This is a genomic window from Bacillus sp. LBA3-1-1.1 (assembly GCF_040676495.1).
Lineage (GTDB): Bacteria > Bacillota > Bacilli > Bacillales > Bacillaceae_G > Bacillus_A > Bacillus_A nitratireducens.
Window position 1 is genome coordinate 115,343 of the sequence record NZ_JBEGIB010000022.1, and the last position, 114,117, is coordinate 229,459.

Annotated in this window: 126 protein-coding genes, 6 pseudogenes and 1 riboswitch (2 of these 133 only partly in view); of the genes and pseudogenes, 45 read left to right on the top strand and 87 right to left on the bottom strand. The window is 35.2% G+C overall.

The window, feature by feature from the left end; genetic code table 11:
• The 4 genes from hemY to MRBLBA3_RS17690 all read right to left on the bottom strand — a co-directional run.
• Positions 1-1,180, bottom strand: partial view of a protoporphyrinogen oxidase gene (hemY, locus tag MRBLBA3_RS17675; protein WP_001228093.1) — the 5' portion only. 242 nt of this gene lie to the left of the window's left edge; 1,180 of the gene's 1,422 nt are visible here — the first part of the coding sequence; the start codon lies at positions 1,178-1,180; its stop codon lies beyond the left edge, outside the window.
• A gap of 19 nt (positions 1,181-1,199) precedes the next feature.
• Positions 1,200-2,135, bottom strand: coding sequence for a ferrochelatase (gene hemH / locus MRBLBA3_RS17680; protein WP_000726807.1), 936 nt, complete (start codon positions 2,133-2,135; stop codon positions 1,200-1,202).
• A gap of 14 nt (positions 2,136-2,149) precedes the next feature.
• The gene (gene hemE, locus MRBLBA3_RS17685; protein WP_000252619.1) at positions 2,150-3,196 is read right to left on the bottom strand and encodes a uroporphyrinogen decarboxylase; all 1,047 of its coding nucleotides are present in this window, start codon (positions 3,194-3,196) and stop codon (positions 2,150-2,152) included.
• A gap of 189 nt (positions 3,197-3,385) precedes the next feature.
• Positions 3,386-5,503 (bottom strand): transglycosylase domain-containing protein, encoded by a 2,118-nt coding sequence (locus MRBLBA3_RS17690; protein WP_098322983.1) that lies wholly within the window; start codon positions 5,501-5,503, stop codon positions 3,386-3,388.
• Between the two features lie 127 nt (positions 5,504-5,630).
• Here MRBLBA3_RS17690 and hmoB point away from each other — a divergent pair, with 127 nt between their 5' ends.
• Positions 5,631-6,134 carry a heme-degrading monooxygenase HmoB gene (gene hmoB, locus MRBLBA3_RS17695; RefSeq protein WP_002011151.1) on the top strand — a complete coding sequence of 168 codons (504 nt, stop codon included), beginning with the start codon at positions 5,631-5,633 and terminating at the stop codon, positions 6,132-6,134.
• 89 nt (positions 6,135-6,223) lie between these two features.
• Here the strand turns inward: hmoB and MRBLBA3_RS17700 are convergent, their stop codons facing one another.
• From MRBLBA3_RS17700 to MRBLBA3_RS17710, 3 genes are all read right to left on the bottom strand, one after another.
• Positions 6,224-7,636, bottom strand: coding sequence for a PH domain-containing protein (locus MRBLBA3_RS17700; RefSeq protein WP_363382630.1), 1,413 nt, complete (start codon positions 7,634-7,636; stop codon positions 6,224-6,226).
• A complete protein-coding gene (locus tag MRBLBA3_RS17705; protein WP_363382633.1) occupies positions 7,629-8,105 on the bottom strand; it encodes a PH domain-containing protein in 477 nt (158 codons plus the stop codon). The genes MRBLBA3_RS17700 and MRBLBA3_RS17705 overlap by 8 nt, the downstream gene beginning before the upstream one ends.
• An 84-nt stretch (positions 8,106-8,189) precedes the next feature.
• Entirely contained in the window at positions 8,190-8,486 is a 297-nt protein-coding gene (locus MRBLBA3_RS17710) for a hypothetical protein (RefSeq protein ID WP_000606827.1), read from the bottom strand.
• 241 nt (positions 8,487-8,727) lie between these two features.
• Here MRBLBA3_RS17710 and MRBLBA3_RS17715 point away from each other — a divergent pair, with 241 nt between their 5' ends.
• Positions 8,728-9,111, top strand: a complete 384-nt coding sequence (locus MRBLBA3_RS17715) for a hypothetical protein (RefSeq protein WP_000713483.1) — start codon at positions 8,728-8,730, stop codon at positions 9,109-9,111.
• A 73-nt stretch (positions 9,112-9,184) separates the two neighbouring features.
• Here the strand turns inward: MRBLBA3_RS17715 and MRBLBA3_RS17720 are convergent, their stop codons facing one another.
• From MRBLBA3_RS17720 to MRBLBA3_RS17750, 7 genes are all read right to left on the bottom strand, one after another.
• Positions 9,185-9,430, bottom strand: a complete 246-nt coding sequence (locus tag MRBLBA3_RS17720; RefSeq protein ID WP_098883483.1) for a CPCC family cysteine-rich protein — start codon at positions 9,428-9,430, stop codon at positions 9,185-9,187.
• 169 nt (positions 9,431-9,599) lie between these two features.
• Complete coding sequence (locus tag MRBLBA3_RS17725; protein WP_363382638.1) at positions 9,600-10,043, bottom strand: hypothetical protein; 444 nt, start codon at positions 10,041-10,043, stop codon at positions 9,600-9,602.
• Positions 10,044-10,234: 191 nt separating this feature from the next.
• Positions 10,235-10,888 (bottom strand): DUF975 family protein, encoded by a 654-nt coding sequence (locus MRBLBA3_RS17730; protein WP_000625394.1) that lies wholly within the window; start codon positions 10,886-10,888, stop codon positions 10,235-10,237.
• Positions 10,889-11,089: 201 nt separating this feature from the next.
• Complete coding sequence (locus tag MRBLBA3_RS17735) at positions 11,090-12,532, bottom strand: PH domain-containing protein (RefSeq protein ID WP_363382641.1); 1,443 nt, start codon at positions 12,530-12,532, stop codon at positions 11,090-11,092.
• A complete protein-coding gene (locus MRBLBA3_RS17740) occupies positions 12,525-13,001 on the bottom strand; it encodes a PH domain-containing protein (RefSeq protein ID WP_098322978.1) in 477 nt (158 codons plus the stop codon). The genes MRBLBA3_RS17735 and MRBLBA3_RS17740 overlap by 8 nt, the downstream gene beginning before the upstream one ends.
• Positions 13,002-13,084: 83 nt before the next feature.
• The gene (locus tag MRBLBA3_RS17745; RefSeq protein ID WP_000783820.1) at positions 13,085-13,255 is read right to left on the bottom strand and encodes a hypothetical protein; all 171 of its coding nucleotides are present in this window, start codon (positions 13,253-13,255) and stop codon (positions 13,085-13,087) included.
• Positions 13,256-13,257: 2 nt separating this feature from the next.
• Positions 13,258-13,842, bottom strand: a complete 585-nt coding sequence (locus tag MRBLBA3_RS17750) for a TetR/AcrR family transcriptional regulator (protein WP_000164823.1) — start codon at positions 13,840-13,842, stop codon at positions 13,258-13,260.
• A gap of 156 nt (positions 13,843-13,998) precedes the next feature.
• Between MRBLBA3_RS17750 and MRBLBA3_RS17755 the strand changes: the two genes are divergently transcribed.
• Positions 13,999-14,151, top strand: coding sequence for a YjcZ family sporulation protein (locus MRBLBA3_RS17755; RefSeq protein WP_098322977.1), 153 nt, complete (start codon positions 13,999-14,001; stop codon positions 14,149-14,151).
• Positions 14,152-14,247: 96 nt separating this feature from the next.
• Here MRBLBA3_RS17755 and MRBLBA3_RS17760 read toward each other — a convergent pair whose 3' ends face one another.
• The 6 genes from MRBLBA3_RS17760 to ecsA form a co-directional block, all read right to left on the bottom strand.
• Positions 14,248-14,949, bottom strand: coding sequence for a LutC/YkgG family protein (locus MRBLBA3_RS17760; protein ID WP_098322976.1), 702 nt, complete (start codon positions 14,947-14,949; stop codon positions 14,248-14,250).
• Positions 14,930-16,360 (bottom strand): LutB/LldF family L-lactate oxidation iron-sulfur protein, encoded by a 1,431-nt coding sequence (locus MRBLBA3_RS17765; protein WP_363382647.1) that lies wholly within the window; start codon positions 16,358-16,360, stop codon positions 14,930-14,932. Before MRBLBA3_RS17765 ends, MRBLBA3_RS17760 begins: the two co-directional genes overlap by 20 nt.
• 15 nt (positions 16,361-16,375) lie before the next feature.
• Positions 16,376-17,101, bottom strand: a complete 726-nt coding sequence (locus tag MRBLBA3_RS17770; protein ID WP_098322975.1) for a (Fe-S)-binding protein — start codon at positions 17,099-17,101, stop codon at positions 16,376-16,378.
• A 136-nt stretch (positions 17,102-17,237) separates the two neighbouring features.
• Positions 17,238-17,945, bottom strand: a complete 708-nt coding sequence (gene ecsC / locus MRBLBA3_RS17775) for an ecs operon protein EcsC (protein WP_002011122.1) — start codon at positions 17,943-17,945, stop codon at positions 17,238-17,240.
• A gap of 13 nt (positions 17,946-17,958) precedes the next feature.
• Complete coding sequence (gene ecsB, locus MRBLBA3_RS17780; protein WP_098318788.1) at positions 17,959-19,170, bottom strand: ABC transporter permease EcsB; 1,212 nt, start codon at positions 19,168-19,170, stop codon at positions 17,959-17,961.
• Positions 19,163-19,906 carry an ABC transporter ATP-binding protein EcsA gene (ecsA, locus tag MRBLBA3_RS17785; RefSeq protein ID WP_001292616.1) on the bottom strand — a complete coding sequence of 248 codons (744 nt, stop codon included), beginning with the start codon at positions 19,904-19,906 and terminating at the stop codon, positions 19,163-19,165. Before ecsA ends, ecsB begins: the two co-directional genes overlap by 8 nt.
• 581 nt (positions 19,907-20,487) lie before the next feature.
• Between ecsA and MRBLBA3_RS17790 the strand changes: the two genes are divergently transcribed.
• The 3 genes from MRBLBA3_RS17790 to MRBLBA3_RS17800 all read left to right on the top strand — a co-directional run bounded on the left by MRBLBA3_RS17790 (position 20,488) and on the right by MRBLBA3_RS17800 (position 22,351).
• Complete coding sequence (locus MRBLBA3_RS17790) at positions 20,488-20,922, top strand: HIT family protein (protein ID WP_001016832.1); 435 nt, start codon at positions 20,488-20,490, stop codon at positions 20,920-20,922.
• A 210-nt stretch (positions 20,923-21,132) separates the two neighbouring features.
• Positions 21,133-21,495, top strand: a complete 363-nt coding sequence (locus tag MRBLBA3_RS17795; protein WP_000030296.1) for a YtxH domain-containing protein — start codon at positions 21,133-21,135, stop codon at positions 21,493-21,495.
• Positions 21,496-21,793: 298 nt separating this feature from the next.
• Complete coding sequence (locus MRBLBA3_RS17800; RefSeq protein ID WP_000834921.1) at positions 21,794-22,351, top strand: HTH-type transcriptional regulator Hpr; 558 nt, start codon at positions 21,794-21,796, stop codon at positions 22,349-22,351.
• A gap of 5 nt (positions 22,352-22,356) precedes the next feature.
• Here MRBLBA3_RS17800 and MRBLBA3_RS17805 read toward each other — a convergent pair whose 3' ends face one another.
• Positions 22,357-22,692, bottom strand: coding sequence for a YhaI family protein (locus MRBLBA3_RS17805; protein ID WP_000383654.1), 336 nt, complete (start codon positions 22,690-22,692; stop codon positions 22,357-22,359).
• A 118-nt stretch (positions 22,693-22,810) separates the two neighbouring features.
• Here MRBLBA3_RS17805 and MRBLBA3_RS17810 point away from each other — a divergent pair, with 118 nt between their 5' ends.
• The 4 genes from MRBLBA3_RS17810 to MRBLBA3_RS17825 all read left to right on the top strand — a co-directional run bounded on the left by MRBLBA3_RS17810 (position 22,811) and on the right by MRBLBA3_RS17825 (position 27,624).
• Positions 22,811-23,005 (top strand): hypothetical protein, encoded by a 195-nt coding sequence (locus MRBLBA3_RS17810; protein ID WP_000172693.1) that lies wholly within the window; start codon positions 22,811-22,813, stop codon positions 23,003-23,005.
• A 425-nt stretch (positions 23,006-23,430) separates the two neighbouring features.
• Positions 23,431-24,303 carry a peptidylprolyl isomerase PrsA gene (gene prsA, locus MRBLBA3_RS17815; RefSeq protein ID WP_363382654.1) on the top strand — a complete coding sequence of 291 codons (873 nt, stop codon included), beginning with the start codon at positions 23,431-23,433 and terminating at the stop codon, positions 24,301-24,303.
• A 340-nt stretch (positions 24,304-24,643) separates the two neighbouring features.
• The gene (gene helD / locus MRBLBA3_RS17820) at positions 24,644-26,974 is read left to right on the top strand and encodes an RNA polymerase recycling motor HelD (protein ID WP_363382657.1); all 2,331 of its coding nucleotides are present in this window, start codon (positions 24,644-24,646) and stop codon (positions 26,972-26,974) included.
• 86 nt (positions 26,975-27,060) lie between these two features.
• Complete coding sequence (locus tag MRBLBA3_RS17825; protein ID WP_098500845.1) at positions 27,061-27,624, top strand: hypothetical protein; 564 nt, start codon at positions 27,061-27,063, stop codon at positions 27,622-27,624.
• A gap of 84 nt (positions 27,625-27,708) precedes the next feature.
• Here the strand turns inward: MRBLBA3_RS17825 and MRBLBA3_RS17830 are convergent, their stop codons facing one another.
• From MRBLBA3_RS17830 to MRBLBA3_RS17840, 3 genes are read right to left on the bottom strand one after another with little or no spacing between them, the layout of a single operon-like run.
• On the bottom strand, positions 27,709-28,965 hold the full coding sequence (locus tag MRBLBA3_RS17830) for an FtsW/RodA/SpoVE family cell cycle protein (protein WP_363382660.1): 1,257 nt from the start codon (positions 28,963-28,965) through the stop codon (positions 27,709-27,711).
• Between the two features lie 7 nt (positions 28,966-28,972).
• Positions 28,973-29,380, bottom strand: a complete 408-nt coding sequence (locus MRBLBA3_RS17835; protein ID WP_097811545.1) for a PadR family transcriptional regulator — start codon at positions 29,378-29,380, stop codon at positions 28,973-28,975.
• Between the two features lie 4 nt (positions 29,381-29,384).
• Positions 29,385-29,918, bottom strand: a complete 534-nt coding sequence (locus tag MRBLBA3_RS17840; RefSeq protein ID WP_097811546.1) for a sigma-70 family RNA polymerase sigma factor — start codon at positions 29,916-29,918, stop codon at positions 29,385-29,387.
• 240 nt (positions 29,919-30,158) lie between these two features.
• Between MRBLBA3_RS17840 and MRBLBA3_RS17845 the strand changes: the two genes are divergently transcribed.
• Positions 30,159-30,323, top strand: a complete 165-nt coding sequence (locus MRBLBA3_RS17845; RefSeq protein WP_000561154.1) for a hypothetical protein — start codon at positions 30,159-30,161, stop codon at positions 30,321-30,323.
• Between the two features lie 199 nt (positions 30,324-30,522).
• Here MRBLBA3_RS17845 and glpD read toward each other — a convergent pair whose 3' ends face one another.
• The 11 genes from glpD to MRBLBA3_RS17900 form a co-directional block, all read right to left on the bottom strand.
• Entirely contained in the window at positions 30,523-32,205 is a 1,683-nt protein-coding gene (glpD, locus tag MRBLBA3_RS17850) for an aerobic glycerol-3-phosphate dehydrogenase (protein WP_000672817.1), read from the bottom strand.
• Between the two features lie 133 nt (positions 32,206-32,338).
• Positions 32,339-33,829 (bottom strand): glycerol kinase GlpK, encoded by a 1,491-nt coding sequence (gene glpK / locus MRBLBA3_RS17855; protein ID WP_363382666.1) that lies wholly within the window; start codon positions 33,827-33,829, stop codon positions 32,339-32,341.
• Between the two features lie 12 nt (positions 33,830-33,841).
• Positions 33,842-34,663: a glycerol uptake facilitator protein GlpF gene (gene glpF / locus MRBLBA3_RS17860; protein ID WP_001272194.1), complete on the bottom strand. Its 822-nt coding sequence runs from the start codon at positions 34,661-34,663 to the stop codon at positions 33,842-33,844.
• Between the two features lie 224 nt (positions 34,664-34,887).
• Positions 34,888-35,448: a glycerol uptake operon antiterminator GlpP gene (gene glpP / locus MRBLBA3_RS17865; RefSeq protein ID WP_000394293.1), complete on the bottom strand. Its 561-nt coding sequence runs from the start codon at positions 35,446-35,448 to the stop codon at positions 34,888-34,890.
• Between the two features lie 97 nt (positions 35,449-35,545).
• Positions 35,546-35,995: a helix-turn-helix domain-containing protein gene (locus MRBLBA3_RS17870; RefSeq protein ID WP_000577643.1), complete on the bottom strand. Its 450-nt coding sequence runs from the start codon at positions 35,993-35,995 to the stop codon at positions 35,546-35,548.
• A 341-nt stretch (positions 35,996-36,336) separates the two neighbouring features.
• A complete protein-coding gene (locus MRBLBA3_RS17875; protein ID WP_000554485.1) occupies positions 36,337-37,188 on the bottom strand; it encodes a DUF2935 domain-containing protein in 852 nt (283 codons plus the stop codon).
• 214 nt (positions 37,189-37,402) lie between these two features.
• Positions 37,403-37,603: a sporulation YhaL family protein gene (locus tag MRBLBA3_RS17880; protein WP_000449229.1), complete on the bottom strand. Its 201-nt coding sequence runs from the start codon at positions 37,601-37,603 to the stop codon at positions 37,403-37,405.
• Between the two features lie 76 nt (positions 37,604-37,679).
• On the bottom strand, positions 37,680-38,552 hold the full coding sequence (locus MRBLBA3_RS17885; protein ID WP_000819492.1) for an alpha/beta fold hydrolase: 873 nt from the start codon (positions 38,550-38,552) through the stop codon (positions 37,680-37,682).
• 214 nt (positions 38,553-38,766) lie between these two features.
• Positions 38,767-39,294, bottom strand: coding sequence for a DUF2199 domain-containing protein (locus MRBLBA3_RS17890; protein WP_000161562.1), 528 nt, complete (start codon positions 39,292-39,294; stop codon positions 38,767-38,769).
• Positions 39,295-39,409: 115 nt separating this feature from the next.
• Positions 39,410-40,387, bottom strand: coding sequence for a ring-cleaving dioxygenase (locus tag MRBLBA3_RS17895; RefSeq protein WP_001072566.1), 978 nt, complete (start codon positions 40,385-40,387; stop codon positions 39,410-39,412).
• A 44-nt stretch (positions 40,388-40,431) separates the two neighbouring features.
• On the bottom strand, positions 40,432-41,376 hold the full coding sequence (locus MRBLBA3_RS17900; RefSeq protein ID WP_044741072.1) for a ring-cleaving dioxygenase: 945 nt from the start codon (positions 41,374-41,376) through the stop codon (positions 40,432-40,434).
• Between the two features lie 418 nt (positions 41,377-41,794).
• Between MRBLBA3_RS17900 and MRBLBA3_RS20115 the strand changes: the two genes are divergently transcribed.
• The gene (locus tag MRBLBA3_RS20115) at positions 41,795-41,842 is read left to right on the top strand and encodes a hypothetical protein (protein ID WP_242400465.1); all 48 of its coding nucleotides are present in this window, start codon (positions 41,795-41,797) and stop codon (positions 41,840-41,842) included.
• A gap of 9 nt (positions 41,843-41,851) precedes the next feature.
• Here the strand turns inward: MRBLBA3_RS20115 and MRBLBA3_RS17910 are convergent, their stop codons facing one another.
• The 7 genes from MRBLBA3_RS17910 to MRBLBA3_RS17940 form a co-directional block, all read right to left on the bottom strand.
• Positions 41,852-42,184 carry a hypothetical protein gene (locus MRBLBA3_RS17910; RefSeq protein ID WP_306467520.1) on the bottom strand — a complete coding sequence of 111 codons (333 nt, stop codon included), beginning with the start codon at positions 42,182-42,184 and terminating at the stop codon, positions 41,852-41,854.
• Between the two features lie 580 nt (positions 42,185-42,764).
• On the bottom strand, positions 42,765-43,226 hold the full coding sequence (locus MRBLBA3_RS17915; protein ID WP_000351979.1) for an Imm30 family immunity protein: 462 nt from the start codon (positions 43,224-43,226) through the stop codon (positions 42,765-42,767).
• 22 nt (positions 43,227-43,248) lie between these two features.
• On the bottom strand, positions 43,249-44,241 hold the full coding sequence (locus MRBLBA3_RS17920) for a WXG100 family type VII secretion target (protein ID WP_000249944.1): 993 nt from the start codon (positions 44,239-44,241) through the stop codon (positions 43,249-43,251).
• Between the two features lie 411 nt (positions 44,242-44,652).
• Complete coding sequence (locus MRBLBA3_RS17925) at positions 44,653-44,985, bottom strand: DUF2185 domain-containing protein (protein WP_044741070.1); 333 nt, start codon at positions 44,983-44,985, stop codon at positions 44,653-44,655.
• A gap of 164 nt (positions 44,986-45,149) precedes the next feature.
• On the bottom strand, positions 45,150-46,094 hold the full coding sequence (gene yhaM, locus MRBLBA3_RS17930; protein ID WP_000726647.1) for a 3'-5' exoribonuclease YhaM: 945 nt from the start codon (positions 46,092-46,094) through the stop codon (positions 45,150-45,152).
• A gap of 41 nt (positions 46,095-46,135) precedes the next feature.
• On the bottom strand, positions 46,136-49,060 hold the full coding sequence (locus MRBLBA3_RS17935; RefSeq protein ID WP_363382677.1) for an ATP-binding protein: 2,925 nt from the start codon (positions 49,058-49,060) through the stop codon (positions 46,136-46,138).
• Positions 49,057-50,298: a metallophosphoesterase family protein gene (locus MRBLBA3_RS17940; RefSeq protein WP_353764225.1), complete on the bottom strand. Its 1,242-nt coding sequence runs from the start codon at positions 50,296-50,298 to the stop codon at positions 49,057-49,059. The genes MRBLBA3_RS17935 and MRBLBA3_RS17940 overlap by 4 nt, the downstream gene beginning before the upstream one ends.
• A 353-nt stretch (positions 50,299-50,651) precedes the next feature.
• Here MRBLBA3_RS17940 and MRBLBA3_RS17945 point away from each other — a divergent pair, with 353 nt between their 5' ends.
• A complete protein-coding gene (locus MRBLBA3_RS17945) occupies positions 50,652-50,837 on the top strand; it encodes a YhzD family protein (protein WP_000539551.1) in 186 nt (61 codons plus the stop codon).
• Between the two features lie 26 nt (positions 50,838-50,863).
• Here the strand turns inward: MRBLBA3_RS17945 and MRBLBA3_RS17950 are convergent, their stop codons facing one another.
• Positions 50,864-51,226, bottom strand: coding sequence for a hypothetical protein (locus MRBLBA3_RS17950; RefSeq protein ID WP_000582798.1), 363 nt, complete (start codon positions 51,224-51,226; stop codon positions 50,864-50,866).
• Positions 51,227-51,380: 154 nt separating this feature from the next.
• On the opposite strand from MRBLBA3_RS17950, the gene MRBLBA3_RS17955 reads away from it, so the two are divergent.
• Positions 51,381-51,521: a YflJ family protein gene (locus tag MRBLBA3_RS17955; RefSeq protein WP_000273535.1), complete on the top strand. Its 141-nt coding sequence runs from the start codon at positions 51,381-51,383 to the stop codon at positions 51,519-51,521.
• A 73-nt stretch (positions 51,522-51,594) separates the two neighbouring features.
• Here the strand turns inward: MRBLBA3_RS17955 and MRBLBA3_RS17960 are convergent, their stop codons facing one another.
• From MRBLBA3_RS17960 to MRBLBA3_RS17975, 4 genes are all read right to left on the bottom strand, one after another.
• Positions 51,595-51,993, bottom strand: a complete 399-nt coding sequence (locus MRBLBA3_RS17960; RefSeq protein WP_000479669.1) for an Ig-like domain-containing protein — start codon at positions 51,991-51,993, stop codon at positions 51,595-51,597.
• A 111-nt stretch (positions 51,994-52,104) separates the two neighbouring features.
• Positions 52,105-52,539, bottom strand: coding sequence for a hypothetical protein (locus tag MRBLBA3_RS17965; protein ID WP_000449138.1), 435 nt, complete (start codon positions 52,537-52,539; stop codon positions 52,105-52,107).
• A 163-nt stretch (positions 52,540-52,702) separates the two neighbouring features.
• Positions 52,703-53,347, bottom strand: a complete 645-nt coding sequence (locus MRBLBA3_RS17970) for a response regulator (RefSeq protein WP_000682258.1) — start codon at positions 53,345-53,347, stop codon at positions 52,703-52,705.
• Positions 53,337-54,554 carry a sensor histidine kinase gene (locus tag MRBLBA3_RS17975; protein WP_097811553.1) on the bottom strand — a complete coding sequence of 406 codons (1,218 nt, stop codon included), beginning with the start codon at positions 54,552-54,554 and terminating at the stop codon, positions 53,337-53,339. Before MRBLBA3_RS17975 ends, MRBLBA3_RS17970 begins: the two co-directional genes overlap by 11 nt.
• A gap of 94 nt (positions 54,555-54,648) precedes the next feature.
• Here MRBLBA3_RS17975 and MRBLBA3_RS17980 point away from each other — a divergent pair, with 94 nt between their 5' ends.
• From MRBLBA3_RS17980 to MRBLBA3_RS18000, 5 genes and pseudogenes are all read left to right on the top strand, one after another.
• On the top strand, positions 54,649-54,834 hold the full coding sequence (locus tag MRBLBA3_RS17980; RefSeq protein ID WP_033658174.1) for a hypothetical protein: 186 nt from the start codon (positions 54,649-54,651) through the stop codon (positions 54,832-54,834).
• A 396-nt stretch (positions 54,835-55,230) separates the two neighbouring features.
• Positions 55,231-56,223, top strand: a complete 993-nt coding sequence (locus MRBLBA3_RS17985; protein WP_363382684.1) for a zinc-dependent alcohol dehydrogenase family protein — start codon at positions 55,231-55,233, stop codon at positions 56,221-56,223.
• Positions 56,224-56,340: 117 nt separating this feature from the next.
• Complete coding sequence (locus tag MRBLBA3_RS17990; protein ID WP_363382687.1) at positions 56,341-56,637, top strand: hypothetical protein; 297 nt, start codon at positions 56,341-56,343, stop codon at positions 56,635-56,637.
• Positions 56,638-56,816: 179 nt separating this feature from the next.
• On the top strand, positions 56,817-57,497 hold the full coding sequence (locus MRBLBA3_RS17995; protein ID WP_363382690.1) for a FadR/GntR family transcriptional regulator: 681 nt from the start codon (positions 56,817-56,819) through the stop codon (positions 57,495-57,497).
• Between the two features lie 70 nt (positions 57,498-57,567).
• A pseudogene (locus tag MRBLBA3_RS18000) lies at positions 57,568-58,755 on the top strand (CynX/NimT family MFS transporter).
• 119 nt (positions 58,756-58,874) lie between these two features.
• Here MRBLBA3_RS18000 and MRBLBA3_RS18005 read toward each other — a convergent pair.
• The gene (locus MRBLBA3_RS18005; RefSeq protein ID WP_000637510.1) at positions 58,875-59,186 is read right to left on the bottom strand and encodes a YbjQ family protein; all 312 of its coding nucleotides are present in this window, start codon (positions 59,184-59,186) and stop codon (positions 58,875-58,877) included.
• A 202-nt stretch (positions 59,187-59,388) separates the two neighbouring features.
• Between MRBLBA3_RS18005 and MRBLBA3_RS18010 the strand changes: the two genes are divergently transcribed.
• Together MRBLBA3_RS18010 and MRBLBA3_RS18015 are read left to right on the top strand one after the other, a co-directional pair.
• Complete coding sequence (locus tag MRBLBA3_RS18010; protein WP_363382694.1) at positions 59,389-59,859, top strand: hypothetical protein; 471 nt, start codon at positions 59,389-59,391, stop codon at positions 59,857-59,859.
• 269 nt (positions 59,860-60,128) lie between these two features.
• Entirely contained in the window at positions 60,129-60,236 is a 108-nt protein-coding gene (locus MRBLBA3_RS18015; protein WP_000505670.1) for a YjcZ family sporulation protein, read from the top strand.
• A 140-nt stretch (positions 60,237-60,376) separates the two neighbouring features.
• Here the strand turns inward: MRBLBA3_RS18015 and MRBLBA3_RS18020 are convergent, their stop codons facing one another.
• The 8 genes from MRBLBA3_RS18020 to MRBLBA3_RS18055 all read right to left on the bottom strand — a co-directional run bounded on the left by MRBLBA3_RS18020 (position 60,377) and on the right by MRBLBA3_RS18055 (position 65,629).
• Entirely contained in the window at positions 60,377-60,835 is a 459-nt protein-coding gene (locus MRBLBA3_RS18020; protein ID WP_363382699.1) for a hypothetical protein, read from the bottom strand.
• 202 nt (positions 60,836-61,037) lie between these two features.
• Entirely contained in the window at positions 61,038-61,220 is a 183-nt protein-coding gene (locus tag MRBLBA3_RS18025) for a hypothetical protein (protein ID WP_044741059.1), read from the bottom strand.
• 288 nt (positions 61,221-61,508) lie between these two features.
• Positions 61,509-62,051, bottom strand: coding sequence for an NADPH-dependent FMN reductase (locus tag MRBLBA3_RS18030; RefSeq protein WP_044741058.1), 543 nt, complete (start codon positions 62,049-62,051; stop codon positions 61,509-61,511).
• 467 nt (positions 62,052-62,518) lie between these two features.
• On the bottom strand, positions 62,519-62,956 hold the full coding sequence (locus MRBLBA3_RS18035; protein ID WP_044741057.1) for an NUDIX hydrolase: 438 nt from the start codon (positions 62,954-62,956) through the stop codon (positions 62,519-62,521).
• A gap of 75 nt (positions 62,957-63,031) precedes the next feature.
• Positions 63,032-63,688: a uridine kinase family protein gene (locus MRBLBA3_RS18040; protein WP_044741056.1), complete on the bottom strand. Its 657-nt coding sequence runs from the start codon at positions 63,686-63,688 to the stop codon at positions 63,032-63,034.
• Between the two features lie 813 nt (positions 63,689-64,501).
• Positions 64,502-64,594, bottom strand: a complete 93-nt coding sequence (locus MRBLBA3_RS18045) for a YjcZ family sporulation protein (RefSeq protein WP_080018058.1) — start codon at positions 64,592-64,594, stop codon at positions 64,502-64,504.
• Positions 64,595-64,958: 364 nt separating this feature from the next.
• The gene (locus MRBLBA3_RS18050; RefSeq protein ID WP_002188570.1) at positions 64,959-65,369 is read right to left on the bottom strand and encodes a hypothetical protein; all 411 of its coding nucleotides are present in this window, start codon (positions 65,367-65,369) and stop codon (positions 64,959-64,961) included.
• A gap of 2 nt (positions 65,370-65,371) precedes the next feature.
• Positions 65,372-65,629 (bottom strand): helix-turn-helix transcriptional regulator, encoded by a 258-nt coding sequence (locus MRBLBA3_RS18055; protein ID WP_363382705.1) that lies wholly within the window; start codon positions 65,627-65,629, stop codon positions 65,372-65,374.
• Between the two features lie 486 nt (positions 65,630-66,115).
• Here MRBLBA3_RS18055 and MRBLBA3_RS18060 point away from each other — a divergent pair, with 486 nt between their 5' ends.
• On the top strand, positions 66,116-66,742 hold the full coding sequence (locus tag MRBLBA3_RS18060) for an SMI1/KNR4 family protein (protein ID WP_363382708.1): 627 nt from the start codon (positions 66,116-66,118) through the stop codon (positions 66,740-66,742).
• A 221-nt stretch (positions 66,743-66,963) separates the two neighbouring features.
• On the opposite strand, the gene MRBLBA3_RS18065 is transcribed toward MRBLBA3_RS18060, so the two are convergent.
• A complete protein-coding gene (locus MRBLBA3_RS18065; RefSeq protein WP_363382711.1) occupies positions 66,964-68,190 on the bottom strand; it encodes a phospholipase D-like domain-containing protein in 1,227 nt (408 codons plus the stop codon).
• A 210-nt stretch (positions 68,191-68,400) separates the two neighbouring features.
• Between MRBLBA3_RS18065 and MRBLBA3_RS18070 the strand changes: the two genes are divergently transcribed.
• The 4 genes and pseudogenes from MRBLBA3_RS18070 (at position 68,401) to MRBLBA3_RS18085 (ending at position 69,895) form a co-directional block, all read left to right on the top strand.
• A complete protein-coding gene (locus MRBLBA3_RS18070; protein WP_363382714.1) occupies positions 68,401-68,601 on the top strand; it encodes a DUF1657 domain-containing protein in 201 nt (66 codons plus the stop codon).
• Positions 68,602-68,715: 114 nt separating this feature from the next.
• Positions 68,716-68,928 (top strand): annotated as a pseudogene (locus MRBLBA3_RS18075) (DDE-type integrase/transposase/recombinase); the annotation flags it as partial.
• A gap of 113 nt (positions 68,929-69,041) precedes the next feature.
• Positions 69,042-69,251 (top strand): glycine zipper domain-containing protein, encoded by a 210-nt coding sequence (locus MRBLBA3_RS18080; protein ID WP_328025195.1) that lies wholly within the window; start codon positions 69,042-69,044, stop codon positions 69,249-69,251.
• A gap of 419 nt (positions 69,252-69,670) precedes the next feature.
• The gene (locus MRBLBA3_RS18085) at positions 69,671-69,895 is read left to right on the top strand and encodes a hypothetical protein (protein ID WP_002035172.1); all 225 of its coding nucleotides are present in this window, start codon (positions 69,671-69,673) and stop codon (positions 69,893-69,895) included.
• A gap of 207 nt (positions 69,896-70,102) precedes the next feature.
• On the opposite strand, the gene MRBLBA3_RS18090 is transcribed toward MRBLBA3_RS18085, so the two are convergent.
• From MRBLBA3_RS18090 to MRBLBA3_RS18120, 7 genes are all read right to left on the bottom strand, one after another.
• Positions 70,103-71,011, bottom strand: coding sequence for an alpha/beta fold hydrolase (locus MRBLBA3_RS18090; RefSeq protein WP_044741172.1), 909 nt, complete (start codon positions 71,009-71,011; stop codon positions 70,103-70,105).
• Positions 71,012-71,265: 254 nt separating this feature from the next.
• Complete coding sequence (locus MRBLBA3_RS18095) at positions 71,266-71,925, bottom strand: hypothetical protein (RefSeq protein ID WP_363382719.1); 660 nt, start codon at positions 71,923-71,925, stop codon at positions 71,266-71,268.
• 54 nt (positions 71,926-71,979) lie between these two features.
• Positions 71,980-72,651 carry a ribonuclease gene (locus tag MRBLBA3_RS18100; protein ID WP_193663877.1) on the bottom strand — a complete coding sequence of 224 codons (672 nt, stop codon included), beginning with the start codon at positions 72,649-72,651 and terminating at the stop codon, positions 71,980-71,982.
• 231 nt (positions 72,652-72,882) lie between these two features.
• Complete coding sequence (locus MRBLBA3_RS18105; protein ID WP_363382722.1) at positions 72,883-73,368, bottom strand: hypothetical protein; 486 nt, start codon at positions 73,366-73,368, stop codon at positions 72,883-72,885.
• A 144-nt stretch (positions 73,369-73,512) separates the two neighbouring features.
• Positions 73,513-74,031, bottom strand: a complete 519-nt coding sequence (locus MRBLBA3_RS18110) for a hypothetical protein (RefSeq protein ID WP_363382724.1) — start codon at positions 74,029-74,031, stop codon at positions 73,513-73,515.
• A gap of 353 nt (positions 74,032-74,384) precedes the next feature.
• The gene (locus MRBLBA3_RS18115; protein WP_363382727.1) at positions 74,385-75,026 is read right to left on the bottom strand and encodes a hypothetical protein; all 642 of its coding nucleotides are present in this window, start codon (positions 75,024-75,026) and stop codon (positions 74,385-74,387) included.
• Positions 75,027-75,147: 121 nt separating this feature from the next.
• Positions 75,148-76,800 carry an S-layer homology domain-containing protein gene (locus tag MRBLBA3_RS18120; protein ID WP_363382730.1) on the bottom strand — a complete coding sequence of 551 codons (1,653 nt, stop codon included), beginning with the start codon at positions 76,798-76,800 and terminating at the stop codon, positions 75,148-75,150.
• Between the two features lie 824 nt (positions 76,801-77,624).
• On the opposite strand from MRBLBA3_RS18120, the gene MRBLBA3_RS18125 reads away from it, so the two are divergent.
• The gene (locus MRBLBA3_RS18125; protein WP_044741177.1) at positions 77,625-78,455 is read left to right on the top strand and encodes a VanW family protein; all 831 of its coding nucleotides are present in this window, start codon (positions 77,625-77,627) and stop codon (positions 78,453-78,455) included.
• Between the two features lie 678 nt (positions 78,456-79,133).
• Here MRBLBA3_RS18125 and MRBLBA3_RS18130 read toward each other — a convergent pair.
• The 4 genes from MRBLBA3_RS18130 to MRBLBA3_RS18145 form a co-directional block, all read right to left on the bottom strand.
• Positions 79,134-81,521, bottom strand: a complete 2,388-nt coding sequence (locus tag MRBLBA3_RS18130; RefSeq protein ID WP_363382733.1) for an immune inhibitor A domain-containing protein — start codon at positions 81,519-81,521, stop codon at positions 79,134-79,136.
• A gap of 261 nt (positions 81,522-81,782) precedes the next feature.
• Positions 81,783-82,781, bottom strand: a complete 999-nt coding sequence (locus MRBLBA3_RS18135; RefSeq protein WP_363382736.1) for a YdcF family protein — start codon at positions 82,779-82,781, stop codon at positions 81,783-81,785.
• Positions 82,782-83,109: 328 nt separating this feature from the next.
• Complete coding sequence (locus tag MRBLBA3_RS18140; RefSeq protein WP_363382739.1) at positions 83,110-84,066, bottom strand: ATP-grasp domain-containing protein; 957 nt, start codon at positions 84,064-84,066, stop codon at positions 83,110-83,112.
• Positions 84,059-85,117 (bottom strand): LLM class flavin-dependent oxidoreductase, encoded by a 1,059-nt coding sequence (locus tag MRBLBA3_RS18145; protein ID WP_044741180.1) that lies wholly within the window; start codon positions 85,115-85,117, stop codon positions 84,059-84,061. The genes MRBLBA3_RS18140 and MRBLBA3_RS18145 overlap by 8 nt, the downstream gene beginning before the upstream one ends.
• 82 nt (positions 85,118-85,199) lie before the next feature.
• Positions 85,200-85,305, bottom strand: a riboswitch (SAM riboswitch).
• Positions 85,306-85,540: 235 nt separating this feature from the next.
• On the opposite strand from MRBLBA3_RS18145, the gene MRBLBA3_RS18150 reads away from it, so the two are divergent.
• Positions 85,541-85,747, top strand: a complete 207-nt coding sequence (locus MRBLBA3_RS18150) for a hypothetical protein (RefSeq protein ID WP_000792082.1) — start codon at positions 85,541-85,543, stop codon at positions 85,745-85,747.
• A 242-nt stretch (positions 85,748-85,989) separates the two neighbouring features.
• On the top strand, positions 85,990-86,541 hold the full coding sequence (locus MRBLBA3_RS18155) for a DUF4352 domain-containing protein (protein ID WP_363382743.1): 552 nt from the start codon (positions 85,990-85,992) through the stop codon (positions 86,539-86,541).
• Between the two features lie 126 nt (positions 86,542-86,667).
• On the opposite strand, the gene dhaK is transcribed toward MRBLBA3_RS18155, so the two are convergent.
• Positions 86,668-88,419, bottom strand: coding sequence for a dihydroxyacetone kinase subunit DhaK (gene dhaK, locus MRBLBA3_RS18160; protein WP_044741184.1), 1,752 nt, complete (start codon positions 88,417-88,419; stop codon positions 86,668-86,670).
• 810 nt (positions 88,420-89,229) lie between these two features.
• Here dhaK and MRBLBA3_RS18165 point away from each other — a divergent pair.
• From MRBLBA3_RS18165 to dhaQ, 3 genes are all read left to right on the top strand, one after another.
• Positions 89,230-90,360: an RNA-guided endonuclease InsQ/TnpB family protein gene (locus tag MRBLBA3_RS18165; RefSeq protein WP_363382746.1), complete on the top strand. Its 1,131-nt coding sequence runs from the start codon at positions 89,230-89,232 to the stop codon at positions 90,358-90,360.
• 152 nt (positions 90,361-90,512) lie between these two features.
• Positions 90,513-91,079 (top strand): dihydroxyacetone kinase transcriptional activator DhaS, encoded by a 567-nt coding sequence (gene dhaS / locus MRBLBA3_RS18170; RefSeq protein ID WP_044741186.1) that lies wholly within the window; start codon positions 90,513-90,515, stop codon positions 91,077-91,079.
• Between the two features lie 19 nt (positions 91,080-91,098).
• Positions 91,099-92,097, top strand: coding sequence for a DhaKLM operon coactivator DhaQ (gene dhaQ, locus MRBLBA3_RS18175; protein ID WP_363382750.1), 999 nt, complete (start codon positions 91,099-91,101; stop codon positions 92,095-92,097).
• A gap of 114 nt (positions 92,098-92,211) precedes the next feature.
• Here dhaQ and MRBLBA3_RS18180 read toward each other — a convergent pair whose 3' ends face one another.
• Positions 92,212-92,865, bottom strand: coding sequence for a DUF2306 domain-containing protein (locus MRBLBA3_RS18180; protein WP_363382753.1), 654 nt, complete (start codon positions 92,863-92,865; stop codon positions 92,212-92,214).
• A gap of 216 nt (positions 92,866-93,081) precedes the next feature.
• Positions 93,082-93,282, bottom strand: a pseudogene (locus MRBLBA3_RS18185) (ATP synthase subunit I); the annotation flags it as partial.
• A 163-nt stretch (positions 93,283-93,445) separates the two neighbouring features.
• On the opposite strand from MRBLBA3_RS18185, the gene MRBLBA3_RS18190 reads away from it, so the two are divergent.
• Positions 93,446-93,886, top strand: coding sequence for a hypothetical protein (locus MRBLBA3_RS18190; protein WP_363382756.1), 441 nt, complete (start codon positions 93,446-93,448; stop codon positions 93,884-93,886).
• Positions 93,887-94,044: 158 nt separating this feature from the next.
• On the opposite strand, the pseudogene MRBLBA3_RS18195 reads toward MRBLBA3_RS18190, so the two are convergent.
• A pseudogene (locus MRBLBA3_RS18195) lies at positions 94,045-94,681 on the bottom strand (hypothetical protein).
• 141 nt (positions 94,682-94,822) lie between these two features.
• Positions 94,823-95,440 carry a VanZ family protein gene (locus MRBLBA3_RS18200; protein ID WP_363382759.1) on the bottom strand — a complete coding sequence of 206 codons (618 nt, stop codon included), beginning with the start codon at positions 95,438-95,440 and terminating at the stop codon, positions 94,823-94,825.
• 244 nt (positions 95,441-95,684) lie between these two features.
• Between MRBLBA3_RS18200 and MRBLBA3_RS18205 the strand changes: the two are divergent.
• From MRBLBA3_RS18205 to MRBLBA3_RS18215, 3 genes and pseudogenes are all read left to right on the top strand, one after another.
• Positions 95,685-95,786, top strand: a pseudogene (locus MRBLBA3_RS18205) (TetR family transcriptional regulator); the annotation flags it as partial.
• A 193-nt stretch (positions 95,787-95,979) separates the two neighbouring features.
• The gene (locus tag MRBLBA3_RS18210) at positions 95,980-96,291 is read left to right on the top strand and encodes an ArsR/SmtB family transcription factor (RefSeq protein ID WP_000433538.1); all 312 of its coding nucleotides are present in this window, start codon (positions 95,980-95,982) and stop codon (positions 96,289-96,291) included.
• Positions 96,292-96,545: 254 nt separating this feature from the next.
• Positions 96,546-97,721: an MFS transporter gene (locus MRBLBA3_RS18215; RefSeq protein WP_044741193.1), complete on the top strand. Its 1,176-nt coding sequence runs from the start codon at positions 96,546-96,548 to the stop codon at positions 97,719-97,721.
• Positions 97,722-98,357: 636 nt separating this feature from the next.
• Here the strand turns inward: MRBLBA3_RS18215 and MRBLBA3_RS18220 are convergent.
• Both MRBLBA3_RS18220 and MRBLBA3_RS18225 read right to left on the bottom strand, forming a co-directional pair.
• Positions 98,358-98,621: a DUF3937 family protein gene (locus tag MRBLBA3_RS18220; protein ID WP_044740969.1), complete on the bottom strand. Its 264-nt coding sequence runs from the start codon at positions 98,619-98,621 to the stop codon at positions 98,358-98,360.
• A gap of 102 nt (positions 98,622-98,723) precedes the next feature.
• Positions 98,724-99,029, bottom strand: coding sequence for a barstar family protein (locus MRBLBA3_RS18225; RefSeq protein WP_363382764.1), 306 nt, complete (start codon positions 99,027-99,029; stop codon positions 98,724-98,726).
• A gap of 153 nt (positions 99,030-99,182) precedes the next feature.
• Here MRBLBA3_RS18225 and MRBLBA3_RS18230 point away from each other — a divergent pair, with 153 nt between their 5' ends.
• Entirely contained in the window at positions 99,183-99,524 is a 342-nt protein-coding gene (locus MRBLBA3_RS18230; protein ID WP_088007449.1) for a YolD-like family protein, read from the top strand.
• Between the two features lie 610 nt (positions 99,525-100,134).
• Here the strand turns inward: MRBLBA3_RS18230 and MRBLBA3_RS18235 are convergent.
• Entirely contained in the window at positions 100,135-100,533 is a 399-nt protein-coding gene (locus MRBLBA3_RS18235; RefSeq protein ID WP_000464547.1) for a CHRD domain-containing protein, read from the bottom strand.
• 84 nt (positions 100,534-100,617) lie between these two features.
• Positions 100,618-100,788, bottom strand: coding sequence for a hypothetical protein (locus tag MRBLBA3_RS18240; protein WP_363382768.1), 171 nt, complete (start codon positions 100,786-100,788; stop codon positions 100,618-100,620).
• A 1,148-nt stretch (positions 100,789-101,936) separates the two neighbouring features.
• Here MRBLBA3_RS18240 and MRBLBA3_RS18245 point away from each other — a divergent pair.
• Positions 101,937-102,254 carry a hypothetical protein gene (locus tag MRBLBA3_RS18245; RefSeq protein ID WP_044740965.1) on the top strand — a complete coding sequence of 106 codons (318 nt, stop codon included), beginning with the start codon at positions 101,937-101,939 and terminating at the stop codon, positions 102,252-102,254.
• Positions 102,255-102,598: 344 nt separating this feature from the next.
• On the opposite strand, the gene MRBLBA3_RS18250 is transcribed toward MRBLBA3_RS18245, so the two are convergent.
• A complete protein-coding gene (locus MRBLBA3_RS18250) occupies positions 102,599-103,633 on the bottom strand; it encodes an AI-2E family transporter (protein WP_363382771.1) in 1,035 nt (344 codons plus the stop codon).
• A 486-nt stretch (positions 103,634-104,119) separates the two neighbouring features.
• Complete coding sequence (locus MRBLBA3_RS18255; RefSeq protein ID WP_363382774.1) at positions 104,120-105,658, bottom strand: thiol-activated cytolysin family protein; 1,539 nt, start codon at positions 105,656-105,658, stop codon at positions 104,120-104,122.
• Between the two features lie 599 nt (positions 105,659-106,257).
• Here MRBLBA3_RS18255 and MRBLBA3_RS18260 point away from each other — a divergent pair.
• The gene (locus MRBLBA3_RS18260; protein WP_000505673.1) at positions 106,258-106,365 is read left to right on the top strand and encodes a YjcZ family sporulation protein; all 108 of its coding nucleotides are present in this window, start codon (positions 106,258-106,260) and stop codon (positions 106,363-106,365) included.
• A gap of 130 nt (positions 106,366-106,495) precedes the next feature.
• Here the strand turns inward: MRBLBA3_RS18260 and MRBLBA3_RS18265 are convergent.
• Positions 106,496-106,726 (bottom strand): annotated as a pseudogene (locus tag MRBLBA3_RS18265) (hypothetical protein); the annotation flags it as partial.
• A 331-nt stretch (positions 106,727-107,057) separates the two neighbouring features.
• Complete coding sequence (locus MRBLBA3_RS18270) at positions 107,058-107,579, bottom strand: DoxX family membrane protein (protein WP_044738323.1); 522 nt, start codon at positions 107,577-107,579, stop codon at positions 107,058-107,060.
• Positions 107,580-108,061: 482 nt separating this feature from the next.
• Between MRBLBA3_RS18270 and MRBLBA3_RS18275 the strand changes: the two genes are divergently transcribed.
• The gene (locus MRBLBA3_RS18275) at positions 108,062-108,163 is read left to right on the top strand and encodes a YjcZ family sporulation protein (RefSeq protein ID WP_000505688.1); all 102 of its coding nucleotides are present in this window, start codon (positions 108,062-108,064) and stop codon (positions 108,161-108,163) included.
• A 123-nt stretch (positions 108,164-108,286) separates the two neighbouring features.
• On the opposite strand, the gene MRBLBA3_RS18280 is transcribed toward MRBLBA3_RS18275, so the two are convergent.
• From MRBLBA3_RS18280 to MRBLBA3_RS18295, 4 genes are all read right to left on the bottom strand, one after another.
• A complete protein-coding gene (locus MRBLBA3_RS18280) occupies positions 108,287-108,658 on the bottom strand; it encodes an ATP synthase subunit I (RefSeq protein ID WP_097808490.1) in 372 nt (123 codons plus the stop codon).
• Between the two features lie 206 nt (positions 108,659-108,864).
• Complete coding sequence (locus MRBLBA3_RS18285) at positions 108,865-109,353, bottom strand: DedA family protein (protein WP_000424600.1); 489 nt, start codon at positions 109,351-109,353, stop codon at positions 108,865-108,867.
• Positions 109,344-109,877, bottom strand: a complete 534-nt coding sequence (gene pssA / locus MRBLBA3_RS18290) for a CDP-diacylglycerol--serine O-phosphatidyltransferase (protein WP_363382779.1) — start codon at positions 109,875-109,877, stop codon at positions 109,344-109,346. The genes MRBLBA3_RS18285 and pssA overlap by 10 nt, the downstream gene beginning before the upstream one ends.
• A gap of 45 nt (positions 109,878-109,922) precedes the next feature.
• Positions 109,923-110,381: a MarR family winged helix-turn-helix transcriptional regulator gene (locus tag MRBLBA3_RS18295; RefSeq protein ID WP_000198620.1), complete on the bottom strand. Its 459-nt coding sequence runs from the start codon at positions 110,379-110,381 to the stop codon at positions 109,923-109,925.
• Positions 110,382-110,904: 523 nt separating this feature from the next.
• Between MRBLBA3_RS18295 and MRBLBA3_RS18300 the strand changes: the two genes are divergently transcribed.
• Positions 110,905-111,453 carry a DUF4352 domain-containing protein gene (locus MRBLBA3_RS18300; protein ID WP_363382783.1) on the top strand — a complete coding sequence of 183 codons (549 nt, stop codon included), beginning with the start codon at positions 110,905-110,907 and terminating at the stop codon, positions 111,451-111,453.
• Between the two features lie 124 nt (positions 111,454-111,577).
• Here MRBLBA3_RS18300 and MRBLBA3_RS18305 read toward each other — a convergent pair whose 3' ends face one another.
• On the bottom strand, positions 111,578-111,814 hold the full coding sequence (locus MRBLBA3_RS18305) for a hypothetical protein (protein WP_000013685.1): 237 nt from the start codon (positions 111,812-111,814) through the stop codon (positions 111,578-111,580).
• Positions 111,815-112,013: 199 nt separating this feature from the next.
• Here MRBLBA3_RS18305 and MRBLBA3_RS18310 point away from each other — a divergent pair, with 199 nt between their 5' ends.
• The 4 genes from MRBLBA3_RS18310 (at position 112,014) to MRBLBA3_RS18325 (ending at position 113,778) form a co-directional block, all read left to right on the top strand.
• Positions 112,014-112,139: a YjcZ family sporulation protein gene (locus MRBLBA3_RS18310; RefSeq protein WP_016128830.1), complete on the top strand. Its 126-nt coding sequence runs from the start codon at positions 112,014-112,016 to the stop codon at positions 112,137-112,139.
• Positions 112,140-112,437: 298 nt separating this feature from the next.
• Entirely contained in the window at positions 112,438-112,779 is a 342-nt protein-coding gene (locus MRBLBA3_RS18315) for a PadR family transcriptional regulator (RefSeq protein ID WP_044738296.1), read from the top strand.
• Positions 112,772-113,254 (top strand): hypothetical protein, encoded by a 483-nt coding sequence (locus tag MRBLBA3_RS18320; protein ID WP_256491781.1) that lies wholly within the window; start codon positions 112,772-112,774, stop codon positions 113,252-113,254. Before MRBLBA3_RS18315 ends, MRBLBA3_RS18320 begins: the two co-directional genes overlap by 8 nt.
• On the top strand, positions 113,251-113,778 hold the full coding sequence (locus MRBLBA3_RS18325) for a permease (protein ID WP_363382788.1): 528 nt from the start codon (positions 113,251-113,253) through the stop codon (positions 113,776-113,778). Before MRBLBA3_RS18320 ends, MRBLBA3_RS18325 begins: the two co-directional genes overlap by 4 nt.
• Positions 113,779-113,820: 42 nt before the next feature.
• Here MRBLBA3_RS18325 and MRBLBA3_RS18330 read toward each other — a convergent pair whose 3' ends face one another.
• Positions 113,821-114,117 carry the 3' end of an MDR family MFS transporter gene (locus MRBLBA3_RS18330; RefSeq protein ID WP_363382791.1) on the bottom strand. Its footprint extends 1,179 nt past the window's final position, so only the last 297 of its 1,476 coding nucleotides appear in the window; its start codon lies off the right edge, out of view; it ends in the stop codon at positions 113,821-113,823.

Consider the following 114,117-nt stretch of genomic DNA (forward strand, 5'->3'; position numbering starts at 1 on the left):
CCTCTGTAATATCCATTGTCTTTTGTAAGTCCTCTAATACAAGCTGCACAATTTCTTCGTCCGTTTGTTCAACAATCGCTTCATCACCTGGGCGTCCGACGTAACAACGAAGAAGCGTTTTTCCTTCTGGCGTTGTATGTGGCCATTTTTTATGTGTCCACGTACACGCCGTAATCGTGTAATCACTATTTCTTGATACGACAAATCCGGTACCATCAATATCGCGCTGAATGGCAGACTTCGAGAAAGCAAGTGCCACGTTTGCAACGGATGTAGATGGAATGTTACGGAAGAAACGAAACTGCTTATACTGTGCAAACATAGATGGCAATACTTTATGTGGTGCTGCAACTACAATCGCGTCTGCTTCCATTTCTTTTCCGTTACTAAGAGTAATCGTATAGCCATCACCAAGTTTCGCAACTTTCTCAATACGCGTTCCTTTTATTACCATATCATTAGGAATCTTCACTTCAAGAGATTCTACTATAGATTCTAAACCGGTTCTCACAGTTTTAAAGATTCCTTTTTTCACTTCAGCCTTCTCTTGCTTCGGAGCGAGCGTACGCATACCGAGTGAAATACTACGGTGCTCCTGTTCGATTTGATAAATTTGAGGGAATGTTGACATTAAACTCATTTCATCAATATCCCCTGCATATATACCAGATAATAATGGCTCAATTAAATTTTCAACGACTTCATTTCCGAGGCGATGTCTGAAAAACTGCCCGAGTGATTGATCAGAAACTGGTTTTGACCTTGGCATTAATAAGTCAAAACCAGCTCTTAATTTACCAATTGGGGAGAACAATCCGGAAAATAGAAACGGCGTAATTTGCGTTGGAATTCCCATCATTGATCCGCTCGGCATTTTATGTAACCGATTATTTACAAGGATAAATGATTGACCGGCCTTATTATTTACAAGTTCATCGCCCAGTCCTAATTCTTTCACTAATTTAGCTGCACTCTCTTTTCTTGCTAAGAAAGAATCAGGGCCACGTTCAATTGTAAATCCATCTTTTTGAACGGTTTGAATTTTCCCGCCAAGTTTACCAGACGCTTCTATAAGCAATGTATCTATCGGCAAGTTTTTTTCGCGAATTTCTTTTTGTAAGTAATACGCTGTCGATAAGCCTGTAATACCACCGCCGACGATCACAACTTTTTTCCTCAAGTAAGCTCCCCCTTTCTTCCTACAATGCAGATTCTTTTTTCTTTAATACAACATCTGCTAAACAGTCAATAAATGCATCCGATGCGTTTGGCATTTCTGGACGATAATATTTTGCGCCAATTTCATCCGTTACAACTTTACACTCAAAGTCATTGTCATATAAAACTTCTAAATGTTCCGCAACAAATCCAACTGGTGCATATACGAATGAACTGTAGCCGTACTTTTCATTTAATTCTCTCGTTAAATCTTGTACATCTGGACCAATCCAAGGATCTGGTGTATTTCCGGCACTTTGCCAGCCAACTGCATAATTTGCTACTTCAGCACCTCTTGCAATATAGTCAGCTGTTTCATTTAATTGATCTGGATATGGATCGCCCAGTGCGATAATTTTTTCTGGTAAGCTATGTGCAGATACGATTAACACAGCTTTTTCACGTTCTGCTTCTGACATACCGTTATATATACCTTTCACTGCATCGACCCAATACTGAATAAATTTCGGTTCTTTATACCAGCTATCGATGCCGTGAATTGTTAAGTTTCCAAGTTTTTCTGCTTCTTCTTGCGCTCGTCCTACATACGACTTCACGCTAAAAGTAGAATAATGAGGGGCAAGAACGAGTGCAATTGCATCTTCTATTCCATCTTTATGCATAGCTTGTACTGCATCTTCAATGAACGGTTCGATATGCTTTAAGCCAAGATACATGTGGTACTCTACTTCATCTTGCACTTCATTTAAACGCGTCTCTAACTTTTTAGCTTGCTCTAATGTAATAGTAGCTAAAGGAGAAATACCACCAATTGCACGGTAACGCTCTGTTAAATCTTCTAGCATTTCAGGACTTGGCTTTCTTCCTCTGCGAATATGTGTATAGTAACGTTCAATATCTTCTTCTTTATACGGCGTTCCGTATGCCATTACAAGCAAACCAATTTTCTTTTTCATACAGCCAATCTCCTTTACTTCGCTAACTGTTCTTTAGAGTATTCATGAATAAATGTAGTTAAGCGTTTTAATGTATCTGGATTTACTTCTGGGAATACACCGTGACCTAAGTTAAAGATATAACCTGGCTCTTTCATCCCTTGATCTAAAATACCTTTTACATGTTCTTCAATAACAGACCATGGTGCTAGTAAGAACGAAGGGTCCATATTTCCTTGTACCGCCTTGTGAACGCCACGTGCGCGTGCTTCTTCAATCGGTAAGCGCCAATCTAAACCTACTACATCAAGAGGTAAGTCGTGCCATTCATTCACTAAATGTGCAGCACCTACGCCGTGCATAATCATTGGAACACCCATCGGGCGAACTTCTGCAAAAATACGCTCCATCGCTGGTTTAATAAATATACGGTAATCCGCTACATTTACTGTTCCAACCCAAGAATCGAAAATTTGAACCGCTTTTGCTCCTGCGTTAATTTGCGCTTTTAAATATGTAATAACCATATCTGCAAGTTTATCCATTAATGCGAACCAAGCTTTCGGCTCTGCATACATGAACGCTTTCGTATTATGGTAGTTACGAGAAGGACCGCCTTCAATCATATAGCTCGCTAACGTAAATGGAGCTCCTGAAAAACCGATTAACGGTACATCTAACATTTCTGTCGTTAATAAACGAATTGTATCTAGTATGTAAGGTACGTCATCTTCTGGATTGATTTCCCCTAATTTTTCTACATCTTGTAAAGAACGGATTGGATTATCGATTACTGGACCAATGCCAGATTTAATTTCCACATCAACACCAATTGCAGGTAGTGGTGACATAATATCTTTATAAAGAATTGCTGCGTCTACGTTATATTGATCAACTGGCAACTTTGTAACATAAGCGCATAATTCTGGATTATGTGTAATTTCAAATAAAGAATGTTTCTCTTTTATCTTTCTATATTCCGGCTGTGAACGACCTGCTTGACGCATGTACCATGCTGGTACATACTCTGTACGTTCCCCCCTACATGCTTTTAAAAATGTCTCATTTATAGTTCTTACCAAGACCCTAGCTCCCTTCCTTACCAACACTTTTTCTTTAAATACGCTCTATTCCGATATTTATCTTTTTTTACTATACAGCTTGTAAAAACAAAATGCATAGCATTATGTACGTTGTTCATGAAATTGACACAAATGTTCGTAAAACCGCTTACTATTTTCACAACATTCTTATTATAGCACAGAGAAAAACTACGGTTTAGCTACTTTTGACTTTTCTCCTTCACGGTTCGTTTGTGTGTTAAATGGCACAACGTAAAAACTTGGTTTTGAGAATATGTTAATAAACTTTTCCTCATATTTCCCAGCTCCTTTTACCGTCCCAACATGAGTATGAATTCCTTTTTCAACTTTATAAATCCGGTACATAATTCGCTCATCAGGAAGCGGCGTCCAACTTAATTTCATTGCAAATAAACCGAAAGGACTAAATGCTAGTTTTGCTTCCACGTTTTTAATCTTATCTAAACGAATTGGCAGTCCAATTGTTTCAACACCTTTTGGCCTATGAAAACTCGCTTTATCTTGTATGTTTGCTTTCATTAAAATCTTTTTAAATAACATCGTTGCAGATGCATTTCCATCTTGTAATTGATGCTCTTTATCGGTGCGGTCATAGCCAATCCAAACTGCCCCTACTAAATTCGGTGTATATCCTACAAACCACATATCGCGCGCCCCGCGATCATCATTCGGCAATGAAGTTGTGCCTGTCTTTCCAGCTAAAGCTCCATTATATACACCAGCTTTCGCCGTACCTTCTTTCACAACTCCTTCCAGCATCTTTGTCATGTACCATGCCGTTTGCTTTGAAAAGACCTTCGTTTCAGCTTTTGATGATTCTCCAATAACTGCACCGTGTCTATTTAACACTTTATCAATAACGTGCGGTTCAATAATATTCCCGTTCGCTAAAAAAGAGCGGTACATTTTAACAAGATCAAATGGAGAAACACCATTTTTAAGCCCGCCAAGTGCCGTGCTTAAACCTGAGTCCGCAATATGAACATTTCCTTTCTCTAAATATTGCTTTCCCTCATCTACCCCTAATTCATTTAATAAAGAGACCGCTGGCACGTTTGCTGATTCTAATACCGCATCGTACATCGTCATCTCTTTCGTATACTCATGATTATAATTTCGAGGTTCATAGCCTTCAAACGAACTTTTTTCATTCGTTAATAAAGAATATGGATTATATTTTTTCGTCTCAAGTGCTGGTCCATATACGATAAGCGGCTTTAAAACAGAACCAGGCTGCCTTTTTGCAAAAACACGATTAAGCCCTCTCGGAACATACTCTCTTCCGCCAATTGCTGCTTTAATTCCGCCAGTTTGATTATCCATTAATAAAAATGCACCTTGCGCCCCGTTTTCTTTACCAGGGAAATTTCTCGCATCTTGAAACTGGTTATATGCTACCTTTTGAATTTTTTCATCCATCGGTACGACAAACGTATACCCTCCGCGAAGCACTTCTTGATGAGACAAACCGTATAAACGTGCTGCTTCATCTATAACCATATCGATATACGGCATATATGCAAGTTCACGTTCATCTGAATTTTTATAAAGAGCGATTGTTTTCCCTTGGTAACGAACACTATCTTCCGCTGTTAAATAGCCTTGTTTATGCATAAGTGACAAAACAAGATCACGGCGTTCCTTACTCTTCTCTGGGGATAAGTATGGTGAATAGCCATTTGGCGCTTTCGGAAGCCCTGCAAGCATAGCCCCCTCTTCTACTGTTAAATCTTCTACATTTTTATTAAAATACAACTTTGCTGCTGCTTGAATTCCATATGCCCCATGACCAAAATAAATATGGTTCATATACATTTCAAGAATTTGCTGCTTCGTATATTTTTGCTCTAATTGAAGAGAAATTGCGACCTCTTTCAATTTACGTGTAAATGTTTTTTCGCGAGTTAAAAAGACATTTTTAGCTAATTGCTGTGTAATCGTACTACCGCCTTCTACCTTCTCTCCAGCTAACGCGTCTTTATAAAGCGCCCGAAATATAGAAGGATAATCAATTCCTTGATGCTCATAAAAACGAGAATCTTCCACAGCAATAAATGCTTGCTGCACGTACTTTGGAATTTCTTCAATCGGCACGAGCTCTCTATTTTCTACATATAACTTCGTAATTTCTTTTCCTTTCTGGTCAACGATACGTGATGAAGAGTGGAAAACAAGCTGCTTTTCATCCATCATATAGCCACCAGTTAACACAATAAGTTTATAGATTACAATCGCTACTACGAACGTTGCTACCCCGCCTAATAAAGTCCACTTTGCTTTCTTCATACATCGGCCTTCTTTCCAAATGATGGTACATTTATTATTTGAAAAAGAAGTATCTTTATGTATATAATCTTCGAAGTTTTTTAAGAGAATTGATATAATAGAGACAAACCATAAAGGGGGCATTAAAATGAAGGCTATTATTTCATACGAAACACCTCTAGAACAAGCACATTTCACTGCAAAAAATAACGAAAAAGATATGTTTTATAAAGAAAATACTGAAGAATCTGTAGAATCGACACTTCAGTATGACGTATTAGACGCTGTTGGAGAATTTAAAGGACAATCTGGCTACATCGTTTGTAACAACATTTCTGTAACAGACGAAGGTCGCCCTGTATTTGAAAACCGTTTTAAAAACCGTGCTGGTCTAATCGAAAATGAGCCTGGCTTCCAAGCAATCCGTGTTCTTCGCCCATTAAGTAATGATACATATGTCATCTTAACGATGTGGGAAACTGAGCAAAACTTTAAAGACTGGACAGAATCACGTTCATTCGAAAACGCTCATAAAAAACGCCCTGCACAAGCAGAAGGACAAGCTCAGGCTCAGGCGCATCCACATGCAGAACAGCAAAAGAGCATTTTCTCTCGTCCTTCTTTCGTGACTACTTTTGATGTTTTAGTTTAATTAAAAAGTAGTACAACACCGGCAATACGTGAAATTATATTAACGATTCAACTAAAGATATCGATTTAACGACAAAAAAGGAAACACCATTACACACCGGTGTTTCCTTTTTCTTTATACCAATTATATATACGAAGCGCGTCTTCTTTTCTCATATGCTTCACTTCATAACCATGTCCCGCCACCGCTACAGCAGCTGTACATAACTCGTCTTTCTTTTGAAAATAAGATTGATTGTATCCGACTACTTGAATATGCCTTCTTCGCATGATCCCTGTGTATTTCGCGAGACCTCGGTGCACCATTACTAACTGATTGTCTCGTATCATATATCCACCACTTTTATATCTAGCGTATGCAAGTAACGTAAATACGATAAATAATGGTATCAGGGTGAATAACGCAATATTTTGTTTATAATATATACTCGCACCGGCGATCGGCACTGTGAGTACGGCACTTGTAATCCAGCCCATAATAATATAACGGCGCAATGCAGCCTTCGGTAAAGGAACGATTTCTTCTTCTATTTCATATGGCAACTGTAAATAGGCAAGTAACTGCTGTACATCTTTCTTTTTCATGAAAGGATGTAGCATCACTTCATTCCCTGCCGCTTCTATACTTTGAATGACTTCGACAGAGCAATAACCGAAAGGCTGGCGGAGAATTCCTTCTTTTACAGTAATCGCTTGAATGCGGTGTAATTTTAATACAAACTCTTTCTTATCAAATAACCCTTGAACGATGCGAATCTCATTTCCGTTTCTCTCTATTTTAAAGTTCGCGTATTTTAATGCATAGCCGGCCGTAGAAATGACCCACGAAATTGCCATTAAAATCGCGGCCATAACGATTAATTCATATACACCGTTATCCATCACATACGCTTCCACTTTATTTATGAGCCATTTTGGAAGAAATTGATTAAACTCTGTGTAAATAAGAAGTAATCCAGAAAACACTAATCCGAATCTACCAGACGTAATGGAAGCTACTAAAATCTCTTTCATCGTTAACTGATAAATCGTCTTACTTTCTTCTGCCATGGGCACTTCTTCACTCGCTGCGCTTCTTTTTTTATTTAATAAGGCAATCAGTTCCTTCGCTTCATCTTCTTTAATACCAGCTAACATCACTTCTGGCTCACTACCGCCGCCCGCTACTTCTATATTTAACTTCGTCAGTCCAAGCACTTGATAAATGATATTAGAAGATGTACTAATGTTTTGCACACGATCTTTATTTAAATAACTTTCCTTCTTCACAAAAACACCGTGTTTAATATGTAAAATATTATTTTCAACCCAGTATACTTTGAAATACCATTTTACAGCTGAAAAAATAGCCATAATTAATAATACAAACAAAAGAACAAGATGTAAGAAATACCAAGGTTCTACTTCACCATCTGAACGAAATAAAACAAGAAAAATAAAAGGCAACAAAGTCGCAATTCGAATACCTAACAATATCGTGATCGGATGTTGCCTCTTATACATCCTCATCACTCACTTTCGCAAGTTCTTCAATTTGTCTTTTCAGCTGCTCTGCTTCTTCTTTCGTTAATCCTGGAATACTATGAGAAGTTGCCGCTGTTGAAATATGTAATTCTGCTAAATTATACTTTCTCATAATTGGGCCCTGTTCAATCGTTACGTGCTGCACACGAATCATCGGAATGAGTACGCGTTTTACAACGAACATTCCCTTTTGAATCTCAATCTCTTCTTCATTTAATCTGTAACTATAATAACGTTGACGTAAATTTGGAAATACAAAATAATCAAGTGGGATAAATGTAATAGCGCCTGTTACTAATAATCCAAACAACCAGCCCCACCAGTTAAAATTGATCATAAAAAAGAAATACGCAATTACGACTGCTAGTATAACTGCCGCACCAATTAAAGCGTGAATTCTCCACACTTTCAGCATATTAGAATGAATCTCCTTTTCTAACGGCTGCATCTCATCACTCCAATTATATGAATTTATTAATTATATATTAGCAGAAAATAAGGCTTTATATACAGTTTTGTAAAATTATAGTTATCACATCGTATCGAGCATTTCTTTAAAATTCCCTTCATTAATTGAATACACTTGGAACTGAATGTAATCTATTTCATTCGTATTAGGACGGGCATATGGCAAAATGTTAAATTTAGAAGCTGATCTTCCTAACATATCTACAATCATTAGAGAAACGTCAATATATTCGAAGTCTACACGGAATGCTACTGCTTCTCCCGTAAATTCATAATCTTTAATCGCGTCATAAGATTTATTCGCACTTATAAGCGTCACTTTTAGTAGTTGGTTTAAATTTTCCGGTTTAAAATTAATCATATACGCATCTCCTTTTTTCAATAAAACACTATGAAAACAGTGTAATCTTATAATTTCATAGTTTTACACATCAATTATATAAAAAATAAAGCTAGTTTTTTATAAATTTTTTGATATAATTACTTACGGGAAACGGGAAGAATTTTGTCTTCCCGTGTGTTTTTATTTGCATCTAGTACTTTTGCTAGATGCTTTTTTTTATATCATTTTACATAACTTCTATAGTAAGAGGATGATTCTATTGAAAAAATTCATAATTAGTTATTTAACATGCTTACTAGTTTCCTCTGTCATTGTAAATGTTTTACAGTATACACAAGTTCCCAATTTTGCAGATTCATGGGGACCAATTTGGGTATCAATCATTATGTATATTATTCTTGGCAGTATCCCCATTCTTATCGGTTGTTTATTAGGTGAATTTTGTTATAAAAAAATAAAAAGAAGTCATGAATTAAAAATCGGCATTCCTTTATTTATACTGCTAGGTATTTCCTACAATCATTTATTCTTTACGTGGTTTAACGACAGAGATTTTCTATCCTTTAATTTAAATGCCTTTTTGGATACTGGCCTTCCTATTACTGTATCATCTTTATTGTTTTATCTTATAAGACGTCGTTAATTCTTTCATCATTGCATAAAAAAATGTTATTACTCTTGTTACATTGAGTAATAACATTTTTATTTAAAGCTATTTAACAAATTTGCTTCCAACTAGCGTCCTTCACATCTTCACTAGTCGGCTTTCTAACTGATTCCACAAAACATTCATCGCAAGCACCAAATGCAATGAAATTTTTCTGTGCTTGCCTTAACGAAACTTCATTTGCTCCACCTTCAAAGTCATGATCGTTAAACTGAACAGGATCATCTTCCCAGTAACATATGTTACAAATTTCATATGTACCTGGTGGTTCTTCTTCTAACGTTCTACCCCGCATTAACGGGCAGTAAAACTCCCACCTCAAAATTCAGCTAGTGCAAAGGAGTTAGGTGGGAGATCAACTGCCCATAAAAGCCCGATTGGTTCAACTAATAATCAGTGGGGAATGAACAAAATCCCCACTGATTAAAGTTTCACTTTATATCCGTAACATGGACAAGTGTATTTCATTTTGTCACTCCATTATTAACTGATTTTTTCTCCCATATATTCCGACTCACAAAGAATGTAACAGCGCAAATCATAGTTATTCCCATGAAAAAGGTATTAGAATCTTCGTATGTAGTTGGAATTCCTACCGTTACGAAAACAATACTAAAAGCTAAAAGTAGATATAATAGCAAAGATATAATATAGCTCAATTTAAATCGTAAAATGATACCTCTAAACAATAGCTCACCAAGAAGACATCCGCCTAAAATAATAGGTACTCCGAAATACAATGTAAGGACTCCCATTTGCGAAGTAGCTTGAATTACCTTTCCAAGTATGGTCGGCGAAATCATCTCATCATTTTTTCCCATCCTATCATATAAATCAAGTGCCGTTGCTGAAATAAAGAAACTTAATATAGAAAATGAATACGGCATTAAAAATTTACTCAATCTCATTCACCTCACTTTTTCCTTTACATATATTATTCATTATTTTCTATCATTTTTACATAAAAAAATAACCCTCTATGATAAAACATAGAGGGAAGAATTTCTATATAAAAACCTATACCTTACCCTGAAGTGAGCCCCGTAAACAGAACACCTAAACTATCTGTGCCCTATATTCTTTAGAGGATAGATGGTTATTAGAAAGTAGTACCTTCTTTTTTATAATATTCTTTTGAAATCTCTTCATAAAATGCAGCTGATGTCGTGTAGAAATAAGGTGCTAACCATAAGAAACCGATTCCTAAAGTAAGAATACTTAAAATGAACCAACCTAAGAAACTTAAGCATAGTAAAAAGTAATCCATTTTATGTCCATTCATCATACGACGACTTTCAGTAATCGCTTGATTCGCTGTATATTCTGGATGATCATTCAAAATAAAATATGTCATAGAATAAGAAAATGATTTAATAATACCTGGAATAATAAGAAGTAATGTCCATAGAATCAAGTATACATACATTAATAAGTATGTTAAAAACGATTTCATAAGCTTACTTCCATCACTAAACCATCTAAATATATGACCAATGCGAACACTAGTCCCACGAATTGCATTTAAAACAAGATAATAGGCGCCCATTGTTAACGGACCGATAACAAGCATTGCAATAATACTTACTGTAAGCGAATCACTTGCTTCTTCCCAACCCCAAAACATCGAGAAAACACCCGTGATTAGAAGTTCCACAGCTCCAATAAGGATTCCAAGTAATAGTGTTGCACCTACCGCTAATCCCCATTTTCCTTTTAATGCATCAAGTGCTTCTCTTTTTAACTGACTTATCATATATAGCCTCCTAATACTTTTTCTATATTAGTATACCATTTATATCAAAAATTCCACAGATTTTCCTGAAATAGAAGTATACTACTTTTTTTGATATGTATTGATATATGTGCGCTGTAGCTGTACTAATATATGGATTAAGTCACTCATTTTCTTATAACAAAAAAAGCCTGCCTTTCATAATGGGCAAGCTTTTTCAAGTTAATTCTCACTTATTCTCTTCTTATACCAATCCTGCATTCTCTCCGCATCTTCTACTCTCGTATGCTCTAATTTATAATTCGATGATGCACTAGAAAACGTATACGTACATAAATCCGCTCGGCGCTGGAAATATGATTGTGTTTTTTCAATTGATTGGACGTGTCTTCTTCTTACAAGCCCTGTATGTTTCCCAATACTACGATGTATAATCGTAATTTGTTCTCCGTTTACACCGTAACCATTTGTTTTAAATGTTGCGTATCCAAGTGTAAAGATGAGGATAGCGAGTGGTAGTAAAGCCCACATGATGAAATACTTTTCAAAGTATATGCTTACCCCAGTAAGCGGGACTGCTAGCATTGCGAAGAAAATGAAACTATCAATTAAATAACGGCGCAAGGCTGCTTTTGGTAATGCAGTAATATTTGTATTCAGTTCATATGGCAATTGTAAATGAGCGAGTAACTCTTGCACACGATCTTTTCGAATAATCGGATGCAATGTAACTTTGTCTTTCTCTTCTCCCAAGCCCTTACTTTGAATGACTTCTACTTGCACAGCACAATAACCGAATGGTTGACGTAAAATACTTTCTTTTATCGTAATCCCTTGAATACGATGTAACTTTAGGACGAGTTCTTTTTTCTCAAGTAATCCTTGCGAAATGCGGACTTCGTCATTTCTTCGATTCACTGTGAAATCTCCATGTTTTAACGCATAACCAATTGTCGATATCATCCACGAAAGGACGATCAAAATGGCTACCATGAAAATCCAGCCATATATATCATGCTCCATTACATACGACTCTACGCTATTTTTTATCCATTTCGGAATGTACTCATCCACTTGGTTATAAACGACAAATATTAAAGAGAATAATAATCCAAATTGACCAGAAGTAACAGATGCTAATAAAATTTCTTTCCAAGTTAATTTGTACTCTGTCGCTTGTTTTTCCTCTGTGACGATTTCTTTTTCTACTACTACTTCTTCTGATGCTTCTTCTGCTTTCACTTCTGGCGTTGGCTCATTTAGTAAGGAAATAAGCTCCTTCGCCTCATCTTCTGTAATACCAGCTAGGCTTACTTCTGCATCATCGCCCCCGCCAGCTGTTTCAATCTGAATTTTCTTTAAACCGAGCATTTGATATAGCACGTTAGAACTTGTATTAATCGTTTGAACACGTTCTTTATTTAAGTAGCTCTCCTTCTTCACAAAGAGCCCTTGTTTCACATGTAATACGTTATTTTCAACCCAGTATGTTGTGTAATACCATTTTTCAAACGCTGAAAAGACGGTGAGTAAACCGAATCCAGCGGGAATTAAATACCAAAACGGGAACTTTCCGTTTAAACTAAACATGAAAATAATGAGTGGTATAAAATCTGTTAATTTTAATTCTAATAACATCGTGATTGGATGCTGCCTCTTATACATCCTCATCACTCACTTTCGCTAATTCTGCAATTCTCGTTTTTAACATTTCCGCTTCATACATCGTTAAGCCTGGAATGCTGTGAGAAGTTGCCGCTGTTGAAATATGTAATTCTGCTAATCCATATTTTCTCATAATTGGTCCTTGTTCAATTGTAACGTGCTGTACACGAATCATCGGTACTAATACGCGCTTTACAACGAAAAGACCGTGCTGAATTTCAAGCTCTTCTTCATTTAATTGATAGCTATAATAACGCTGACGTAGTTTCGGGAATAAAAAGTACGAAAATGGTGCTAGCGCAACTGTTAACCCAACCATCACATACAAAATCCACGCCCACCAATCAAACTTTATCATGAGGAAAAGGTATACTAAGATGACGAGAATACCTATCCCTTCTTCAATTACAGCACGAACTTTCCACACCTTGACCATGTCAGGATGAATTTCATTTTTCAATGGATCCATGTAACCACTCCAAATCTATTAATCTAATATATGAATTGTCTCAATCTATATTTTACATAACTTTACATAAAATTGAAAATTTATTATTTATCCACTTTTTTCTCAGGAATAAAATACCCGAACCAAAGCAGCCAAACTAAACTAATTAACGCGAACCAACCTTTATCCGCTTGAAAAGCTTCAATCATACCTGGGATTTTATAAATTCCAATTAACCCCAGAAAACCGAGCCACCAGTTTTTCTGCATTTTCATTTTTATTCCCCCTCCTTCATTACGTTTTTCACATTTCGAATCCAAATTTCTTTATACTTTAAATCGAATCCTATTAATATGTAATTACTCATATTATCAATAACGAGCGCTAACGTATGCGCGTTTTCTTCAGTTGCATGTTGTGACACAACACCAAGTTCCACACCTTTCTTTAATAAATCGTGGAATCCATTTAGAAACTCTTCTTGTATTTCAAATAAGCGTTTCTGATACTTTTCATTTCGCGTCGCAGTTACGATGAATTCATTTATAATGCGTAATATACCTTCTTGACCTCTATACTCCGACAACATATGTAAACCATCTGCAATTAATTTTTCTTCAAAATTTTCTTTCGTATATTGTTCTTTAACGAAGTAACCCTCGAATTGATATTCAGAAAAAATCTCTTCAAATAAAAAATCAACTAGCGCTTCTTTAGACGGAAAATGATAATAAATAGCTGGCTTTGATATGCCAACTTCTTTTGCAATCATTGAAAGACTCATCTTCTCAATACCGTGCTCTGCCATTAGTTTAAATGATGCCTCTACAATGTTCTTCGATGTTTGTAAATTCTTTGTCATACTGTACCTCACTTATTTTTACTTACCGGTCGGTAAATAAATTATAAAATGAAACGAAATGATTTGCAAGTTAGTCAGCGCTTTGGAAGGGATTTATTGGTAAATACAGAAAAATATAAAGTAAAAGCAATATATAACACTAAGGAGGATATTCATATGGGACTTGGCGGTAAAGGTGGTAGTGGTGGCACTGGCGGCGGTGAAGCTGGACAAGATGGTAAGGGCGTTAGTAGTGGGTATATATTACTCATTGTGCTCTTTATCATATTAATCGTTGTTGGAGTCAGCTATAGTGGACTTGGTCTTTAACTTTCACCAGTAAAGGTTCGCAAAATAGAAAGCACTGGCTATATTAACGGCCAGTGCTTTCTATTTTCAGCATTCTTATACATCATGTGTGTTTCATTATTGATCATCCACAATAATATACGCTGTTCGGATTGGCCCATGCACACCTACGACAAGGTTCATTTCAATATCTGCGCTATTTGATGGACCAGAAACGAAGTTCACACAAGCCGGCAAGTTTTCTCCCGCTTTACATTGATCATGAATCAGTTTTGTAGCTTGGGTTAATCTTGGTACGATCGTACTTTTAGGAACGATTGCAATATATGACTCTGGAAGCAAACTAACATGCCTTCCTTTTAACCCATCATTAAAAAGCACAACGGTTCCTGATTCCGCTAGAGTCATATCACTGAACGTAATGCCAAGGTCAGCAGCTTTCGCAAATTTTATGTCCTCTTCTTTATTATCTAATCCCCATGCACGAAAATGTGTTGTGCCTTCATTGTTGAAGCATGAAGTAAGACCGTACTCATTAAAGCGCTCATCGTTCGAATACATAGCAGATTTGATATTCCATTCTTTTATAAAAGATTGAAATGTTTCAACAAGATTTTCCTTTGTTGTTCGCTTTACTTCTGTATGAATCACTTCGCAGTGCTCCATTAACTGTAATACAAGTTCGTCTTGCGCGAGTCCATCAAAAACATTCCACTGCGGGGAAAAAGGCCATTTCGGTTTTTCCACTGCTTCTGGACGTTTCCTACCAAGCTTTTCTGATAATTGGAGTAAAAATTCCTCACGATTTTGGATGGCCATCATCGTTCTCCTTTACGTGTTTTTCAAACCACTCTCGAAACGGTTGTTTTTTCGGAACTGGAAAATCTCTCGCATCCGTCCAAGCTTTTAACGTCCCAATTCCACGCTCGATCTTATCCCCTTTTGCAAGAGGTTTTAATGCATACGGAGCGCTCTTCGCTGCAAAAGAAAATAGTCTAGGACTCTTCACCGCTTTTTCAAAACCTTTCATAGCCACGTTCCAAGCTACAGGTGATCGTTTTTCTTCTACGATGCGGCTGCGATGTTTAATTAATAAGTCGTGTAACGGGATTTTCACTGGACACGCTTCTGTACAAGCACCACAAAGGCTAGATGCATAAGGTAAATCCTTATATTCATCATATCCCCCTAAAAGCGGTGTCAACACAGCTCCAATTGGCCCTGGATAAATAGAGCCATATGCATGCCCACCAATATGCCTGTATACAGGACACACATTAATACATGCCGCGCAACGAATACACTGAAGAACACTTTGGAATTCTGTTCCTACAATATCGGAACGACCATTATCAACAATGACTAAATGAAATTCCTCAGGTCCATCTGTCCCACCAGGCTCAGTTAACCCTGTAATATAACTTGTTAACTTTTGTCCTACAGAACTTCGGCATAGAAGTGTTACTAAAACATCAAGCTCTTCCCATGTCGGAACAATACGTTCCATCCCCATAACTGTAATTAGCGTTTTCGGAAGTGTCGTAGTAAGTCTTGCATTTCCTTCGTTTGCTACGATAGAAATTGATCCAGACTCTGCAACAGCAAAGTTACATCCAGTCACTCCTATATCCGCTGCAAAAAAATCATCCCGTAAATATGATCTTACAAACCTCGCCATTTCCGTAGGATCAGATGTTCCAGTGTAATTTAACTTTGTTTTAAATATTTCACAAATGTGTTCTTTATCTTTGTGAAGGCACGGAACAACAATATGTGAGGGAGGATCGTGGTCGTTCACTTGTAGAATAAATTCAGCAAGATCTGTTTCTAACACTTCCGCTCCAGCTTCTTCAATCGCTTCATTTAAACTAATCTCTTCTGTTACCATCGATTTTGATTTCACAATTTTTTTCGCATTTTTCTTTTTTACAATCTCTTTTACATATTCCCTTGCGTCTTCTGCAGTCTTTGCAAAATAAACGAAACCACCGTTTTTCTCAATATTTTCACTTAGCTGATGTAAATAATAATCAAGGTTTTCTAATGTATGCTTTCGAATTTCTTCTCCTAAAGCTCGCCATTCCTCCCAATTCCCAAGACTCTCAGTAGCTTTTAATTTCTTGATTCTAAGACCATCTTGCGCTTTCCTGACAGCCTGTCGCATAAATTGATCCCCAATGCCTGTTTCAGTACGCTTATGAAAGGGATCGTTCCCGATTCTCATTCCCATCTTTATATCCCCCTCTTATTTTCGATCTTCATTTAATACTTGAGCGATATGTTTTACATCAATTGGATAACCATTACGTGTTAAACGTCCTTTTATATTCATTAAGCAGCTACAATCCATCCCAATTAACAATTCCGCACCGGTTTCCATAATATGCTTTACTTTTTCCTCAACCATTTGCTCAGAAATTTCTGGCATTTTCACCGAGAATGTCCCTCCAAATCCGCAGCAATCATAATTATGTGGCAATGAAACAACTTCCAGTCCCTTTACACATTTCAATAATTTTTGCGGTGGTTCCTTAATCCCCATTAACCGGCTCATATGACAAGATGTATGAACAGTTGCTTTTTTATGAAGCTCCGCACCTAAGTCTTCTTTCCCTAATACTTCAACTAGAAATTGTGTGAATTCATACGTTTTATTTCCAAGTTCCGTAGCTTTTTTCTTCCACTCCGCTTCACTTTCAGAAAACAAGCTAGAAAACTCGTGAACCATCATAGCGCAAGACCCCGATGGTGCCACAACATATTCTGAACTGGCAAAGGCTTCAATCATATGTTTTGCAGCTGTTTTTGTTTCTTTCACATACCCGCTATTATAAGCAGGTTGTCCGCAGCAAGTTTGAGTTTTTGGAAAATCAACTTCACACCCTAAATCTTCAAGAATTTCCACAACATCTTTTCCTACTTCTGGATAAAAAACATCTGCAACACAAGTAATAAATATTGATACTTTCATATTTTGCACCCCTAAATACAGTAAAGTAAGCTCAAGTAACTTTATTTGTATATTATTGGTAAAAAAATAAAAAATATGAATAAAAATAAAAAAAGCATCCTAAATGTGTAATTTAGGATGCTTTTTTTAACGCAAATCAATTTCTATTAAGCAATCGCATACGATAACAATTCATCGTCACTTCCCCAAGCCTTTGCAACAATTGATAATTCGCATATGCGCCAACCGGGGCACCTATGATTGGAACGAGTTGAAGCATTTTTGCTAAATCGATATAGTCTCGGTATTCTGTTTGGAACTTTTCCCAGTCCATATGATTCTCTTCTTCTGTATCCCACGTTTCAATCGCTTTCCATACTTCTTTTCGGTAATCGTCACTTGAAAAAGCAAGCTGGAAAACGTGAAGAATAAAAAGACGTTCTTCTTTTTTACTCGTATCAAATCCGTACAATGTTGCTGCATCAAATAAAAATTTTATTTTAATGGTCAGTAATAACGGGAAATCGGCAAGGCCAAGGAGAATACCACCTGCTCCTGTTCCTGCCCCTTCTGCCGCTGCGACTTTTTTATATTCGTCCATCTTTTTACGTACTTCATCGTCTCGTCTTTGCAGTGACCAGTTCGTTTCTTTTAGCTTCGGTTTTATGAAGTTTGATCCAGCGCTAATTGTTTGCACCATCATCCGAATCGTTTCTGTTAGTACCTTTTGCACTTTCGCGGGCACTAGTTGTTGTACTTTCACCTGCACTTTTTTAGAGAACCGTGTCATCATAGAAGAATCCTTCATGAATGTAGCTTTCCACTGCTCCAATTCTTTTATAACCTTCTCTTCATATGTAATCATAGGTTCATTCCCTTCAATTTAAACGCTCAATACGTTTCGCCCCGTATTGATAAACGAAACCGATACTAAATACTATGCTTACGACTAGTAAAATTCCCGTCATCATGAAATCTTTCGTCGCAAGGGCGAATATAACCGTAAATACAACACTGCCGATAATAAGAATCGCATTTAATAAAGTAAGAAAATCGTTCTTCTTCTCGTCTCCCCCTACCGGATATAAATCAAGCCAAACTTTCATACGGTGATGTTTCCAAAGGGTTAAGAGCTGGTAGCCGATTAAGTATAAGAAAACAAGGCTTACGATAAAACGTCCATATAAAAATGGAATAAAGTAAAGAATAACTCCTCCAAGAGCGAGTAAACGCACATATAAGCCGAAATAGTTACCCGATCTTAAAAATGTTCTCGTATATAAGTATAAATATGTACGTTTCTCACCGATCATCGAAAGGATGAAATCAAGCCATTTCCTACGTGATACTCTCTCTTTTAATGCTGGTACATCAACGAACATGTTCGCGATGCGGTACAGCAGCATCATTTTTTTACCTTCTTCAGAAATTAAATACTCCCAGTTCAGCGGCTTTCCCTTCACCTTTTGATGCATAACAGCAAGGTATAGCACCATTAAAAAGACAATTACACCGGTAAAAATGACTGAAGTACGTTCTACAAGGAAGTACACAAATAAGCCGTTTAAAATAAAACGAATGAACCAATCAGCTCTTTGTATATTTTGGTCTGTTAAAAATGATTTTTCCCATGCAACGAATAAGTTCCACGCTTTTACAATGACAAACGCGAGTACAATCCATATGTAAGCCGCTCCTGTTTGTTTCATTTGCTGGAAATATAACGGGGCAAGCGCAGCCGCTACCATTGCGATTATGTATAACTGAATCATAAACGTAAAGAGAAATGCCTTTGTAAAATAAGGCTTTAACTTTTCTTCAACTGGCAGCAAATAAACGAGATCCGCTTCTTTTAATAACGTTTGGATGGATCCAGCTGTTAATACGAGGCCAAGTAAGACTGCCATAACGAGCGCTGTCGGAAACGAAGGTGTTAACGTTTGTAACCATTGCTGGTAATAATACGCTCCTGCGCCGATGATAAATACGAAAATAAATTTCAAATGATCATTAAATACGTATTTACTATATGTACGAACTTCTTTTAGAAAGTGCCGAAATCGTTCTTTCCATAACTCTGTGCTATTCATAATCTTCTTCCTTTGTTAATGCAATATAAATATCATCTAACGTTGCACCAGGCATGTTAAACCCAGATTGAAGTTCTGATAATGTTCCCATCGCTCTCACTTCACCTTGATGCAAAATAATAAATGAATCACAATAGCGCTCTGCTGTCGCTAAAATATGTGTACTCATTAAAATACCTGCACCACTCTTTTTCATTTGATCCATCATTTGAAGAAGCGATTGAATCGCTAACGGATCAAGACCAACGAAAGGTTCGTCCACAATGTAAAGAGATGGTTCAACTAAAAATGCACTCATAATCATTACTTTTTGTTTCATCCCTTTTGAGAAATGAGACGGAAACCATTTCAAACGATTTTTCATGCGAAACTCTTGTAATAGTTGTCCTACGCGTTCTTCATATTGTTTTTCATCTACACCGTACGCCATCGCTGTTAATTTCAAATGCTCTTCTAACGTTAACTCATCATATAATACTGGCGTTTCTGGAATGAAGGAGAAACTAGAACGGTACGCTGTCATATCATCACGAATTGTTTTCCCGTTAATTGTGACAGTTCCTTTTTTCGGCTCCATTAAACCGATAATATGTTTAATTGTCGTACTCTTCCCGGCTCCATTTAAACCGATTAAGCCGACAAGCTCGCCTTTATTCACAGAGAACGAAACATTTTGCAGTACAGGTCGTTTCGTATATCCTCCTGTAACATTTTCTACACGCAATAACTCGCTCATACGACACCACTTTCTTCATTGATATTCATTCACTTTTGTAAGAAATGTATATATTCATCTTACCAAAAATCATGGTGCACTACATAGTATCGATGCCTTCAAAAAAAAATTTAAATTTCTTGGCATATATTTTTACGAAAGCGGACATCATAATTAGTGAGGAAGGAACACATTGAAAAAGCAACCACCAATTGATGAGTATAACAACACAGTGAAGTCATCATGAAATGGGGTGTCCAAATTGGACAATGAAATTTACACATAACCAGATAATTTGTTTCATTTTCGAAACGGGGTGTCTCCGAAAGAGCATATACTGTTTTAAAAAATAAACAATTTCATTTTAAAAAAAGATTGCAATTCATTTCACTTGAAAATGGGGTGTCTACGGCAGAAACTTTAGCCGATTTACCGTGCATTTCTTAAATAAATGAGGTGTCTGCGAACCGTAAATTATAAAAAATGCTTTTTCAATCCCTCTTCAGAAAACAGGAAGCTGAGTCAGCTTTCTGTTTTTCGTGTTTGTTCTCCTATGTAATTATGGTAAAATACGGCTAAGGATATTTGAAAGGATGAGATCGATGAATCATACAGCGGACAATTGTATTTTTTGTAAAATTATTGACGGGCAAATCCCTTGTTCAAAAGTATACGAAGATGAACATGTGCTTGCATTTTTAGATATTAGTCAAGTAACAAAAGGACATACTCTTGTTATTCCAAAAGTTCACAAACAAGACATTTTTGCGTTAACGCCAGAAATCGCATCACACATTTTTGCTGTCGTTCCAAAAATCGCAAATGCAATGAAAGCAGAATTTAATCCAGTTGGCTTCAACTTACTTAACAATAACGGCGAGAAAGCTGGACAAACTGTATTCCACTTCCACCTTCATTTAATTCCACGCTACGGTGAAAACGATGGTTTCGGTGCTGTTTGGAAATCACACCAAAATGAATACACTATGGAAAATTTACAAAACATCGCAAGTACAATTGCAAATAGTGTGAAATAGTGCCACTATAATAAGAAGTAATACATAACAAGCCTATCCCTTTGGCATATATACCCTATGGCTTGTTTCTTCACAAAAAATGCCAAGGATATGATTTTTTGTGCATAGCACGTACAAGAGAGAAAAATTCACTTTTCTTCCCCTTGTCTTAAAGATATGCACAGTTTTATACATCATGAATACGAACGAAAAATAAGGAGGTTTCCTTTTATGTCAAAAGCTAAATCCTTTATTACAGGTGTAATTTGCGGCGGAGCAGTTGCTGGACTAGCCGTTCTTTTCTCAACTCCTTCTTCTGGTAAAGCTATGCGCGGTAAGCTGAAAGAAAAAGGAACTGATATTAAAAAGACATTAGCTGATATTACAGCTGATACGAAGTTGTTAAAGCGCCAAATCGTCGAAACTGCTTCAGAAGGTAAAGAAGTATTTCAAGAACTAAAAGACGATATGCAAGACACGCTTTCTAACTGGAAACAAGATATTTCTCAAAACAAACGACATATTGAAAAAGAAATTTTAGACATTCAAAAGTCAATTGAGAAACTACAAGAAGCGGTTCCAGAAAAAGCGTAAACATATTCCTGCTTAGTTTTTTGCATATAACAAATATTTTTTATACAAATTGACCTTGACACGGCATATCACATAGATATGCCGTGTTTTTATGCATTTACAATATCTGTTATCCCTTAACATGTACAGACAACACATGTATTCTTGACTCATAAAACGCTTCCATAGTTATGCATGATTTGTATAGAATGTCATTTTTCCAAAAAATTTTCACAATTCTCACAAAAAGACTTTATTAATTTTTATTTTACTGGCATAATAGATAGTAATGAAAAAGAATGTTAAAGTGGGTGAGTAAATGAAAAGTGGAGAAAAAGATTACTCGGTAAAAGAAGCGATGATTTTCAGCCAACGCATTGCTCAATTATCGAAAGCATTATGGAAATGCGTAGAGAAAGATTGGCAACAGTGGATTAAACCTTACGATTTAAACATTAACGAGCACCATATTTTATCAATCGCTTATCATTTAAAAGGGGCTTCTATTTCTGAGATTGCTAAGTTTGGAGTTATGCACGTATCAACGGCGTTTAACTTCTCTAAAAAGCTAGAAGAACGCGGCTATCTTGTATTCTCGAAAAAAGAAGATGATAAACGAAATACGTACATTGAAATTACAGACAAAGGGGAAGAATTACTACTTCGCTTAATGGAGGAGTATGATCCTGAAAATAATTCTGTGTTTAATGGGGCACTTGCACTTCGTAATTTTTATGGTAAGTTCCCAGAAAATATCGAACTTATCGCGATCCTTCGCAATATTTACGGACAAGACTTCATCGATATTTTTGAGAAATCATTAGAAAATATTGAGGAGAACTTTACGGAGACCGATCAAAAATTAGTTAAGAAATAATCTATTTATCCTTTCGCAATCATGCGTAAGAATTCATTCATAAGTGGTACAAATAAACCTTGTTTTACTAGCGCTTCCGCAGTTTCGTTTACTTCGAGCTGATGTGGAAGCGCTTTTTCAAATTGATCTAATAGCGCGTCGAACAATAGAAAGCCTTCTGCTTTCTCCTTTACGTATTGTTCGTTCAGCTTTTCACAAAGATTTAGTATACGTTCAATATCTTTTTTACGAGCTTTTTTCTTTATGATTAAAGAATAAAATGGACACTTTTCTTCATCAATCATTTTAAATAGTAGGTCTACGTAATATTCAGCTTGTTCTAGTCTTCTTACAACGTCCATTTTCTCCCTCGCTTCCTAACACAAAGTCTTCTATTTCTGAATTTTGTAACACGAACAAAATATCGTATGATACAATATATAAAGTATATGTATTTTAGCCAAAAGGAGGTCTCGCCTCATGACTCTTATAACCGTTGTTTTTGTCGCATTTGCACTTCTTGTTATATTTTACACGAATTTCATGACACATACACTGTGTGAGCGAAAACAAATATCTGCGAGCCGCCAGCCAGGTGTCTTTCGAGTTATTAATGTATGTATTACCATTCTATTAATTTCTAGTTATGTAGAAATTATATTTCATGGAAAGTGAGGAAGGAAAGCCCCTTCCTCATTTTTTTCCTCTATAAGCAAATTATACCTACTATAACTAATAAAATAAACAGTACAAGTAATAAAATAAGTTTTGAATTCATCCCCCATCCCCTCCTCTTTTCTATATATGCGACATGTGCCCAATATGGCACCCCTTCAAAATCTGACACAAACTGGTTAAAATTTCTTTATCAATAGGAAAACAGGTCGAAATATGATATATTAAATTTTGTACATATTGCTTATACTATGAAATAAACGACACGCATCTAAACTTTATCCTCAGCCTCGGTAAGCCCTGTTAAGCGCGCTTTACCAAGATAAAAAGCAAAAGTATCAGTGAGACTTAATCGGGCTCTTATGAACCAAAATTCATCGGTGTAGGATAAATTAAAAATACATAATAGTAGGAGTGTTTATCGAATGAAGAAAGCTATGCTTGCCTTAGCCGCAACAAGTGTAATCGCATTATCAGCATGTGGAACATCATCATCATCAGACAAAATTGTTACATCTAAAGCTGGTGACATTACAAAAGAAGAGTTCTACAATCAAATGAAGACACAAGCTGGTAAACAAGTACTAAATAACATGGTTATGGAAAAAGTACTTATCAAAAACTACAAAGTCGATGACAAAGAAGTAGACAAAAAGTACGATGAAATGAAAAAGCAAGTCGGTGATCAATTCGATACACTATTGAAACAACAAGGCCTTAAAGAAGAAACAGTTAAAAACGGTGTTCGCGCTTCATTAGCTCAAGAACAAGCAATTGAAAAATCAATCACTGATAAAGACTTAAAAGCAAAATATGAAGACTATAAGCAAGAAATTAAAGCAAGCCATATTCTTGTAAAAGATGAAGAGACTGCTAAAAAAGTGAAAGAAGAACTTGCACAAGGTAAATCTTTCGAAGAGTTAGCGAAAAAGTACTCTGAAGATCCAGGTTCAAAAGAAAAAGGTGGCGACTTAGGATTCTTCGGACCAGATAAAATGGTTAAAGAATTCGATGAAGCTGCTCGTAAGCTGAAAAAAGACGAAGTAAGTGAACCAGTAAAAACACAGCATGGTTACCATATCATTAAAGTAACTGATACTCATGCTGACAAAACTTTCGATCAAGCAAAAGCTGACATCAAAAAAGAAGTAGTTCAAGAAAAAACACAAGACGCTCAATTTATGAACAATCTTATGATGAAAGAAATCAAAAAAGCTGACGTAAAAGTTGACGATAAAGATTTGAAAGATCTTTTCGAAGAACCAAAAGCTGACGCTAAAAAAGACGAAAAGAAATAATGAAAAGCTCGGGCTTAGCCCGAGCTTTTTTGTTTGTCCAAATACTTTTTATATAAGAAGTAGACCTATTTTACGTTAAATGAAATTATATCGACTTACCGACAAAATCAGATAGGAGTCCCCTCTCCCCTTGTAAAAAGGAAAACAAAAAACCTCAGTTCCACCGCATACGGAACCAAGGTTTATCTTATTATCATTGATTAAATTAAAAAACTATGGTAAATTAGTACAGAAACACGTTTCTAAAAATACAAAGAACGTATTTATCCGTATCTTAATTTTACACCAAAACACATCTTCAGTCAACCTCTATTTTTCACTTTTAAAGGAGTGCTTACGTATGAACAAAAAACTTGATTTAGAGCAAAAACGATTGGATACCGTAATAGAAACGATTACGGAGCAAATTGATAAGCTGGAAAACGAAACTGGCAGACGCCGGGCAGAAGTAATCAATATTCGTAAACACTTCTGGGATGACGTTAAAGTGAATACTGATACTTTTGATGATTATCTTGAAACAGTTATCAACTTAAGACAACAAGCTCAGTCACTAGCTGTCACACAAATCACCCATAAGCATACCTTTAATCGACTTGCCGCACTAAGACGAATGCATAAAGCACCTTACTTCGGACGAATCGACTTCAAAGAAGAAGGAGAATCTGCTGCAGAGCAAATTTATATCGGCGTAGCTACCCTTACTGATGCAAGCGGAGAAAACTTTCTTATATATGACTGGCGCGCACCCATTTCGAGTGTCTACTACGATTATCCACCAGGACCAGCTGAGTACAGTACACCAGGAGGCGTAATCTACGGTAATGTGGAAAAGAAATTGCAATACATTATTCAAAATGGCGAGATTGATTCTATGTTCGATACGAGCCTTACAATTGGCGATGAAATCCTGCAACAAGCGCTCGGAAAAGGTACAAACAAACATATGCAAAGTATCGTTGCTACGATTCAGCGCGAGCAAAATGAAATTATTCGTCACGATGAAGGGCGATTACTTATCGTCCAAGGAGCTGCTGGTAGCGGTAAAACGTCGGCTGCCCTGCAACGAATCGCCTACTTACTATATAAATATCGCGAATGGTTAAAAGCAGATCAAATTATTCTCTTCTCCCCTAACTCTATGTTCAACAGTTACGTTTCTAACGTATTGCCAGAACTAGGTGAAGAGAATATGCAGCAAGTTACATTCCAGGAATATTTAAACCATAGACTAAGCAAATCATTTGACGTTGAAGACCCTTATGAGCAATTGGAATATATGTTAACTGAAACGAATAGCCCTGCCTATAAAACGAGAAATGCTAGTATTCGATTTAAAGCATCTACTCAATTTTTCGAGATGATTAGAACGTACAGACAATCTCTCGAATCTTCAGGCATGTTATTTAGAGGAATGAAATTTAGAGGAAAATTGATTGCCTCTGCTAAAGAAATTACAGAGCAATTTTATAATACTGATTCCTCCCTCCGCTTCCATAATAGAATTGAAAAGTTATCGGAGTGGCTAAATAAACAAATAGATGCAATCGAAAAAACAGAACTGAAAAAACCTTGGGTAGAAGAAGAAATTGAACTACTTAGTAAAGATGAATACCAAAAGGCTTATAAATATTTACAGAAAAAAGGCGAGTTTGACGACAACTCCTTTAATGATTATGAGAAAGAAACGAAAGTACTTGGACGTATGATTGTCCGTAAAAAATTGAAGCCACTTCGTAAAGGCGTTCAAACATTGCGTTTCATCAATTTCACAGGCATATATAAACAACTCTTCACAGATGCATCATGGGTTACTGGAGAAAAGCCGAAAGAATGGGATGACATTTGCTCATTAACAGTAAACATGCTCGATGAAGGAAAGCTATATTACGAGGATGCGACTCCATTTTTACTTTTAAAAGAGTTAATTGAAGGCTTCCAAACGAACAGATCGATTAAACACATACTCGTAGACGAAGCGCAAGATTATTCGCCGTTTCAGTTCGAGTTTTTAAAACGTCTCTTCCCTGCTGCAAGAATGACTGTACTCGGAGACTTTAACCAAGCGATATTTGCCCATGCGAGTGAAGCAGTGAATTTCAATACACTTACTAGCTTATACGGACCAGATGAAACGAACGGCATCAACTTAACTCGTAGCTACCGTTCAACAAAACCGATTATTGAATTTACACGGGACCTCGTACCTGAAGGAAAGAACATTAATGCATTTGAACGTGACGGTGAAAAGCCTACAGTAACTAAAGTATCGAATAACAGCGAACTGCACGAGCATATTACTGCCAAGGTTGCTGAACTACAAAAACAACAGCACAATACGATCGCAATTATATGTAAATCCGCAGCCGAAAGCGCCGCTGCATACGAAGCACTCTGTCATATCGAGAATATTAAACTTGTCAAAAGTAACTCAGCCGAGTACGAGCAAGGCATCGTCGTGATCCCTGCTTATTTAGCGAAGGGTATCGAATTTGATGCTGTTATTATTTATGATGCTTCTAAAGATGTGTACAGCGATGAGAGCCTACGTAGATTGTTCTACACTGCTTGTACGCGCGCGATGCATGAGTTGCAACTTTATAGTGTTGGTGAGGTTAGTCCTTTTGTACTTGGGGCTGATACGGAGAGTTTTGAAGTTATTACACCTTGATGTGAATCAAGGTGTTTCTTTTTTATGCAGGATTTACACCTTTAAAATAGAATATATCATTTTAGAAAAAAGTAAGGAGTGAAAAAATGAATCATTATTTTATCGCTATTTGTGACGGTGAGTTTCCTGCCGAAAAATTACATACCATTTTAAAGTCTAATTCTACTTTTACCGACCTAAACGTCCGCACCATTTCAATCTCATCACCAAGACCTTTCACATTATTAGTTGACGAAGAACATGATGCACTCACAACTGGACTTACAGACAAATACCACTTATTAACCAAAGAGTTGCAAGCACTTGAGCAGCACGAGAAATACTATTACGTATACGATTATAAAATTAGAAAAACCATCGAGAATCCCACCCAAAAATGCTTTCCATTAGCAAAAATCAATATAAATGTTACGAAATTTCATCAGATGATTCAAAAAGTAAAGGACTTAAAACGACCTGTATTTGCAGGTTATAACATCATTTCTCATGATGCAGACATACTTACGATTGATGTACTTCTTTCTTCGCCTTTATTGGATCCTAACACTTCCGAAAAAAATACAGAAGAATACGCCTATTTACAGCAACTAGCTGAATCAATTTCTCGTTCTGAATTATGTACTTCTATTAAAGCGAGTTCACTTATTTAAATAGTAAAAGAGGGTTATTTATCATAACCCTCTTCTGCTATCTATTTACGTTTGTACTTGATCATATACAACTTATAATAAGTATCAAGGTGTTTTTCTCATTCTAAACGACATATCTTTACGCCGATATACACTTAGCACGATTCCCATTATAAATGCGTGAAACAGAGTTGGTACTAATCCATAACTAATAAAAGGTAATGATATAGAAGTACGCGGTAATAATCCTAAAATCATGCCAACGTTACAAATAAAATGGATTACAAAAAGAGTCACTCCGCCAACGAGAAGTAATTTACCATAACCATCATTTATTATATAAGCTATGTTCATTATTCTTACTGCAAAAAGAGAAAGAATAATGACAAGAACTAGCGCAAGCACATATCCATAATAGTAAGTCAAACTCGCGAATACAAAATCAGTATGAGCAGCAGGGATAGACTTTATATTTCCATATGTACCAAACCAACCTGCCGACGACATTGCCTCTTTTAAACGTAAATCCCATTGATCATGCGCTGGGTTTATAAATCCTAAAATTCTAGCTATCCGGTATTCTTTTACAGCCGACCAAGAAAATAGATCCCTAATAATAAAGAGAAAAATGGGTAACATCGTAATGAGCCATGCCGTTTTCTTTCCTAGCTTACTCCACCAAAGCATAACGAATACCATCGTAATATAAATAAAAATTGGTACCAGAACTGATGTAATTAAAAATAAATATAAAGAAAATACGTACAGCATGAAAAGATGCACAAATTTTAACCTACTGTTATTGAAAAAAGAAGCCCAAGCTAAAAAGAAGAATGGTATCGTCATTAAACAGTCAATTTTGATGGGGCCAATTTTTATTAGCGCTTCCCCATTCACGTAACCAGTCGGAAAACATTTTATCATTAACAAGATAAGTACACCGATTGTATAAAACAGCCACCCGAGCCTCTCTAACTTCCGATAATCAAGTAGCATGATCCCAACAGCTGTTGCAATGCCGAGAATCACAAAAATTACTTTGTTCATTAATAAATCATTCGTATGCCCAAGAGCGATTATTGGCAAAAACCCTAACCCCATAGCAGCCACTAATAAAATAAGTAAGAACCAATCCACCTTTGGCTTATGAAGTTTATTAAGTTCTTGCCCTAGTTTAATTGGACTTCCCATTTGTTCCACCGCTTTATTTTCAGCAACTTCCTCACTCAAACCTTTTTCTATCCATGTATTCTTCGCCTGTTTTAAGTGAAACTCTAGTTCAGTTGCTACAAAGCTCTTTGCTTCTTTTGATTTAATATGATTCGTAACTTCGCTTACAAAACGCTCCCCTTTTTTATTCAATTTCGCCTCACTCCTGTACTAAGCCTTTTAATATAAATTGTACCTTCGTAGTATTTTTTTCTGCCTTTCGCAGCATCTTTCTTCCTTTATCATTTAGTTGATAATATTTCGCTCCTGCATGATCCCAACTCGATTGGATAAAACGGTTCTGTTCTAGACGATGTAATACGGTATATAAAAACCCTTCATTTCCTTCGAATTTCCGAATCCCTCTCCCTCGTAGTAACTGTGACAATTCGTATCCTGTTTTTTCATTACTGAGGAGTTGTAAAATGGCTAAAGAGATGTCCTCTTCCTTTTCGTTTGAAGCATTGATTTTTTCGCGCACCTGCTTTCGATGTTGATCAGAAAAACTCAAATGTTTAAACATTGTATTCTCCATTGATTTTCGCAGGCCTTTTAATCGATCTTCCATTTGATTATTCCTCCAATCCTTTCTTCAAAAGCTCCTTCGCTTTTTTCAGTCTCGTTTTTATCGTGTTTTCTTTCACGTCTATTACAATAGCAATCTCTTTAATTGATAATTCCTCATAATAAAATAGATAAATGACTTCTCGGTATTTTATCGGTAAATTCATTACCGCAGAAGCGAGCTCACGGTCCTCAGCATTTTGAATAACAGTTTGTTCGACACTATCATTTTGAACCCCCATATAAGCAGAGTCATCCTCTGTCACGATAACCTTTTTGTTATACCAACTTTTTATATAGTCCTTACATTGATTAATCGCAATTCTCCATAACCACGTTTTCACATTCGACTTCCCTTTGTATGTATGAAGAGATTTATAACACTTCACAAATATATCTTGCGTTACATCCTCAGCGACCTCTTTATTATTCACATATGAATACACAAGTTGTAAGACTTCTTGTCCATATTTGTTCATGATTTCATCGATAAGGAGTTCCTTATCTTCTATTTCAAACGCTTCTACCGTTAATTCATCCACATCATTTCCTCCTTCCCATATATTAGACGACGCAGCCTATGGAAAAGTTTTTTAAATCTTAATATTTTCTTTGCTCATTGTCCCCTCGCACTAATGCTCTGCTTAAAGACAGGAATTTTCATCCATATGTCTTGTTCCCCATTCTGAAAAATAATACAATTAATACGTAACTTAATAAGCTATAACTAGTAGGTGTGGTAATCATCTCTTCCATTTTGAAAAAAGGGGGGAGGTGATAAAATGATCGCGATGTTTGTAATTAAATTAGTGTATGGTATCCTAACTGGAGCTGGCGTTGTCATCGGTAGAAGATACGTCGGTCCGTGGCTAATTTCTGTATACAAAAAAGCGAGAACCACCCTGCTTCGTGGAAAAGGTAAGGGCGGTTCTCGGCTAAAACGTTAATGTAATTGTCTTATAACCGCACCTACTACCACCACAATAGCAAGTTAGGTTACACAAGGCAGAAGTTTCTCAGGCTTCTGTCTTCTTTATTTTATGCAAAATTCATACTATATACTCTATCATCATTGTAACACATTCTATTTATTTTTAGTCAAGATAAAAAACACCTGAAGGGTTCTCCTTCAGGTGTTTCTCTATTTTACGCTAACGCAGCTGCTTGCTCTTGTTGATCTACAGGAATTACAGCATCTCTTAACGCTTTTTCTAGTTCAGCTGTGTATTTCATTTGCTCTTCTTTGCTCCAGCCAAGTTTCGCAGCCATGTAGTTGATTACTGCTTCTTTCCACTCGTATACCCAGTGGATGTTGAAGAATACAGCACCTCTGCGGCGTACGAAGAAGTCAACTGGTTTCGCTGTCATTTCGTAATCCATTGCGTATACAAGCGGGATTAGAACGTCTAGCGGCATGTTGTATTCTTTCGCTTCTTCTTTATGTTTTTTCGCTAAATCGAACAGTACGTCAACGTTAGAGCCGTAGAACTTCGCGAATTCTTCCGCTTGCGCTGTCGTTAAACCGTATTTCGTACCTTCGCCTGCTTTTTTCGCAACAAATGCTGGGAATCCGTGTGAACCACTTACATGTCCACCAGAGATTGGCATATGTTTCGTGTCACTCTTCTTATATGCACCATGACCTTCTTTTTGTAATAGATTCGTTACGTAGTCTACTACCATTTCAGCCATTTTGCGATATCCTGTTAATTTACCACCTGCGATTGTAATTAAACCAGATTCAGAAGTCCAAATTTCATCTTTACGAGAAATTTCAGATGCATTCTTACCTTCTTCATAAATTAACGGACGTACACCAGCCCAGCTTGACTCCACATCTTTTTCTGTAATTTTCACGCTTGGGAACATGTAGTTAATCGCATTAATGATATATGTGCGATCTTCTGTTGTCATGTGCGGTACAGCTGCGTCTTTATCATAGAACGTATCTGTTGTACCTACGTACGTTTTTCCTCCGCGCGGAATCGCGAACACCATACGTTTATCTGGTGTATCGAAGTAAATCGCTTGACCTAATGGGAAACGTTTTTGATCAATTACTAAGTGAACACCTTTTGATAACTGCAGTACTTTCCCTTTTTTCGAGTTATCTTTTTCACGAAGTGTATCTACCCAAGGACCAGCTGCGTTTACAATTTTCTTACCGTAAACTTCGTATACTTCTCCGTCTAGTAAATCGATTACACGTACACCGCATACTTTTCCATCTTTATATAAGAAACCGTCTACTTTTGCGTAGTTAACAGCTTTCGCACCGTGTTCAATTGCTTCTTTCATTACTTCAATTGTAAGACGCGCATCGTCTGTACGATATTCTACGTAGTAACCGCCGCCTTTTAATCCTTCTTTTTTTACAAGAGGCTCTTTGTTTAATGTTTCTTCACGGTTAAACATCTTTCTGCGCTCGCTTCGTTTTACACCTGCTAAGAAGTCGTATACACGAAGACCAATTGATGTACTGAATGACCCGAACGTGCCGCCTGTATGGAACGGAAGTAACATCCACTCCGGTGTTGTTACATGGGGACCGTTCTCATATACGATCGCACGCTCTTTCCCCACCTCTGCTACCATTTTCACTTCAAGTTGTTTTAAATAACGTAAACCGCCGTGTACAAGTTTCGTTGAACGACTTGATGTACCTGCTGCAAAGTCCTGCATTTCAAACACAATTGTTGATAAACCGCGTGTTGCCCCATCTAATGCAATACCAGAACCAGTAATACCTCCACCAATTACGATCACATCTAACTCTTGTTTATTTACTCCATTTAATACGTCTTTACGTTGTTTACTTGAAAATTTCATGGTAATTCCTCCCTTTGATAACGAAAAAAGAGACCACAAGCTCCGCTATAGATTTCGCCTCTATAGCGTGTTGTGGTCTCTCCAAATCTCCTACCGAATTATTAACTTGTCATCATTATAACACTGTTTATGATTATTTGAAAGCTTTAGTTGCTTCAATTGCTTTTTTCCATCCAGCATATAGCTCTTCGCTTGTTTCCGCTTCCATCGTTGGTTCAAAGCGTTTGTCCATATGCCACTGTGCTTTAATTTCATCTTGGTTTTTCCAGTATCCAACCGCAAGACCAGCTAAGTATGCTGCACCTAAAGCTGTCGTTTCATTGATCACTGGACGCTCTACAGGAACATCTAAAATATCACTTTGGAACTTCATTAAGAAGTTATTCTTAACTGCCCCACCATCAACGCGTAATGTATTCAGTTCAATACCTGAATCTGCTTCCATTGCGCATAGTACATCTTTCGTTTGGTATGCTAAAGATTCTAGCGTTGCACGAATGAAATGCTCTTTCGTCGTACCGCGCGTTACACCAAACATAGCGCCGCGTACTTCACTATCCCAGTAAGGTGTTCCGAGTCCTACGAATGCTGGTACAACGTATACGCCGTCAGTTGATTCAACGCGAGAAGCGTACACTTCACTCTCACTCGCATCTTTAAACATGCGCATTCCGTCACGTAACCACTGAATTGCAGAACCTGCTACGAAAATACTTCCTTCTAATGCGTAATTTACTTTACCATCTAACCCCCATGCAATTGTTGTTAATAGTCCATGCTCAGAAGCTACTGCTTTTTCACCTGTGTTCATTAACATGAAGCAACCAGTTCCGTAAGTATTTTTCGCCATACCTTCACCGAAACAAGCTTGTCCAAATAATGCTGCTTGCTGGTCACCAGCTACACCTGCGATCGGTACATTTTGACCGAAGAAGTGATAATCAATTGTTTCTCCATATATTTCAGATGATGGGCGTACTTCTGGAAGCATGCTCTTTGGTACTGTTAACATGTCTAGAAGCTCATCATCCCACTGTAAGTCGTGAATGTTAAACATTAATGTACGTGATGCATTTGAGTAATCTGTTACGTGCGCTTTACCGCCAGACAATTTCCATACAAGCCATGTATCAATTGTTCCGAATAATAACTCGCCGTTTTCCGCTTTTTCTCTTGCACCTTCAACGTTATCTAGAATCCATTTTACTTTCGTACCAGAGAAGTATGCATCAATTAAAAGACCTGTTTTTTCGCGAACCATCTCGCTATAACCTTTTTCTTTTAACTCATCACAAATTTCAACTGTTTGACGAGACTGCCATACGATTGCGTTATAAATTGGTTTTCCAGTCGTTTTATCCCATACAACTGCTGTTTCACGTTGGTTCGTAATACCGATACCAGCGATTTGTTCTGGCTTCACATCTGCTTCACTTAAGCAAGTTGCGATAACTGCTAAAATAGATCCCCAAATTTCTTGTGCATTATGCTCAACCCAGCCTGGCTTTGGAAAATGTTGCGTAAACTCTTTTTGAGCTGAATGAACGATTTTTCCTTCTTTATTGAAAAGAATTGCGCGTGAGCTTGTTGTTCCTTGGTCTAATGAAAGAATATATTTTTTCATATCAGTTTCCCCCTATGCTACTTTTCTACTATTTGTAGTAGCTCCACTTTTTTTACTTGTCATATAAGAGATTGCTAATACAATCACAGTTGCAATAATCACATAAATAAGTGCTGAATTTTGTTTTCCTTCAAATACAACTTGATGGAATAATCCTGCAAGTGATCCACCTAGAATTGGACCAACTACTGGGATCCATGCATACTTCCAATTTGAACCGCCTTTTCCTGCAATCGGAAGGAAGAAGTGTGCAATACGCGGACCTAAATCACGAGCCGGGTTGATCGCGTATCCTGTTGTTCCACCTAATGATAAACCAATACTTACAATTAAGAAACCTACGATAAATGGATTTAAACCATCTGCAAACTTATTTGCTCCAATTGCTAATATACCAAATACTAAAACGAATGTTCCAATCATTTCACTTAAAAGGTTTGCAAATGTGTTCGGAATTGCTGGACCTGTTGCAAATACACCTAACTTCGTTCCTGGATCTTCTGTTTCTTTCCAATGTGGTAAGTAGTGTAAATATACGATAACTGCCCCGATAATTGCCCCAATCATTTGTGCTGCGATATAGCCTGGTACGTCACTCCATGGGAACGCTCCCTTAAAAGCAAGTCCTATTGTTAAAGCCGGATTCAAATGTGCCCCACTAATTGATCCAACTGCATATGCTGCAACCGCTACCGCTAAGCCCCAGCCCATTGTAATTACAATCCAACCCGAATCTTTCGCAAACGATTTCTTTAAACTTACACCAGCACAAACGCCGCCACCAAGTACGATTAACAACGCTGTCCCTATTAATTCCCCTAAAAATGCTGACATAAAATCCCTCCACAATCAATTTAAATGCGTTCAAATGTGATAGAGGTAAAATGAATGGCCATTCGTTTTTTTCAAAAGAAAAAGATCCACAGCTTACATGCTTCTATATAATATATAGAAACAATAAAATGTGGATCTCTTCTTTTCTCCGTCACGTTTATTAACTTGTCTATAATGTTAACCTCTAATGAAAGCGGTGTCAACAGAATTTTTTCACATTTTCGTCACTTTTTTTGGTAATGTTTCCATAGTTCTTTTTTCGATGTCGTAATTGCTGTCGCACCAGCATTTAACGCTCTTTCAACGTCCTCGACAGTTCGAATGAAACCACCCGCTAAAATCGGTACACCTGTACGCTCTTTCACTTCAGCGATCACACCCGTTAGCGCACCAGGAAGCACCTCTATATAATCCGGCTTCGTCTTTTCTAGCAAATTACAGCTCTTTTCCATCGCACTAGAATCAATTAAAAAGATGCGTTGGATTGAGACGACACCTTTTTGCTTCGCCTTCATAATTACGCTCGCCTTTGTCGATAATAACCCGTACGGTTTATATTCTTGGCATAAAAATTCCGTCGCATGCCCATCACTTTGTAATCCATGGATCAAATCAACATGTAAAAATACTTTTTTATTATGCTGCTTCGCAAGTGACACAACACTCTTCAATTGACCGACATGAATATCTAAAATAACGATATACTCATACGAACTATGTAATAGCTTTTCTAAATCTTTAATTTGTCTCACTGCCGGCAAAATCTTTTGCTCATGAAATTCCATTCTAAATGTCCCCTTCTTTATATCATCCTATCCTTTATAGTACACAATTTGAGTGGAAAGAACAGCTAGTGTCGGGAATTTCTTTCAAATCTTTCTTTTACCTATATATCTTCTTCAATTTATCAGAAACCGTACCACCTATAACCATTAATAGGAGCGGTAAAAAATTCATTACATATGGTGCATCTGCTACAATTGTAATGCTTGCTCCTGCAAACTTATTTAACGCCCATACAGCGATTTTTGTAATAAACAAAAATACCCCCAGCATGAATAGACCATCAAAGAACACCTTCCATTTTGGATACGCTAATTGTTTACTATCTGCAATTACTTTCTGCGTCAACTCTTCATCACTCCTCAATAACTCATCAATTGTAATACCGAACAGATCGCTTAAATGAATAATAATTTCAATGCTCGGATAGTTCTTTCCCGTCTCCCATTTCGAAACAGATTGCCTACTTACATGAATTTTTTCAGCCAAATCATTTTGCGACCAATTTCTTTTTTCCCTTTCTTCTTTTAAACGCTCACTAAAAATCATACTGTGTTTATCACCTCTCTATGTCTAGTATGGTCAAATAAATGATGAAGAGTAAAGCTAGTTATCGTTGCATAGCCTGTGCAACTTGTGCGTTACAGGTTGTAATGGCGCTATGTAGTATGTCGATTTCATATGCTTTTCTTCTATAATAATTTCCCGAACAATAATACAATGAACGGATGACTAGATTAAGCATAAAAAAATACGCCATCCCTTCTTATCATTCTCCAGAAAGAATAACGTAAAGTTTCATTTTTAAACATTTTCATCAAAAAGAAAAGAAGCTAACAATAAATTGTTAACTTCTCAGCTGAAAGTAAAATATTATCTTTCCTTATCTTCTAATATCTAGGTTGTGATTGAATATTTGTAAGATGAACATCAAACATATCAATGATTTCAAGAAATCTATCAGCTTCACGGAAAACATGGTCTGCTAATAACGGATGAATGATACTCTTTATTTTACATTGCTCAATTAAATCACGTGCTGTTTTCTTAAAATCCCGAAGAGATGTAACGGACACACGATTTTGATCTAAAAATTGATCTAAAAGAGGGACTGTTTGGGATTGTGGTTTCATAGATTCTAAGTCAATTGCTTGATACATCAATTCATCAAAATCATTGCTAAAATTCCGTGCTGTGTCTACAAGCTTTCTTTCCGATGGATCAAGAAGATGACCAATAAATTTAGCATGGTCTGCCATAATCCTTAAAAAGAAAACATTTTCTTTAATAATAGCATCAGGAAGAGCATCTAATTTACCTTCATTTAATTGTATTAAACGTTTTCTAAAATAATCAGCTTCCCTACTTGTATGGTCAACTAACAGTGGAAAGTTATTTTGTCCTGGCAATTTACATGTGAGAATTAATCCTAAAATTTTTCGTTTAAATCCCCAAATATTAGTTGCGGCTTGTTGTACTTCTGAATTAAATCTTTTTATTTGCTCAGGATCTGTTTCATTTGTATAGGAATGCGCTATTTGTTCGATATGTTCAAACAATCGATAAAATTGATTAGCCTCTTCGATTAGTTGAGTATCCTCACATCTAAACCCTAAGCGAAGAAAAAAAGAATGCTCCTTCATGATTCTAGACCAAAAACGAATTTCATTTAATGAACGCTCAACAAACATTACAGATGTAACACCTGTATCAGGATGTAATGATGTTTCATCCCTATGCATTGTTAATCCCCCCCAGTAAATACTGCGCTAGTTCCATTCTTATGAGTAAAAAAATATATAAATACCATCAATAAAAGTTCATGATGAATATTGTATACATGTAAAATTCAACTTGTATAAGCTTAGCTTGATGAACATATACTGCTCCTCCAGCAAAAAAAGGCTACCAGCTAGATGTAAAGTTCTACTAGTTGGTAGCCTGTCAAAATTTCTATTAAAGCAAAACCGAATCTTTATCACTATCCTGATTCCGTTTCTCACGTTCTTCTTCTAAACGCTTCATATAAACTTCGCCTTCTTTTTCGATAAACTCATTATCCATCTCTTGCTCTTTTTTTGAAGTATATAAAACCATGTAGCCACTTAATACGATCCCGACGATTACAAGATACACCCACCATGGTAAAGTTTCCACTGTACTTCATTCCTTTCCTTAGACAAGCCTTATTAGTTTCACTGTATGAGGAAAGAAGTGGATTTATGCTTAAAATTTATTGTGGATTCTCCGCGAAGAATGCTTGTACATATTCCATAAACTCGATTGGTTCCTGACGAAACGGTGCGTGGTATCCTTTTTCAATGATATGGAACGTACTATTTGCAAACAGCTCATGATACAGTTCACCATTTTCCCAAGAAACGCTCTTATCGTGCCTACCCCAAATAATTAAAGTCGGCACTTTAATTTTATCCGCTTCCATCGCAATGCGGCGCTCTCTCATTTTCGTAAGCTGATCATAATGCTCTTTATCGTCGCGGCTATTTTTCACTTCATTTTTATTATAATCTGTAATCGCAGTCACAGTTTGTGGGTCCATTGATAACTGTGGTAGTTCATATTTTTCCTTTTTCTGGAAAGATTCAATCCCTGTAGAATCCGCTAAAATGAGATGGGTAACCGCGTCTGGATATAGATACGCTAAATTAAGGGACATCTCTCCCCCCATCGAATGACCGAGTACCGCAAACTGATCATATCCAAGTTTCTTCATTAACTTATAATATAAATTCACTTGCGCAGGAAACGAATACTGAAAATCAATCGGCTTAGAAGAACGTCCAAATCCTAAAATATCAACAGCGATAATCGTATGATCCTTTACAAGTTCCGGATAAATATCACTAAACCCATCTGAAGAACCGCCAAATCCGTGAAGCATAAGTAAGGGCGGTTTCCCCTCACCAAGTTGCTTAAAATAAATCGTCTGCCCATCAATTTGCGCCATCTTCTCTTTCGTATTGAACTTCATCATAACAGTATCTTTCACTTCTTCAACCTTCGCAATCGGCTTATCAACGAAGTTACATACTACTAATACAACAAGAACAATACCGCTAATCATATAAAACTTAAACCGTTTCAAAATCCCCGTCTCCTTTCTCAAGTTGCTATTTAAAGGTTTTACATTTTTTGGTTGTTTTATGATTAATTTTAATTGTAACCAATACAGTTACAATTATGTTAAAAAAATATTACTCACTGTCATTATTAACGGTTACTTTGTAACTATTATAGTTACATATAAAAAGTAAGTCAATTATTTTATTCTATATAATAAAAAGAGCGCTGAACAAACATCAGCACTCTTTTTCATCATCCTCGTTATTTACACAAAGTTGTTCCGCTATTTCTTGTACCCTTTCCATCGTTATTCCTTCTCTAAACTCCACTGCTAGAGGATGGTCTGTCGGCTCCAGTTCAATATAGGGACGAATACCATCCGCTCTCGGATGAACCATTGTTTTTAAACTTACTGTTTCCAGCTCATATGGTAAATCAGTCGAAAGCCACCCAAACATCGGCTCTAATAATTGTTGCTTATCCCAAAATTCATTCACCTTATCAAAATTCGCTTCACTTAATGAAACCCATACACCCCATATGAAATGTTCATCTGTACCAACGATAGGAATTTCAATACTCCCTCGCATAAAGAAGTGTTCTCCATCCATCACGCATAAATCATCGTTCATTTCAAATCTATCTTCTCGCTCTTCAGGTTCAGCGTCATAATAATAAACAGGAGCCGATGATCCATAGCTCGTTGGAATTTCTTCATGATATGTACCGCAGCATCTACAAGAATACCCATTAATTTTCGTCATTCTATTCCTCCATCAGTTTTACATACATTTTAGCAAAATACTTATAAAGCGAAAACAAAAAAAGCAAGTAGTTCCAGCGATTCGCTAAAACTACTTGCTCTCCTACTTATTATTTTTACTCTTTAATAAATTCCTTCGTACTTCTCACTGTATCAATTGGACGAACTAATTTTTCAATTTCTTCACGTTTTGGCTCTAGGAACGGAGGTAATGATAACTTTTCGCCAAGTGTTTCGTATGGCTCATCTCCCATAAATCCTGGGCCATCTGTTGCGAACTCGAATAAAATTTGCGGCGCAACTCTTGCGTATAATGACTCAAAGAAGTGGCGATTTACATAACCAGATGAAGGGAGTCCAACTCGGCTTAGTCGCTCAATCCACTCTTCTAATACAGCGCGATCCTCTACGCGGAATGCTGCATGATGCACTGTACCAAAACCTTGTTGTGCTTCAGGAAGCACCGTATTATGTTCTACAATGACAGATGCACCGTTTCCGCCTTCGTTTACTTCAAATAAATAGAATTCTCCTTCTTGAGCAATCTCTTTAAATAATAGAACTTTTTCTAGCACCTCTTTGAAATAACTAAAGTTCGCGATACGGATAAATACAGGTCCTAAACCAGTAATTGCATATTCTAATGGAATTGGACCATTTTGCCACGGTGTACCTGATTCTATCCCGTTATCTAATTCATCTGAGATTAATTGATAGTATTGATCATCAAAATCAACGAAAGAAAGAGTTTTCTTACCAAATTGCTCTTTAATTCCTGTATGTTCTACTTCAAGACGGTCAAAACGTTTCATCCAATATGCTAATGCCGCATCAGTTGGCACTCGGAATGATGTTTTTGAAATTTCATTTGTACCGTGTACACCTTTAGGAACGCCCGGGAAGTCAAAGAATGTCATATCTGTTCCTGCACTACCTTTATCATCTGCAAAGAATAAATGATACGTTTGAATATCATCTTGGTTTACTGTTTTTTTAACTAAACGCATTCCTAACACATGAGTGAAAAACTCATAGTTCTTTTCTGCACTACTTGTAATTGCTGTAACGTGGTGAATTCCTTTTAATTGGTTCATTTTATATTCCTCCAATGGTTTTAAATTGTATATTTTCTCTTCTATTATTTCTCTTCAATAGGTGCTAATTTCGCTTCAATTTCTGCTCGCTTTTCTTCTAAGAACGGCGGTAGATCAAGTTTTTCTCCCAAATGCTCTACATCTCCATCCACTGTAAATCCTGGTCCATCTGTCGCAATTTCAAATAGGATTCCGTTTGATTCGCGGAAGTATAAGCTTTTAAAGTAGAAACGGTCGATAATGCCTGAAGAATGGAAACCTTTTTGTATTACCTGTTCTTCCCAATAAGCAAGCTCTGCATCGTTTTTTACACGAATTGCTAGATGGTGAATGCTACCGCGGCCTGGCTTTTCAGTAGGACCATCTAAATATTTCACAACGATTTCTCCGAAGGCTTCTCCTTTTATAGACTGGAAAATCGCTTCTTCATCATTCCGGCTAACCTCTGTATAACCAAACATCTCTGTAAGTGTACTCGCCAATTTATCAAGTCTACGCACTGTCATTTCCACAGAACCCATTCCTTGAATTTGATGCTGTGCAGGAACTTCTGATTTCTCCCAAGTTTCCCAGTGCTCCACTTTTTCTCCGTTTGAAACGAGTAGTACGAGACGTAGGCCTTCCGCATCCTCAAATTGCAAAGCAGGACGATTTGCATATGTTGTTATTTCACTATGTTTTACACCAAATCCCTCAAATCGTTCTTTCCAGTAATGTAAGCTTTCCTCTGAAGGAACGAGTAATCCAATTCGCGTAATTGCATTCGTACCACGGTACGTTTTTCCCACTAAAGGCATTTCAAAAAATGATAGTTCAGTACCTGGACTTCCTGTTTTATCTCCGTAAAATAAATGATACATGGATGGATCATCTTGGTTTACCGTCATTTTCACACGGCGTAAACCAAGCACGTTTTTATAAAAATGGTTATTCTCACTTCCGTTTTTTGTAACCATTGAAATGTGATGATGCCCTTTAATTTCATACATTGATAATTCCTCCGTTTCATTTTACTAGTCAAGTGATAACTAAAAAATAATATGCTTCTTAGCTTTTTAATTTATTCTCATTATATTTTTGTAAATTCATCTTAGTTTTTACTGAATAAGTTACTTTGCTTTTTAATCGAAAGCAAGTGAGTGTATGTTTTTCATATGACTTAATCGCTTTCGTTACTATCACTTTACAACTCAAGTGATTAAAAAGCAAGTAATTTATCTCAAATTCGAGATATTTTTTTATTGCATAACATTTTGAACTGGAGAATGGTTTAGTAAATATTAAAAACATTAGTGGAGAAAAGAACAGTCACTCTAAATTAAAGTTGCAACGCCATCAGCAAAACAAAACATCATCAAATCAGGAGATTTCTCCCCCTATGAAACACCAGATGGGCAACTTAATGGATTGAAAGGATACCTTGATTGTAGATGTTGGTGGTATGAGGTTAAGTAAGATAAGAGACTAGCCTTCTTTTACAAATTCAATGTTGATTCTATTAACTTTAACTTCAATTTCAACATAATTGTTAAAGTATTCACTATGTTCCAGGAATATTTCATCTTCGTCTATAATAATAATCCCTGCATCAATAAACCAACGATTTAATATTCCACTGATACGATACTTGAAAGAATTATCCATTCTCTTTAAATTTTTCACTCCATCTATTCCTTCATTTATTTCAATATCATCAAAAACTGTAATGTCGAGAATAACAGGATAACTTTTTCCTTCTTCAATTTTATATGGACAAACAGTGGAGAATCCCGTAACGTTTACTTGTTTTTTGCGGATAACTTGTGCATAACGTCCATCCGTTAAAACGTACTTTACGATGACTTCAAAAAATAACACAACTCTTTATTTTCCCCTCTACTATCGTCGTACACTGTACATAGCCATTACAATCTATAAAACAACAATAAAAATTTAACACTTAATACACTTATAAAATTATAATGCTCTTTTAAATTTCTACGCTAAAATGCAAAAAAGCACTTGTTGCCTTTAATTGACAATCAAGTGCTTTAAGTTCATCTATTTTTAAGTAGCATAAATTTGTAAGTTTTGTAGTAACAGTATGACACCTTTTACATGTCATGACAACTACTACGTTAAATCTTACGAGTTTGTACGAGTTCGTTAGTTTCATATACATTCCGTGTGTTTATATTCATCATCCAGTAAAATGTCATCTCGCCTAAGCTCGTACCTCGTTTTCTTATTCTATCATTGCACATAGCACTCTATGATGGTACAACCATCATGGAGTATGCACTTTTAAACAACCTATTCTTTTTCTTTCCACTACAATAATAAGTTCTTTTCTTGTTGACTTGCCTTATGTGCTTTTATATCTTTTCAACTTTAAACATTAGATGCTCTTAATTACCTCATTAACAGATTTACTAAACATATCAGGGTCTTCATTTTTTATATCAATCAATAATTCTTTAATACTAATCGTAATTGATGGATCAAATTCCGAAAGTACTTTTCCATATGCTAATCTTACTTGAGGGTGATTAAGAATTCTATAATGTAAAATTTCTACCCATTCTTTTGCTGAGTTAATCATCTTCGGAACAGCTTTAGCAATACATACAAGTCCTTCTTCTATATTATTTTTATATAAGCTCTCTATTCCATGAATTAAACCAAACATAACCTCAAATTGCTCAGTCTCATCATCCAAAACTAAGCATAAATCTGTAATAACAGAGACGTCGTTGTACTCTATTACTTCCATTAATGACTCATTAAAATCTCGTATCTCATTTTCATTTTCTAATAAACGATTATCATATAGTCTTTTTAGATGACTCTTAATATCCAAAGGTAATCATCCTTTCCATGTTTTATTTATCAAATAAATGCGGATACAGCTCTTTGTTTCTTTTAATAACTTCTCTTAAACCTTCTCTTATCTCAGCAGTATGTAAACCATCTTTTATATAAATTCTTCGAGCATCCAAAATATCATGAGCTAAGGCATCACGAAAGCTAAGGTTTAAATACGCCTTCGATTTTTCTCCTGATAGACCATATGTATATGTTTCACGATGTCTCCCACCGGTTCCAGGATGAGGTTGTTCCATATTCATACTCACACCATCATTCCTTTTTATACCAGCTTGTTTCATTTTCTCTGCAGAAGGCATATGATGTGGAGTAATATTATCAAAAGCAGTTCCTTGTTTCACAAGTTGTTTATAGGTTCCAACTTTTCCTTCATTAGTCAATAGAGCTTTACCCGTACCCTTAACTACATCGGCTCCTCCAACAGGTACTTTTTTAGCTGTATTTACAGCCTCAGTAGCCTTAGCAGTCATTTTAACTCCTTTTCCTACTTTAGCTATCTTTCCAAAGGGTGTAAGGCCGGCTACAGCCATGACACCTGCCCCAGCACGTTCCCACCCCGAAAGTTTTTCGCCAGTAGATGGATCAATACCATCCCAAACACGACGAACATCATACTCACCACTTATTTCTCCAGCTATATCCCTAGCTAATTTTCCACCATCAAAGCCTTTCTCTTCAGAAGATGTTTTACCGCACATTGCACCTTCTTCCATTGTAACATCTTGATCATCCGCATTGCGAAATTTTTCAGCAATTCGTTTCAAATCTTCTTCTACTTGTATAATTGAATTGATAGATGTAAAAGCTTTTGGTCGCGCATCATTGAACATTTGAACGAATTGTTGATTAGAGGCACCAATCCATTGAAAACACAAATAATCAATTTCATTACATAAATTATTATGTATAGATTCTAATGCGATTCGGGTATTACTTGCCCGATTAGCAACTTCTTCTAGCATTTCAGGTGTCACTTTGATTTGAACCATTTCTTTCCTCCCTTTCCCCAATTAAAATTATGAGATAAAAAGAAAAAAATGTAAATACAGAAACTTTAGATTAGTATAATAATGTGTATATAAAATAAAATCTGCTTAATTGCAACTAGAACCTATGTGTATGTGAAATAAAGTTAGTAAAATAAAAGAGCATCCCAAAACGGAAATGCCCTTTTATTTCAGGTTTAAATTACACCCATTTCTTTTAACATATGAATTAAACTATTATAGAAGTATTCACATGCTTCTGTCTTACAATTAAATATCTTAATATTACTCTTTGTCCCTCGCTCACTATAATATTTTACATTCTTTTCGAAGATATTTAATGAACTCACACTTGGTAAATTTACATCTCCTCGAACCATTTTGCCTCGTTGTCTTTAGATTTTCGTATCCTCATCAAACTTCTTTACCAGTTAAATTATCAACAAATCTTATTTTTCCATTTTCAGAAACTAATTGTAAATCACTACCTATTGGTAGTTCGTATATTCCCAGAATAGCCGGTTCAATATTTGCTACAGTATTAAAATCACATACTACTAAATTATCAGGATTATTAATGTAATTATCATCATCAATTTCTGAAAAAAATCTCCAACCATTATCTACCGCATCTATTGATTGCTCTCTCAATATCCATTTCAATTTTCCTGTTTCATTTATTATATTTTTTGAAACAATACAGGCCCCAGCTTTTTCAATAAATTCAATAGGCTCTTTTTGATTCATATTTTTCCATCCTTTCAATTAAACTTGATCTATATGGGAATTTTCTAGCGTATTCAATAGCTGAAAATCCTGTACTATCTTTTTAACTATTTCATTTCATTTTTAATAAAGAAAACAGCCCCACTAAGCTTTTAACACTTAATGAGGCCATTCTATTCACAATCTTAATTATGGAAAGTTGGCTTATAGAACGAACGATTATCAAGCGCAAAGACACGTTCTGTGTATTCGCCTGGTTTTGTGCGTCCTAATGCACGGTCCATCATGTTCATTTTTGCATCTAAGTTATCGATGTAGTGCAGAATTTCTGCTTCTTTTACTAATGGTGGTTTTGGGCTACCCCATTCTGCTTTTCCGTGATGGGAAAGGACGATGTGCTGAAGGATTAATACTTCTTCTGCATCGATGTTCAGCTCGTCTGCTGCTTTACCAATTTCGTTCACCATAATTGAAATGTGGCCAAGTAAATTCCCCTCTAACGTATAAGTTGTAGAGATTGGGCCAGATAGCTCAATTACTTTACCAAGGTCATGTAAAATAACGCCTGCATATAGTAAGTCTTTATCTAACGATGGGTATAGAGCCGAGATAGCTTTCGCTAAATCTAACATCGATACGACATGGTAAGCTAGTCCAGATACGAACTCATGATGATTTTTCGTCGCTGCTGGATATTCTAAAAATTCGTTTTGGTGCTTATTTAACAAATGTCTCGTTAGACGCTGAATGTTCGGGTTTCTCATTTCAAATATGTATTGCGTAATTTTTTCAACCATATCTTCTTTTTTCACTGGTGCTTTTTCTACGAAATCCGAGATATCTGTTACTTCATTTTCATTCGCAACACGGATTTGTTTCACACGTAATTGAATACGTCCTTTGTAGTTTAGAATATCACCAGCTACTTTAACGATTGTTTCTGCTACATATTGTTTCTCAACTTCTGGCGATACGTCCCATAGCTTCGCTTCAATATCTCCACTTGGATCTTGTAAGATTACTGTTAAAAACGGTTTCCCATTGCTTGCTAGACCTTTTGTCGCTGTTTTAATTAACAAGAAAACATCGACTTGTTCACCAACTTCATATTCTGCAATTTTCTTTTTCATTCGAATTCCTCCACCAAATCAATTACTTTTAGTATAGCATACTACAACTCATTTTCTTTACGCTTATGCGTTAATTTTATAATCTGTTTTTCTGTAAAATACGTTAATAAACGCGCATGACATGTAAAGAAGATGACTTGTCTATCTTTCGCAATTTCCTTTATTAGTTCAATCGTACGATTCGTCCTTACCGCATCAAAATGTACGAAACTATCATCAATAATAAATGGATAATCATGCTCAAACGTTTTCGCTAATGCAAATCGTAACGATAAATATAACTGCTCCGCTGTCGCTTGGCTTAGTTCATGACTGTAAAAACGCATACCATCGTTACGTTCGACAATGAAAGGTTCCGCTTCTGACGGTGAGAATATTTTACTATATCTCCCGCCTGTTAAATAGACGAAATACTCTTCTGATTTTTGTAAAATACGCGGAAGATGTACTTCATGATAATATTGCTTCGTTTTCGTTAATACTGTCTTTGCCGCCGCATATGCAGCCCACTTCTTCACTTGTTCACGTACTTGCGCTTTTTTCATTTCCCACTCGTGCATTAAATCACCATACGTACTGCCTTCTTCTAAATTCGCAATTTCCATACGATGTTTCGCAATACGCTCTGTCAGTTCTTTTTCTTGCGCCAGACAGTTTTGCACGGCTGTAATTTCTTGCTTTAACTTTTCATCATAACCGTCAGCCTCATAATGCTCAGCTAATGACAGACTCGTTAAGCGCTGTTCTAAAAGATCAATTTGAGGTAATAAACGCCCCATTTGCTTATCCGCATCTTCACGTTTTTCTGCCCGCTTACCTGCTTCTAAAAACATCTCTTCATCAGTAGAATCTGCAATATGCCATAAGCTATCTCGCTCTACTAAAAGTTGTTTTAATTGCTCTTGCATGAACTCATATTCTTCTCGCCATTCCGCCAGCTTCTCTTTCAGCTGCTTACAAGTTTGGCGCTTCTCTTTCTCATTTTGCATACGACTTTGCGCCTCATGCAAATTACTATACTCCGTGCTACCGATAACAGTTTCTAGTTTATGTTCAAATTGCGTAATCATTTCATATAATGAAGATTTCCGCTCGCCTTGTTTATCTAGCTCACGATATAATTGCTGCATTTTTTCAATACGCTCAAACGCTGGCAACATGTGCGCATACGTAAAAAATTCAGGGAACATATAGCGCGTTTTATACGCACCTACTTGTTCTCCTATTTGGAAAGTTTCTCTCTCCCATTCTTCATACGATGAAACGACTTTATCATAAGCTCGTTCCATTTGCTGCAATTTATAAGACTCCCGCTCAAATAACTTTCGAATCTCTTCATCTTTTTCTAACTGATAACGAACAGACATCGCTTCTTCACTTTGCCTTCCGCCAGCACTTTGCTGAAGAGTAAGGAGTTCTTCTTGTAATCCGCTTGATGGATCTTTATATAAAACGAGTGCTAAAACAATCCCTACAAAAACAATGACACTAATAAATAATAGCGCGCGGTTATCTATAAATAGACTCGTGAATAAAACAAGCGTGTTAATAAGAAGTAAAAGAAGACAAACTCTTTGCCACTGTTTTTTCTTTTGCTGAGCTGCCCCTGCTTTCTCTTCATACTTACGCTTCATTCTCTCTGCGCCCATACCGATAAACGCCGCATCTTGAAATGACTTTTCTTTCTCAACTAACGTATTTCGTTCTTCATCCGCTAACATTTGTTTCTTAATCTGTCTTATATTTTCTTCTTGCTCTTCTAATTGCTCCTGAGCCGTTTTAAAACGTTCATCTAGTTGTGCTTTTTGCGATTCTAATTCACGCGCCTTTTGCACAGTTTGCGTAATTAATTCTTTCGTCGCTAAACTTATATCAAATGAAAGAACCGTCTCTTGTTCAAAAGTGGCTCCAATTTGTTGCTGTAGTTCTGTGATTTCTTCTTTTATATCCGCAATACTTCCCGTCATATCACGCATTTCTTGGCGTGCATTTTCATAAGACATGTGCTGCATACGAAGTTCTTCTACATAACTTTCTTTTTGTAAAAATGCTTCATCTATTTCTGTGGAATCAATTTCTGATTGCACTGCTTCTATCTTTTTTTGAAGTGAATCTACTTGTACTTGGAGCGGTTCTATCTTCGCCTTTACCGCCTCATAGCGCGCCATTCCGTTTACAGGAAACTGCCCGTTCTCGTTTTCTAACACTTTCTCGTGCGCACTCTTTTCAATAACGAGAGGCTCAAGCGCCGCTAATATTTCATAGTCTTGCTTTCGTCTTTCGGCACTCTCTTTCTCCGCACGAACAGAAGCAAGTTTCTCTTCACTTTCTTTTAACTGCTCGACCTGTTTTTCATACGTGCCAATCTTCCCTTGCCACTCTTTCATCTTTTCTTCAATTTTCTTCATCTCTTGCAGTGACACGTTAATTTCAGGATTACGACCACTCGGCTTAAAGCGCTGATTCATTTCTTTTTCTAATTTTTTATCTAACTGCAATAACGCATCGCTTCCGACTGTGCTTGCCGAAAATAAATAATTACCGATATCCGCTTCGCCCAATTGATGAATATTTTGCAAACCATGCATATCAAATGAAAAAACAGAATCAAATAAGCTTTCATTCACACCGCTTAATATATCGTTTAAAATATCTTCGCCGCCAGTTTTCCCGTCTTCAAAATAAACGGTCACCTCACCAGCTGCCGTCTTTGGCAATCGTTCAATTTTTAAACGGCCGTACTTTTCTGTTTGAACAGTAACTGCTCCGCCATACTTCCCGCCTTCTTTCGGTTCATAACGGCGCTGTCCTCTCGTTGGAAAACCGAATAAAATACTTTTCATAAACGAGCGAATTGTCGATTTCCCCGCTTCATTTTCACCGTACAGTACCGTCAGCGTTGACAGATCCATTTCCACATTTTCTAGTTTTCCATAGCCATAAATATGGAGTTTTTCAATTCTCATTTTTTATCCCTCTCTTGCTGGAATAATTGCTCTAAAATAATATTTTCCGCTTCCTTTTGAATCTCTTTCTTCTCTTCTTCTGTAAAAGCTTCAATGCTATTACGCGCTACAGGAGATGTCCAAATGGTGCGCAACACTCCGTCCATATTTGTAAAAGCTTCTAACTCTTTTAGCACACTACCGACGAAATGATTTTCCTCTTTCAAACGTTCAATTTCCGCAAAAGAAACCGTCTCATTTTTCCACTTCATCGCATACACGAAATCTTTTCGCTCTTCTCCCGATGCTAAAATATGAAAAATCTCTTCCACGCGCTTGTCTTCACGCAAATAAGGAGAAAGTGGCCCCTGCCCTGTAAATACGACAGTTAAAAGCGTGCCTTCCTCTTCTCTTCGGCATTCATTCATCGTGGTTGATATTACCGTCATAAGATCATCGACAGTTTCCAGTCCATCAATATTCACTTCAATTTCATCCCATACAACATCCGCCGTATGGAAAAATGAACACTGCGATCCTTGTTTCGTGAGTTCAATAAGGTAGGCACCCTTTTCCCCTGTCTCCTTACGATGACGCCCTTGTATATTACCTGGATAAATAATGTATGGCTCTTCTGATAAAATTTCACGTTTATGTATATGACCAAGAGCCCAATAATCAAACTGTTTTTCCTTCAGCTCACGAATTTGAAACGGCGCATAGCGATTATGCTCTGCATCCCCTTCCACACTTCCGTGAAGCATTCCAATATGAAAAGGCGCATCACTCATTTTCGTATACTGCGCTGTCATATTATCCGTTACCGCTTGCTGCAAATAACTAAACCCATAAATAGAAGCTAACAGCTCACCATTTTTATAAAATGATTTCTCTTCCACATAAGGCTCTGTAAACACATGAACATTTTCCGGAAACTCAATTGCTGCCCAGCTTCCCCCTAAATGATCATGGTTACCATGAATAATAAAAACAGGGATATCGTACTGCGAAAGTCTCTTCATTTGCTCGCGCACAAACACTTGCGCCCTCAAACTTCTCGTCTCCGCATCATACAAATCCCCGGCTAGCAATACGAAATCAACGCGCTCTTGAATCGCTTTATCAACAATACGCTCGAACGATTCAAACGTACTCTGCTTCATTCTCTCCCAAACAGACTGCGCAACATTCATCTCCATCCCTTTAAACGGACTATCCAAATGCAAATCAGCCGCATGTATAAACTTCACTTGTTTCACAAATAACGATCCTTTCTATAGTTCAAAAGTTTCATCTTATCCGCATGAGCACAAACAATACATGCTCAATTGGTGAAAACTAGTAATAAGCAGGAAATAAAAAATCCCCCACTGATTAAAGTTTCACTTTACCCCGTATTAACGGGCAGTAGGCAAAGAAGCCAATCTGAAAGTAAACTGCCCATAAATACCCGATTGGTGAAGGCTAATAACTAGTGGGGATGAAAAGACTCCCCATTAGTTAAAGTTTCACTTTATTGTAACACGCAATGTCATATATTTCTTTGCATATTCTAGTGATTTATGACAAAATAGTTATAAGATTCTGATTTTAATTATTGGAGGGAATTTTCATGGGAGTATACGTTCTAACAGTCTTTGAAAAAGATGGTTCTAAAGCATTAGATGAATCATTCGAGGCGGCAACTGAAAAAGAAGCGAAAGCAAAAGGTGAATCTATTTTACAAGAAAAAGGATTGTATGAAAAAACACATCGCTGCACATCTTCTGCAGGTAAGCTCGTTTTATTCCAGCGCTAAAAAAAAGAAGCGTTATCCGCTTCTTTTTACTCTACTATATCTTCGTCACACCACGTAAACGCCACATCTAGAATGCGATTACCGATACGTACGCGCTTATTCCATTTACCTGTTTGGATCTGATGTTGCAATTCTGCTTTCATCTTTTCCGTCCAGTCGTGAATCGTTTCACTGCCGTCGTACGGATATACGCTTGGAAACTCTTTCTGCAAAAGATGCAAACTCTCTGCATCAAAATGAAAATGGAAGAAGTAGTTTGCTGTAAGCGATGGTTCTTGCAATCGTAAAAAATGATCATCAACTTGCTTTCTATTTCTATAGAAAGTAAAGATATTCACTTTACCGCTCGTAATTTGGTCAATTTGAATTTCGTGCTTCTCTATAATCACGTCTTGCCCACCTCGTTATATACTATCCTTAGTATATATGTCTTTTGCAACAAAGTTAACCATTTTCGCGCGAAATTCATTTCCTTCATTATATTACCTGTACCTCCAAGTACAATCAGAACAAATAAAAACAAAGTTGAAGGGGAGCGATCACATGTATTTCGGAAGCAAAGGTTGGTATGTAAAAGAACTTAAAAAATTAGGTATTCGTACTTATGAAGGTAAAAAACTAGAATCTTATCGTACACATATTTTATCTAGTTTACTTGAGAGAATGAAGAAGGCTTCGGCTTAATAGATGTAGGAAGCAACAATTTGTTGCTTCCTTTTACTTTTATTTAGTAAATAAAAACTGAAATCATTATAAATTAACAATCTACCTTTACTATTATACTATCTTGATAAAAACCACCTAATATCAACTGAACTTTTATTATCAAATACTCTTCCAGATGATTATTCGTATATATTTTAAATTCTCCATACTCATTAACCCGTCCACTTCCAACAAGCATATCGCCGCTCGTTATGACAATTGCTGCATAAGGTTCCGCATGGCCCGATACATAATTATCACCATAATTCACAAAATCTATCGTTATTTTCTCATGAATATTACTAACTGAATCTATACATTTCTTTTCATACAAATTAGCATTTAGTTCTTCAGCCCTCGAAAACGCTCGATTCCTGCTAACCTTTTCTGAAGAGAAAGCAAAACTCCCCAGCCAACTAAACCTATAAAATGTAGTAATAGGCAGAAACATCTACGCTAACTCCCCCATTCTTCCTTCTCATTTTTATCGACTACAATCTTTTAATGAACTTACAGTAATACGTTCTATAATTAAGATAAAAGAAAACGTCCTTTTTTCCATTCAATTTCGTACTGTTAATTTGTACAGAATACATAGAATACTATTTTTCACCCCAGATGCAATGACAACACTACACAAAACAATCCACGATCCATTAAATGTAAATCCACCTTCAAATATGTTAGTAATAATTATGTTGCCAATTATTAAAAGAATCCATGAAATGGAATTCTGTTTTCCATTTGTAATATATAAAATTCTATCCTCATAACAGACTGTAATTCCCCCACCTTGCCAAACACCAATAGCGAAAGAAATAAGCGTAACTGCCAGTAACTCTGCTTGTAAATCCCTAGTCATTGGTTGCGGCGCCGTATAAGTAATAATCCCTATCATCATGAGAAAAGTTATAATATCTATCCAATTTATTTTTCTTTGTTTGCTTTGCAGCCAAATAAAGAAAATTACTACAGGAATTAAAAGCAAAGTTTCCATTTAATTATTCTTCTTCCTTTCCTACATTAGAAACGTCTGTAATTGTAATGCTATTAGATTGTTCTTAAATCTCCCATGCTTTCTGAAGCATAACATGAGGAAGAAATAAAAAAATCGTACAAAAGGGCAAGCCTATAATGTACGATTGGGCATATATAATGTTTTAAAAATGAATTAACTTCCTTTCAATAGATACAGCTACCGCTTCTGACCGTGAATTAACACCTAGTTTATTGTATATATTTGTTAAATGTGCTTTTACCGTTCGCTCAGCTATCCCCATATCAAATGCAATTTCTTTATTCTTATATCCGCGCGCAATAGCTTTCAACACAAACAATTCTTTATCTGTTAAGTTATTTTCTTCACCCTTATCAGCATGTACTTCTTTCCTTTTATACTTCACTATCTTTTCCATAATATTTGGTTGTAGTAAAATCTCACCTCGAATAGCCGCTTCCAACGTTCGAAATAAATTCTCACGATCCGTATCTTTTAGCAAATATCCTTTTGCTCCTAACTCAATTCCCTTTAACATTAATTCATCTTCGTTATAAGTAGTTAATATAATAATCGGCGTATGGTTTTGTTTTTTATTCAAAGCCTCAATTGTTTCTAAACCACTCATTTTAGGCATATTTAAATCCATTAAAATGACATCAGGTTCCTTTTTCTCTATGAAAGAAAGGGCTTCTTCTCCATTTGCAGCCTCACCTATAATTTGAAATGAATCACTCGTTTCTATTATTAATTTCAGACCTTCTCTTACAACGAAATGGTCATCTACAATTAATACGTTATGCTTCATGGCTATCTCCTTCTTTATTTATAGGCACTTGAATATACACTTTCGTACCCTTTATCTTTTCACTCAATATATGTATTTCTCCCTTAATCAATCGAACACGCTCATTTAGACCAATTAAACCATAATGTCCAGGATTCTTACCTATATATCTAGTGTCAAAACCAATTCCATTATCTTCAACTTCAATAGTAAGTTTTTCAAGATCATCGATATATTCAACTTTTAAATTTACATCTGTTGCCTGTGAATGTTTTGCGATATTCGTTAAACATTCACTAATTACATATAAACAGTGCTCCTTTACTAAGCTTGAAATATACGGTGGACTTTGGATAGTAAATCTCACATGTATAGACGTAGCTTCAGAAAAACGTTGAACCTCTTCTTTTACTGCTTCATTAAATGAATTAGTAGTATGACGCAAATCATCAATAACCAACCTTGCATCATGTAAAGTTTGTCTCGCTCTTACCATAGTTTGTTTCATAATCTCTTGAGAGCGTCCTGTATTCCCTTTTTGCATATGGGCATCTATTGCTTCCAATTGCATAATTAAGCTTGCTACACCTTGCGCTAACGTATCATGTAAATCTCTTGCCATTCGCTGCCTTTCATTAGCTAATGTCAATTCTTCTACTCTCATATATGCAGACTCTAACTCTTGAATGTAGCTCTGTATACGATTACGTGCATCAAATTGCTGCTTATTAATATAGGAAAAAGGAATAATAATTGCTAATACTAAAAGGAACATAGAGATAAGAATAGCTACTTTATTCACACCATAATTAATACTAATTGCAGTACAAAATATGGCATACATGAGAGTAAAAACTGCCATTACTTTAAATATATTGTTATAAACATATAGACTTTGGGCAATTAAAATAGGGGTTAATCCAACAAAAATAGCTATTGAACCATTTGGTACAATAAATGCAGCGAGAAACACAATGAAGAGTTGCACAAAAAAGAAGTACAACAATTGCCTATTCTTTAATGAACTCGCATACCAATGAAAAATAGTATGAATAACAATGACTATTGTAAAGAAGAAACTATCCATAGAAAAAATATTATTACGAAATTCTAAAAGCATTGAAGCTATATATACAAGTGTAATCCATAAAACAATAAACCTTCTTGGAATAAATACCGCTTCCAATACATTTGTATCCAAATCTATATTTGAATTTATTTTTTTCATATCCGACCTCCACCATTACATTATACTATACAAGATGCGACTTATATTTTGATAGGTTACTGATTCCTCTTTATCCTCATTACCGAATATAAATATGAAATATTGCATATCGAAATCCATTGATGTATCTGTAAACGCTTACTATAATGAGGGTATGAAAATTCATTACATCTTACTCTTAAACAAAGGAGGCAATCATATGGAAATCGCAATGGCAGTTTTAAAATTTGTAGGTGGAGTAATTCCATTGGTTCAAGAACTTTTAAAAGCATTCATGTAAGGTTATCATTCAGCAATTATTTATAAGAATTATCATGCAAATGATCTGTATATCAAAACAAATTGATATACAGATCATTTGTGTGAGTAAACTGTAAACGAGAGCTATGTATCCTAACAGAACAATAATGATACATCTATCTCAAGTCGGAAAAAGGCGCTCACAAGGGCGTCTTTTTATTATATTACTATGTACCTAATAACTTATTCAGGAAATCGATTTTACAATCCATACAATGCTACATAATTCATGTATCTTTTTGAAATTTGCACAATCAAAATCCCCTCAAAGTATAAACGACGACCTTCTGTTCCCTTTTATTTAGTTCTAATGAAATAATCATTTAAACTCAAAATGCTATAATTAACCCAATCAAACTAAGGGGGAACAACTATCTTGCACGGAAAATACATTCAATTTCATGAGTTTGGTAACCCAAAAGATGTATTACAAGTTGAATATAAAAATATAGAACCATTAAAAGATAATGAAGTTTTGGTTCGTATGTTAGTTAGACCGATTAATCCATCTGACTTAATTCCCATAACCGGAGCGTATGCACATAGGATCCCTTTACCTAACATACCTGGTTATGAAGGTGTCGGGATTGTAGAAGATGTAGGAGCTTTCGTTTCTAGAGACCTTATCGGTAAACGCGTATTACCTTTACGCGGAGAAGGTACTTGGCAAGAGTATGTGAAGACATCAGCTGATTTTGTAGTCCCTATTCCTGATTCCGTCGATGATTTTACAGCGGCACAAATGTATATTAATCCTCTTACGGCATGGGTTACATGTACAGAAACGCTAAATTTACAACAGAATGACGTTTTATTAGTAAATGCTTGCGGATCCGCTATTGGTCATCTTTTTGCTCAGTTATCACAAATTTTAAACTTCCGATTAATTGCAGTTACGAGAAATAATAAACATACAGAGGAATTACTTCAGCTCGGTGCTGAATATGTAATAGATACTTCCACTGCCCCGCTTTATGAAACAGTTATGGAATTAACAAACGGAATCGGTGCGGATGCTGCGATTGATTCTATTGGCGGATCAGATGGAAATGAATTAGCATTTTGCTTGCGTCCAAATGGAAAAATTTTAACTATCGGCCTTCTATCAGGCATACAAGTAAACTGGGCAGAGATTGTCACGAAAGCAAAGGTGCACGCGAATATATTTCATTTACGACATTGGAATAAAGAAGTATCACCATATAAATGGCAAGAAACGTTTCGTCACTTAATTCGCCTAGTGGAAAATAAGCAATTACGTTTCATGACAGTCCATTCTACATATGACTTAGCGGATGTAAAAAGTGCGGTTGGTGTCATTCAATCTGCTGAAAAAACAAAAGGGAAAGTATTTTTGACGAGTGATTAAATACATTTGAAGAAGTCTTTTTGATCGACCTTTTAAATAGATTAGATAACACGTTTAGGAGCATAGAATTGTGAATATCTGGTACGGTTCTATTAAAAGGTGAAAGGAGATTCTAACATGTGGTTAATTTCAGCAATTGCGCCTGTTGTAATAGTTGGAGGAATTGTAGTATTTGTAATTGAAAGACTTAAACATAAATATAACCAAGGAAAGTTAGGTAAGAAAAAATCAAAAGGCGCTCAATATTTATTAGATAGTTTAATACCAATGGGAATGCTCTTTGGCTGTGCTATCGGCGCCATTTTCAGCATATTTTTCCCGGTTTCTTTACTGCTTGCAGTTAGTTTAGGAGCTGGAATAGGCTATTTATTTGGATTTTTTGCCTATGAAATTTATAGCAAGCAAGGTGAATAGCTATCAGACGCGATTGTGGAATAAGTGAGGCCAGTACATATTAGTCATATAAAATATGTACTGGCCTTTCATTTATTTCATCAACGTTATCCCCTCCCGCTTCAACTACCTAAAAAATAACATTGTCAACAGAACTTAAATTGGTTATCATAAAAGCGAATATAACAGGAGATGAGCAGATGAATATAAACGAAAAGAAATCTTTTTCAAAAGTTTCTCGGCGGAAATTAGTCGATGAAGTGTTGGAACGTTTACAAGAAAAAATCTTTTCTGGCGAGTATGAAGTTGGTGATCGCCTCCCTACAGAGCCGCAATTAATGGAAGAGTTAGGTGTAGGGCGTTCGACGCTGCGAGAAAGCATAAAGATATTAGTACATGCCGGCATATTAGAAGTTCGACAAGGACAAGGTACTCGTATTGTCTCACTCAATACAACGCAAGATTCATTTGAAAAACGACTGCAAGCAGCTAATATTAATCATGTGTATGAAGCAAGAAATATGTTAGATAAAGAAGTAGCGATGTTAGCGGCACAGCGCCGAAGTGAAGAGGATCTTTTATACTTAAAAGGACATTTGAATAAAAGAAAAAATGCCCTTCAAGAAGGAAATTATGTGGCATACATAGATGCAGATATTCAGTTTCATCTAGCAATTGCAAAGGCGAGCAAAAACGAAGTTCTACTTGATTTGTATCAATCTTTCGTACCTGCCCTTCGCCACATTTTAAGCCAATTAATATTAAATACAGTGAACTATGAAGATAACTCTGACATTCATGAAAAGTTATTCCAAGCTATTTTAAAACAAAATGCCAAAGAGGCACGAACATACGCCGTTCAAAATTTGGAGCTGAAATAAGCTCCTTATATATTACACTTAAACATCAGATGATATACTCAATAACATCTGATGTTTATGAGAGGAGAAAATGAAATTGAAACATCAAGGACGAACTTATTTGTATATACTAGCACTATTTTTTGTTTCTATTAATTTACGTATCGGAATCACATCTGTTTCACCTTTATTAGAAACAATCCGACAAGACTTAAATATAAGCAATTTTTCCGTTAGTTTTTTAACAGCTATTCCGGTTTTTTGTATGGGGACATTCGCCTTACTGACTGGGAAGGTCATTAAAAAATATGGGGCAGAAAAAGCAATTATGGCTTGTCTTATTTTAATTGGCTTCGCAACATGTATGAGGGCTTTTACCTCTTCCATTTCCACATTATTCACGAGCTCTTTATTTATCGGCATTGGAATTGCACTTGCAGGTCCGTTACTATCAGGGTTTATTAAAGAGAAATTCCCTACGAAAATCGGCTTAATGATTGGAATATATTCAGTAGGCATGGGAACTGGCGCTTCTTTAAGTGCAGGATTAACGATTCCTTTACAACATGTATTAAAAGACGATTGGAATATGGCACTCGCTTTTTGGGGTGTGCTTACTATTATCGCTATTATATTTTGATATCCGGTTATGAAACAAAAAAAGAATACGAGCACACAAAATAAAAAAAATAATAGTTTACCTTTAAGAAATACGAAAGCATGGTTGTTCACAATCTTTTTCGGACTACAATCAGGAATCTTTTACTCCATTACGACTTGGCTTGCGCCCGCAAACCAAAGTATGGGTGTCAGCGGCGAGCAAGCTGGTACTCTTATAACTGTTTTTACAGTTGTTCAAATGATATGTAGCTTTTTAATTCCAACATTAGCCGATATTTATAAAAACCGAGCACTTTGGTTATTAGGGAGTATATGCTTCGTACTCGTAGGTTTATCACTTATGATATACCCATTCACTACACCATGGATCCCTTCTATTTTACTAGGTATCGGGCTCGGCGGCGTATTCCCACTCGCTCTCATGCTACCGCTATATGAAACAAAAACTTCAGAAGATGCGAGTGCATGGACTGCTATGATGCAGTCAGGAGGATATATTATGGGCGGATTTATTCCAGTCTTAGCAGGAATCGCTCGTGACTATTTTGATGGTTATACGCAAGTTTTTATTATAATGGCACTTTTAAGCTTAATTTTGTTCCTATTAACTTTAGTCATGAACAAAAAGAAAGTAGAAGCAAAAGATCTTATAGCTTAAATAAAAAGAATGAGCTTTTTCCTAAAGGATTAAGCTCATTCTTTTTACTTCTACTACTTGAAAACAAAAAAAGCCCCTCAAAGCATACGCTTCAAGGGGTGAGCCTGTTTTTTATTTACTTATATACGTACAGCTGTACCACTTACAGCAACCATTAACATTCCGTCACGAACAACTTCGTAATCTACGTCAATACCAACGATAGCGTTCGCACCTTTTTGTTTTGCAAGTTCTTTCATTTCATCCATCGCGATATCACGAGCTTCTTTTAGCTTGCTTTCATAAGAACCAGCACGGCCACCGACAACATCACGAACTGAAGCAAATAAATCACGAACAATATTTGCACCCATAATAGCTTCACCATTTACAATATCAATATACTCAATAATTTCTTTACCTTGGATTCCAGACGTTGTTGTTACAATCATGACTGACACTCTCCTAATAAGTTGTAGTTTTAATAAGCTTTCTTATGTCTTTATTATGACATGGAAAAAGTATCTAATCTATTGAATTACCTTACAGGAGTGTGACAATTTTGTAAGGATGAAATATTATTCTACCTTTTCCTTACAATAACTGCCTAAATTAACAGAATATTGTTATAATTAAATTAGAGGAGGAGATAAAATGAAAAAAATCACTTACATATGTGCTCTAAGTTTTCTATCTTTCACTTTAATAGGCTGTACAAGCACTTCTACTACAAATAATACTCCAAAAACTAAGCAAGAAAATACGAAAAATGCCATTCAATTAAACTCTGCAGACATTACAAATATTGAGTTATTTAGAACAACAAGTAATACTACTTCCAAATCTCAAACAGATAACGAGGAAATGATACAATCAATCGCTTCAGCAGTCCAAAACGGAACACCGAAAACAATCACACTAGATCAAAAAAAGAAACAATCTGCGCATTCTACTATAACCGTTACATATAAAGATGACTCAAAAGAAGAGTTTCTTGTGTGGGTTGATAATAAGGAACAAATTACGATTGCTAAAGATGAGAAGAAAGATAAAGTAGAAGGTGTGACGGTGAATATTAAAGGCGCTAAGATAATGAAGGATTTTTTTAAAAATGATAAAACGTAAAAGGATCCCCATCAACTTAAGGATTCAAAATTAGTACAAAATTTTGTTCAGAAACACTATAAAATTTCAGCCTAATAGTTCAGTGGCGAGACCGTATATTATTAAACGTAAAATGTTTCAAATCGAAGGAAGACACCTTATAAGGTGTCTTTTCTTTATTTTCAAAAGTACCTGCTCCATTCATTCGTAAAAGTATAAAATAAATTGAATCCGTTAAAACACATGAGTGAACCTTTGTTTTCCCCCTCCTATCTAAAGGAGGAACTGTTATGGGCTTTGGTGGTAGTTGTGGCGGCTGTGGCTTCGCTGGAGGATTTGCTTTATTAGTTGTATTGTTTATTTTATTAATCATCGTTGGAGCTGCTTGCTTCTGCTAAAAAACTATCGGAAAAGACACTCATGTGAGTGTCTTTTCTTCATGAAAAAATCCCCGTGCTAAACAAAAAATAAAATAAGCTGCCCATATGGACAGCTTATTTATATAATTATCGTTATTGGAAGTTGTATGGACTGTTCTTTATTTACATGCTTTGATACTGTTTGTTAAAACAAGTAATCCTAACTTCTCGGTCTTGGAATTGGATGGGCGTACTTGAATCTGTACCCCTTTCATTTCTGCTGTAATAATGTCAATTCTTCCGGCCCAAGTAGGACCACCATCTTCTTCAGAAGGATAAAGTTTGAATCGCCAACTAATTTTCTCTGGAATGAAGGCAAAACCTTCGTATGTATCATAATTACCTAAAGTGTTTGGGTCCGGTAGGTGTACACCCAGAATGCTTATGTTTGTTCGTGGAAAACTCGCTGTTAACTTCACTTTATAGACCAAAGCAACTCCTTTGGCATTTTTGTCTGCTTTGTTGAGTGGATTTAGTATAACACTGCATGGCAGGGATGCCGATGTACTTGCTTGTGCCTCATACGGATTTACAACAATGGTCATACATATTACTAATGCTACGATAAACTGTCTCATAAGTTCCTCCAAAGGCTTTTTAGGTTAGTTTGCCTTTACAGAATTTAATTATGAAAGAGCATAGCGAACGTGCCAAATTAAATGTATAGGGTATTCATGTTAGGTTAACATAACGTCCTATTATAGGGATTCAATATATTTAGAAGACTATTAAAAGTCCTCTAGTTCGTTTAACTTGAGGACTTACTATCACTTTTTTGCTTTATTTTTTCTCACTCATTTTAAGCCGTTTTGCACTTCCGAAAAATGCGCTTCCAATTATGAATATAACGGAAGAAAGATACATTGTTATCCCTGAGTATTTATTATCAAACATTGTAATATTAAGTAAATTAATGAACATCATCAATATAAGTGATATGTACAATCCATTAATATATTTCATTTCCCCCACCCCTTTACTTTTTTTCGAAAACCCCTATGTGATAAATAGTGGTTTCTAAAGGTATTATTTAGAATATCCTTTTTCCCTATTTTACCATTTAAGAGAGGTGATATGTTGTTTGTTTTCGGTTGAATATTGTATGCATACTCGGTTAACATAACGTCTCATTATCAGGAGTCAATATATTTTAGAGACTATCAAAAGCCCTCCAGTTTAATTGATCTGGAGGGCTCTTATGTTCACATAATCAAGTGTTATCGGAAGTAAATACATGTGTTTTGCTTAACATTAGATAGATGAAATAAGGGAATTAAGCACTGATTTTAATTGTTCTCTCGTCGTAGGATCTAGGATTTCTGCTTTACTATTAATCTTGGTTCCTACGACACCAATTTGTAAAGTGCTTTTTTGGGGGATATTTGCTTCAATCATTTGTAATGTGAGCATTATTGATTCGTGCGCTTTATCTCCACCTGTAATACGTGAAGAAGCACTAATAACAGCTACTGGTTTATTCATAAATTCTCCCGATGATACAACCCAATCAAGAGCATTTTTTAGAACTCCTGGAACTCCCCTCGCATACTCAGGGGTACAAATTATTACACCATCAGCTAGTTTAAGTTGTTCACGTAAGTCCTTAACTGAAGCAGGAGGATCATCTGTATCTGCTTCAGGACTAAAGTATGGGAGATGTTCCAATCCTTCATAAAATTGAAAATCAATATTTTCCGATTTCAGATTAGAAATAGCATATAAAACGTTTGTATTAGAGGAATTCTTCCGTAGACTTCCTGAAATAGCGAGTATTTTTATTCTGTTTTCATTCATAGTATCATCCATTCTATTTACAAATTTGATTTTTAAATTTCCACTATTTTTTCGAATTCCTTAATATTCCATCCTTCATAATCATACTGTTTTTGAAATGTCGTGTTCAACTAATTTGCTCCATCAGTTGAATAAAGAACCCTGTATATTTTATACATGTCAAGTTTACACAACGCTAAATTATCGGTAGCAAGAATAAGGAGGAACCCTAATCTCACAAGTAAATCACCTTTTTTTGTTCTATGGATCTATGCATTTTTTTATACATTCCTATCCTGGCATGGTTTTTAGGTTACTGGATTAGCAGAAAAACTGGATAAAATCTTGCATGCTCTTAGCGGGGGACCACCAACAAAACGCGATTTCGCACGCTAAGAAAAAAGCCTTGCTACATAGGTAATGTAGCAAAGCTTTTTTAAGTTGTTTAATTCTCGCTCCACGATCGGCTTTGTTAACTAATACTTTAATTATTTTAACAGCCTTTTGTTTAATTCCCACAAAGCCGTTTTGTTACTATCCCATTTTAAAAACGTTACGGCTTCCTCAAAGCACAGCCATTTATAATTGAAGTGTTCTTTAGATAATTTAATATTTTTTGTAGGAACTTTAACTCCAAAAGAAAATTCTTTTATTACATAAACATCTTCGCCCCAAAGAAATTCACCAACTACATCCTCTACTGGTACTGAAGACACAGAATCTAGTTTTATATATGGACTTTCTCTTGTAATACCAGCCTCTTCAAACGCTTCTCGTTTTGCTGATTCAATAGGAGTCTCACCATCTTCTCCACCACCAGCTATTCCTTGCCAATAACCATAATCACTTCGATTAAAAATGGCATATTGAATGGAATCATCAGTTTTTATATAAGGAAATATCAATACTTGATACGGTGCTCTCATTGCTTAACCTCCTTCCGAAAAAATATGAACAATTTATTCACTAACTTGCTATTTTAGTAAATAAAGTATTTGCATTTAAACTTTATAAAACTCAAATGTATTTTTTTCTAAACATATTGTTTCATTCGAATTTTTGATAATAATATCAAAACGTTGACTATACGGATGCATAAACACTTCATACTGAATCCTACGTTCTTCATGAGACTTCCTTAAGTAATTAATATCGGCTCCTCTTTCAATAATATCACGGCTAGACCTTCTCATTAATTCTGTTTCTCCATCTGTATAGAAGTAAATTTTCAAATCAAATAAATTTGGATTAATAAATGCGACACTCATTCCTTCTACAATCGTCACCTTGTTTTTCGAAGAAATTAACTCACTCTTCATATAATGTGTATCCATTGTATAAAAATCTAAACCAGCTCTTACCATTTGAACATCTCTTTCTAACGCAGACAAATGATGGGCTGATGGATGACAAGCTGTCATTTTATCATAATGATTTTCATTCTGATATGTATAGTGGATATTTGTATACTTTCGTACATTTGAACTAATAATGTATGGATCTGTATTAATATAACTCACTTTATTTTGATTTAATTGGTTTATGAGCTTATTGGCGAACGTTGTTTTTCCGGCAGCACCGTGTCCTGAAATGCCAATAACAATCTGTTCATCGGTCATACTGATCCAATTTATAATTTCTTGTAATAACTTTTTCATTATTCTCCCCCTGTTACTAATATATCCCCTTATTTACATCATCTTAATATAGAGGTATCCTACTGTAAAATCATACATGAAGTGAAAAAATGGTATGATTATCCATCATATCATCTCTATTTTTAAAAAACTATATTAATTTCCGAAGGATTTTATTGTTATTTTGGGTAGTACCACATGTCCATCAAGCTAATATTTTGAAGTGTCCCAAAAATGAAAATTTCATCTTTTCATAGTTGTCCATAGAAATTTAGTTCATTTTTTTCATTTTGGGGAAGAATATATTTCTTAACTTGATAGCGGTGTGGCGGTACCTCATTTAGAAGACTAGTATATGCTACTAGTCTTTTTTATTAATTTACAAATTGAAGTAATAAAGAAAAGACACCCTAAGGTGCCTTCCTCCGACTTGAACCACTTTAATTTTAATAATATGTATTGGACATTACGCAAACACGTCCTATAAAACAGAATCATTTATTTTCATCAGATTGTTAGTGTACAAATACAAGAGAATCGAGATCATTTGTTTGGCTAGATTAAAGCAACGCCACATCTATATGGTTGAGATGTGTTACGCCTTCTAATCGAAGAATCTGCTTTATAGAACGTGTCCACAAGTTATATTTTACTACATGTAATATTTATTTGGTGTAATTTTACCGAATATGTATAATTGCATTAAGTTTACGAGAAAATGAGAGTATACTTTGGTATTGTGTAATAAAGATAAAGCCCACCTACGGAAATAGGTGGGCTTTTTAACGCATAAAGAAAAGACACCCATATAAGAGTGTCTTTCCCAATAGTTTTTTAGCAGAAGCAGCTAGCTCCAACTATGATTAATAAAATAAATAATACAACTAATAAAGCAAAGCCACCACCACAACTACCACCAAATCCCATAATAGTTCCTCCTTTAGATAGGAGGGGAAAACACGGGGTCATTCATGTATTTTAACAGGTTACTTTACCTTATGTTTTTAGGCATTAATTGAGCAGGTCCCTTTTTCTTTATAATTTTGCGGTTATTTTCTTTTGTTTATTAAAGAATTTTTGCATTTCGGGACTATTTGGAAATATCTCTTCAGCTTTATAAGAGTGAAAGTCTACTGGCTTAATCCGTTGTCATTGTGTTAATTTTTCTTCGCCACGCATTACTCTAAGTACGCGCTGAACAGATTTAGGAAGTTCGCTTATTTGAATTTTAGTCATAATATCAACACCTCACTATTTGAATCATTATAAAAAGAATAATTCCTTTTTTTAATCATTGATCCCTTTTCTTTGCGATTCTTGGACCAAAAGTTAACCCGACAAAGAAAACTAGGAACACATAACCAAGAACATAATCTACTCGGATGACAGCTTCTCTATTCATAAAATACAAAACAAACAGTACGACAAAGGCGATAAAAAGACTAAGGGCGAAAATTTGAGAAACAATTCTAAAAGTTAAACTTTCAATTCGTTCGTCCGTTTCTGGTAGTGGATAAGCACCAGATTCATTTTTCTTCTTAAAAAACAATCTTCCTATAAGCCCGAAAATTGCTGAGAAGATAATAAATCCTATTACATACTGAAGACTCAATTCAATCCCGCCTTCAAAATAGAGAAGTACAGCTCCTATTAAACAAAGAACAGTATAAGACGTCATTCTTTCCATATTTTTATTTCTCATTGTTATTCCTCCCCAGTTTTATCTAATTGAAATAAGTCCTCCACTTTACAATCAAAAAACTCACATAATTTTAGGGCTAATTCTAAGCTGGGGTTGTATTTATTCTTCTCGATAGCGATGAGGGATTGCCTGGTGATATTAACAGAGGAAGCTAATTGCTCTTGGGTGATGTCTCTAATAACACGGTATTGTTTTACTTTGTTTATAACCAAATTCACTAATTCTCCTTTTTGTAAATTTGTCACATTCATTTTATCCAATTTAAGTAAAAATGTAAATATACATTTACAAAAAGTATATAAAACATTACAAAAAGTAAAGGAAACACTACATAAAATATTAAAACCACCAAGTTTATTTTACTTGGTGGTTTTGTTGTCCTTACGGCTTATATTGTGTTGTTTTTCTTTTGCTTATTGAAGAAACTCAGTTATTAGTATTAGGGATACCGCCAGCATTTCGGAAAAAAACCAGGCTAAGAGTATGCAAGATTTTATACAGTTTTTCTGCTAATCCAGTAACCTAAAAACCATGCCAGGATAGGAATGTATAAAAAAATGCATAGATCCATAGAACAAAAAAAGGAGATTTACTTATGAGATTAGGGTTCCTCCTTATTCTTGCTACTGATAATGGGACGTTATGTTAACCGCACATGAATAGAGTATTCATAAAAAAACTTTGATACAAAGAAGCCTTACCATGATAATCTAATCTTATAAATACATAAAAAGAGAGGACTGGCTATGCTGAACAGTCAAAATTGGATTAATAACTGGAACGAAACGTTTCATCAAATAGAAAAAATTAAAGGCGATATTGAATCTTTCGTTGTTGAAAAATCAGCAACAGAAGAAGAAATTAAATTAATAGAACAACAATTAGGTTATCCTCTCCCTATTAGCTTCAAAGAAGTTTTAGTGAAATTTTCAAAGCAAGTAGAGCTTAGATGGTCCTTTCCAGATGAACTTTCTATACCAGCTGAATTTAATGATATCTTTGCAGGTGAACTATGTTGGAATTTAGATTCAATTGAGGACTTAACAGAAGTTGCAGATAGCTTAAAGGATGTAGGAGATAATTATGGTGAAAACTTACGACAAAAATTAGCATTCTATACCGTTCCCAACGGTGATTATCTTGCTTTAGATTTGAATTCTAATAACGAAGATGCAGCTGTTGTTTACTGGGATCATGAAGAAGATTCAGTCACTTATGTAGCAGATAATTTTATTGAGTTTATTGAAAAGTTTACTGATTTGCATTTAATTGGGGCTGAAATCTGGCAATGGGAAATCTTCATAGATTCAAAGGGTATAAATACAGATAGTGAAATAGCACAAAAATGGAAAAAACTCTTCACAGAACTTTAAAACATAGGCACTTTTAACTTCCAATAACGGTAATTATGTAAATGAGCTGTCCATATGGACAGCTTATTGTATTTTTGCTTAGCGTGGTTTTTTTGATGCATGTTGATCGTTTTTATCGTTTTGGAGTAACTCGTCCTTGTTAGCTTGAAGGATATGGGGTATTTGCATTTCTTATCTTGATGGCAATGTGAAACTATCCCTAATATAAAAATACTTTGTCTTTACAAATAATACTCAAACATTTTTGCAACCTTTTCTTTCATTTTTTCTTTTATAGATAATTGATTGACGTCAGAGGATGTTACTTGCTTTGAATTTTGTAAGTCTGCATTAATCACTGGTTTTATTCTCGAAATATAAATAGGGTCATGAATATAACAGTTCATTTCTTCATTTAAATGAAACGAGCGTGAATCAAAATTCACGGTCCCAACCATCAATACTTTTTCATCAATCAAAAATACTTTACCGTGTAACACCCCATTTTTATAACCATATACTTCCATCCCCTGTTTTAATGCTTTTCGGATATATGGATATGCTGCTTCTTTAACTAATAGTGCATCCGAATGAGGTGAGAATAGAATTTTGACACGGACTCCCCTCTTTCTTGCATCTACTAATGCGTTCCAAATAGTTCTGTCTTTTGGTATAAAATAAGGTGTTAATATAATGATGGATTCTTTTGCTTGTTGAAACAGCATTGCATAATCTTGCCCAAGTTTTTCTCCACTATAATATGCAGTAAATCGTTGCGAGGTTGCTCCCTTTTCCTTTACCGCATTGTGTATCGGAATCGGTTTCTCTGAGTTTTTATTCCAGTCTAATACAAATTGGTGTTCTAAATCTTGAACTCCTTCTCCTCGTATTTGAAGATGATAATCTCTCCAATAACCAAGTTTTTCTTTTTCCCCCAAATACTTCTTTCCGATGTTGAATCCGCCAATGTAACCAACCTTTCCATCAATAACTGAAATACGACGATGATTCCGATGATCCAAAGAAGAAAAAAGATAAGGGAAAACAGGTTTATTGTAATATGTAAAATGAACTCCTTTTTTAACTAATAATTCTCTTTCCTTTTTCTTTAGTAAAATTCCACCTAACCTGTCCACTGCATAGTATACTTCTACACCTTCCTGACTTTTTTTCCGCAATAGCTCTAGAAACTGATGACTTACTTTATCATCAGCAATAGAAAAAAAGTTAATATGCACGTAATGCTTTGCTTTCTCTATATCTGAGAATAATTGATTGTTTAACTGTTTCCCATCTGTATACATAGTAATATCACTTTGACGCATAGGGTATTGACTAGAATTCTGGCTAAATACCCCATTTTTTTCGGCTATTGTTCTGTCAATTTCCCCCCAAACAAACAAAACTAAGCATCCACCGATAAATAAAAAGAGGAATACTCGGAAAATTCCCCCTATCTTTTTCAGCATATTTAATCTCCTTTATATATTATCGTTTTATTTCTGTTAGTTTTTGTTATTGGGACAAAACTATTCCATGCATCTATTAGCTAAAAAATTCTCCTTTGAATGATTAACTATAAAATTTCTCATTCGCATATCCCTAAAATTGGAAATCGTACTATGATAACAAAATAGGCATTCTATATTTTGAAGTACATTTATAAGGAGGAATACTACATGACAGTACGTACTAAACTTAAACAAACTATCGCTGGATTAAAGAGTGCTCAAGCATGCCTAGAAGGATTTGTTCTTGATACTGATAACAAGCAAGCAAAACAATTATATAAAGGTGCAGCACAACAAACTCAAGAAATTATTGAATCTTTAAATCCTCGTCTTCAACAAATTGAACATGAAGAGCCTCAGTACAAGTAATAACATAATACCTTTCACATAGAATATCGTCCCCATGGAAGAGTGCCCAGCTTAAATAACGATTATCATAATGCTGATTACGATTAAAGGGTATCGCCATATGCCCATCAACTTAAGAAACGGAATACACAATCTGCGTATGCTTTTATGAAACGACTCGTTCAAACTTTTGGAGAACCAACGGTTCTAACAACAGATAAGGCCCTTTTTTTACTTTGTTCACTCTAAAAATTAAAGGTGAATGACTTTTATAAAAGTACTACTCATTCTACAATCAAACATTTCAATAATTACATAGAACAAGATCATCGCTATGTAAAGCGCCGGTTTGCTAAATCCTCAGGATTCTAACACTTCGCATAAATCTGTCCTTATAGGTCAAAATATGTAAGGTATTGTGCTGGAATGCACTTGCCTATTCTAAATAAGGAGTGAGATGAGTGGCTGATAAAAACGAACGTAATCGTGTCGATAATGATGCTGGCGAAGCGGTAGGAACTGGTGTCGGTGCTGTCGCTGGAGCTGCTATGGGTTCTGTTCTTGGTCCACTTGGTACCGTTGCAGGAGCTGTTGTAGGAGGAGCGATGGGTAACAAAGTCGGCGAAGGTGCCGATGAGGCTAATGACAGTGTTGCGAACCGAGAAGATTAGACTTTAACCAAAGTGACACTGAATGAATTGGATTCCCAAAAAGGGAGTCCTTTTTTTATTAAGTTAATTCAGCTTTTTTAGGTAAATTCCCAGTAAGATTGTGAATCAATTCACTTAAAGTAACGTGTGCGTTAGTTCAACAAGCTATAAGCAGCAATCATAATCATTTTCTTGGTCTTCCGCAATCGGGCGCTATTGCTGAATAAACCTTAGATTATCAATCGACTTTATTGTTATATTTTTGAGTACAGTGAAGTATCTTATATCGGAAATTAAACAACTATATTTTAACCCCGTCCTAAATTTAGAACGGGGTTATGCTTGTTTTAGCTTTTTAAATTTAACAGCACCACCTAAATGGAAGTTTTATCTCGAAACGAAGAGGTAACTCCAATTCTAAAAGAAGGGCCTGAAGTGTTTTGGAGTTTGTAGAGTTGATAGATGCTTTAAAATATGTTTCACCAAGTCGTGATAAACCTTTTAAAGCTTATAAGCATATTACTGAAAATTGGGATGATAACTGGGATAGTGTAAATTCACAGTGGAAAAATATAATTGGAGGATTATCAATTTCTAGTGTCCAAGGTGAAGCATTCAAGGAAGTTACTAGTACCATAGAAGGTTTCTTTAAGGAACAGGAATGACTTAATAGTCATTCCTGTTTGTTTTTTTGCGGTATCAAGTTAAGAAGCACATTCTTCCCCAAAAATCATAAAAATGAACTTCGGTGCTATAAAAAAATTCCATTTAGGGGGTACTTTAAAATATCCTAAAACAAAAAATGAGCTAAATCCTCCTAAATAGCTATATAGAGATAAAGTTGTTATTACAACATATTTTCCACTTTCAACTTAGTTATCATTAGAATGTTTTTCTATAAAATCAAGGATTCTGGCATTAACTTCGTTAGAGAACTCACCATTGATTGCGTGAGATGCATTTTTCCAGTTAACTATATCTATATCTTTAACGTATTTTTTCCCAGTTTCAACTGCTTTTACGGAATTGTGCATTGTACTTTTTTCCGCCATTAATGCAAGCACTGGAACATTGATATTTTTCAAGTCTTCTTTACTAAATAGATCCGGTGCTGGTGTTTTAAGTTTATAGTTACGCATACCCGACTCGATTAACTTAGCGATAGGCTCATCGTCATTTGTTTCTGCTCCTCCAGATACATAGCTTAACATCTTTTGTCTTATAAACTTAGGTACAATAGGGACGGCAGCTGGAATAGATGCAAGAATCATCTTTATGGGCATTTGCGCAAATACAAAGACTGGGTCCAATAAACTAGCCGTAGCAATATGCTCTGGATTATATCTGGCCAAATTCATTGTTGTCCAACCTCCAATGGAGACACCCACGATATGCACTTTTTCTAAACTTAATCCTTCAATTACTTCATTTAACCATTCTGCTTGTTGTTTTTGGTTTTCAATCACCTTCGTTTGCACACTCATTCCAGGTTCACCGAGTAAATCTATCGTGTAAACAGGCCTTTTCTCCCTTAGCCCTTCTAAATTGGGTACCCACATTGGAGTAGATGCACCACGTCCAGGGAGTAAGAGTATTGGCTCCTTATGTTTGTTTTCCTCTTTAGTAAAGTAATAAGTACGAATTGTGCCGTATTTAGTTTTTATATCTTTCGTATCGTTAGGTTTTGGAAGAAGTGCCATTGATTCATCGTAGGCAATTTGAAAGTCTTCCTTTCCTTTTTCAGATGTAAAGTGACCAATCCTATTATCATCTCTATTCACTTGAATTCCTCCTTTCTACAAATATATTGATGAACTTTATCAATATATTCATGACAATAATCCGTTGAAAATTTATCTTCTTTAAGCCAAAACTCTCATTTAGAAAAAAGAAAAGACACCCTAAGGTGCCTTTCTCCGACTTGAACCATCTTAATTTTAATAATATGTATTGGACTCCCATCCAAATATTATTTTACCATGTTAAGTTGTTTTGTTCATTGAGAAATATGGTTCAAATCTATATTTTGTTTTAACTACCTTTTTAAAGAATCTTCTAGGAATCCTTCTAATTCCTTTTTGATTTCTTCAGGTTTCATCTGGTCAACTGGTTTATAATTACCATTAGCATCATAGTTAGCCGAATCCTTTTTAGGATCATATGTAGATGGTGCCTCTTGTCCTACAGATGAAGAAGGAACTGCGTTGGAATTCGTAGTAGTATTAACAGGTTCTTCTTTTTTCTTTATTTGATTCATATCAGAATTATAATCTGACTTAGTGTATTTTTTATTATCATTAATTACTAATTCTTTATAAAAAACATCCATTGTGTATTTGTCATTGCCATCAGAAATATGGAGATTGTCATAAATGCAACGGTTGTCATTCCCACATTTAATTAGGCTTGAAGATCCATCTAGCTTATTAACAGCATCTTGCATCACTTCATATTTTTCCATTGTTTCTAAATCAGAGAATCGTTCATCTACATTTATATTAATGTTTACTGAAGTTCTATCTTCCTTTTTACCACCTTCTTTGTAACTAGCCTCTTCAATATACGGAAACAACTTGCTATCTTGTAATTTTTCCGTAGCATCTTCTTCTACAACTTTCATGTCTGCTGAACAACCAGTGAATATAAGACACGTAGTAGCTATCAATAAACTCATAAATACTTTCTTCATATACATCACCCCTGCTTTTATTTATGTCTGAGGACAAAATAAAAGCACTCTTTCGAGTGCCTAATTACGACTAACTCCCAATTTCGATTCAACTTCAGTTAAACTAGCTACAGCATTGATTAGTTTTTGATCAGAAAGTTGGATTGATTTTTGAGCTTCATCCATTCTTTCTTTCATTGGAGCTACCCCTTTTATTCCTTGAGTCACAGCTCTTCCAGCATTACTTCTATAGTTCGTTGCTAGTCCAAAATCAACTCTGAATTTCTCAATCTTCTCTTTTAATACAGGATCGTTTAGCTTCGCACCGCTTTTAAACGCAGTATTTTTATTGGATAGTTCATCGTATCGATTTGTAACTGACTCCATTTTCTCTTTTAAAGTGTTCTTGTCAATAGATGCAGGATCTTTGCTTGCTTCGCCCCAAATAGGTCTCCAGTCCTGATTCCAAATTTCATCATATTCTTTTATCATGGCATCAATAGTAGGCTTGATTTCGTTTTCGTATGTAGCCTTATCAGCGTTTACAGCTGGCTTAGGTTCTTCCTTTTTCTTAGCTTCATCTTGTTGCTTCTTCTGTTCTTCTTTCATTGGAGCATCCTTTTTGCTTTCTTGTTTTGGATTAGTAGATGCTTTTTCTTTCGAATCATTACTACCATCAATAACTGCAGCAACAAAAATGATGACTACAATTGCTATTACCCCTAAACACCCAAACTTAAAAATTTTACCCATTATGTAGTTCCTCCAGTTGTTAAATGTAAGATTTACTGCACAAGCATAACAGACACAGTTACAACTATTTTGTCATATTCTGTCGAAGAGTAATAAAAAAGACACCCTAAGGTGCCTTCCTGCGACTTGAACCAGCTTAATTTTAATAATATGTATTGGACTCCCATCCGATTTTCATTTCACCGTATTTATCCATATTTTTAATCAGGAAAATATGAACAACATAGTATCTTATTGCTGCTTGTTCATAGCTTTTATCTGTTCTTCATACACATATTTAGTAGTCATGAAGTCGTTAGGGAAGTCGCTGATCGCTTTCTTCATAACGTTCAGTTCCTCCTGGGATTTTAGTTCAATACCATTTAAATGGTCAAACGCCTTAGATTGTCCCTCTGCTACGTAATTCTGTGTCATGTAATCATCTGGGAAGTCTTTCTTTGCCTTTTCTTTGACGGCATTCATAGCAGCTGTTTTATCGATATTTTTAATAGGATTTGTAAATCCCGATGCAGATTGGTGAACATCTGGTTTAGGTTGTTCTTTCTTTTCTGGTTGAGCTTTAACATCTTGTCTAGGTTGTTCTTGTTTTATTTCTTTTTTCAGTTCGGCGGGAGTTGTTGTAGCTTCTTCTTTTTTGTTTTTTCCTCCAACAACAACAATTACGACGACGGCAATAATAAACCAAAACCACCACTTTGTATAAAACGAGTTTTGCATAGTTCTCTTCCTCCGATTATAGGGAATGTAGCATTTCTCATCCAAGCATAACAAAAATGGTTATAACTATTATATCGAATTTTGTCGCCGAAAATAAAAAAAGAGAACTGTAGCTCTCTTTTTAGTAAAAACACTAAGTTTTTATTAGCTTTTTTTTGCCCATTTATCAGATATAAAATCCAAAATTTCTTGTTTTGAAATTTCACCATCAGTGTAGACATGAATTGCATCCCCTATATCTACACTAATTAGTTGATTAATAAAATCATATAAAGCGTCCATAGTAGAATGAATATCAAAAGAAACCCCTAAATCTGAGAACTCTATATATGTTAAATATCTTTCCTGTTCCATATCCAAAAGAACGGAAATTAATTCTAATTTTTCATCCAGAGAAATATCATCTGCTAGATCATGTTTGATGTGAATTAGGCGTTCTGTAAACTCTTCTTCAGCTTCTGAACCTTCACAATAAGGTGTACCATTTTCTAAATATACATCTTTAAAGACATCTTTTAATAACACATTGACAGCATCTTCAACTTCTAACATAGTAAAGATTTCATAAATGCCATCAAATCCAGCGTCGGAAATTGGTCTTAATCCTTGCATTATTGATGTTTCTAAATCTAATAGTTTGGTTACTAAATCAACCTTCCTCACTTTAATCCCTCCTGTTTCTATGAAACATCTCATTTTATTATGAATTATTTTAGTGGTTATAGTAGTATGTATCTGTGCGTATGCACAGGTTCTGCTAAAGGGGATCCCTCCTATCATCTTCTCTCTTCATATAACCGATTTGCTTTATAGGAGAAAATAAAAAACATACATGTCGCAACGGAAGTCCTCTCCTTAATGCAAATGGCGTTTCAAATAAGAATGACCATAGAAATGATACGCCTTGCTTATCCCATAATCCTGGCGTCAAGGTTAGACTGTATATATCAAATGCAGGAATAACTTTATAACCCATACTAAAAACGCTACCTTTTTAAAAGATAGCGTTTTTAGTATTACCCCTGCTTATTCTTCGCTTTCATTTGCTCTTCATAAACAAACTTCACTGTCATAAAGTCATTTGAAAAATCTTTCAATGCATTCTTCATCACATTTAATTCTTCTTGTGATTTGATTTCTACTCCATTTAAGAAGTCAAATGCTTTTGATTGCTCCTCAGCAACAAAGTTTTGCGTCATGTAGTCATCTTGAAAATCTAGCTTCGCCTTCTCTTTCACTTTATTCATTGCCTCTGTTTTATTTATACTTTTCACAGGATTTGCGAATGCGCCCGTAGGCTGTTCTGGTTTAGGCTCTTCTTTCGTTTCTGGCTGTGGAGCTGGTGCTGGTTGTTGTTTCGGCTGTTCTTGTTGAACTGGCTGCTGCGCTACTTGTTGCTCTTTTTTCGCTAATTCATCTTTTAACTTCTTAACTTGTGCATCAAGAGATTTATTTTCAGTTTCTAATAGCTTCTTATCACCTTTTAACTTTTGCGTTTCTTCAAAATGCTCATCTACTAATTTATTATATTCTTTCTCAGTGTACATTCTTTCACTAGTTGATGTTGATGTCGTTTTCCCTTTCGTGACAACTACATTAATAATTACAAGTAAAACTGCGATTCCTATTAACGCAGCAAAAATCTTCTTTTTATTCATTTCTAATCCTCCAAAATGTCAAATTTTTAAGGTTATCATAACAGATGCAGTTATGTCCCTTTGTCACATTATGTCGAACTGAAATAATAAAAAAGCATCTGAAACAGATGCTTTCTCATTATCAATATATAAATGTAATCGTCACCAAAGTATACCCTTCTTTTGCATTATAGGGCTCCGATTTATAAGAAACACGGTTTGATCCTTTTGGATAACCGATTTCTCCAATTACCTTTTTCACATCTTGTAATGCACCATTCATTGATTGCTTATACAACACTTCAATCTTTTCTGGCTTTGCACTATAGCGCTGCTGCATTTTACTTTTTAATTCATTATAGCTATTCGCGATGTATTCATTTCCTAAATAATTTAACTTTGTATCTTTCAAAATTTGTTGGTATGCAGGAGTTTTCGTACCACCTGCCGCAATTTTATTTGTTAATGTACTATAATAGTTTGTTGTAGCTTGCGGATAGTCCCCTCGGTTCCACACGTGATTCTTCGCAATTTGCTCATCTGATAAGTTGAAATAAGAATACGTTACGCGGCCTTGTACATCTGGCACTGGATCATCAAATGTTGTATCGAGATGGTACCATTTGTTATCGATTTTCACTAAATTCCAAGCATGAGGCTGACCGTCTCCAGTCCCTACTACAAAATGATTCTCAATTCCAGCTTCTTTTAATAATTGATAGGTTAATAGTGTGTAACCTTGGCAAACGGCAGAACGATTCGCGAGTGCCTCATATGCTGTATACGCTTTATAAGACGTATCGTAAGAAACATGTTTTACAACATAATCATGAACCGCCTTCACTTTTTCATGGTCATCCATTCCCGTTTGAATAATAGAAGAAACGATCGCTTTCGCTTGTTTCATCACATACTCTGTTTGTTCTTTCGTTTCGCGATATGTAATATTTAGCTTAAATGTATAATTTCCAGGTGATCCAGAAATTCCATATGAAACATTCGACCTATTATAATTTGTATACTCATTTTTATTTGCGACTTCTTTATATGCGTTAAAAAGTGTATTCATCACTTCTTCTGCATTACTATTTTTCGTTTTATATGGAAGTGTAATGTTCGTTTCGTACGTATTAATACGTGTTTGCACTTCATTTTTGAATGCTGTTAATAATGCCGCATCTCCTGTATCTTGCACCGCAACCTCAGGCTTTTTATGTTTCAATGCATTATATAAAAACTGTGCATACTGTTCACGCGTTACCGTTTTAGCTGGTTCAAATTTCCCGTCCCCTGTACCAGATGCAATCCCGTTTGACTGCACCGCACTAATCGCGTTTTCTGCGCGGCTAACAGAATCTTTCGGTCTAAAACCGCCATTTCCATCACCTTTAAAAATCCCCAATTTCGTTAACGTTAAAACCTCTTCCGGAAACATTGTAGAACCTGAGCGAATATCACGATACGGATTGTTTAAAATAGACCCATCTTTTAATACATAACGAGCACCATCATTACTAAACGTACCACCTTGCTTATTCGGTACTAACACACGATAAATTAAAGCTGCAACTTGCTCCCTCGTCGCAACATCACCAAAACCAAACTTTCCATTTCCATAACCTGAAATAATATTTTTACCCGCTAAATCTTTAATCGCCGGATAGGACCAGTGCGATGTTGGTACATCAGAAAAAACGCCCGCTTCAGCAGCTTTCACATCACTGCCATTTGTATATAATAACGCACCACCAATAAGTGATAATGATGTAATTGATTTTAATAGTTTTGTGTACATAATGCATTCTCCCAATACGTCTTCTATTTTTTGTTTTTTTTGTCGAAAAATCTAAAATAATATGACAAAACACATTATACAATTAAAACTTTTCGGAGGATATATTAAATTTTAAAATATGCAAAAACTCATATTACTATAGTAATTCATACTAATATCATGCTATTTCACTTACGAATATATAAATAAAAAGAAAAACACTAATGTAACATTGTAAATATACATATCGCTTTTTGAGCTTTTATTTCGCTAAAATGTAGCCTAAAAAACAATGCTATCTCCATTAAAATTACAATATAATCCTGAGAACATACCTTTTAACATGATTCATTGTAATTAACTTAACTTTTTATTTGCTAAGAAACTTCGCAACAGAACCTAGTAAAGTCTCAAAAAACAACTTATTATCAATCAATATTTAGTAAAAATATATTAATTCTTTAGAATTTCTTTAATTTTCATTATTCTTTGTTTAAGGTTATCCTTTATATTTATAATGTGTTGAATTTATCATATTGAGGCAGAGTTTCACATGACTATAAGCAATTCGAAAAATGGAAAAAACAAGGTCCCCATTGGATTAATTATACTGTTTTTTTGCGTCTTTTATCTATTTATGTTAATTACTATGCAGCTAAGAAAAGTACAATTTATTGATGGATATACATATAAGAATGTAGTTAAAAAACGAGAGAATACGACAATTAATATTACAGTTCTGTGTGGGAAAACTTGGGTAAATTCAAAGGCATTAATACGGCAATTGATTGGGATCGTAATTACGGAAATGGTAACATATGAAAACGATGGAGAGAGGAAATAAAATGAATTTAGTGAACTTACGTCCTAAACAGCGGTCTAAGTATCGCATTCTACTAGGGACATGGTATTACTCTACAAAGAGGTACATTCAGTGGTTAGCAGATGGAAAAACATATGCAAAAACGTTTCAACAAGAAAAGTTACCCTATACAGCGATTCAGCACCGAACGATACTACTTCGTAAGCTCAAAGATGTAGATATGTGGTATCAACAAAATAAAGTTGTTAATTTGAAGATTGCTATTAAACAACTAAATGGTATCGTCATTAGACCGGGAGAAACATTCTCTTACTGGCGTTTAATAGGTAAGCCTACGAGGAGAAAAGGGTATGTAGAGGGCATGATACTACACTATGGATCTTTTCAAGCAGGCATTGGAGGAGGGCTTTGTCAGCTTTCAAATTTAATATATTGGATGACCTTACATACACCATTGACAGTAACAGAGCGATATCGTCATAGTTTTGATGTCTTTCCTGATTCCAAGCGGACCCAACCATTTGGAAGTGGAGCGACTTGTTCTTATAATTATTTGGATTTACAAATCAAAAATGAAACGGACCAATCGTATCAACTTCACCTTTATATTACAGATAAGCATTTAGTCGGTGAGTGGAGAATTGCCCATCCACAGCTTTATCAATATGAAGTATATGAAAAAGAACACTCAATCCAATCTGCATACTGGGGTGGTTATATACGACATAATGTTATTCAACGTAAAGTATATAATCAACAGAAACAGTTTATAGAAGACCAATATGTAACGGAGAATCACGCTATAATGATGTACGAACCACTATTAGCTTATAATAATGAGGAGGGTAAGTGAAGGTAACATTGGTGTATCAAGTATTTTTGTCTAGTAACACACTACATGCCTCTCTTCATATAATTAATAGGCACAACCCTTTTTGCAACATAACTTTTTCTTGTTAAAAAACTTTGTAACAGAACCTCTTTTTAGGTTCTAGTGTGAAAATAAAAGGATGTGATAATTAATTTTTTCTGTACATCATAAAAAATCAATTATCAAAGTCTTCTTTAAATGGTCTTAAGGATAATAACAATACAATTATACTTATCATTTCTTACAATCAAGTCTGATAAGTATTTTGTAATTTAATAAAAATCTCGTATGAGAATGTATTTTTGCTCATGCATTTCAATTAATTTGAATCATGCTACATTATAATTTATTTCTACTTTTAAAACTAAAGCGACATGCTACATAAATCTATTTTGATTTCTCGACATATAAATCGCTGCTATGCAGAATATAACAGGACCGCTACTGACTTTCTCCCTTTGTTTTATACCTCTCATGTGGAAGTAAAAGGGAATTATCTGACGATATCATTTCTCGTTTTATTGAAAATGAATTTTATATCTTCCTTTCCAATGAACTGGTTCCTAAACTAAACTGCCACATTTCTAGAATAAGAAAAGAGCTGTCCATAAGTCGGTTTCACCAACTCATAGGGCAGCTCCCTCTTAATTTCACCTTATTCTATCGATGAATCCAAACTGCACCTGCAGACTTGTCTTCAGCTTGACCTACTACTTCAAACTTCAATCCTAGTTTTGGTAACTTACGTCCTGCATCTGGAATAACGCTGTTGATGTACTGCTTAGAATCATCAAATTTTGCAACGCCTGGTAATCCTTTATAGTCAAAGATACCGCGAGTTGGCGAATCCACTCTCCATGCTGGCGCTTGATCAAATGAGAATGCCGCATCGGCAATTTGATAACGCGTACTGCTCTTCACAGTCGGTTGTCCGTTTAATGTACCTACGATTGCCTCTGGATGAGAATCTACTACTCCTAAGAATCCTTCACCTGGATGAACGCCTACCCAGTTATCTGTAAAGCTTTGATCCGCATACCATACAACCATTCCTGTATTAAAGACTGGACCACGCGCATGTTGTAACGCCGTGTCAGAACCAGCGTAATTTCTCCACTCTACATAGTAGTTATTTTTTTTCTGTTCCAATCCGTTAGATACAGTAAATCCTTTTAACGTCATTGCTGGTTGACCTTCTGCATCATCAGAGAAAACAACTTTCCCATCGACAGTTAATGCAGCATTATCTAACGCAAATCCTTTATAAGCTACTGCAATATCTGTTAAATACTCAAATTGTAGTTTTACTTTTTTCCCTTTGAATTGGCTTAAATCGTATGTTTTATCAACCCATTTACCATCAGTTGTATCTGCGCCGCCTTTTACATCTTTTTCGCCCATTCTATCAATACGTGTCTTCGTTCCGTCTTCTGCAATCGCATATACATCAAGGAAATCATACTTCGCTTCAAGTTCGTAGAATGCCTTATAATCAAACTTAGCATTCGTTGCATTTGTTAAGTCAAATACTGGTGTCTCAAGTGTTGTATGAATGTCATTTCCTTTTGTACTGTAATAAAACTTCTTACCAAATGCTGACTCGATATTTTTAATATCTTTATCCGGCAAGTTAACACGAACGATTCCTGGTCGTTTTGATTTTGTAACACTTTGATCTAAATATGTTGCAACACCGACTCCCGTGCGAAGTTTATCATAATCTACCTCAACGATATTCGCCCAGTTGCCCTTCATATTCTTTTGGAAAAACTCTTTATTTTGTGGTGAGAAACTTGTTGGCTCTGTTCCTGCAATTTTTCCAGCCCAGCTGCCGCCGCTCATAATAGACCATGACTCAACAGGTTCACCTTGTCCTGAGTACTTTGTATCATACTCATCTGGTAAGCCTAAATCATGACCATACTCATGCGCAAACACACCAACCGCTCCATCTTCAGGCTCGATTGTATAATCATATGCAGCCATCTTTCCGCCCCAATTCGAAACAGAAGATTTTGTGCCATCAATCGCATATGGTTTTGATCCAAGTTTTGAACGATGAGACCAAATTGCATCATCTTTCAATTTACCGCCGCCAGCTTCTTGACCAACGCCAGCATGTACAACCATTAAATGATCAATAATGCCATCTGGCTCGTTTTTATTTCCATCACCATTTTGATCGTATTGATCAAATTGATCATAATCTGCTAAATTAATTCCTTTTGCTACCGCTGCTTTTAATGCTTCTTTCACAAAATCACGCGGCCCTAAAGGACCCTTGTTATCATGACCAGTTCCTGCATCCGAACCGTAATCTGAAGCTTTCCCTGGAACAGTAAGCCATTCCGTTACAGTTCCATCAACTGTGTAGCTCCCGCCAGATTGTTCTTCATAATATTGTTTAAATGTATTAATCTTCGATCCATCAAATAACGTAAATGGTTCATCACCAAATAACATTTTTTGATAATGTTCACGATTAAAGTCCTTAGAATACATGTATCCTGGCTCTTGATCAATATTGTTATGCTTAAAATCGCTAAATTCTACGAGTAAAACAAGTACTTTATCTTTTCGAACATCTCCGTTGTACGCTTCTTGCTTCGCTGGTGCAGTAGGTACTTTTCCATTTAATTTACTAGAATTCAATCCTGCACCTTGTCCAGCTACTGGCCCTACTGTTGGCTGCTGCGCCTGTTCATTTTCCTTCATTTTTGCATCTTTTACTTTTTTCATAAAATCAGAAGCTTCTTGCGTAAGACTATCTCCTGTCAAGATTTCTTTACCAGGGTTTTCCCCTTTCTTTTTCTCAACATATTTTTCGACAGCCTTTGACGTCTCAGCTTGTGATGCAGATTGATCAATTACGCCCCTTTGTTTTAGCGCTTCTGCCAAACGCTCCTCCGGTATTAAATGCTCATCTATTGGTAGAGATGGTGTTGGTGTTTCAGCATACGCCGCATGACTTCCAAAAGCAAAACTACTACTTAGTACTGCCGCTGTTGCTAAAACTGATAACGGTTTTAACTTCTTATTCTTTTTCAATGCATTTCCTCCCCAGTGTCTGCGAATTATCGTTTTTTTTGCCGATAGAAACATAATATTCTCTTTATAGAGAATATTAAATGTTTTTCAACAATTAAATGTTGAGAAATATTTTTTTGTGCAGGGGGAAATGCGTGAGATAATAAATTAAAATACAGAGGACGGCACCTTATAGGGGGTCTTTTTTATGAATAGCCCTCCTATGAAAAGTGAAATAAAATAAAAAAATGCTCCGATACTGGAGCATTCAAAATAGTATAACTACATCGACCACAATACAAATAACAATAAAATAGCTACAAAAGTAGCATGCCACCATTTATACATGACTAATATACCGATATATTCTCGTAAAAATGCACTTGGTAAATAATATCTTGCTGTGTTAGAACCAACACCTTCACATTTCAAACCCGATAATCTTGCATAAATACTAGCTCTAAATACATGATAATTATTTGTAACAAATATACTCTTGTGGTCAGTTTTTATAGTGTCCATAATCTTTTTAGAAAATAGCATATTTTGCAATGTGTTTCGAGACTTATCTTCCGTTAACACATCTTTCTCATTCATGCCTTTTTCCACTAAATATTTTTTCATAGCAGCCGCTTCACTTACTAATTCATCTGGCCCTTGTCCACCAGAAACTATAATTTTAGGGCTTCGGCCATACTTAATATACTCATCCATCCCTTTATCCAAACGAGATGCTAATAATGGAGGCACTCTATCCCCACCAATTAAACCTGACCCCAAAACAATAATAAAATCAGGTATGTATTTTACCTTTATAAAATGATAAAGTACTGCATAAGTTAAGTAACTCATAAATATATATGCAAAGTATAAAAATAACAGTACGACTGTTACATAATACATATAGAAACTAGGATGATACACACTAAATGCAAGTTTCATTAATAAACCAATAATACCAAATACTGCAAAACTTAATAATAAAGATAATAAATTACCTAATCTTCTTCCTTCACGTTGCATCATAACTTTTCCATTAAATAAAAGATACAGAGCAACAAACAATATCCCTAAAGGGATTAATCCAAAAACTATTCCTAATAATAATAAGCGAGAAAACTCATTAACCTCTGATTTTGATAAAGCATCAAAAATACTTAGGAAGAAACAGCCTAAACTTAATGTGAGAATAAAAGCTAAACTAATTCGTCTCCGATCTTTAAAAAATAAAAATAAAAATAATATAAACAATAAAGCCCCAGCAATTATAAAATTAAACATCACATGCTCCTTTCATCTATAACTATTATACTGAAAAAGTAAGCATAGAATTTTCTAACTACTTTTGTTCATTTGTTTCGCCACTTCTTTTTTTAGATATATCAATCAACTATATTAAAAATCCCCTCCACCTTAAGGTAGAGGGGTTCTTCTAATTTCTATTTCAAACTGCCCGAAATCTCCGTAAAGATAACCCCAACCTGCATCAGGGTATCCTAAACTTTTCCCAGCAACTACAGCTCCTCTACCGAACGATCTTTCACCGATAAAATGTGCTATCTCTTCTTTTTTCTTATATTTGTACCAGGACCATATTTTTTAATCAACATTATTTAACTGACTCTACTTGTTTTTCTAGTTCTATTCCAAGGAATTTAGCAAGCTCAAGCATACCAAATTGATTCGCTACAGACTCTGCGTCAGAATTATAGTTTGTGTTTGTATTAATATCATACGTATAAATTGTTCCATCCGAACTGCGAATAAATTCAATACCAGCAACGGTAATTTTATTTTCTTTCAAAAACTCTTTGTACTGTTCAATAATTGGCTCTTGGAAGTCCGATATAATTTCAAATTTTGTTGACGACTCTTTCTTACTCTCTTCTCCTACTGGGCAAAAAGCATCTTGAATAGAGCACGCATCTGCCGGGCAAAGCTCAAATCCTTCTGATGTATCTACTTTAACTGCATATACAAACTGACCGCCTACAAACTCACAACGTGTAATATACGGTTCTGGCGCTTCAATATATTGCTGGATTAAAGTAATTCCATCAATAGGTTCTTCAAATGTCGGCCCATCCAAATATTGCTCTAAAGCATCAATGGAATGAAAAAGTTGAACACCAAGGCCTTTACCTGCACGGTTATGCTTTGTAATCAACGGTACTTCCCCTAACTCCCTTGCTGCTTTTACTATATGATCACGGCCAACAGCGCCAATTGTTTTCGGCACTTGTATCCCAAAACTTCTTAATGCTGCATATTGATTCAATTTACTTACTTCAAGGCGTAATGCACGAGACCCATTAAATACTGTTCGTCCGTATCCCTCTAGCCAAGCAAGAACCCCTTCAGTCAATTCAGGTGCATATCGATGCCCTCTCGTATGTGAAGAAGCACTCATGCGGCTATAAAAAACACCTTGGGGAGGTTCTTGTTCTAATGAAAGTGTTCCCTCATTTAAAAGCCATTCCTCATACGGTAACTCCAGCTCTTCCAGCCTTTTCACCAAATGATCCGTCCATTCCTTATTTTCATGTAATATGTAAATTTTACTCATTTGTAATCAATTCCTTTCTTTTTGCTTCAACTAATGGCATCACTTTTTCAGAAAATCGTTTCATCTCTTCAAGCTGCGGTGAAAATTGTAAAAGTAATAACGTAACACCCACTTTTTCAAAAGCAAGTATCCTTTCTGCAATTTGTTCTGGTGTTCCGATTAAATTAGGACGTAACCCGCGATTAGATACGGAATAATCATTTAGCTTTACTTGCTGTTCCAAATGCGACTTACTAATAAAATCTTGGTAACCCGCATAACCTAAAGCATCGTCCTTCACATCCGTTACGCGTCTCCATTCCTCTAATGCCTCTTCTTCTGTATCACGACAAATGACGTAAGCCGCGAGCCCGAATGATTGCAATGGCTCCTCTGTAACTTTCTTTCTACGATTCTTCATATCTTCTATTTTCACAAATACTTCTTCCACTGTTCCGCCATGCATTACATATGCATCCGCGTGATTTACAATTACTTCTTTTCCTCGCTCACTCTCACCACCTGCATAGATCTTAATGCCTTGTTTCTGCACAGGTTTTGGACTTAAATGTGTATGATGAAGCTCATAAAAGTTCCCTTTATAGGAAAACTCTTCTTCTTTCCAAAGCTCTTTCAAAACTGTTACAAATTCCTCTGTGCGATCATACCGTTCATCATGTGCGGTAAATACCCCGCCGTACTGCTTCGCTTCTTCTTCCCACCATGCTGAAACTACATTCAATGTAAAACGGCCATTACTTAATTGATCGATATTTGCTGCCATTTTCGCTGTAACTGCTGGATTGTGAAAACCAGGTCTTACAGCTGTCATAATCTCTAATCGATCCGTTACCGCAGCAAGTGCTGCCGCAGTTGTCCACGCTTCTAAACTTGGTGCTGAAACACCTTTTATATCATTTAAGTTTAATTCCGCAATAAGTGTTGTTGAAAAACCTAATTGTTCTGCCGCTTGCGCTGTTTGTTTTGCATACTCAAACGTAGGCGGCATAGATTCATCATCTACATTTCGAAGCCATCCCCCAAAAATCGGCAACCAAAAACCATACTCCACTACCTATTCCCCCTTTAACTTTTAACCATAAAAAAAGCTACTCTTAACGAAATAAGAGTAGCCTTCTTGACTAAATGAACCGCTCTTATCTTTCAGGTGTTTTTCACCTGCAGGATTTGGCACCTTTCGTCTAAAACGAGGTTGCCGAAGTTTCATAGGGCCCGTCCCTCCACTTCTCAACATAAGAATTGTTTGATTTCCATTTATTATAATCATCAGAATAATAAAAGACAATATTTTAATACTTATTTTTCCGATAAATATTAAATGATATATGGAAAATCATATTGTTATAGAGATTTATAAGGGTATTATGTTGTTTTACTTGCGAATATATAAAGGGGTATGTTGTATCATGTCGAAAACATCATGTATATTGCTTTACTTCTATCTTAAAAATACAGCAAAAGAGGTGTTAGTAGCATGAAAAATAAACGATGCGAGAATTGTGGTTCTACTACATTTAAAGAAGGCAGAGTTGGATTTGCCTATCATGCATATGTTTGTGAAGATGATTCTAGTAGGCTCTTTTCAGTGGGGAAACGTTCCAAACTATTAACTACATTTTGTTTAGAATGTGGTGAGGTGAAATCATTTAGAGTGGAGAAGCCGGAGATATTTGAAGAATAAAATAATACTAATTACATATTATGAAGATGTTTATTAATGATACAGTAGGAATGATAACAACGGACGATTGCGCTACAACTAGAGTAAATACACCAATCATATCAATAAAAAACAAGAATAAGGTGTCTAAAAGACCCCCTATTTTGATCCAATAATGAGACATTATGTTAATCTTAATAGAATCGCTTTATAATATGTATAGTTGCACAAAATTGAGAAACTTAAGGAGACAGATACATTTTATGAGGAAATTATCCATATTACTTACTTTAATTCTAGTATTAGTCAGTGTTACGGCTGCTTGCACACAAGATAAAAAAGATAGTGCTGTTGAAAATGGTCCAATAGAAGAACCAACCGCCAAAAATGAAAATGAAAAATCAATAAATTTTGAAGAAGAAGAATATATGAGACGCTTGGAACAAGGTATTTTATTAGTTGGTGAGAGTGCAAAGGGAGGCTATTACTTGACCGCCGTTCAAAGTGCATATTTAAATGATAGCAACGATTCTATCGTTGTTAATGTCTCTGTAAAAAATGTACGGGGTCAAATGATTGGTCTATCAGAATTAAAATATAACTTAAAAGATGAAAAAGACGGAAAGACCTATGAAGGAAAGGTGCTTGATCAAAACCCTTCTGATATACAAGTTAAACCAAATGAAACGGTAGAATTGAAAATAGCTTTTGAAGTACCAGGTACCGCAGATGAATATATGTTTTATATTGAAAGCTCTTTAGAATCTCTAGAAGCACACTGGAAAATTGATAAGCTGCAATCACAAAAAAACTAAGTCTAAAATACAATTTAATTGAAGACATCTCTCAAATAAGCAAAAAGCACTGAAAAATTTGATATAGATACAAATGAAGAATATATAAAAGTCCCTCCGCCCTAAGGCAGAGGGATTTTCTCATTCCTATTTCAAACTACCAGCAATCTCCGTAAAGATAACTCCAAGCGCATGTGCACCTGCATCAGGATATCCTAAACTTCTTTCACCAACTGTACCGGCGCGGCCCATGCGAGCGACGATTTCTTTCGTATACTCTGCTCCTTTAACCGCTGCTTCTGCACCTTTTTCAAAGGCAGTTTTCACGTCTACTTCGTTTGAAGCGCTAGCTAACCAAGAGTCTACACATGGAGCAAGTGCGTCAACAAGTGTTTTATCACCAACTACTGCTCCTCTACCGAATGATCTTTCACCGATAGATTGTATGCCTTGCAGTGCCGCTTGTAACATTTCAGCGAATTCTTTCACTGTTAACTCATGCTTCTCGCCGGCTGCTTTACTAGCTGCGCGGAATGCTCCGCCCCAAATTGGACCAGATGCGCCGCCGCAATGTTCCATAATAATCATCGAACAACCGTCAAGGAATGATCCGATCGTTACGTTCTCTTGATCTACAATAGAATGCCACTCACGTTTTAATTGCTTAAATCCTTTTGCCACACTCATTCCGAAGTCGCCGTCACCTGCATGTGTATCTAACTCACAGAACGGTACTTCGTTTTTAATAATAACGTCGCTCATTTTATCAACGAGATAAATCATGTTGTTTAATGTAATGACATTATTTTTAATAACAGCATGCTCTTCCGCTGTTTCTATTTCAAAGGAAACTTCCTTCTCTTCTGCTCCTTCAAGCACATTCACGTACTCAACACTTTCAACTGGCCCATCTACTTTAAATGCTGGTGTATTACATTCTTTCGATAACAATGTTTTTAGCTCGTCATCTAACTTCATCACTGTTAAAGACATACCAGCCATATCGATACTCGTCATATAATTACCGACGAATACTCTATTAATTGTAATGTTTCTAGCAGCTAATTCTCTCGTAACTGCGTTATTAAATAGGTAAAGTTCTTGCAGTGGTGTTCCGCCAAAACCATTTACTAAAAGCGCAATTTCTTCGCCACCTTTTACTCCTAAATCTTTTATTAAATCATTTGTCATACGGTTAGCTAATTCATCTGCTGACATCGTTTTTTCACGTTTAATACCTGGTTCGCCGTGAATACCTACGCCGTATTCCATTTCATCTTCCGCAAGTGTGAAAGTAGGTGATCCGCTCGCTGGAACTGTACAAGAAGTTAACGCTAAACCGATTGTGCGCACGTTAGCCGCTGCTTTTTCCGCTACAGCTTTCACCGCTCCTAAATCCATACCTGCTTCCGCTGCTGCGCCGGCAATTTTATGAACTAAAATAACTCCCGCAACGCCGCGGCGTCCTACTGTATACAGACTATCTTCTACCGCAATATCATCGTCTACTTTTACGTAGTCGACTTCAATTCCATCTTCCATCGCTAAATGCGCACCATTTTTGAAATTCATAATATCGCCGCTATAATTTTTAATAATTAATAACGTACCTTTTTTACTAGCTGTTTCTTTAATTGCTTGATACACCTGAATTTGTGAAGGCGAAGCAAACACATCTCCGCACACTGCCGCATCTAACATTCCTTTTCCGACTAGACCTGCATGCGCTGGCTCATGACCACTACCGCCGCCACTAATTAACGTTACTTTATTTTCGTTCATTTCTTTCTTCTTAATGACTTTATATTTTTTCAAAAGCTCAAGCTCTGGATGAGCCATAACCATTCCGTTGCACATTTCCATTACTAATGTTTCTGGTTTGTTTATAATCTTTTTCATTGTGCTTCTCCCTCAATTCCTTTAATATATTGTGATATATTTGAAATCTTCTTCTTACTACTTATGTTAAAATGAAAGCGTTTTATAGTAAACGGACAAAATGGACAATCTGTCTAAAGACACCGCTCTCATTTGTAGGTAGGATTTTCATATTACTAACATTCTAGGGTAACTAACTGTTACGATTTATTTAACCAATTATAACTAAAGTTAATTAAATATATCAGTAAGCCCTGCTAGTCAAGTAATTGGCTAGTAGTGAGGGTTAACTGCGGGCAATCCCTAAAGCTGATTGAACTACAACGTGGCTAGAAATGGTGAGCGTGAATGTCGCGAAAGCAGAAAAAATCAATCAGATGGTGCAAGGTTAAATCCTAAACACTAGAACAATGGGTCTTCCGCCTCGAATCATCTAAGTCAAAATGGATAAGATGAACGTTCAACGACTATCTCGTATAACTGACGAGAGTACATCACAAGCCTATGGTGGTGGAAAAATCCTCTATCTTTAAGTAGATAAACATATAGTCTGCGCTCATGTGAAAACATGAGAAGTTCATAAGAGAACTGGCTAAGGAATTGCGCCCTTAGTTGAACAAGATAAATTTTATTGAATCTATCAAACTTCATTGAAAATAACGAACGTACGTGCTATGTTTGGTTCAATGAGGTGAGAATAATAATGAAATTTTCACGAGTTAGTCAAGTATCAGAATTAACAGGTTTGCATCCGAGTAGTCTAAGGAGAATGCTGGTGGAACACGCTACTATTCAGAAGAACAAATCTTTCATTAAAGGAGTTAAATTCTGATGATATTGGCGAAGAAAGTCAGACTAATTCCAACGCCTGAACAAGAAAAAGTGCTTAGAAACCATGCTGGTGCTGCAAGATTCGCTTATAACTATTGTAAAAGAATGAGTGATAGATATTATAAGCTATTTGGAAAATCTGTTTCACAGTTAGCTTTACAGAAACGATTTACAAAGATCAAGAAGCGAAAGAGATATGAGTGGTTAAATGACATCAACGCACAAGTTCCCAAACAGGCTTCAAAAGATTTTGATACGGCGAGAAAAAATTCGTTCAAAAAGTACAAAAATGGTTATCACACTTCTTATAAATCCAAAAAAGATTTAATCCAAGGATTTTATGCCAATTATGAAAGACTGATTATAGGAAAGAAAGTAGTTCATATTCAGTCCGTTGGAGAAGTGAAAACAAGCCAACAACTACCAAGAAACAAAAAACCATCAAATCCAAGAGTTACATTTGACGGTCGTCACTGGTGGATTAGTGTAGGATTCCAAGAAGACTTTGAATTACAAGAACTAACCAATGAGTCGATTGGTGTGGATGTTGGTTTAAAAGAGCTGTTTGTAGCTTCTAATGGTATGAAAGAACGAAATATAAACAAAGATGCCAAGGTTAAAAAGCTTTTGAAAAGGAAAAAGTTAGCACAAAGAGATATGTCTAGGAGATTAAAAAAAGGTGTAAAAATTCAGTCTGCCGGATATGAAAAAGCTAAAACTGAGCACCTGCGGTTATCTAGGAAAATTACGAATATCCGAAATAACCATATCCATCAAGCAACAGCTAAATTGGTGAAAACCAAACCAATGAGGATCGTTGTGGAAGACTTACCTATCTCAAACCTGTTAAAAAACAAAAGACTATCGAAAGCATTTTTATTTCAAAAATTAAACTTCTTCTTTCAATGTTTATCATACAAGTGCGAGAAGTATGGCATTGAGTATGTAAAAGCTGATAAATGGTTCGCCTCAAGCAAGATTTGCTCATGTTGTAGCGTTAAATACGACCATTCAGTTCAACCTGAAGGACAGTGGAGTTTAAAAATACGTGAATGGTGTTGTGTTGGGTGCAATAGCCATCACGATAGGGATTTAAATGCTTCGATAAATTTATCAAGATGGGTAAAATAAATGCTTGATAGTAGGAGGTAACGATACTGCCTCGTGTGGAGTGTTATACCCCTCGTCCCTTTGGGGCTGCGAGAACACGATGAAGCACTAACTTGTGTAAATTTGATTGAATTGTATAGATTTAGTTAAGTTTATCGTATCGGATGATTCAGATGACCTCTTCTATAATTTCTAAAAAGATAATCGCGAACTCATTGAAGTATTTAATGGAAACAGAGTCGTTTCATAAAATATCAGTGAGCGATATTATGTTACACTGTCAAATGCGTAGGCAAACCTTTTATTATCATTTTAAAGATAAATTTGAACTATTAAGCTGGATTTATAGAGAAGAAACGAAAGAAAACATTATCGACTTTCTCGACTATGAAACATGGGAAAATATTTTTGATTTATTATTTGATTACTTTTACGAAAATCAAAAATTTTACCGAAATGCATTTAAAGTCATTGAGCAAAACTCTTTTAATCACTATTTATTTGAGCATACGAAAAACTTATATATGAAGATTATTGATGAATTATCTATGAGCTGTGGATTCAGCCTTTCTGATGAGACAAAAAATACGATTGCCTCCTTTTATAGTCACGGCTTCGTTGGAACGATAAAAGATTGGATTGAAAGCAAATGCGAAGTAGATCCGTCCATTATGTCTTCTCTCATGAAAAATATGATAAACAATCAATTACTACTTTTACTCAAGCAATCAGCAAAGTAATTAAAGGGTGGCAAAAGCAATGAAAAAGGTTATGAATGATGTAGACAATATTGTTCAAGATATGCTGCATGGCTTTTATTTTGAACATAACGACAAAGTAAATTACGACGAAACACATAACATCATTTATGTAAAAGATATCGAAAAAATGAAGCAAAACGTTGTCATTATAAGCGGCGGTGGTAGCGGACACGAACCTGCTGATATTGGTTATGTAGGAAACGGAATGCTTACGGCGGCAGTAAACGGAAGCATCTTCACTCCGCCTACAGTCGAACAAATTGTGGCGGCAACTCGCTTAATGCCAAAAAATAAGAGTATTTTATTCATCATTAAAAACTTTAAAGATGACGTAGAAAACTTTCTAGCTGCAGAACAAATCGCCAAAAAAGAAGGAAGACAAATTGACCACATCATCGTAAATGACGACGTTTCAATTGAAGATGATGCTTCTTTTAATAAAAGAAGACGCGGCGTCGCTGGTACTGTTTTCGTTCAAAAAATACTTGGTGCGGCCGCTTTTGAAGGCCATTCTTTAGAAGAACTAACAACACTTGGTCGTTCTATCACCGACAACTTACACACATTAGGAGTCGCCCTTTCACCTGCAAATGATCCAGTACAAGGAAAAGCTTCATTCACATTAAACGACGATGAAGTCTTTTATGGCGTCGGTATCCACGGCGAAAAAGGTTACCGTAAAGAAGCACTATCCTCTTCTGAAATATTAGCGATCGAACTTATGAATAAACTAAAAAGCATTTATCGCTGGAGAAGAGGAGACAACTTCGCCATCCTCATTAACGGACTCGGTGCGACACCATTAATGGAACAATATATTTTCGCAAACGACATTCGCCGCTTATGTGAGCTGGAAGGATTACAGATTACATTCGTAAAGGTTGGTACATTGTTAACTTCTTTAGATATGAAGGGTGTTTCGCTCAGTTTGCTTAAGGTAGAGGATTCGGATTGGGTGAAGTGGTTGAAGGAAAATACGGAAACTGCTAGTTGGTAATATAAATAAAAATAGGATGACTTCAATTGGCCATCCTATTTTTGTATGTAATTCAGCTATTAAAAAAATTCAATTACTGAAGAATTCTGCCCTCAATATTACAGCAAATTTACATTAAAAATGTAAATCCTCATTTCCTTCGTATTTTCCTTTATTAAGTCTTTTTCTTATGAATAATTCTGCAACAATTAAATTGGGTACCCACGCTAACCAAGCAATAATAGCGTAGCTAAGTTCAAACCGCTCTATTCCAAATAGAGCTATAAACAACGGTAGCCAAATTCTTAATGTAACTGCTCCAAAGGTTAAAGAATAATTTCTAATCATCCAATTCCGATGCTCTTTAATTTTTTTATTCTTAACTCTATTTAATGCTTGATATGCTGATGTTAGCCAAAATACGGATAACAAACCGAAACCTAGCTTCGCTACCAATCCTCCCGTAGCATAAAAGGATAGATATAGTCCAGAAACGCCTCCTAATAATATACCAACCATATAGATTCTCCCAACTATTCGATGACGGTTGATATTCCTTTCTCTAAATGTAGTGGATAATGTAAAAGGGCCAGTTACTAATGCTACTATACTAGTTGTAATATGTATAAATAGCATCATATACCAGAACTCACTTAATTTAGATCCAAACATAAGCTTCGCTTTTACAAGCCCTGTTTGAAATCCATCCATAATAAAATATTGGACAACAACATAGCCAGTTACTAAAAGAGCAAAAAAAGTAACTACAAACCAAATTTTCCTGTTCAAATTTTACTGCCCCCTTATTACATTAAGGAATTAGATTATACATTACTGTTCATTCTAGGGAAAAATAGAAAAGCCTTCTTTAATGATCTCTTCAACACATTGTTTTTATAAACCGAATGACTTACATGGAACGACGAATAAAATATATGATATAAGGCCCTTCTTCATACATAAAAACCCTCAAGTATATCGTTCTATACTTGAGGGTTTACTCATTTATTCCCCCACATCCCTCATACTGTAATACCTTAAATTAATAATAACCAAGAAATACCCACCCATAATTCCAGAAGCAAATGTCCACATGAAATCATGGTGTTCAATTTCATACACAATAATCGCACCGAGTATTGCGGCTGCAAGCCAATTCATCATGCCAAGCATCGGCGCTTTTTCTTTTTTTACAATGCTATCTCCCTGGCACACTACATCTATCATTCTGAATACGAAACATAAATATAGCAAAAATTCCACATAGACCCAATAATAGTTAAAATATTATAATGAAATTACCCTACACAGTTCCTTTTATCAGGGGAGGTGGTGAAATAAAAATCAGTGATGCGTGGGTGAATAAATAATGTTAAAAAAGCTAGAAAATCTTATCACTTCGGCCGATTTCGAAGAAGCTGAAAAATTATTTAAAAACAATCGCTTTGAGGATTTCTCAGAAAAAATGCTATATGTTACTTATGAAAATAGTAGTATTATCAACTATAGTTTTATAAATTATTTATTAATGAAAAAAGAATCCAATGATTTACATGACCTTGCATTTGATTTACTAGTAAATCCTTTATGTCATATAGAAGGAGCATATCATTCTTCTTTATATCATGCTAAAAAATCCGTGGAGTTAACAAAAGAAGAAAATGTGGATAGTTTATTACAATTACTATTTCTTCATTCCGTACCAGATAAATTAATTTCTGATACAAAGGCAATTGAAATTTGCAATAAAATTTTAGCATTAGATGCTTCTAATGAAATTGCTAAAGAAACTATTAAGGAATTATGTTAAATAAGGGATTTCCATATGGCAATCCCTTATTTAACATACAACACAAAACTATCGAAATAGCTACTTTCCTTGCTTTTAAAAACACCTATTGCGTCGGTCTTAGCGAAGGTAACAGGAAACATCAAAGCGGTTCACGTACTGGATCGCTTTCATTTCATTCATTTTCTTACATCAATAGTTAGCTCATCTGTAATCTGCTCGAGATGGAAAAATCTTTTTATATAATGGATATCTGACCACTTTTCTTCCCCACCAATAATAAATAACTCTTGCGCATCATACATAAATGAAAAGCTTGGATAGAAACTGTCCACTCTTATTTCAATCTCACCAGTACGATTACTGATAATCTTACAGTCTGCTGAATAGCTTAATAACGTATAGAGAGAACCTTGTGCTGATTGGAAGAAATACTTCATAAGTGTAGTTATATCATCACTATCGGTAATGAACACGTTAAAAAAGTTCGTATCCTTTTTCTTATTAGTAAAAACTAGCTCAAAATGAAATGTATTCTCTTCTAAAAACCCTTCAATAAAGTCCCTACACAAATAAGTTTCAAATACCATATATATAGGAAATTTGTTAATTAAGCCTATAAATCCTTTAATGATTTCTTCAAATCCTTTATGCTGATTCCAATTTGTTCCCCCCCCCTATCATAATAGGGTGATTTAAATAAATAGGATACGGTGAGAACCCTTCATCTTTTAACATATACACTCGTTTTCCAGCTGTATGAAGAGCTGGTTGAGACTCTTTTAGTAAGTATTGAGATAATTGAACATGTAACATATTTACACCTACCTATCATGTAATACATAAACTATATCTATTAAGTTAGAAAAACGGATGTACCATTCACATTTTACCGTGTTTGAGCTTGGAGAACTAGAATCATTTTATAAACGAGATCGCAACCATCTTATTGGAGGCTTACAGATCTCCAGGATAATAAATTAACATCGCACCTACAAATGAACACACTAAACAAAAAATAGCCTCGTATTTTATAACTAGAGGAAAGTTGGTATCAATCTTTTTTTCCTCTCTTTTACATATCATTTTAAATAAAGCTCTATATAATACATACCCAACAATCGCCCCGAGGGTATTCGTAAATAAATCATCAATATCTGTAATTCTATTATTTAGTAATTGATTTAACTCAATTGCCAATGAAAAAAAGAATCCCGCACATACGGTTTTTTTCATTTTTCTAAAATGCGGCCAAATAGTCGGTAATAAAAAACCTAACGGCATAAACAGTAAAATGTTCAAAAGATACGTAGTACTACCTGCAGTATCAAATAGAGTCAAGTTGATTTGACTTACACGAATCCACGTTTCATATCTACTTATATCCCATACAGTCGCGATCTGCGTCACCCCATATACTAGCGAAAGGTAGAATAGAAAAACATATACCCATAGAAAATGCAGAATAGATATATTTCTTTTCGCTTTAAAATAAAACACAATTTGAAAAACAATACAAAAAATAATAGTAAAAAAATAAGTATACAAATAATCCATCAAAACTTCTGTATGCATGTAGAATCCCCTATCTTTACATTTTCATCTATGACTTTATCGTTTTTAGTCTCCTTCTTGATGTAACTCATTTATAGGATAGGAAAAACTTTTAAAATAAAAAATGGGGTAAACATAAAATTTTTCTTAAATTTTATGTTGGGTTTTATTATTACTCTTCTTAGGAATCCGTCATCGATAGCTAGGCAACAACATGCTTAAACCTGACAATATTATCATTTTTGCACGTAATCCTCGTAGTACTTTAACCGATGAAGCATATATAAAATCATGTGAATCGTTTGTTCAGTTAACACATGAAATTAAGAAATATATGACGTACTATAATCATTCTTGCTATCAATAGAATTTAAAGAAGATGACTCCTGTTTGCATACAGAAATCATCTTTTTTAGGTTGCCTAACTTTTTTAGAATGTCCTTTACAAAGGGTACAGATCAAGAGCACCTCATTCCTATTTAAGGGGATCACATATACCTTCTCCCCTTAAAATCACAAAAACCCATTTACAAATCTATAAAAGTAGATATAATATCCTTATGGAACCTTTATTGATTTATAAAGCATTGTCAAATGAAACAAGATGTCAAATTTTATCATGGTTGAAAAATCCAGAAAACCATTTCGATGAAAAAGCTTATCTAGAGCAAGGCCTTAGCTTTCAAGTTGGAGTGTGCGTAGGAGATATCCAGCTTAAAACTGGCTTAGCCCAATCAGTTATTTCTAGTTATTTATTAACTATGAAAAAAGCAGGCTTACTACAATCTGACCGAATTGGAAAATGGACCTACTATCGCCGAAATGAAAAAACAATACGAGAGTTTTCTGAATACGTTCAAAACGAATTATAAAATGAAAGCTAATAATTAATTGATTATTAGCTTTCACACATTCTGCTTTTTTATAAAATTGCACTACCTATAAAAGCAAGAAACATAGAAAGGAGAAATTTTTTTAACATATCACATCTAATTATCTAGATATCTGTTATTGTATTTTAAATTACATAGTCCTGATAATATTGGCATCCAATCATACTTGTAATAATGCTTCTTTGTTAATGAATTTACTTTCAAAATACTGATACGAATGGAGAGTTTTATAAATGAAAAAAGTAAATCCTTTACTTATTCTGACACTCGCAATAGGTGTGTTCGGAATTATTACTACCGAGATGGGGATTGTCGGCGTATTACCACAAATCACTCAAAAATTCGGAATTTCAACTACACAAGCTGGATTTTTAGTAAGTATATTTGCACTAGTTGTTGCTATTTCTGGTCCGTTTTTAATTCTGCTCGTCTCTAGTATGAATCGTAAAATAATTTTATTATCAGCAATTTTCATATTTGTTATTTCAAATATAATCTACGCTTATACAACACAATTTGAAATCATGCTTATTTTTCGTATTTTACCGGCAGCACTTCATCCACTCTTCTTTTCAATCGCTCTTGTAACAGCTGCTAAACTTGTCCCTCCAGAAAAGAGCGGTCAAGCGGTTACAAAAGTTTTTATGGGAATTACGGTTGGCTTTGCTTTAGGTGTACCACTAACCTCTTACCTTGCAGACCAATTTTCACTCGAAATTGCTTTCTTATTCGGAGCGTTCGTTAACACTCTTGCATTCATTGGAATACTAACCCTACTCCCTTCTATGCCTGTTAAAGAAAAGATGTCTTTCGGCAAACAAATTCGTATACTCGGCAAACCAGGATTATGGTTAAATATTTTAACCGTCACATTCCTTTTTGCAGCCATGTTTTCCGTATACAGCTACTTCGCTGAATACCTTGCAAAAGTATCTTCCATGAATGGATCTCTCATCAGTATCATGCTATTCGTATTTGGTATCGTTATGATTTTAGGTAATCATTTATTTGGCAGTCTCCTGCAAAAAAGTATAGTAAATACAGTAATATTATTCCCTATCCTATATTCTATTGTTTACATATTGGTTTATTATTTAGGTTCCTACCTTGTTCCAATGATTTTCATCGTATTTATTTGGGGAATCGTACATGCCGGTGGATTAATTGTTGGTCAAACATGGTTAATAAGCGAAGCTAAAGAAGCGCCTGAATTTGGTAATAGTCTATTCGTTTCATTCTCAAATCTCGGAATTACTCTAGGAACAACAATTGGAGGCTGGTTCATTTCAAACTTAGGTATTCACCAGCTTATTTGGAGTGGATTTATATTCACACTACTTTCATTTCTATTAATTATAATAAAACTAAAATTTTTCAATTCTAATAGCCAGGCTTCATTATCAAGCTAGTACACTTTCGGTTCCAAATTTGATAAAAAAAATTATAAATTCTTCTCTATATAAAATTTTATAAACTAAAAAGTATAATGCCGGAAGCCTTTAGCCATAATTACGACTAAAGGCTTTTTTGTATAAAAAGTGGAAATTTAATCAGTGGGGGCTTTGTTCATCTCCCCACTGATTATCAGCCCTCACCAATCGGGCGTTTAAGGCAGTTCATGCGGGATAAAAATAAATCTAAAAGGAGCTAATTTTATGGAACATAATCAAAATGGAGTACTTGCTTTAATTGTTTTGTTTTTAGTATTAGTGTTTTTTGTTAGTGGCATGGTTTATCATTTATGGGGTTCTTTTTAATTTCAACTTTTAAGCAGATAAATAATTCAAATACTACAACGTGTATTGTAATTATCGATATGGAATATTTCCCAAAACAACAAAGCATAGATTTAAATTTTCTTTCTCAATGGACAAAATAACTTAACATGGTAAAATAATATTTGGACGGGAGTCCAATATTATTAAAATTAAGATGGTTCAAGTCGGAGGAAGGCACCTTAGGGTGTCTTTTCTTTTTTGTTAATTAATAGATTGTTCTCTTCTATGTAACTCTTTAAAATATAAATTTTAATAAAAAAGACGCATTTAGATTGATGCGTCTTTTGGCGATGTCTCTTTTGTGAAATCATATAAAGCTATTGCACCTAAAATAACAAGTATGCATTCAGGAGCATCTATCAAAATAGCTTTCCAAATTTCAGGTATTACCCATTTAATATCTGCTGCTGTTTCAAGATATGTTTGAAAATAACCGATTGTAAAATCAATTACAGATAAACATACAAATAATGTTAGACAAAATCGAATTAATTTCTTATTTTTAAACATGTAACACCTCTCAAAATTCATTGGATATTCCTACTTTTGGTTCGTTATATAATTACATCCTTATATTTGATTTTAACATACAAAAAACCCAAATAAATACAATATACATATTATTGACAGTATTCAATCAAATGAGAATTCGCTTTTCCATTCAGGATCCTTTCTATCCTCTTCATTATAATCAAGAAGACACTCTTTCATTATTTTTGTATCTCTCGGTAACCTTTTTTCTAACTTTGACCATCCGTCGAAGATCATTTTGTTTGGCAAAGGACACATAAATCCTTTAATACAATCCCAAAAATCATCCCAGTTTTCCCCGTACAAATCAGGAAACTCAAGCTTCTCTTTAAGAAGTAAATGCAATTCTTTTGCATTATAAATGTTGCTTACATCTATGACAATAATTGATTCACGTTCATTACTCAATTATATATAAATCATGCTTAGTTAAATTAGGTTAATTTTATAAAGAGTCAAAAACCTCTAAATATTTATTTTATAATTATATAAATAATCCTAACATCTCCAAAATTTGATATAATGATACAGTTATTAATAGCAATTAGGGAGATATACAGCATGCACGATACACATATGCCAAAAGAAATAGGAATGACTAAGCGGACTCCATTCGCTTCGATACCGAAGAAATTCACCGGTATTGGTAAGATTGTTAAAAAACAAACAAAAGTGGAGCGCCCTACATTAACCCAAGACGAACAAGAAATTATTGAAAACAAGTTACTATGTTCATTTCTTTCTGAAGAGAAGATATTGATTACTTATTATAGGGATGGTCATTTGCTTACTAGATATGTGACTGTAACTGACATAAATCCGATACAGAATTTAATAACTTGCACTGATGCATCTTATAACAGAGTTTTCCTTAAATTTATAGATATAATTAATTTGAGATAAAAACATTCAGTTTTTCAAATGTATCCGGGAATAAAAATGAAAGAATCTTGTATTCTAGGTTAAATACAGATAGAGAAAAAGTGTAAGTTCTTGTGAGAGTTAGCAAGATAAAGGCTGTTTGTTTATGTCTTGGACTGTCTGTTATGGTTATCGAATTTACAAATACAAAAGAGGAACAGAACACAATAGAGAAAGCTAAGGAAGCATTTACCACCTGATCAAGTATCCACCCACCAAGTAATCTTATCTAACTCTGTAATTCCAAGTTTATGATTTAGGTGGTGCTATAGCGACATCCGCCGCATTTATGGATACTAGAAATAGGATTAAAAATAAAAATTATAAAGCAGCTTAATATAAAAAGGATCCTTTGCGGTTTCCTTTTTTCTATGCAAAATAAAAAAGTAGCGGATTCGCTACTTCTAATTAATTGTAACTTCATATTGTTTTCTAATTAAATTTGATTACTTTCAAAACAATGAAAATGAATTTTAAAAGTAATTAAGATTATATTGGCTATCTGTATTTTTTCAGTCATCCTCTTCCAAATAAAAGCCCGCTCAACGGATGATTTATGTCTTACACTAAACTTTTTCACTACTATACTTAATTAGCAATGATACAATTGGCCACGAATTTCGCCATTAGGATGTTGTACTGTATGAACATTAATATAAATGTTTCCAGAGATGATTTCATTTACAAGAGCGGCTAAAGTTTGACCAGCCAACGGCCCAACCAAATCCTCTTGAGTGATCATTCCTGTAAAAGTTGCACACTCTATTGAAACCGGATTTGTTATAGGCCCAAATAAAAAAGCTACAACAGGACCATTCGTTCCTTTGGCTCCTAGATGCAGATGGGCAACTACTACATTTTCTATATCGAATAAATCTAACTTGAATTTTAAACTAAGCTCGTCCTGGCTTAATTTAAAGAAAGCTTGTCCTCTAGCATCGGTTTCTACTGGTGGAACTTCATTTCTACCACGTAACTTTGCGAAGAACATATTTATCACTCCTATGCTTTTATTTACTCCTAATATATTCTAGTCCTTCTTAAATGGTGACAAAATAAAAAAGCATCGGATTTGCTACTTTAATTGTTTGTTGTTTGCTTCTATTTCTTCTTCATTAAATGATTTTTGTACATTTCTTTTTAAAGCCCATCCTTTATAAACAAATTCCTTGAACTCTTTCATAGATAATGGATCATTCAATACTTCCCATAATCCTATCAATTCTGTATATTTAGGTGTCTCCATAAAATACTCGTGTGATTTAACTGTTTCGAAGTGTCTATGGAATTCCCAATGACATTCTTCGCATAAATAATAGAACGCGGAACACCTGTCATTTTGGAAATGTCATTTACACTCAAACTATTTTCTGTTCTATGGTTTCCTAGCCCCACTGTTATTCCTCGCTTTCTACTTGTAAATTTCTATTTCAATTGAATATGCAATATTTCATATTTTATTATTTTGATATCCCTTTATTAACTATCACTTTCTAGTTCATCATTAATATCCATTGATAAATCAACGTTTGTAATTTAATTCCTTATATTAAACCTCGACAAAATACTTTTAATCACTATATTCAAATAATTGTATTTTGTTTTTTGTTCTAGATATCTAGATATGTTTTGTGTATTATATAGCAGAAGAGTAAGGTAAGAGTTACTCTTTGCCATTTTAGAAAAGGTTCTGTTGGAGACAACAGGACCTTTTTTGTTCGAATTTCAATAAAACAATTCTTAAATTCCATCTTATTGGAAATAACTATATAATGAAACTGATTAAATATTAGGGGTGCTATTAATGTCTGATATAATCCGTCTCTTAATTATCATGATGATTGCAACCTTTTTATTTTCTTCCATAATAATGGAGTTTAAAAAACCTCAAAAAAGCATGTTTTGGTTCTCAATTGAAGTCTTGTCTCTCCTCGGAGTTTTACTGCTAATAAAGGAATTTTTTATCAATCATATAACATAGTCCTCTGAATAAAATTCAATATTCCGTCAATACTGTAGACAACCGATTAAGTTACTTTCTCCTTGTTCCCCCTTGGAGAACCGAGCAGTTAGCTTTTGCTGACTGTTCTTTTATTTGAAATTAAAATAGCGTTTTCATTCCAAATGGTGCCCCTCATTCGTTTGGACACATTTACCAGTATTTTTACCAAAAAATTCATGATATCGTTAATTAGTCGAGTACGTCATTACTTGACGATTACCCTTAGGAGCCCCGCAGACAATCGGGGTTTCTTTTATTTAAATCCATTTTCTCTTTTAGGGTGATATAGTCCTTAAGATCTTGTTAAACCTGTGCAATTACGGTTGGAATTTCATTCTTTTTGACACATATCCCCAGGCTATCTGGACATGATAAAAGATGAGGTGACTGACATGAAGGATAAAATATTGGAATTAGTACCAGAATCGGTAAAAAAATTACTCCAGAAAAAAGTTAAAGATGGAAACCGATGCATCATTGATTTAGTTGTGGATGATGCAACTGCTTATGGATTTGAACCGGAGCAGGTAATCCCTTGTATCATGGCGAGTTATTATGTTTATGAATCTACCACCTATCCCAGTGAAATGGAGGAAGAATGGAAGCTGAACTTGGTTTTTCATGCGGCCAATCGCTCGGCAATGAAGCTTCTGTCTTATGGGAAGTATAAAGCGAAACAATCTGAAAGTGGATGGATGAGATACAATTAAAATATTGGCAAAAAAAGAGATGTACGTGGAACCATTCTCCATTCAGGTTAGGGGTTTCAGTACACATCTCATGCCTTCAACAAACGCCTTTTAGAATTAGGTATCAATGGCAGCCAATCTCGCAAAGGAAACTGGCATGATAATGTTTGTATCGATTCACTTTTCTCCCATTTAAAATCAGAGATGTTATATTTGCATCATTTACTTAGTTAAAAAGAATAACTCCATTCTGATCAATCTTTTTTCAAAATAAGGGTTTTATTGTTGCTGTTAAATAAGGGTTTGTGACTTTATTCCAAAGCAATACAATATACTTGGATTGCTTTTTATGTGCCTTCGAGGTATCATTCCATATCTACATACGATTTCTCCTCATTCTTCACGTCAAATACATCAAGCAAGAAGATAAAAATCGGAATCCCAATTATTAACCCCCACACACCAAAAAAATGCTCTGAAAATATAAGAATTATAAACGTATAGAAAATTGGTAAATTCGTTTTTGCAGACATAAATTTTGGATTTAAAAAATAGCTTTCAAACGCATGAATGACTGTAATGAAAATTAAAATATATACTACATATGTAATCCCACCAATATTATAGGCAATAATACAAAGTGGAAATAGCGAAATGATTACACCTGCAACTGGGATGAGTCCAAGTAAAAAAATCATTAATGCTAATACAAGGAGCTGCGGAAATCCTAAAAGCCAAAGTGCAATAACTGAAAGGATACAATTTATAACAGCGATTAAAAACTGTGCCTCAATAACTTTTCCAAATGAACGTACAAATTTTTGTCCAAAATATGCAATCTCATTGTAAAAAAAGCTAAGCTTACTATCTTTAAATTTAGAAGTGAAAGCTATAATACGCTCTTTTTCTAACAAGAAGAACAAACTTAAAATAAAGGAAAGAAACATCTGCGAACTTACTTTTCCAATACCAGCCAAATACTGATAAATAACATCGGCACCTTGTTCAATATACTTTGATACTTCCATCTCTTTAATGGTAGAAATCAAATATTTTATAATTTCATTATCAGGTGGCTGCTTAAAAAAACCTTGAAACTGATGAATTAGCTGTGAAATTTGAACGGTAATGACCGGCAAATATTTATATACCGTGGTAACAATCAACATAACTAAGACTATGTATAAAAAGGCAATAATCACTTTCCTATTTATTCTTACAAAATGATTAAGCTTTTCAGAAATAAACCTTTGAAAATGATTCATTAAAAACGTGAGGATAAAGGTAATCAATATTAAATTAATCATACTTTTTAACCCATATAATATAAGGGTTAATATTATTAACACAAGTAACCTTTGAAATCCTTTACTTTGAAAGATATTTTTCATTTGCATCATTAGGACTCAATCCCCTCTTCAGTAGATAGAAATTCAATATATTCATGAAAACGTTAATCATTTATCTATTACTTTTTACCTGCTTTCTGTGTTTTTCATATATTCATAAAAGACACATGTAATATAATATACATGTGTAGATTTAAAGGGGGAAGAATCAAGTTTCAGCAGTTATATAGTTAATCTACAAAAAAGGGAAGTGTAGATGAAAAATAATGAGGGGTAGCTGGATTTACGTGTTAGATGTACACGAATGATCAATCTTTTTTATAAAAACTTAAGGAATCTAAAATTAAAACTCACACATTCTGATTAATCTTTTTTCAAAATGTGGGGGTTTCTTCTATTTATAAAATCAATATTTGCAGTAATACTTTGATTAAACTTAAATTGAAACCTACATCTATTCCTTTTTACTCCAGAAAAGGGCGATATACTTCCAACTAAGTAAAAAAGCGCCCTGTAAACAGGGCGCTTCACTCCAACCTAATGACTAATATTAGCAGTTGGGTATAATGTTGTTCCTCCAATTGAAACCTTTATTTCATTTGTTAATGGAACATTTTGTTCATTAATAATTGTTCTCCACCATTCCCATGCAAGACCTGTACATTCTCTTGCTACGACTTTTACATTTTTTGAATTCGGCGGAAGTGGTATGACTGTATTGAAATGAGCAGTTCTGTCTCTGCCGTTTCCTTCCCAAGTTTTACGGGTTAGTACTTCGTTACCATTTTGATCATATGAGAATTCATCCCAAGATACATCAAATTGAGCAACATATGCACCATAATGATCAAGCTTCATTTTAGCACTAGAATATTCTGTAGTTGTAGTCTCAATATAATCTGTATTGTTATGAACAGCAGCAGTTGCGTTATCTTTTAAGAAAGTGCTTGTATATGAAATTGGGTATGCTGGATTTTTAGAACTTAATTCTGCATTATCTTTAATGATATTTCGGATTTCATTAAAATCTTTTGTAACAACCTTGTTATGCTCTTTTGCATCTCCGCCTAATACTACAGCGGTAAAGGTACTGTCTTCAAAAATATCTTTGTACTGTCCACTCGCTTCAACGCCTTGCCCCTTAATTAAGGCTTTAAAGGCAGCTTGTACATCTTTGCTCTTAGATGATGTTTCTAATTTTACATAAACTGTTCTGCCATAAGCTACATTTGACACCATAACAGGCGGAGCCGTATTACTTACCCCTTTACGAGTTAACTCATCAAACGTAACACTATTATCAAAAAGGTCTGATGGATTGTTTGGTAGTTCTGCACTTACGGTATAAAAGATTTGCTTATATGCCGCAACCATCACTTTTTTCTCTCCATCTGCAATCGCTTTAAAATCAATGTTCAGTGAATTGTCAAGATATTTAGCGTTAACATTAAGAGCACTTGCTATTTGAGATTTACTATACACCATAGATTCTGTATACTGCATTCTTGCAGGTACCGTATGTGTTTTTGAATACTTTTCATTCCAAGTAGATACTAATTCATCTACTGCTCCAGACACATTACCATATGTAGGATTTTGGACAGTAATTGTATTGTCTTTTCTCATGCCAGGTAAGTCTATACTAAGATTCAAAGGTTTTCGCTTAGCTACTAACAAACTAGGTTGATTATCTGCAAAAGTTTTATTTGCAAGTTGCACTGCTCCTGGATAAGTACGATTAGCCACAGAATCAATAATTGAAATATCCACTGGTGAAGTTGTAAGTGATTTTTTCTCACGTTCAACCACTACAAATTTACCATTTGAATTGATACTTTCTTTCGGAACAAAACTCTCTACTTTATCACCATTTACTGCTAAAACCTCTTGATTATTATACTTAAGATTTGCTATGCCAGTATCAATACCACTAGCATTTTTTGTTGCATCAGCTGCATTATCTGTTTGTGTTTCCGCAAAGGAAATAGATGAATAATTAATAGTGCATAAACTAACTAATAAACATGCTAGGAATTTTATTTTCTTGTTATTTTTCTTAATTTTCAAAAAACTCACCTCGTTCTTTTTTTATATTAAGGTATGATAATGATTTATAAATGATTGCTAAATAATAAACTTACATAAAGGCTTTTAAAAGTTCTTGAACTAATGGAATTACTCCACCTAAAAATTTCAAAACTGCCATTGCGATTTCCATATTATTTCCTCCTTTTTGTTGTATTACGATGTGTTGGATATTTATGCTTTCATTATAATAAGCGTATACATTTCCATCAATTCATTTTCATATGCAATATTACATATTGAGAGGAGTGCAACTTTTTCTGTTAGGTTGATGATGATGGGGTAGCACCATCAAAACACGAATTTCGTACGCTAAGCCATTTTAAAAAAGCATTCAACATAACTACTTATTATTGATGTAACTCATATTTCTCAACAAACACAATATCATTGCGTGATACACTAATATTGGATTGAAGTCCGATACATATACTGTGGTTATCAAGTCGAAGAAAGGCACCTTAAGGTGTCTTTTCTTTATTTTCAAAAGGACCTGCTCAATTATCGTGTAAAAAACATAAAGTAATTTGAATCCGTTAAAATACATGAATGTACCCTTGTTTTCCCCTCTTATTAAAGGAGGAGCTATTATGGGATTTGGTGGTAGTTGTGGCGGTTGTGGATTTTCTGGAGGCTTTGCTTTATTAGTTGTATTGTTTATTTTATTGATCATTGTTGGAGCTTCTTGCTTCTGCTAAACAAACTATCGGAAAAGACACTCTTATATGGGTGTCTTTTCTTTATAATAAAAAGCTCTAAAGAAAGGTGCTCAACTAACTTTAATTCCTTAGATTCAAAACTTATATAATTAAAAAACCCATCACCAATTCATACACCTATTCTTAAATCAATAGTTAGCTCATCTGTAATCTGCTCATGATGGAAAAACCTTTTTATATAATGAATATCTGACCACTTTTCTTCTCCACCAATAACAAATAACTCTTGCGCATCATACATAAATGAAAAGCTTGGATAGAAACTATCAGCCTTTATTTCAATCTCACACGTACTATTACTGATAATCTTACAGTCTGCTGAATAGCTTAATAACGTAAATTCCAAATTTTATAAACTAAAAAGTATAATGCTCAAAGCCTTTAGCCATAATTACGACTAAAGGCTTTTTTGTATATAAAAATAAATCTAAAAGGGGCTAATTTTATGGAACATAATCAAAATAGAGTACTTGCTTTAATTGTTTTGTTTTTAGTATTAGTGTTTTTTGTTAGTGGCATGGTTTATCATTTATGGGGTTCTTTTTAATTTCAACTTTTAAGCAGAGAAATAATTCAAATACGCCATCCTTTCCTATAATTCTACAGAAAGAATAGCGTATTTTTCATTTTAGGGAATTTTTTTAAGTTGGTCGTGATAGAAAGGAATCCCCTTAAGAAACCTTTGATGAATAATATTGCATAGTTTGTTTGTTTGATTTAAAGTATTTTTCAATTCTAAAATAACGGTCGAAACTTAAAACGTAACTACGTTCTAAAAAGAATAATATTCCAAATGCACTTGTATATAATGTAAGACTTATTAAATTCATATTACCTGAGAGAATAAAATTAATATGCATAAAAAGACAAATACAAACAGAAGGAATAATTAGTAATCCTATTATCATACATATACCAACTATAATTTGGACGATAGGAATCACATAGTTAAAGAACATAGTATGTTTAAGTGCTATGTATTGAATGAAATCATGATAAAATTCAGGAACATTTGGTTTTACTAGTGCCATTATGAAATAATGTTTAAGAAAAATCCCCGGTTCACTAAACCAATGTTTTTCTGTAATCTTTGTTATTCCTGCCCAAAACCACCCAATACCAAAAAGAACGCGCATTAAAGTAACTAATAATTGAAATAATTGCTTTTCCAGACCCCTTGATAATACATTCATAACATTAAGCATCTCCCATCTCGTAAAGGAAAAAAATCCCCCCTTAAATATTGATAACAATTATCATTATCGTAATTAAATTTAACAATAATGATAATTATTTTCAACGGAAAATGTAAGATAAAATGTTAAATTTTAGACTATTCCCCTCATCTCGTGAAAGAATGGAAGGTCATTTTCGGGTACGGAAATAATTCAGAGAATGAGGGGACTTTGTAGAAAACAAATACAAAAACGCCATTACTTCCTATGATTCTACAGAAAGAATAGCGTATTTTTTTCATTCTAGGAGAGATATTTTGTTTTGTTAGCTTAATAGCGATGAGGTGCTATCACAAGTCGGAGGAAGGCACCTTAAGGTGTCTTTTTTTATTTTCAAAAGGACCTGCTCAATTATTGCGTAAAAAACATAAAGTAATTTGAATCCGTTAAAATACATGAGTGAACCCTTGTTTTCCCCTCTTATTAAAGGAGGAACTATTATGGGATTTGGTGGTAGTTGTAGTAGTTGTGGCGGCGGCTTTGCTTTATTAGTTGTATTGTTTATTTTATTGATCATTGTTGGAGCTTCTTGCTTCTGCTAAAAAACTATTGGAAAAGACACTCTTATATGGGTGTCTTTTCTTTATAATAAAAAGGCTCTCCATAAAGGAAAGTTTTTAGGTTTATACATTCAAGTCATCCAAATTAGTTATTTACACAACACTTTATTTCTTCGCATCTCTCATACTGTAATATCCTAAATTAATAATAATCAAGAAATACCCACCCATAATTCCAGCAGCAAATGTCCACATGAACTTATGATGTTCAATTTCATACATAATAATCGCACCGAGTATCGCGGCTGCAAAGCGATTCATCATTCCAAGCATCGGTGCTTTTTCTTTTTTTACAATGCTATCTCCGAACTTTTCAATACGCCTTCCTAAAATCCATGCGCAGTACATACTCACCAAAAGGCCAATGCCTATCCCTACAAACTGGGCTGAGAAAGGTGTCATAAACCACCCCAATAACATCACGCCTAGCAAACAATATATTTGTATGTTAAATGATTTTAGTGCCATACGAATCATGTTATGCTCCTTTACCTCTCTCATTGTATTTACGTATCATTAATTATGTCTACTACTATTCATCTTTTATCTCTCTCCCCAATAACACGGGGGAGTTTCTGAGAACCCTAACTTACAAGTAATCAGTTCCATGTTGTCAAAACTGTCTTGAATCATTTTAAAGTTAATTTTTCCAGTTAGAATCTTTTCGATCATTCAACGTCTTCTTATTCACGAATAATTCCTACGCCTCTGCCGATAGTAATAAAAGTGAAGCACCATAAAAATGCACCAATCGCAGCGAACAATATATACGTTTTCAAATTCATTTTGCTAACGCCTGAAAGGTAACATGTTATATGTCTAATGCCTGGAATGAAATACCCAAAAACAAGAGAATAGGGTCCATATTTCTCCATCCATTTTGCAACTTTGTTCATTCTCTTTTCCTTCAAACCAATCCATTTTCCATACTTATCAATGAAAGGACGCCCTGCCTTTTTGCCTATCATGTAGCTGATCACCGTACCCAACAACGCTCCTACAAAACTGACTAAAATGGCAAGTTCATAATTTAGGACATTAATATTCGTAAAGTAACCTACTACTGTCATTATGACTTCATCAGGGATTGGTAATCCTACAATTCCAAGAAGAAGCATCAAAAAAATAGCGAGGTAACCATAGTCTGTTATAACCTGCTGTACTAATTCCATCTTTCAGACTCCAATTTTTCCGATATATCTTTTTTAAAATGTGGGAATTTGATTTTGCTCACCATTAAATATGCGAGTATACATGTACCCAACGCCACGGAAACTGGATTATTCAAAAAGCATAAAATAAGGAGACACATTGCCGCAAATGGAATGGGCATGCCTATAAATGTCGGGAGTTTACTTTGTTGTGTGTTAAATCTAGCAAGCCGCAGCATTCCACAAACACTGTAAGCAAGCGCACATAACATCCCGATAAACTGTAAGTCTTTTAAAGCGACACTATATGCAAGAATAGACGGTGCTACACCAAAAGTAACTAAATCCGCAAATGAGTCTAACTCTCCGCCAATTTCCGAAACAGCATCAAGTTTCCGAGCGACCATGCCATCAAAAAAATCAAATAACATACCTGTAACAATAAAAACTGCTCCCAAATACATATCGTGAACGAAAACAGCATAAATAGCCAAAAGCCCACATACAAAATTTGCTATCGTAATCATATTTGGTATGTAACTCATAACACGCTTCTCCTCCTTTCTACTAATCCCTTCATATGGACTTTCTTACTCATTCGGATTAATGCCCTTCTGTTTTTCTTCCAATATCACTTTATTTATTTTCGTTAACGTATCAGTCATTTGCTCTAAAGCTTCGATATCAATTTTAGAAAAATATTTCTCAATTAATACGTCATCTAACTCAGACAACCGCTCTATATACTTACTACCGTTTGTACCAAGTGTAAGGAAATACTCCCGTTTATTATTAGGGTTTACTTGTTTCGAAATCATCTTCTGTTTTTCCAATTTCGATAATACTTGGCTCACAGCACTTTTCGATATATTAAAAGTAGTCGCAATGTTATTTGCTGTCGTGTTTTCATTTAAATTGATATAAAATAGCATGCTCTCTTGCTGCCCTGTAAGACCGAACTCATCCTTTAACTCCTGAAATAGTAAAATGTAGAAGTCATTGTAGGCTCGATTCATTTCATTAATTACTTCTTTATACGATCTAGTCATAGCATTCTTCCTCCAGTCATGCTGTTATTTCGTTTCATTATATAGTTTAGTTAACTTAACTAAACTATATTACACCATTATGTTCGTGTAAAGGGAAATATCGCTCCATACTTTTCTACACAATTTGTGTAAATTATGAAATAAGGTATACTCCTTTACCTTGTCTACTACTTTTAATGGATCAAATCCCAACACAATATACAACATCTGTCATTCCGAATAATCAAACGTATCCATTATCCAAATTCCATATAGACCCATTATTGGTTAAAATGCTATAATTAAATCGCCCTACATAGTTACTCATGTTCAGGCTGAGAAACTAACGTCTTAATAAGCAATGCGCATAACTCAAATAAAAAAGACACTGCAAAGTGTCTTTTTTATTTACATCAAGTTTCCTTTTTATCCCAAAACCAATATAATAAAATGTAACATTTAATACAAATAAAGAAAAATATAAATTTATTAGATCATTATGGCACCCATGAAAGTGCTTTATTTTGGAGGGAAGGAACAACATATGAACAAAAGGTTATTAACATCATTATTATGTAGCACATTCTTATTTGGATTATCCGCTTGCGGTTCACATGATACATCTAGCAGTAACACGAAAAACGAACAAGAGACTTCTAAAGAAACAAAGAATGATGAACTTAGCAACAAGGATCCTCAAAAAGAATTTCCAACCAGTGGAAATTCTTCTGATGTATACATCTCTATAGGCCCTGTCGATTCATTAGATGTTATAGGTAATGGAGAAGTTCAAGCACAAGGTGTATTTAAAGTATTAGACGTCAGAGTGCATAATGATAAAGAGGAACCTATTACACTAAATAGCAACAGCTTTAAATTAATTGACGGAATCGGAAGAGAATATCACATTTCTAATAAATTTCAATTAACACTGAAAGCCGCCAATACCGCTACATTAAAATTTGGTGTTCTTAATCCTCATGAAAATTCGGAAGGGAACATTGTATTCGATGTGCCGAAAAATACGCAAGGATTAACTTTAAAAGTTAATGGAGATATGTTGGGTAAAGGGATCGAGTTAAAAGTGGAATAGTCAAAGAAAATATAAAATAGATAAACCACTTTTACTAACACAACAAAAAGTACAGCCTCTGTATTAACTACAGTAGACTGTACTTTTTCATTTGTGATTTTGTAACTTACTATCACAGGATCCCTTAATTCTTTTGAGAAGATGCTCTCCAATCACGAAACGATGTTGGGCGTCCAGAATAAGCTCTTTGCTTTGGAGCAGCTGGTTTTTCCTCAAGAATAGTTGATTTCTCTTCAGGAGTAGTTTGTTTTTCTTCAAGAATAGTCAAAGCTGTTTGCATTTTCTCTAGCTGTTCTCTTAAAGCTTGCTGTTCAATCTTTAAATCCGTAAGTAAACGTAAAATCATCTCAGAATTAGCCATAAAGATCCTCCTTCCCCCAATACACAGAATAAAATAACATATGTAATCAGCGGAATACTCGTGACAAAAATACACTCGTCAACTCTCTTAAAATACCGAGTACTTTTATTTTTCAAAGGGACCTGCTCAAGTTTATCCGTAAAAACATAAAGTGATATAAATCCATTAATATATGGACTTTATGGAAGGAGGAGTTAATATGGGTTATGGCGGTAGTTGTGGTGGAGGCTGTGGTTTTGGCGGTGGATTCGCCTTACTTGTTGTGCTTTTTATCTTATTAATCATCGTTGGCGCTAGCTGTTGGGGCGGCGGAATCAGCTGCTAATAAGAGGCACTCTTGAGAGTGTCTTTTTTTTATTTCTCAATATGCAACTAACATATATGTGTTACTATCAAAAGGCGAGATTCCCTAAGCGTAATATAGTAGTTTACCAACTATGAAAGCCACTGTCACAAGAAAACAGTGGCTTTTATTTTGTTATTTAGAAAGATGAGAACAGGAATCCCCCTTTGCACGAATCAACATTTTTAAATTGACATAGCACTTCATGCACCATATACTGTTAACAACAGTATACTGTCATTAACAGTATAAATTCCAATTCATTCTAGGAGGTATGTTCATGAAACATACAGGAAGACATACAGGTGCATTTCTTTTGTTATTTTTAGCAGAAGGTGATAACTATGGCGGACAGCTACTTCAGAAATGTGAAGAAGAACTTCCAGTCAATCCAATCGATAGTGCCATCCTTTACCGCACGCTGAAGAAATTAGAAAACGAAGGCGCTATTGAATCTTATGTAAGTACAGATCATCAAGACAAACCGAGAAAGATGTACAAAATTACGCCTGCTGGAAAGGAACAATTGGCGGATTTTCAAATAGATATTGAGGGAAAAATGAAAAACTTAACCTTTTTCCTAAACAAATATAAAGACTTAAAGGAATCTAATCATGATTAATGGCGCTATTCTTTACACTTTGGCCATTATTCTTACGGGGATTTCTTTTATGAAGGATCGGAATAAAACGAAAGCTGCCCTATTAAAATCATGGAAAATATTTCAAAACCTTCTCCCTGCCATGCTCTCCATTATGCTGTTCGTTGGACTATCACTTTCTATCTTAACACCGTCCTTCATCTCTTCCATCATTGGAGAACAGTCTGGATTGTTAGGTATTATTTATTCAGCAATACTCGGCTCCGTTGCACTTATCCCAAGCTTTGTCGTGTTTCCTCTTGGTAATACGTTAGTCCAACATGGTGCAGGGCTTCCTCAAGTTGCGGCACTTATGTCTACACTCATGTCAGTAGGAATTACAACCTTACCAATGGAACAAAAGATATTCGGACGAAGCTTTGCTTACGCTCGTAATGCATCTGCATTACTCATGTCACTTCTATTCTCATATATCATTTGGGTGGTGATGGTATGAAAGAACTAAAAAGATATCGCTTCTTTTTCGTATTACTGCTTGGGCTTCTCTTATTAACTTTTATTAACCAATCTTTAGGATGGAGCGCATTACAGCTAACAGGGAATAGTATTTTAGATATGCTATTTCTACTCCCCCCTGTCCTAATATTTGTAGGGTTACTCGATCAGTGGGTGAAGAAAGAGACGCTCATGAAATATATGGGCGAAAAATCCGGTATATACGGAATCTTATTCTCTCTATTATTAGGCGGCATTGCAGCGGGTCCCCTCTACGTTGCCTTTCCAATTGCAGCACTACTATTAAAAAAAGGCGCAAGCATTAGGTACATCGTATTTTTCTTAGGCGTTTGGACAACTGCGAAATTACCAATTATGGTGTATGAATTTTCTTCATTCGGAGCTACATTTACACTCATTCACATTTGCTTCGGACTATTGTTCTTCTACGTAATGGGTATTATTTTCGAAAAGTTTTACGATCAAAAGCAATTGCTGCAGTATGACATTACGAAAGAAATGTAAAAAGACATCTTTAATCGTAAAGATGTCTTTTTTATATAAACCTTAATTTTCGTTCTGTAAAACCCCTGCTGCCTTTACTTCCTCTCTCTCTTCTTTTAAGAACAACGATACAACAAAAGCAATAACGATAAAGATTAACCCTAGTGTAAATGCACCTTGGAATCCGGATGTTAAACCGTTTAACTTCTCTACTGGATCCATTGGATTTGCAGAGCTTTCCATATACTTAGTTGTTCCTGAAGACATTTTCGAAATAAAGATAGCTGTACCAATTGCGCCGGCTACTTGCTGTAACGTATTAAACAGCGCTGTTCCGTGCGGATATAAATCCGGTGTTAA

Excerpts from the sequence above, each read along its gene's own strand:
- hemH (WP_000726807.1), bottom strand. The coding sequence starts at position 2,135 with ATGAAAAAGAAAATTGGTTTGCTTGTAATGGCATACGGAACGCCGTAT.
- MRBLBA3_RS17690 (WP_098322983.1), bottom strand. The coding sequence starts at position 5,503 with ATGAAGAAAGCAAAGTGGACTTTATTAGGCGGGGTAGCAACGTTCGTA.
- hmoB (WP_002011151.1), top strand. The coding sequence starts at position 5,631 with ATGAAGGCTATTATTTCATACGAAACACCTCTAGAACAAGCACATTTC.
- MRBLBA3_RS17700 (WP_363382630.1), bottom strand. The coding sequence starts at position 7,636 with ATGTATAAGAGGCAACATCCGATCACGATATTGTTAGGTATTCGAATT.
- MRBLBA3_RS17705 (WP_363382633.1), bottom strand. The coding sequence starts at position 8,105 with ATGCAGCCGTTAGAAAAGGAGATTCATTCTAATATGCTGAAAGTGTGG.
- MRBLBA3_RS17710 (WP_000606827.1), bottom strand. The coding sequence starts at position 8,486 with ATGATTAATTTTAAACCGGAAAATTTAAACCAACTACTAAAAGTGACG.
- MRBLBA3_RS17720 (WP_098883483.1), bottom strand. The coding sequence starts at position 9,430 with ATGCGGGGTAGAACGTTAGAAGAAGAACCACCAGGTACATATGAAATT.
- MRBLBA3_RS17725 (WP_363382638.1), bottom strand. The coding sequence starts at position 10,043 with ATGAGATTGAGTAAATTTTTAATGCCGTATTCATTTTCTATATTAAGT.
- MRBLBA3_RS17730 (WP_000625394.1), bottom strand. The coding sequence starts at position 10,888 with ATGATAAGTCAGTTAAAAAGAGAAGCACTTGATGCATTAAAAGGAAAA.
- MRBLBA3_RS17735 (WP_363382641.1), bottom strand. The coding sequence starts at position 12,532 with ATGTATAAGAGGCAGCATCCAATCACGATGTTATTAGAATTAAAATTA.
- MRBLBA3_RS17740 (WP_098322978.1), bottom strand. The coding sequence starts at position 13,001 with ATGGATCCATTGAAAAATGAAATTCATCCTGACATGGTCAAGGTGTGG.
- MRBLBA3_RS17745 (WP_000783820.1), bottom strand. The coding sequence starts at position 13,255 with ATGAAAATGCAGAAAAACTGGTGGCTCGGTTTTCTGGGGTTAATTGGA.
- MRBLBA3_RS17750 (WP_000164823.1), bottom strand. The coding sequence starts at position 13,842 with ATGACAAAGAATTTACAAACATCGAAGAACATTGTAGAGGCATCATTT.
- MRBLBA3_RS17755 (WP_098322977.1), top strand. The coding sequence starts at position 13,999 with ATGGGACTTGGCGGTAAAGGTGGTAGTGGTGGCACTGGCGGCGGTGAA.
- MRBLBA3_RS17760 (WP_098322976.1), bottom strand. The coding sequence starts at position 14,949 with ATGGCCATCCAAAATCGTGAGGAATTTTTACTCCAATTATCAGAAAAG.
- MRBLBA3_RS17765 (WP_363382647.1), bottom strand. The coding sequence starts at position 16,360 with ATGGGAATGAGAATCGGGAACGATCCCTTTCATAAGCGTACTGAAACA.
- MRBLBA3_RS17770 (WP_098322975.1), bottom strand. The coding sequence starts at position 17,101 with ATGAAAGTATCAATATTTATTACTTGTGTTGCAGATGTTTTTTATCCA.
- ecsC (WP_002011122.1), bottom strand. The coding sequence starts at position 17,945 with ATGATTACATATGAAGAGAAGGTTATAAAAGAATTGGAGCAGTGGAAA.
- ecsB (WP_098318788.1), bottom strand. The coding sequence starts at position 19,170 with ATGAATAGCACAGAGTTATGGAAAGAACGATTTCGGCACTTTCTAAAA.
- ecsA (WP_001292616.1), bottom strand. The coding sequence starts at position 19,906 with ATGAGCGAGTTATTGCGTGTAGAAAATGTTACAGGAGGATATACGAAA.
- MRBLBA3_RS17790 (WP_001016832.1), top strand. The coding sequence starts at position 20,488 with ATGAATCATACAGCGGACAATTGTATTTTTTGTAAAATTATTGACGGG.
- MRBLBA3_RS17795 (WP_000030296.1), top strand. The coding sequence starts at position 21,133 with ATGTCAAAAGCTAAATCCTTTATTACAGGTGTAATTTGCGGCGGAGCA.
- MRBLBA3_RS17800 (WP_000834921.1), top strand. The coding sequence starts at position 21,794 with ATGAAAAGTGGAGAAAAAGATTACTCGGTAAAAGAAGCGATGATTTTC.
- MRBLBA3_RS17805 (WP_000383654.1), bottom strand. The coding sequence starts at position 22,692 with ATGGACGTTGTAAGAAGACTAGAACAAGCTGAATATTACGTAGACCTA.
- MRBLBA3_RS17810 (WP_000172693.1), top strand. The coding sequence starts at position 22,811 with ATGACTCTTATAACCGTTGTTTTTGTCGCATTTGCACTTCTTGTTATA.
- prsA (WP_363382654.1), top strand. The coding sequence starts at position 23,431 with ATGAAGAAAGCTATGCTTGCCTTAGCCGCAACAAGTGTAATCGCATTA.
- helD (WP_363382657.1), top strand. The coding sequence starts at position 24,644 with ATGAACAAAAAACTTGATTTAGAGCAAAAACGATTGGATACCGTAATA.
- MRBLBA3_RS17825 (WP_098500845.1), top strand. The coding sequence starts at position 27,061 with ATGAATCATTATTTTATCGCTATTTGTGACGGTGAGTTTCCTGCCGAA.
- MRBLBA3_RS17835 (WP_097811545.1), bottom strand. The coding sequence starts at position 29,380 with ATGGAAGATCGATTAAAAGGCCTGCGAAAATCAATGGAGAATACAATG.
- MRBLBA3_RS17845 (WP_000561154.1), top strand. The coding sequence starts at position 30,159 with ATGATCGCGATGTTTGTAATTAAATTAGTGTATGGTATCCTAACTGGA.
- glpD (WP_000672817.1), bottom strand. The coding sequence starts at position 32,205 with ATGAAATTTTCAAGTAAACAACGTAAAGACGTATTAAATGGAGTAAAT.
- glpK (WP_363382666.1), bottom strand. The coding sequence starts at position 33,829 with ATGAAAAAATATATTCTTTCATTAGACCAAGGAACAACAAGCTCACGC.
- glpF (WP_001272194.1), bottom strand. The coding sequence starts at position 34,663 with ATGTCAGCATTTTTAGGGGAATTAATAGGGACAGCGTTGTTAATCGTA.
- glpP (WP_000394293.1), bottom strand. The coding sequence starts at position 35,448 with ATGGAATTTCATGAGCAAAAGATTTTGCCGGCAGTGAGACAAATTAAA.
- MRBLBA3_RS17870 (WP_000577643.1), bottom strand. The coding sequence starts at position 35,995 with ATGATTTTTAGTGAGCGTTTAAAAGAAGAAAGGGAAAAAAGAAATTGG.
- MRBLBA3_RS17875 (WP_000554485.1), bottom strand. The coding sequence starts at position 37,188 with ATGCATAGGGATGAAACATCATTACATCCTGATACAGGTGTTACATCT.
- MRBLBA3_RS17890 (WP_000161562.1), bottom strand. The coding sequence starts at position 39,294 with ATGACGAAAATTAATGGGTATTCTTGTAGATGCTGCGGTACATATCAT.
- MRBLBA3_RS17895 (WP_001072566.1), bottom strand. The coding sequence starts at position 40,387 with ATGAACCAATTAAAAGGAATTCACCACGTTACAGCAATTACAAGTAGT.
- MRBLBA3_RS17900 (WP_044741072.1), bottom strand. The coding sequence starts at position 41,376 with ATGTATGAAATTAAAGGGCATCATCACATTTCAATGGTTACAAAAAAC.
- MRBLBA3_RS17920 (WP_000249944.1), bottom strand. The coding sequence starts at position 44,241 with ATGGTTCAAATCAAAGTGACACCTGAAATGCTAGAAGAAGTTGCTAAT.
- MRBLBA3_RS17925 (WP_044741070.1), bottom strand. The coding sequence starts at position 44,985 with ATGAATCAAAAAGAGCCTATTGAATTTATTGAAAAAGCTGGGGCCTGT.
- yhaM (WP_000726647.1), bottom strand. The coding sequence starts at position 46,094 with ATGAAAAAGAAAATTGCAGAATATGAAGTTGGTGAACAAGTCGATGTT.
- MRBLBA3_RS17935 (WP_363382677.1), bottom strand. The coding sequence starts at position 49,060 with ATGAGAATTGAAAAACTCCATATTTATGGCTATGGAAAACTAGAAAAT.
- MRBLBA3_RS17945 (WP_000539551.1), top strand. The coding sequence starts at position 50,652 with ATGGGAGTATACGTTCTAACAGTCTTTGAAAAAGATGGTTCTAAAGCA.
- MRBLBA3_RS17955 (WP_000273535.1), top strand. The coding sequence starts at position 51,381 with ATGTATTTCGGAAGCAAAGGTTGGTATGTAAAAGAACTTAAAAAATTA.
- MRBLBA3_RS17960 (WP_000479669.1), bottom strand. The coding sequence starts at position 51,993 with ATGTTTCTGCCTATTACTACATTTTATAGGTTTAGTTGGCTGGGGAGT.
- MRBLBA3_RS17965 (WP_000449138.1), bottom strand. The coding sequence starts at position 52,539 with ATGGAAACTTTGCTTTTAATTCCTGTAGTAATTTTCTTTATTTGGCTG.
- MRBLBA3_RS17970 (WP_000682258.1), bottom strand. The coding sequence starts at position 53,347 with ATGAAGCATAACGTATTAATTGTAGATGACCATTTCGTTGTAAGAGAA.
- MRBLBA3_RS17975 (WP_097811553.1), bottom strand. The coding sequence starts at position 54,554 with ATGAAAAAAATAAATTCAAATATAGATTTGGATACAAATGTATTGGAA.
- MRBLBA3_RS17980 (WP_033658174.1), top strand. The coding sequence starts at position 54,649 with ATGAAATATTGCATATCGAAATCCATTGATGTATCTGTAAACGCTTAC.
- MRBLBA3_RS17990 (WP_363382687.1), top strand. The coding sequence starts at position 56,341 with ATGTGGTTAATTTCAGCAATTGCGCCTGTTGTAATAGTTGGAGGAATT.
- MRBLBA3_RS17995 (WP_363382690.1), top strand. The coding sequence starts at position 56,817 with ATGAATATAAACGAAAAGAAATCTTTTTCAAAAGTTTCTCGGCGGAAA.
- MRBLBA3_RS18005 (WP_000637510.1), bottom strand. The coding sequence starts at position 59,186 with ATGATTGTAACAACAACGTCTGGAATCCAAGGTAAAGAAATTATTGAG.
- MRBLBA3_RS18010 (WP_363382694.1), top strand. The coding sequence starts at position 59,389 with ATGAAAAAAATCACTTACATATGTGCTCTAAGTTTTCTATCTTTCACT.
- MRBLBA3_RS18015 (WP_000505670.1), top strand. The coding sequence starts at position 60,129 with ATGGGCTTTGGTGGTAGTTGTGGCGGCTGTGGCTTCGCTGGAGGATTT.
- MRBLBA3_RS18020 (WP_363382699.1), bottom strand. The coding sequence starts at position 60,835 with ATGAGACAGTTTATCGTAGCATTAGTAATATGTATGACCATTGTTGTA.
- MRBLBA3_RS18025 (WP_044741059.1), bottom strand. The coding sequence starts at position 61,220 with ATGAAATATATTAATGGATTGTACATATCACTTATATTGATGATGTTC.
- MRBLBA3_RS18030 (WP_044741058.1), bottom strand. The coding sequence starts at position 62,051 with ATGAATGAAAACAGAATAAAAATACTCGCTATTTCAGGAAGTCTACGG.
- MRBLBA3_RS18035 (WP_044741057.1), bottom strand. The coding sequence starts at position 62,956 with ATGAGAGCACCGTATCAAGTATTGATATTTCCTTATATAAAAACTGAT.
- MRBLBA3_RS18040 (WP_044741056.1), bottom strand. The coding sequence starts at position 63,688 with ATGAAAAAGTTATTACAAGAAATTATAAATTGGATCAGTATGACCGAT.
- MRBLBA3_RS18045 (WP_080018058.1), bottom strand. The coding sequence starts at position 64,594 with ATGGGATTTGGTGGTAGTTGTGGTGGTGGCTTTGCTTTATTAGTTGTA.
- MRBLBA3_RS18050 (WP_002188570.1), bottom strand. The coding sequence starts at position 65,369 with ATGAGAAATAAAAATATGGAAAGAATGACGTCTTATACTGTTCTTTGT.
- MRBLBA3_RS18060 (WP_363382708.1), top strand. The coding sequence starts at position 66,116 with ATGCTGAACAGTCAAAATTGGATTAATAACTGGAACGAAACGTTTCAT.
- MRBLBA3_RS18065 (WP_363382711.1), bottom strand. The coding sequence starts at position 68,190 with ATGCTGAAAAAGATAGGGGGAATTTTCCGAGTATTCCTCTTTTTATTT.
- MRBLBA3_RS18070 (WP_363382714.1), top strand. The coding sequence starts at position 68,401 with ATGACAGTACGTACTAAACTTAAACAAACTATCGCTGGATTAAAGAGT.
- MRBLBA3_RS18095 (WP_363382719.1), bottom strand. The coding sequence starts at position 71,925 with ATGTATATGAAGAAAGTATTTATGAGTTTATTGATAGCTACTACGTGT.
- MRBLBA3_RS18100 (WP_193663877.1), bottom strand. The coding sequence starts at position 72,651 with ATGGGTAAAATTTTTAAGTTTGGGTGTTTAGGGGTAATAGCAATTGTA.
- MRBLBA3_RS18105 (WP_363382722.1), bottom strand. The coding sequence starts at position 73,368 with ATGCAAAACTCGTTTTATACAAAGTGGTGGTTTTGGTTTATTATTGCC.
- MRBLBA3_RS18115 (WP_363382727.1), bottom strand. The coding sequence starts at position 75,026 with ATGAATAAAAAGAAGATTTTTGCTGCGTTAATAGGAATCGCAGTTTTA.
- MRBLBA3_RS18120 (WP_363382730.1), bottom strand. The coding sequence starts at position 76,800 with ATGTACACAAAACTATTAAAATCAATTACATCATTATCACTTATTGGT.
- MRBLBA3_RS18125 (WP_044741177.1), top strand. The coding sequence starts at position 77,625 with ATGAATTTAGTGAACTTACGTCCTAAACAGCGGTCTAAGTATCGCATT.
- MRBLBA3_RS18135 (WP_363382736.1), bottom strand. The coding sequence starts at position 82,781 with ATGTTTAATTTTATAATTGCTGGGGCTTTATTGTTTATATTATTTTTA.
- MRBLBA3_RS18140 (WP_363382739.1), bottom strand. The coding sequence starts at position 84,066 with ATGAGTAAAATTTACATATTACATGAAAATAAGGAATGGACGGATCAT.
- MRBLBA3_RS18150 (WP_000792082.1), top strand. The coding sequence starts at position 85,541 with ATGAAAAATAAACGATGCGAGAATTGTGGTTCTACTACATTTAAAGAA.
- MRBLBA3_RS18155 (WP_363382743.1), top strand. The coding sequence starts at position 85,990 with ATGAGGAAATTATCCATATTACTTACTTTAATTCTAGTATTAGTCAGT.
- dhaK (WP_044741184.1), bottom strand. The coding sequence starts at position 88,419 with ATGAAAAAGATTATAAACAAACCAGAAACATTAGTAATGGAAATGTGC.
- MRBLBA3_RS18165 (WP_363382746.1), top strand. The coding sequence starts at position 89,230 with ATGATATTGGCGAAGAAAGTCAGACTAATTCCAACGCCTGAACAAGAA.
- dhaS (WP_044741186.1), top strand. The coding sequence starts at position 90,513 with ATGACCTCTTCTATAATTTCTAAAAAGATAATCGCGAACTCATTGAAG.
- dhaQ (WP_363382750.1), top strand. The coding sequence starts at position 91,099 with ATGAAAAAGGTTATGAATGATGTAGACAATATTGTTCAAGATATGCTG.
- MRBLBA3_RS18190 (WP_363382756.1), top strand. The coding sequence starts at position 93,446 with ATGTTAAAAAAGCTAGAAAATCTTATCACTTCGGCCGATTTCGAAGAA.
- MRBLBA3_RS18200 (WP_363382759.1), bottom strand. The coding sequence starts at position 95,440 with ATGCATACAGAAGTTTTGATGGATTATTTGTATACTTATTTTTTTACT.
- MRBLBA3_RS18210 (WP_000433538.1), top strand. The coding sequence starts at position 95,980 with ATGGAACCTTTATTGATTTATAAAGCATTGTCAAATGAAACAAGATGT.
- MRBLBA3_RS18215 (WP_044741193.1), top strand. The coding sequence starts at position 96,546 with ATGAAAAAAGTAAATCCTTTACTTATTCTGACACTCGCAATAGGTGTG.
- MRBLBA3_RS18220 (WP_044740969.1), bottom strand. The coding sequence starts at position 98,621 with ATGAATTTTGAGAGGTGTTACATGTTTAAAAATAAGAAATTAATTCGA.
- MRBLBA3_RS18230 (WP_088007449.1), top strand. The coding sequence starts at position 99,183 with ATGCACGATACACATATGCCAAAAGAAATAGGAATGACTAAGCGGACT.
- MRBLBA3_RS18235 (WP_000464547.1), bottom strand. The coding sequence starts at position 100,533 with ATGTTCTTCGCAAAGTTACGTGGTAGAAATGAAGTTCCACCAGTAGAA.
- MRBLBA3_RS18240 (WP_363382768.1), bottom strand. The coding sequence starts at position 100,788 with ATGGAGACACCTAAATATACAGAATTGATAGGATTATGGGAAGTATTG.
- MRBLBA3_RS18245 (WP_044740965.1), top strand. The coding sequence starts at position 101,937 with ATGAAGGATAAAATATTGGAATTAGTACCAGAATCGGTAAAAAAATTA.
- MRBLBA3_RS18250 (WP_363382771.1), bottom strand. The coding sequence starts at position 103,633 with ATGATGCAAATGAAAAATATCTTTCAAAGTAAAGGATTTCAAAGGTTA.
- MRBLBA3_RS18260 (WP_000505673.1), top strand. The coding sequence starts at position 106,258 with ATGGGATTTGGTGGTAGTTGTGGCGGTTGTGGATTTTCTGGAGGCTTT.
- MRBLBA3_RS18270 (WP_044738323.1), bottom strand. The coding sequence starts at position 107,579 with ATGAATGTATTATCAAGGGGTCTGGAAAAGCAATTATTTCAATTATTA.
- MRBLBA3_RS18275 (WP_000505688.1), top strand. The coding sequence starts at position 108,062 with ATGGGATTTGGTGGTAGTTGTAGTAGTTGTGGCGGCGGCTTTGCTTTA.
- MRBLBA3_RS18280 (WP_097808490.1), bottom strand. The coding sequence starts at position 108,658 with ATGATTCGTATGGCACTAAAATCATTTAACATACAAATATATTGTTTG.
- MRBLBA3_RS18285 (WP_000424600.1), bottom strand. The coding sequence starts at position 109,353 with ATGGAATTAGTACAGCAGGTTATAACAGACTATGGTTACCTCGCTATT.
- pssA (WP_363382779.1), bottom strand. The coding sequence starts at position 109,877 with ATGAGTTACATACCAAATATGATTACGATAGCAAATTTTGTATGTGGG.
- MRBLBA3_RS18295 (WP_000198620.1), bottom strand. The coding sequence starts at position 110,381 with ATGACTAGATCGTATAAAGAAGTAATTAATGAAATGAATCGAGCCTAC.
- MRBLBA3_RS18300 (WP_363382783.1), top strand. The coding sequence starts at position 110,905 with ATGAACAAAAGGTTATTAACATCATTATTATGTAGCACATTCTTATTT.
- MRBLBA3_RS18305 (WP_000013685.1), bottom strand. The coding sequence starts at position 111,814 with ATGGCTAATTCTGAGATGATTTTACGTTTACTTACGGATTTAAAGATT.
- MRBLBA3_RS18310 (WP_016128830.1), top strand. The coding sequence starts at position 112,014 with ATGGGTTATGGCGGTAGTTGTGGTGGAGGCTGTGGTTTTGGCGGTGGA.
- MRBLBA3_RS18315 (WP_044738296.1), top strand. The coding sequence starts at position 112,438 with ATGAAACATACAGGAAGACATACAGGTGCATTTCTTTTGTTATTTTTA.
- MRBLBA3_RS18320 (WP_256491781.1), top strand. The coding sequence starts at position 112,772 with ATGATTAATGGCGCTATTCTTTACACTTTGGCCATTATTCTTACGGGG.
- MRBLBA3_RS18325 (WP_363382788.1), top strand. The coding sequence starts at position 113,251 with ATGAAAGAACTAAAAAGATATCGCTTCTTTTTCGTATTACTGCTTGGG.